Below are 115,032 nucleotides of genomic sequence, written 5' to 3' on the forward strand. Positions count from 1 at the left end.
CCGGGTGTAACCCGCCCGCTTGACGCCAGCCAGTGCGAAGCCGAAAAACAGCGAGAACACCACGATCTGCAGGATCTCGTTGTTCGCCATGGCTTCGGCGATGCTGCGGGGAAACACGTGGCCGATGAACGCCTTGAGACTGAAATCCCCGGTGTTGACCGGCACCGCAGCGGTCGCATGCTGCGCAACGTCCAGGTTCAGCCCGGCGCCCGGTTGAAACAGATTCACCAGGCCCATCCCGATCAGCAGCGAAACGATCGATGCCGTCACGAACCAGGCCATCGCCCGGGCTCCGATGCGTCCGACGGAACGGGAGTTGCCCATGCTGGCGATACCGCCGACCAGGGTCGCGAACACCAGAGGTGCAATGATCATCTTGATCATGCGCAGGAAAATGTCGGTGACCATCGAAAAGTAGCCGGCGATCTCCTTGGCGCTTTGCTCGCTCCCTGCGAAATGGTGACACGCCCAACCCACCAGCACGCCCAGGGCAATGCCCATTGCTATTCGACGTGGGAGCTTATTCTTCTTCACGGTGTTGTCCTCAAGTAGTTCTTGGAGTTTTTTTACTTGGCAAGGTCGATTCTAAGGAGCGGCTCGGACGAGATGATGAGTAATCCAGCTACCTTCATGCGCTTTCGGAATAGTTATGCGAAGGACGCGCTGGGCCGGCTGATTGCGACGTAAACTGGCGCATCTTTAACGGGAGATCGGACATGCAACTCAAATGGCTGGATGACCTGCTGGCGATCGCCGAATGGAAGAACTTCTCCCGCGCCGCCGAAGTCCGTTGCGTGACCCAGTCGGCCTTGTCACGCCGGATCCGCTCACTCGAGGAGTGGGTGGGGGTCAAGCTGGTGGACCGCGGCACCTACCCCGTCCAACTGACGGCGGCGGGCGTCACCTTTTGCGAGGAAAGCCGGGACACACTGGCCGGCCTGCTGCGGTTGCGTTCGACGCTGCGCGACGTGGAGCGGATGCCGGGTCGCTCCATCCAGATCACCGCGGCCCATAGCCTCTCGATGACCTTCCTGCCGAAATGGCTCTCCCAGTTCCAGCAGCACAACGAACAGTTCAACGCCCGGGTCGTCGCCGCCAACATCCATGACGCCGTCATCGCCCTCGAAGAAGGCAATTGCGATTTGATGATGGTCTATCACCATCCGCTCGCCCCCATCCTGCTGGACGCCGAACGCTTCGGCAGCCTGGCCCTCGGCCACGACGCGTTCATCCCCTTGTGCGCTCCCAATGCCAAAGGCGAACCGCTGTTCCGCCTGCCCGGCCGCGCCGGCAAACCGGTGCCCCACCTGGCCTACACTGCCACCACCTTCCTCGGCCGCGTCGCCGACATCGTCATCAAGAACGGCCCCGCGCCGACGGCACTGGAGCGTTGCTACGAGGCCGACATGGCGATGCTGCTGATGCGCATGGCGGTAGAAGGCTATGGCGTGGCCTGGTTGCCGCAGAGCGCGGTGGCCGATGAATTGGAGCGAGGGTTGTTGGTCAGGGCTGGGGGCGACGAATGGAGCACGCAGCTGGAGATTCGCTCGTACTGTGCGATTGCCAATCGGAACCCGACGATGCGCAAGTTGTGGAAGACGTTGGAGGGGGCTTCGTTGGGCTGATCAGGCCGGTTGGCTTTCCAGGGACAAAAAAGGAGCGCCTTTCGGCTGATGTCAGTCCGTTAAGTATCAGCGACGAGAATCCTCTGGAAGCCGAGCTTGCTCGCGATGGGGGCATGTCAGTCGACAACGGCTTTGACTGATTCACCGCTATCGCGAACAAGCTTGGCTCCCACAGGTTGTCACTTGACTTACCCACTGCATCACCCGGCAGGCGCCCAAAATGCCCTCCAGACCTCATGACCGAAGGACAGAGCGTTCCCTTACTGAGCGTTCTGGAAGCGTGCCGGCTTGCGGAACAGGCGGAAGTCGTCGAATTTCTGGCCGTAGACGAAAGGCAAGTACGCATCCCGATCAGGCAGGACGTCCAGGCGCGGCACAGTCCAGGTCGACTCGCCCTCGGTGTACCAGGCGGTACCGACCGAGACGATTGGAATAGTGTCGAGCGGATCCCACGCCGTACCCTTGAGCTTGAGCGTACCCTTGCCTGCTCGCTTCACCCGGAGATGTTCCTGATTCTTCATGCAATTCAGGATCGGGTCATGCTGCAGCCCATAGCCTGAAGAGTGCGGCACCGCCTTGATTTCGAAGTCATAACTTTCGCTGCTCGAAGGACCCAGGTCCTCTCCGAACTCGGCTTCGATCTCGATCAAGCGTGTACCGTTGCGCTCACAGAAGCCGTATCCTTGAGGCCCATCCCGATAGACTTGGGCGATGCCGGTCTTCTTGGCTTCACCCCACATCTCGCGTCCGATCGTCACGGGCATGTCCCCGCTGACAATCAATACCAGCATGGTGGTGCCTTCGAGCTCCTGGTAGCGGCAATTGAGCGCGATGATGCCGCAATCGAACTCGCCGCACAGTTCGCTCTGCCAACGCGAGACACTGGCGATGGCAGTGGGTGTCGCCGGCAGATCAAAACACGGTGGCAGCACGGTACGCAGGAACTCAAAGGTGGTTTCGAATTCAATCGAAATCCCTTCGATCGTGCAGCGACCCTGGGCGAGAATTCTCTGGATTTCCTGAAGCTCTTCTTTCGTTTTCACAAAGCTCATGGCGGTCGTTCCCATAATTGTTTTTGGTTGAAGGCCCTGGTGAATCAGCGCTTCAGAAGTTTCATCACCGCATCGGCGACACCCAGCGAAGACGCCGGGTTCTGACCGGTCACCAGTGACCCGGACACCACCACATGGCTCTCCCAATCGCCGGCCTTTGAATACACCGCCCCGAGCGCTCTCATGTCGGCTTCAACCAGATAGGGCACGGCTTTGTCCAAACCGACGGCGGCTTCTTCGCTATCACTGAATGCCGTGACCTGGAGCCCCTCGACCAAGGGGCGTCCATCGCTTTTGCGCGCATCCAGCAGGGCGCAGCCGGCATGGCAGATGGTCGCGACAGGCTTGTCCGAGCCGCTGAACGATTCGATCAGCGCCACAGACGCAGGGTTGTCGCGCAGGTCCCACAACGGACCGTGCCCACCGGGATAAACCAATGCACTGACGTCCCCTGCGTTGACCGCGGACAGTCTGACGGTGGAATTCATACGCTCTGCCAGGACCGCATCCGAGGCATAGCGCTGATACAGCGCACTGTCCTTCAATGCCTCCACCGAAGCCGGGTCCACCGGGACCCTGCCGCCTTTCGGGGAAGCCAGGCGCACCGCCAGGCCGGCGTCGATAAAACAGTAATAAGGCGCCAGAAACTCTTCGAGCCATAGGCCGGTCTTGCGTCCGGTATCACCGAATGCATCGTGGGAAGTCAGTACAAATAAAACGCTCATCGCAGGCCCTCCAGAATCAGCAAAACGGTAAATGTCAGGCAGCGGTCTGCTGGTCCCACAAGTCCTGGGCGGTGGACCAGGTCTGGTTGATCTCTTGTCCATCCGGGGTTTGCCAAGTGATCGGGCCGACCATCTGCAGAATGAACGTGGTGTCGGCGAGCATTTTGGTTTCCTCATGCTCGGCGCCGGTCGCTTCGTAGAGGAAGCCATGCTTGACGCACAGCGCGCCGCCATTTTCCGGGCCGCCGCGCAACTCGAGGATGCCTTCGAACACGTAGCCTTCGGCGGGGCCGTGGTGAATGTGCGGCATCAGGATCGAGCCATTGGGGCAGAAAAACATCACGGTCCAGATGCCGAATTCCGGCGACACATGCAGCAATTTCCACTTCACCCCACCGGTATGGAATTGCTCGGGAAAGTCCTGCCATTCGACTTGATCGACTTGCACGTAAGCGTCTTGGGGTTTCTGGATCGTATTCATTTCAGGCCTCGCGGTTTCCGGTTTCGATGGCCTCAAGCTACCCTCGGGATTTCCTCGTACCTATCCAGAATTGGCAATCGTGCCAGCCCTTGCTCCCTTGCCGAAATTGGCTATTGACCCAGACGTTATGCCCTTAGCTTTTGCCTCGTAGACCACCCAGCGGGCAAGTCTCGTCATCTATGAGGAATTTGAAAATGGCTAAAACAATAACGGTAATCGGCACCGGCATGATGGGCTCGGGCCTGGCCAGCACACTGCTGGCGGCCGGTCGCAACGTCACGGTATGGGACGGTCGCCCTGAAGCCACGCGCCATCTGGTCGCCAAGGGCGCGACGCTGGCCCCCTCCTTCGTCGACGCTGTGCATGCCAGCGAGCTGACCATCATGATCATCAGCAGTGCGGCCGGCGGTGCAGCGCTCATCGAGCGCAACATTGCCGACCTCGATCTGAATGGCCGCTTCATCGCCAACCTCAGCACGGCAATGCCCGAAGACGGCGAGCGCTATCGCGCCATCGTTGAAAGCCACGGCGGCACCTTCATCAACGCGGCGATTTCGTCGTACCCGGATCTGATTGGTGGCCCCTATACGGCCATTCAATACGCTTGCGCGCCGGCCGTGTGGGAAGCAATCGCGGACACCGTAAAACCCATGGCCCCCCAGGGCACGATCTATACCGGTGAAAACCTGAGCGTGCCGCCCATCGTCGATGCGGCGATGACAGGCAGTTTCTACGCCGTCGGTCTGGCCGGGTTTCTCGAAGCGGCGGCCTATGCCAAGACGCAAGGTGTGAGTGCCGGACAGTTGTCGGAGTTTGCCGACAAGATGCTGGACCTGCTGCGTTACAAAGTGCAGAAAAGCATCAAGGAAATTGAAGCGAATGAGTTCGGCACCATCCAGGCGACGGTCAACGTGTATCTGGATGCCGTCATCCAATGGCGGGACGCGCTGAAGGCGAGCGGCCTGCGGGCCAGCCATATTTCGGCATTGGCCGATGACCTGACCATTGCCCGGGACGCCGGCCATGGTGAACTGGGATTCAATGCCCAATATCTGGTTGCCAAGGTCAATAAATAATCGCTTAGAGATCTTTGGCGAAAAAGCTTTTCCCCAGGGCTGCCCAGCAGCCCTTTTCCCAGCACCGCGTCACTCAGTGTGGATGCCGGTGCGCGCCCAGACGCCCCACAGTCTGCGAAGGCAGCTCGCCAAAAAACTCCTGGTAATACTTCGAAAATCTCCCGAGATGACTGAAACCCGCATCGAGCGCCGCGCCCTGGATGGTGTCCGAAGGCGACTGCACGAGCAGCTTGCGGGCCGTGTTCAATCGCACCGACCTGATGTAATTCAGCGGCGTCATGCCCAGGACGTCCTCAAAGCTGTACTGAAGGGTCCTACGGCTGATCCGCAGGTGATTGCACAGATCCAGCACGCCGATGTTTTCATCCTGCAGATGCCGGGCAAAGAACTCGCAGCTCTTCTCAACGATATAGGTGCGCGTAGACGGTGGAACCACGAAGCGGGAAGAACCGGTATCGAAGTCCAGGATCTCCTGCACGCAGGCGAATACGTTGGCCAGGCTCGAACGATCGGTAGCGTCCGCGCAGCCTGATTGCACGTGGCTCAGATGCAACTTCAGGTTCGTTTCGAAATCGATCTGCGTTTCGGAGGACGGTTGGATAAACCGTTCGAAGGGTTTCGCGTCGATGTTCAAGTGACCGTCGGTCCTGAACTGCTCCAGGAAGTCCGATTTTTTTACTGTCAGCATCAGGGCCTCGATAGGCGCCCTCGACACCGAGTGAAACGACCGGCCGGAAGAAATGTGGAAGGTATTGGCGTTCACGTATCGGCCATTGAGCAATACGTCTGCGCTGGATCGCACGTTAACGATGACGATTGAATCGAGCGGCACATGGCAGATCTGCTCGATGTAAGGGCTCTCCATCGTCTCGCGGGTGACCTGCACTTTTCCCGCAATTGAATGGCTGGCGATCGCCCCGTGAAAACGGGCCCTTTTCTCCAATTGGTGGTAGCGGTTGTCATCCCACTCTTCCAGGCCGCCGGCATGTTCGAACGCATCATGGGATTCCAGGAAACGGAACTGGGTGTCGGGTTGACGGGTTGGCATGGGCATGACACGGGACTCGCAGATACAAGGTCGACGTTCATCTCTTAGCAATCTTCATACCGCGAAGGACCGACAAGAGCCTTCGAGGCATCGGGGCGGATTCTGGATGGCCGCTCAAGCGTCTATACCAAGCCCTGGCCCATGACCACGAGTCCCCCTTTTCAGGAGAAACCCATCGTTGTTCGAGCAGCCGCATCATCACCAGAACAAAAAATTGGTCACATGACCCAATTTGATGCGTTTTTACTCAACAGCCGACATCCATTTCGAGAAGAAACGACACACTCATGGGCAAACCCGCTTTACGCCTGGCGTTGTTATTCATCGCCGTCATCGATTGCCAAAAATGGATACGGGGCAACAGGGGCTGGGCGTAGGCTGGAATCCAGGGCGCTGCCGGACACGTTTCGGCGGCGCCCGGAAACATTGATTACCGCTGCCATAATAATTTTCCAGAACAGCCAAAGCGGACGGCATCGCAAGAACTCGTCCAGAGAGCAACGACATGAGCAAAGCTGACGTTGAACACAGCACAGGAATGATGAGTACAAGCGCGAGCTTGAACAGGGACCTGTTGAAACAACTGGAGGCCCTGAACCAGGCCGAACACACCTCCTCCGAATGCTGGAGCAGTGGTGCATCGCTGGTTCGAGAGGCGTCTCTGTGGATCCTCTTCGGGGCTGCCCTGTGGGTCGGTACCTTGCTGGCTGTAGGAGCAAACGCATGACCAGTTCAAACAGTGTCGAACAAGAAGCCCTGGCGGGCCGCTTGCCCGTTCTGGCCGGCAATCGGGTCTACAAGACCTACGGTTCTTTCCTTTGGACATGCTGCGCATTCAGTGCGGCGACCTGGGCCTTCCTGATCGGCAGCTACCTGCCGTTCGTAGGGGATTGGCGGCTGGGGGTAATGGGCTACACCATCGGCTTGATCATCGGCATGGCGTTGGTGTCGCTGGCCTCCGGCGTCCCGAGTTTCAAATATGGCACCGACCCCATCGACACCGCCAAACCTTCATTCGGCTACCGTGGCATCGTCATTCCGCTGTTCGGGCTGCTGGCCACGTTGATCGGTTGGTCCTACGTGGTGGAAGCGCTCACTGCCAGGGGTGCCGCGAACGTAGCGGCCACTATCACAGGCAGTCAGGTGACGGGGGATTCCCATGAGCATCTGGTGATTGGTGTCGCACTGGCAGCGCTGCTCCTGGTCTGGATCATCGCGAGCAAGGGGCCGAAGCTGTTCGAACGCCTCAACGGTTTCATCGGGCCTTTACACATGCTGATCACCTTGGTGATGTTCGGCATTCTCGTGCATAAATTCGGTCTGGAAAACCTCTGGCACAACCAGTTGCCAGCCGACCAGATGCTTTCCCACGACCCTGTCCAGGGCCTGGCGCTGGCCGTCGAGTTTGGTGTGTCCAACGCCATGACCTGGTGGCCGGTCATGGGCGGCCTTACCCGTCTGGTCAAACATAAGAATCATGTCATGGGGCCGTCCATTATCGGCGTGGGCATTCTTGGCGCCGCCGTTGTTTCCACCGTTGCGGCCCTTGCAGCCATCAGTGCCGGCACCTACGACCCGACGATCTGGATGATCGCCGTGGGCGGATCGATATTCGGCTCCATCGTCATGACCATCGTGCTGACAGCCAATATCGCCACCATGGTCGTGATGATCTATCTGGCAGGGGTCTCGATCCAGCAAGTGAAGTTTTTCGCGCGCTTGAAGTGGGAGTTGCTTCTCGCCCTGTTACTGTTGCCGGGCCTGTACTTCGCGTTCGAAACCGAATGGTTGTTATCCAACGTGATGAGCTGGCTGTCCTATAACGGCGTGATGTTCGTGGGCATCTCGGGCATTACCCTGGTGGACTACTTCGTATTGAGACGTGAACAACTCGATGCACCCAGCCTGTTTGCCACTCATAACAGTCATTACGCCTACTGGGGCGGGATCAACTGGGCAGCCGTCGTTATCAGCATCGTTGCAGTGGCGGGATACCTCGCGTTGTACAACCCGGTAACGGTGGCGATGAGTGAATCGTTCCGATATTTCGGCGCCTCCATACCGGTGATTGCCATTTCCGGACTGGCCTACTACCTGGCGGCCCGTATGATCCTGGCTCCCCTGGGCAAAGGTCATTACGCCCGCGCAGTGGTCTTGAGCCAACCCACGCTGGATCCCCAACCCAAACCTGGGACCTTGAGAGTCAGCCTTTGATGTCACCGGGGGTGCGCCTCAGGCACCCCCGCTTTGGCCGGCAGGCGCAGGCAGCAAAGTCATTGACCAGAACGCGATGGCGGTTTCAATCAATTGCTCGCGCATGCCAGTCGTGGCGCTCACCTGGTCCTGATAGAAAAAGTTGCCATCGATCTGGGTGGCGATCAACGCGGCGTAGACGGCGACCTGAGCAGTGGGCAACCCAGGATTGACCTCGCTGATGAGCTGGCGGAAGCCTTCGAGAAACCTGTCGTACTGGCTGGCCATTAGCGCCTTGATGGCCGGATCGTGACTGGCCAGCGCCCCCATCTGAAAGAAGAACCTGGCCGTTTCAGCGTCGAATGTCGCGGCCGAATTTTCACGTATCGCCACGGCCAGGCGCTCCATCGGCGTCTCTGCAGATGAACGCGCTACCAAAAGGTCGACCCGGTGAACGAAGAACTCGAGCTTTGCCTTGATCATTTCAAAGCAGAGCTTTTCGGTACTGCCACAGTAATGCTGGAGGTTGTTCAGGCTGATGCCCAGTTCCTTGGCCACTTTCCTGGCTGAAAACTGCGCATAGCCATCCCTGACAAAGATCATTGCAGCGACTTCGTTGATCTCTTCGATTCGCTTGAGTCGTTTCCCTACCCGACTGTAAGGGCTGGTCGTTCCCATGTCCTCGAATTCCAGGTTTCGTTCACGCTCCATTACGGATTCCTTTGCTGATTACAACCTTTAACAATTTTTTCCCGGTAGAAACCTAAACACATTCAAGAACAAGCCGATAGGTTTCGAATACCCCATCCTCCAAGGATTGAACATGATTAACCTCGATGCCCAGCGCTCCAGTGCTCTCCCTCTCTCCACGATCAGCGTAGAACCCAAAAAGTCCACGGATGAAGTGGCACAGGCGCCTGCGAACAAATCGTCTGCCGGTACGCAGGTCGAGGGAGTGAAAGTATCGCTGTCCGGGGTCGGACTTCAAAAATCGGCGAATGACCGCGCCGCCAATGCCAACAAAGACATTGAAGAAAGCGGGTTGCCCGATCAGGTGCAGAAGATCCTGAAAATGATTCGGGAGCTGAAGCAGAAAATCGCAGAAAAGCAGTCAGAAATGCAGGCGCTCATGGCCGATCAAAGTATGTCCCCGGAAACCAAGCAGGTAAAAGCCGGCGCGTTGCAAGCTACGCTCTCGACACTCACCGCCAGCCTGATGACAGCGAGCGCCTCCCTGGACAAACTGAGCAAGAATGGGAAGCTGTCGGCTGCCCAGGCCCAACAGGTCGTCAAGCTGGCTATGAAAAGCTGAACCCGCTTCCCCGCGCGCGCCTCGACACCTGCCATTGCCGATATTGGCTAGGTCGCAAAACCTCGGGCAAGTAGGGTTGCCTCAGTTCATTCATACGGGCTGAGGATATGAAAAATGAAAAGACTTGAAGGAAAAGTGGCGCTGATTTCCGGCGCCGCGTCAGGCATTGGCGCGGCCAGTGCCATTCGATTTGCAGAAGAAGGCGCCGGAATCGTCATTTGCGACGTCGACGAAACAAAGGCCGGAGCAGTGCTGGAAACGATTCGGGCCTTAGGAGGCAAAGTACTGTTCTGTCGTCTGGACGTTCGGGATGAAAATCAGTGGGCCGCTGCTTTCATGGCGGCACTGGCGCAGTTCGGGAGCGTCGATATCGTCATGAACAGCGCTGGCATAGCCGTAGCTGGCGATGTAGAGACCATGAGTTTCGATGATTGGAACAAGGAGCTTTCAGTCAACCTTCACGGGACCTTCCTTGGTATGAAACAGGCATTCGAGCACTTACGGGAAAAAGGCGGATCGATCATCAACCTGTCTTCCATCGAAGGTATCGTGGGTCATCCTGGATACGTGGCCTACTGTGCCGGAAAAGGGGCCATTCGCAACCTCACCAAATCGGCGGCACTGCATGCCGGACGCAAGGGTTACCGAATCCGAGTCAACAGCATTCATCCTGGATACATCACCACGCCTATGGTAGGCAACGACCCCGTCGAACTGGAACGATTGCGCAGGCTGCACCCCATCGGCTTTCTGGGAGAAGCAATCGACATCGCAAACATGGCCCTTTTCCTGGCATCAGACGAGTCGCGCTTTGCGACTGGCGCAGAATTTGTGATCGATGGCGGATTTCTCGCTCAATGAGCAGACAGCATTCTCAGAGCTTTCCTTCGTAGTACTGGGCCATGTGATCAACAAATACGCGGACTTTAAGCGGTAGATTCCGGGCATGGGGGTACAACGCATAGTAGTGCCTCATCCCCAGGGTGTATTCCGGCAGAATCCGCACCAACCTTCCCTTCAGCAGATCATCTCGTACCGTCGCCAGGGTAAACGCCGCGATGCCCCCGCCCGACAACGCGCACGCGTGCAAGGCGGTGATGGTGTCCGTATGAAAGGCACTGTCGCAATCCAATGTCATTGACTGCCCTCCTTCGCTTGCCAACGACCACCGGGTAGCCGCCCCATACGTCAGTAGCCGGTGTTCATTGAGCTCAACGACGCTGCGCGCAAGACCGTACTTGGATACATAGCCCGGCGCCGCCACCAACACCTGCGGTGACACGTTGAGCAAGCGGGCGACAAGGCTGCTGTCGGCCAGCGGCCCGCAGATCCGCAACGCCACGTCGAAGCCATCGGCCACCAGGTCGACAAGGGGATCGGAGCAGGACAAGTCGACCTGGACGTCCGGATAGCGTTGCTGGAAGGTCGGCAACCAATGAGCCAACTCCAACGTACCGGTTACCAGCGGCACGCTGATTCGCAGCAGGCCGGAGGGACGCTCCTGTTCCAGGGTGACGGCGCGGGAAGCTGCTTCGACGCGGTCCAGGATATCTACGCAAGCCGCGTAGTACCTTTCGCCGGCCGCGGTCAGGCTCATGCGCCGGGTATTGCGATTGAGCAGACGCACACCCAACGCGCTTTCCAATTGCTGCAAGTGTCGCGATACCGAGGAATGAGTGGTGTCCAGCCGCTCCGCTGCGGCTGAAAACCCCTGGGACTCCACAATGCAACGGAAAACGCCCATGGCGAGCATCTGATTCATATCGACTCAGCGTACCGGCAACTTGATGATCTGCTCGGTGGTCATGACATCACCGAAGGTATCCTCGACTTCAGCCAACGCGGCCTTGTGCAAGGCGTCCTTGTCGATCGCCTCACCATTGACCCGGGTAATCGCGCGAGTCGCCGATGCATCGGAGGCGACCAGTACGTTGTAGCCCAGGGGCGCCGCATCCCGGGCGGCACCCGCCACGCACGCATGGGTCATGAGGCCGGAAATGATCAGGGTCTCGATACCGGCGCGCTTCAGACGCTTGTCCAGGTCGGTACTGCCAAAGACGCTGACGGTGGTTTTCTGCAGCACCACATCCTGGGCCCTGGGCTGCATGTCCGGGTGGAACTTCACGGTTTCGCCGTCCTTCGCGAACACTGCAGAACCCGCGGGGGCAACGTGCTGGACATGGAAAACCGGCATCTTGTGATCATCGGCAAAGGCAATCAGCCTACGGGTATTGGCCAGCGCAACAGCGCCATCAGGGATCGGCATCTTACCGGTGAAGTATTCGTTCTGAAAATCGATCACCAGTAACGCGGTTTTACCAACAGGCAATTGGCTGGCCGGCGTTGCGCCGGACATGGCCCGGATGGTTGGATTGTTTTCCGCGAGTGCACCGCTGCTGGCGACAATGCCGGAAAATGCACAGGCGGCGAGGAAACGGCGGGTGAATCGTTGCATGGGAACTTCCTTCCTGGTTGTTGAGGGAAGGAATGCTAGAAAGAGGTCCGGTGCTTGAACACAGTGGGGACGACACAGGACCTGTTCGGGATTTGCACAAACACAGCACTATGGGCTGCGACGGAGGGAAATCAGGATGAGGGAAATTGAGTTGGCAGAGGAACGAAGTCACCTACAACGATCCGCTTCCCGACCTTCTCCCCCACCTCCAACGCCTGCCCATCCCGTTGCTTACCCTGTCTCGCCAGCCCCACCAGCCGGGGAATCAACTCCCCCTCCGGCAAGTGTTGCCAGAATCGCCCTGGCATGTGCTGCCTCAGTGCCTGCGGATTGACCCGCGCCGGGTTGAAGGTGTGCCGGTAGTAAGTGCGCCATAACTCTGCGTCCGGGTCTTCAGCATGACGCGCCCATTGCCGCCACTGCTCAGGACAATGGCGCTGATAATCCAGGACCTGACCATCGAAGCGGATGCCATCGCGAGGCGTCGCTATCAGCCAGCGTTGTCGGCCCAGCCGCTCGGCAAAATGGCCGCTCGCGCTTTCGAGGATGTCATGGGCCGGCTCGTGAAAGGCCACGAGGTCCAGTTGCAACTGCTCGGCGAGCGCTTGCGGCAAGGGTATGAAGCGTACAAACGCATGGAGGTGATGGGCCTCGCGGCTGACTTGTTTGATCCGTCGCTGAAATTCGCTGCCCAGGCGATCACCGGCGAGCATCGCCGTGCGGTCGCCATGGGCGACACGCCAGAGCACTTCGTACAACAGGCTCCAGCGTTGTTCGCCCTGGTAACGGCCGGCCTGCTCAAGCTGGGTCAACAAAGCCGCCGGCACACGGGTGGAGAACGGACCCGGACCTGGCGGCAACGGCGTCGGCATGGCCAGCAGGTCGGCCATGGGGCCTTGGCTCCAAGTCACGTCAGCGGGGTCGATGCCGTGGCCGAGCAGCTTGCGGGCCTGGTCGCGCCATATCAGGAAATCGTCCTGGCAATCCAGCGCAATCATCCCCACAACCCCATTTGCATGGGCCCTTGGGGCTCACGCAAGCGCACCCGCAGCAGGCCGCTGCGCATCTGCGCCTCGGCTGGCCGATAGTCGCTGGTGACGATGAACGGTCGCGCCTTTTCCAGCACGCAACGCAACTGCACCAGATCGTCGTAGCGGACCCGCCGTTCCCGGCGCAGCGCCACCAGGCGTTGCACACTGCGCAGGCCAATCCCTGGAATACGCGCCAACAGCGCGGGTTCGGCACGGTTGACGTCAAGGGGAAACACTTCACGGTTCGCCAGCGCCCAGGCCAGCTTGGGGTCGATGTCCAGGTCCAGGTTGCCGGCGCCACCCAGGATTTCGCCCGCCTTGTAGCCGTAGCCGCGCATGAGGAAATCAGCCTGGTACAACCGGTGTTCGCGCAATAATGGCGGCGCCGCCAACGGCACGCTGGCGGGGCTGTCGGGAATGGGGCTGAAAGCTGAATAATAGACCCGCCGCAGGCCGTACCCCTGGTAGAGCGACTCGGCGTTCTGCAGGATCGCATGATCGTCCGTGGCATCGGCCCCGACGATCACCTGGGTGCTCTGCCCGGCCGGGGCGAAGCGAGGTGCGCGCACTTCTCCAGCCACCGCTTGCTGGCCCTGGTGGATGGTGCCCATGGCCTGGCGGATCGTGACCAGTTGCTTCTCCGGTGCCAGGCGCTTGAGACTGGCCTCGCTGGGTAACTCGATGTTCACGCTGAGGCGATCGGCCAGCCGTCCGGCTTCTTCGATCAGCAGCGGATCGGCATCGGGAATGGTCTTGAGGTGGATATAGCCCCGGAACTGATGCACCTCCCGCAACAGACGCGCCACGCGCACCAGTTGCTCCATGGTGTAGTCGGCCGAGCGAATGATGCCGGAACTCAGGAACAGCCCGCTGATGCAGTTGCGACGATAGAAATCCAAAGTCAGGCGCACCACTTCCTCTGGCGTGAAGCGCGCCCTCGGCACGTTGCTGGAGCGGCGGTTGACGCAGTACTGGCAGTCGTAGAGGCAGAAATTGGTCAGCAGCACCTTGAGCAGCGAGACGCAGCGCCCATCCGGTGTGTAGCTATGACAGATGCCCATGCCGTCCGTGGCCCCCAACCCATCACGACCGCGAGAGCTGCGCTTGGGTGCACCACTGCTGGCGCAGGAGGCGTCATACTTGGCAGCGTCGGCGAGAATGCCGAGCTTGGCGATCAGTTGCATGGGAAGGCTCTCTTTACTGGTTATGCGTACAGTATTTGGAGATACAGGGCGATGCAAGCGCCATTGGTCATCGATGGGTTATAATCCGTTCATCCACACGATTTGAGGTTCAGCCCCATGGGCACTATCAGCCTTGAAACCAAGAAGGCCTACGCGGCCAGGACGCGTCGGTCCAACTATGCGGCCAGCCTGCGCCTGGAAGGCTTCAAAGTGACCTTTCCCGATGGCGAATGCAAAATGCCGACCCGTGAAGAAGTCCTGAAGACCTTCACCAAGACCAGAACCTGATGCCCGACAAATATGGAGTCGGTGAAGACGCCTATTGCTACCCGGGCTCTACCGTCCTTCGCAACAAACTCGATATCCGCGACGAACCCACCCTGAGCGAAGCCGAACAACAACTCACGGCCATCGCGGCGGACAACGTCGAATTCAACCCTCCCCCTTACGACCTGGCCTACCTCCAGAACATCCACCGACGACTTTTCTCGGATTTGTACGAGTGGGCCGGAGAACTGCGCACCGTCGGGATGGCCAAGCAAGACACACGCTTCTGCCAGCCGCAGTTCATGGAAAAAGAAGCCAGGAAAATCTTCAGCAACATGGCCGCCGCCCATTGGTTCGAAGGGCTGTCACGGGCGGACCTGATCGTTGCCGTAGCCGATGTCTATTCAGATATCAACGTTGTCCACCCCTTTCGCGAAGGCAATGGACGCGCCCAGCGCATCCTCTTCGAGCATCTCATCATGAATGCCGGGTTTGAAATCAGTTGGTGGGGCATCGAGAAGGACGAGTGGATCTTTGCAAACATTGCAGCTTACAACTGCACCCCCGGCCCCATGGAACAGGTGTTCGAGAAGTGCATTGGCCAAGCGATCCAAGCCAACGCAGGTGATACCGCGCCATGAATGGATCGCACGGACCCCATTCAAAACCGCATCGATGGATTTATTTCATCTTGAGCGTTGGTCAGCGATAAACTCGGCAACCATTGCATGCCTCGACGCTGCAGATCATCCTCAAGGACTCCAGTATGACTCTCTCGCCGTCACGCTCCCTCGTCTTCGTTTCCACTCTACTGGCCAGCACCCTATGCTTCGCCGAAGCCGAACCGGCTGACGGCAGCCTGATCAAGGACTCGACCAAAGCCGCCGTCTCATCGTTCATCACGGCGGGCAAGAACCTGTTGGGCGGTGTGAGTGAAGGTGTACTCGATGGCCGCGAATCAGCCCAGGGCACCGATGGCGCAGCGATCATTTCCTCCGGCGAACAAATGAAAGACCGGATCGGGGTCGAGGTGCTGAAACTGGAGCCCAGCGATGACAATCTCACTGTTACCCTCGGCTTCAAGAACAGCACCGACACGCAACTGCGCCTGATTAACCTCAGGCAGACGGGCGTCCTGCTGGCCATTGACCAGGCGGGTTATGCCAACAGCCTCAAAGCGATGGAAAACCCCGATGAAGTTACCGTTCCACCCAAGGCCGCCGTGCGGCAGAAGTTCATTTTCGATGGACAGAACGAACCTATCAGTTCCGTACGGGTGTGGGGCCAGGACTATCAATTGAAAAAATGATGTTATCGGACTAGAAGAGGGAGCAAGCTACTTCCTCTTCTCCCCTCTCCACATGAAACACCGACGATGAACACGATAAGAACGTTCTCCCCCAACGGAAAAGGCCGGGACTTTGTCGTAGGTGATGTCCATGGACACTTCAAACTTCTGAAGTCGCTTTTGCTTCATGCCAACTTCAATCCTGAACGGGATCGCGTTTTCTCGGTTGGCGACTTGATTGATCGCGGCCCGGACTCCCTGGACGTGATGAACTGGCTCGCAGAACCCTGGTTTCATGCGGTCCGGGGTAATCATGAACAGATGCTCATCGACTGTGTGTCCGGACGGGGAGACATTGCCAGGCATACCCGTAACGGCGGGGCCTGGCTCTATGAACTGGCAACGACAACCCAGCATGAATTGTCCAACGCCCTCCAGAAACTTCCGCTGATCATTGAAGTTGATCTGATGGGTGGAAGAAGAATCGGCATCGTGCATGCCGAAGCGCCGCTCCTACAGGACGATGACGACTGGCAGACCGCCAAAGGCGCCTTGTCCGGACATTTTGGCGAAGACAGCCGCCACCGCGCTCTGCAAACAGCCTTGTATGCCCGGGGGAAAATCGAACAACAGAATAATGACCCCATCAGGGGAATAAGTCGGCTTTATGTGGGGCACTCAACGGTATCTAGCATCACCCGCCTGGGTAATGTCGTCTACATCGACACCGGCTGTTCCTTTCACGATGGTGCGTTGAGTCTTGTAGAACTCAATGCGGACATCACAACCTGCGTGACAATGCGCCCATAGTCGCCTGCGCATGGTAGTTCTTCTCAGCAAGTTGCTTTGCGCGTTTTTTCAAGAAATAGGACTTGGTTGCTGCTTGCACGGGAAACCCTGATCAAAGATTGAGTCGGGTGCGATACTCAGCCATCAGCTTCTTATACTCAGCTATGGGTTCCTGCAGAATTTGTTCTGCTTCGATATCGGTAAGCCCCAATTCACTTACCAATACGAACTTTCGGTACCCTTTTCCGTCGGGGGCTCCTGTGTTGCTCACCGCGATCTCGGGAGCGATGCCCGCAGCGAGCATTCTAAGGATCTTCTTGCGTTGGCTGAATTTGCCAAGCACCTGTTCGCCGATTCCTTGAACGGCGAACTGTTCTTTCCAATGTTGCCCTCGTGTGAGCAACTGCTTAATGGTTTCCGTTGCTGTACGCGAGACTTGGTCAATAAAGCTCGACCTTCGCCCCCTGGCTATATCGATGTTGCTTTGCTCTTCTGGATGATCTGAGAGCGCCGACGCCATGAATTTGTCGAACAAAGCGCCGGCTTCCATTTCCGCGAATTTTTTGTGTGCAGATGCCAGGCTCATGACTTGAAAGCCGGCAAGTGCGACGTACTGCCCCCACGGAGCTAACTGGCCAAAGACGTGAGGACTGAATCCGTTGTCAATTGCAACGGGTTTCTTCTGTGCGACGAGCGTGTTTTGTTCGTGATACCACCCAACCACGCCGTCGCCCTTTCTGATCGCATACATGCGATCGAAGTTGCCTGCGAACGCATCGGCAGCAATAATTTTTCCTAGCTCGCCCTGAAATTCACCGTCGCAGATGACGGCGAGGAATTCGATCAACGCGCCCTTGCGGAGATCTTTCAGGGTGGACGCGCCCTCGACATAGTCCATCACCAGCGCGTGTGAAAACTTCCGTTGCGCTCCCATGTATGCATCGACGACAGGTCCGAATCTGTCTCGCAGCGTTTCGACCGCAGCGCTAAGGATAGGCAACTCGTTGGGTTTGAGCAGGCGTATCTTTGGTGTCCGGACTTTAGCTTTTGCCAGAATGTGCGATCCGGCCAGTGCATCTGCCGGGTTCTCCTCTTGGAACTTTACGACTACCTGTTCGCCGGCCGTGTTTCCTAGAATGAATGGCTCGCCTTTCTGGCCACCGGTCAATTTAACGATGGATTTCATGATACCGGGTGCGATTACGTCTTCTTGGAGATTCATAACTGGGTTCCTTCCAGCGGGCGCAAATTCTCGTTGTATTCTGTCGATTACACTGCCTACCCTCGCACGTACATCATAGTCAGCCCCCAAAGTTTGGGTCTTGGGCTGACCCACAGCGGAACAGGGGATAGATTTATCAACCTCGCCTCCGACCCGCGCGGCTCGCCAACAAGCGAAACACGCGGCTCAGCCTTCATCCAGAACCTCGCATACCTCATTCCTGTTAAACTGCGATACTCCGCCTCTCCATCCAGATCCCCGATGCCTCTATACCCAGCTCCCCCGCAGCCCTTGTCCCGCCGCTTCAGTGTTGCACCCATGATGGATTGGACGGATGCCCACTGCCGCTACTTCCTGCGCATCCTCTCCAAAAACGCCCTCCTCTACACCGAAATGGTCACCACCGGCGCCCTGCTCAATGGCGACCATGAACGCTTCCTGCGTCACCACGAAACCGAACACCCCCTGGCGCTCCAGTTGGGCGGCAGTGTCCCGGCGGATCTGGCCGCCTGCGCGAAGATGGCCCAGGAGCATGGCTACGACGAGGTCAACCTCAATGTCGGCTGCCCCAGCGACCGAGTGCAGAACAACATGATCGGTGCATGCCTGATGGGGCATCCGGGGTTGGTGGCCGATTGTGTGAAGGCGATGCGTGATGCGGTGTCGATCCCAGTGACGGTCAAGCATCGGATCGGGATCAACGGGCGGGACAGCTATGAGCAGTTGTGCGAGTTCGTTGGCACGGTGCGCGAGGCCGGTTGCACGAGTTTTACCGTGCATGCGCGGATCGCGATCCTGGAGGGGCTGTCACCGAAGGAGAACCGCGACATCCCACCCTTGCGGTATGACGTGGTGGCGCGGTTGAAGGCAGATTTCCCGGAGCTGGAAATCGTGCTCAACGGCGGGATCAAGACGCTCGAGGCGTGTCATGAGCATCTGCAGACCTTCGACGGTGTGATGCTGGGGCGCGAGGCGTACCATAACCCCTACCTGTTGGCCGAGGTGGATCAGCAGCTGTTCGGCAGCACCGCGCCGGTCATCAGCCGGGCCGAGGCGCTGGCGCAGTTGCGGCCCTATATCGCTCATCACCTGGCCGCTGGCGGGGCGATGCATCACATTACCCGCCACGTGCTGGGCCTGGGCAGCGGCTTTCCCGGAGCGCGGCGGTTTCGGCAACTGTTGTCGGTGGATATCCACAAGAGCAAGGATCCATTGGCGCTGCTAGATCAGGCGGCGGGGTTGCTGGAAGGGCGCTGACGGTCATTTCCGTTGAACCTGCGCGCGGTTTTGGCATCGTATCTACCGGTACCTGCCCCGCCCTTTCAAACAGCCGTTTTCAGGTTGTTGCCACCGGGGCCCATCGATCCCCGCACACGCCCTTGAGTGGCCGCCGGCCCTCGGGTAATGTCAACAGACCCATAGGACAGAGCACGCTCATGACTTCCAAGCTGGAACAACTCAAGCAATTCACTACCGTCGTGGCCGACACCGGCGACTTCGAAGCCATTGCCCGGGTCAAACCGGTAGATGCCACCACCAACCCGTCCCTGCTGCTGAAGGCCTCGGCAATACACGGCTACGCCGAGCTGTTGAACGCCTGCGTGGCGGACTGCAAGGGTGATGTGGGCCTGGCCAGCGACCGCTTCGGTGTGGCGGTCGGAGGAGAAATCCTGAAGGTGATTCCAGGACGCATTTCCACCGAAGTGGATGCGCGCCTGTCGTTCGACACCGATGCCATGCTGAAGCGTGCCCATCGCCTGGTCGAACTGTACGACAAGGCCGGCATCGGCCGTGATCGTGTGCTGATCAAGATCGCTTCCACCTGGGAAGGCATTCGCGCCGCGGAGCAGCTGGAGCGTGAAGGCATCCAATGCAACCTGACCCTGCTGTTCTCCTTCGCCCAGGCTGCGGCCTGTGCCGACGCCGGAGTGTTCCTGATTTCGCCATTCGTGGGTCGTATCTACGATTGGTACAAGAAGGCCAACGGCAACGACTACACCGGTGCCGATGATCCAGGCGTCCAGTCGGTGACACGCATCTACAACTACTACAAGGCCAATGACTACAAGACCGTGGTCATGGGCGCCAGCTTCCGTAACCTCAACCAGATCGAGCAACTGGCCGGTTGCGACCGCTTGACGGTCAGTCCGGAACTGCTGGAAAAACTCGCCGCCGACGAAGGCAAGCTGGAGCGCAAGCTGGCACCGGGGCAAACCGGTGAAGCGCGTTTGAGCCTCAATGAAGCACAGTTCCGCTGGTTGTCCAACGAGGACGCCATGGCAACCGAGAAGCTGGCGGAAGGTATCCGTCAGTTTGCCCGGGACCAGGAGAAGCTCGAGGCGTTGCTGCAAGCCAAGCTCTGAGTTGATTCAACGGTATGCAAAAGGGGGGCGAACCTTGTTGGGTTCGCCCCCCTTTTTTATGTACTGGGGAATGACTTGGCTTTGCCAAGAGATCAGTGACTGAGTAGACGCCATCGCGAGCAGGCTCGCTCCCACAAGTTTCGCGTAGTCCTCATCAACTGAGTACAGCCCAATCCCTGTGGGAGCGAGCCTGCTCGCCATGGGGCCCGCCAGGTCACCCTCGGATCAAGGCCGCTCCAGCGCGTTCACCAGATCATGGAACGCTTCACGATTGGATTCGTTCAGCCCCATGAGGATCTTGTGGGCTTCGAGCACCTTGATCCGCACTTCTTCCTCGGACTGATCCTGGTCAGGCAGGTCGTCCAGGCATTCAGGGCACGGCACCGGGTCGCCCACGATGTTGAACACCTGGTCGAACCCCATCGATTGCAGCAGACGGGTAATGTCGTTATGGGTGGTGACGACGGTGGGCAGCAGGCCGACCTTCTGCCGCGACAGGATCGACAGCTTGGCCAGCAGGCCAAGGGTGGTGCTGTCGATGCTGCGGGTTTCGGTCAGGTCGATCACGATGGCGCTGAAATTCAGCGCAGTGAAGATCCGCTCAATAGTCGCATCCAGCGCCGAACACAGCGTCAGGCGCACTTCACCGACAAACTTCAGGACAAAGGTGCCGTCCTGCTCGGCGAACTGGATTCTACCAGTACTCATCAAAGGTTCCTGCTCAACACTAACAGGGCGATATCATCCGGCATCTCCCCTAGCGTGGCTAATCCAAACACTTGGCGCAAGCCTTCCAGGCTGCCGCCCGCTGCACTTACCCGCTCAGGCAAGGCCGCTTCTTTCTCTTTGAGTGTAGGCTCTGTCAAAAGATCCAGAATGCCATCAGACATCAGCGTCAAGCTGAATACCGGCGGCAACTCCAGCACGTGGTCTTCGTAGGTCGCTTCGTTGAACAGGCCCACCGGCAAACCACGCCCTTCCAGATACCGAACACTGTCTGGCGTATACAACACAGGCAACGGCAGGTGACCGCCGATGCTATAGGTCAACAAGCCCGTCTCTTCGTCGATGACTCCACCGACCATGGTGACGTGTTTACCCAGCTTACAACTGATCAGGCCGCGGTTGATATGCCCCAGGACCTCGGAAGGCTTGAACTCCGGCAGCGTGCCGTTGCGCTTGGACTCGAACAGCAGCCGCGTGGTCATGAACTTCAGCAGCACCGTGACGAAAGCCGACGAGGCGCCATGGCCGGAGACATCCGCCAGGTAGAACGCCACGCGTCGCTCGTCGACCCGGAAATAGTCGACGAAATCCCCCGACAGGTACAACGACGGGATGATCTGGTGGGCAAAACGGAAATCGTCGACGGCCCAGGGGCTGACGGGCAGCATGTTCATCTGCACCTGACGCCCGGCGTTCTGGTCTTCCTGCAACAGGTTGAGGCTGGCTTCCAGCTCGCGGTTGGCGGTTTCCAGCTTTTCCCGATAGCGCTGGTTCTCCACTAACAGTCGCGAACGGTCCAGGGCTCGGCGCACCGAGTGCTCGAGCACCGCCAGGTCTTCGAGGGGCTTGATCAGGTAATCCGCCGCGCCCAGGCGCAATGCCTCGACCGCATCATTCATCACGCCCGCACCCGACACCACGATGACCGGGGTCTGCGAGGAGATCTCAGTGACCTGGCGAATGAGTTCCAGCCCGCCCATCTGCGGCATGCGCAGGTCGCAGATAACCAGGTCGGGCTTGTCTTGCTCGAATACCTGAAGACCCTGTTGGCCGTTGCTGGCCTGCAGGACGCTGAAACCACTGTCTTCCAAGTAGGCTGCGAGACTGGCTCGCACCACTTCGTCATCATCGATTATCAGCAGCGTGGCACTGGTTTTTGGCATGTGGGCAAACGGCGCCAGAATTAGGTTGGCGTAGTCGGCTGGGCCATTCTGGCCTCGCACGCACTACTGGATTCGCTTTCTAGCCTCTCTGTCGTACCGGCTTCAGACCTTTGCCCTACACACGATTACATCAGAGGTGCCCTTCTAAGGCGCAGACGGTACTCCCATCCGCGGGGCGTTTCAAGCTCATGCGGATAGCCGCTTGCCGTCTTTATTTGTCAAAGTACAGAGAGTTATAAGAACCGAGCGAAGCGTAACTCAATGGAAGGATAAACCGGCTGGACAACGCGTAAAAACGCGGAAGGCGGCCTCCAGGGCCGCCTTCCGTTCGTCTCTGGGTCGAATCAGAAATCGTCTTCGACCTGGCCATCCTTGACTTTGAACTCGCGGTTCTGCAGGTAGGCATTGCGGATGAACACGTACTTGTCGCCGCTCACCAGTTTCTCGGCCGACAACAGGCTGGCGCGGGTATCGACGACGTTCAGGCCGAAAATCGAGTTACGCACCGACACATCGTCGATGTAGGGATAAGGCGTGGTGTAGTTGTCGACGAACTTGGCCGGCGCATCCCGCAGCGTGCTTGGCCCCAGCAACGGCAGCATCACGTAAGGGCCGCTGCCCACGCCCCAATAGCCGAGGGTTTGGCCGAAATCTTCATCGCTACGCTGCAGGCCCATCTTGGTGCCGACGTCGAAGAAGCCCAGCAAGCCGAACGTGGTGTTGAAGATCAACCGGGCCGTGTCGACCCCGGCAGCGGCCGGCTTGGCCTGCAACAGGTCGTTGGCCAGGTTGCCCACGTCGCCGATGTTGCGGAACATGTTGTGGATGCCGTCTTCAAGGAACTGCGGCGTCACGTATTGATAACCCTGGGCCAGCGGCTTGAGCGCGTAGGTATCAACGGTATCGTTGAAGGTGAAGATCGGACGGTTGATGCTTTCCCATGGATCTTCTTCCGTCGCGGCCTGAGTGGCGAACGGCACCAGCAGCACACTGGCGGAAAGAAACAGCTGAGCTAGGCGATGGCTCCAGCGCATAAGGGAAAACTCCTTGGTTTATTCGGGCAAGGGCGCCGAGCCCAGGCGGTAGATGGCGGGTAGTATAAGGTGGAAAACGTCGCGAGGCAGCATGGAAAAGAAGCTGCTCGTAGGACATTTCCACAAGCTACCCCTTTCATTTCCCTGTCACCGGCCTGTCATTGAAACACGTTAGGCTCGGCTTATTTCAAGGACGATTCCAATGCCCCGCGCCGAAGCCCTGCCCCTTCCCGCTCCCAGCCTCACCGCCGTACTGTTTGGCCTTAGCGGATGCCTGGTGGATTTCGGAGCGCGGGTTCGCCACCCGGGAACAACACCCGCCGATCACGCACAGCCGACACCTGGCGCCCTCGAAAGCCTGCGGCACCTGCAACTTCAGGAAGTCCCCTGCGCCTGGCTCGATGAACTGCCGCCTGCCGTCAGTCATGGCCTGGCCGCGTCGTTGCCGGCATGGATCAAATCTCCGCAACTTCCTGCAACAAATAATCCATGGCCAGCCCCTCATGCCTGCTGGCAGGCACTGATGGCGCTGAACGTCCAGCAATTGGACGGATGCGTGCTGGTCAGCGGTGAACCCCGTCTGCTGCAGTCAGGGCTCAACGCCGGCCTGTGGACTATCGGACTGGCCTCCTGCGGCTCGCTGTGTGGCCTGACACCCAGCGAATGGCAAGCCCTGAGCCAACAGCAGCGGGAAATGAGGCGCGCCAAGGCCACGGTGCAGCTGTTCAGCCTGGGGGTGCATTCGGTCATCGATCATCTTGGCGAACTGGATACCTGCCTGGCGGATATCAGCCTGCGTCGGCTCAAGGGCGAGAAGCCCTGACCGGGATCATGCAGGGAACGCGGGGGTGGATTACTCTTAGGGCAAGCCATGGACTTTTGACGCACTGTCGCGGTCCATGGCTGTGCCTATCAATGAAGGGAGTACGCCAATGCCTGCCCGCCGCGAACTGCAAGCACAACTCGATACCCTGCGCGAGCAATTGGACCAGAACCCGCCGCTGTCCGAGTCAGAGCGCGAGAATCTGCATCAGCTGATGGCTCAGATCGAGGCTGAGATCCAACTGGAAAATCAGCTTCAGGACAGCAACCTGGTCGACGGCGTGAACCTTGCCGTGGAACGCTTCGAACTGGAACATCCAGCCATTGCCGGGGCATTGCGCAATATTGTCCAGACGCTGGGCAATATCGGGATCTGAAACACTCGGACAAAAAAGCCCCGTTCCATCAATGGCGGGGCTTTCTTATAGCTGCGGCCTGAAATGCCACCGTTGTGGGAGCGAGCCTGCTCGCGAAGACGGCGGCAGATCCAACCTCAATGTTGCCTGATCCGTCGCTATCGCGAGCAGGCTCGCTCCCACAGGGACTGCCGTTCTGTCGGAGCGCTATTTACTGACGAACCAGGCGATGGTTCGGCAGTTGCACGCTTTCAGTGCTGCGGTAGGGGTTGATGTCCAGCCCGCCACGCCGGACATACCGCGCGTACACCGTCAACTTCTCCGGCTTGAGCAAGCGCTTCAGGTCGAGAAAGATCCGCTCAACGCATTGCTCATGGAAATCCGAATGCTGGCGGAAGCTGACGATGTACGCCAGCAGGCTGGCCGGGTCCAGCGCCGCGCCGCGGTACTCCACGACAACGCTGCCCCAATCCGGCTGGCTGGTCACCGGGCAGTTCGATTTGAGCAAGTGGCTGTGCAGGCTTTCTTCGACGATGCGCGACTCATCGCATTGCAGCAGTTCCGGACGGGGATGCGCATAGGAGTCGACGCTGATATCCAGGTCGTCGATGCAGACGCCGGGCAGCGCCACGACGCCCTCTTGTTCCACGTCCTTGAGGCTGCGAACCCGCACCTGCACTGGTTTTCCCGCCGCCGCCGAGAGATCCTGGCGCAGCGTCGCTTCCAGGCTCGCGGTATCGGCGAACGGGGTCTGGTTCAGGGAGTTGAGGTACAGCTTGAACGACTTGGACTCGATGATGTTCGGTGAGTCCGCCGGGATGGCGAATTCGCCGATCGCCACCACCGGCTTGCCGGACGGCAACAGCCACGACAGTTCGAAACAGTTCCAGAAGTCCACGCCCTTGTACGGCAGGGTGTCGGCCGTCAGGCCCAGCTCAGCCCATTTTGCGGTGCGCGGGATCGGGAACAGCAGTGACGGCGTGTACGTGGCGATGTATTCGCTGGATTTGCCCAGCGGCGAATGTTCGGCTGCGGGATGCATGACGGAAACCTGACTGAAGAATCAGCGGATTCTATCAGCCTTTGCCCAAGCCTTTGAGTGCTTACTGTCTGACGGTCAGGTCACCCTTCATCCCCGCCTGGTAATGACCGGGGATATTGCAGGCGAACTCCAGGCGCGTGGCCTTGCTGAACGTCCAGGTCAGCTCGGCGGTCTTGCCCGGCTCCACCAACACGCTGTTGGGATCATCATGGCTCATACCGGCCATGTCATGGTCCATCGAACCATGGTCCATCCCAGTCGGCATCAACTGTCCGCTCTGCTGCATCTTGAGCATTTCCTGTTGGTGCTCGGCGTGCATCGCTGCATCGCCGAGATTGAATTCGTGCAGCAACCGGCCCTTGTTGATCAACACGAACCGCACGGTTTCGCCGGCCTTGATGTCGAGCGTACGTTGATCGAAGGTCATGTCTCCCATCACCACATCAATGCTGCGACTGGCCTTGACCGCCGGTGCAGGCTGGCCGAAATCGAAATGCTGGCCCGGCGACGCCCACGACGACGTACTGAAGGCCAGCGCACAAGCAGCCAGGATCAAATGTTTTCCCATCAACATGTCCATACTCCAACCGGATAATATTCGACCTGCGCAAACTCTATCCCGGTGCGGCTGCCAGTCGACTGACAGCCTGATTACAACTTTGTCAGCTTGCGCCACAGCGGTGCCTGCCGCGGTATAACCCCGTGCCGAAACCTGTCCTGAGCCGCCTATGAAACTGTTGATCGTCGAAGACCAAACGAAAACCGGCCAATACCTGCGCCAGGGTCTGGGCGAAGCCGGGTTCAATGCCGACCTGGTGACCGATGGCATCAGCGGCCAGCAACTGGCCCTGAGCGGTGATTACGCCTTGCTGATCCTCGACGTGATGCTGCCCGGCCGCGACGGCTGGCAGATTCTGCAAGCGGTTCGCGCAGCGGGACTGGATACCCCCGTGCTGTTCCTGACGGCGCGGGACGCGGTGCAGGATCGGGTACACGGCCTGGAACTGGGTGCCGACGATTATCTGGTCAAGCCCTTCGCTTTTTCCGAGTTGCTGGCACGGGTCCGCAGCCTGTTGCGCCGGGGCGGGTCGACACCCCAGGAGACCAGCCTGCAACTGGCGGACCTGCGCCTGGACCTGATCCGTCGCCGCGTCGAACGCAGCGGCCGGCGCATCGACCTCACCGCCAAGGAGTTCGCCTTGCTGGAAATGCTCCTGCGCCGCCAGGGCGAGGTACTGCCCAAGTCCTTGATCGCCTCCCAGGTCTGGGACATGAATTTCGACAGCGACACCAACGTCATCGAAGTCGCGATCCGGCGGCTGCGGCTCAAGATCGACGATGAATTTCCCAGCAAGCTCATCCACACCGTGCGGGGCATGGGATACGTGCTCGAAGAGCGCAGCCTGTGAAGGGCCGGTGGTCGTTGAGCAGCCGGCTGGCGCTGCTGTTCGCCGCCTGCACCGCCGTGGTGTCCTTGTTTGCCGGGATATTGTTCAGCCGCGCCAGCGAGGCGCACTTCATCGAGTTGGACCAGCAGTTGCTGGAGGGCAAGCTGATCGGCCTGCGCCGCACCCTTCAGGATCTCGATGCCGAGCAAACCCAGCGCCGCCTGGAAGATGAACTGAGCCGACAGGCCGACCTGGCCCTGCGCATCAAAGGCAGCGACGGCGTGCGCTGGTACGACAGCTCCATCCAGATTCCGGCCCAACTGCCCGAGACCCCTGGCCTATTCACCCTCAGCGATACCGACACCGATTACCGAATCCTGAACGCAACGCTGTACCCCGACCGCCCGGACTCCCCGCAACTGACGCTGCTGCTGGACATCACCCATCATCAGCATTTCCTGCAACGCATGCAGCGCCTGATCTGGCTGACCGTCGGCCTGTCGGCCCTGGCAACCGCCCTTCTCGGCGCCTGGGTTGCCCGACGCGGTTTGCAGCCGCTCCGCCGCATGGGCGCCATCGCAGGCGGGGTTTCGGCGCGCTCACTCAACGCCCGGCTGCCCGAAGACCACATGCCGGCGGAGCTGGCGGAATTGGCCCACAGCATCAACGCCATGCTCGGACGCCTCGATGACGCTTTTCAACGACTTTCGGCGTTCTCCGCCGACATTGCCCATGAACTGCGCACGCCGCTGTCGAACCTGCTGACCCACACCCAGGTCACCCTCACCCGCGAGCGTACGCTTGAGGAGTATCGCGAGACATTGCACAGCAATCTCGAAGAGCTGCAGTGGATGGCCCAACTGGTCAACGACATGCTCTACCTGGCCAAGGCCGACCATGGCCTGCTGGCGCCCCACCGCGAACCGCTGGAGCTGGCGCAGGAAGTGGATGTGCTGCTGGAGTTTTTCGCACCGCTGGCCGAAGACGCCCAGGTCCGCTTGAACCGCGAGGGCAGCGGTCGTCTGGAGGGGGATCGCGGCATGTTGCGCCGGGCCCTGTCTAATCTGCTGGACAATGCCCTGCGCTTTACTCCCCGGGGCGGTGAAGTGCGGGTGCAAATTGTCGAGACGACCCAGGCCTTGAGCGTAAGCGTGGCGAACAGCGGCGGCGACATCCCGGCAGACTTGCTGCCGCGCCTGTTCGACCGCTTCTACCGCGCCGACCCGGCCCGCCGGGAAGGCAGCAGCGAACATGCGGGCCTGGGCCTGGCGATCACCCGCTCGATCATCCGCGCCCATGGCGGAGAGATCCGATGTGAATCAGCCGAGGGCTGGACGCGGTTCGTGATTGAGTTGCCGAAAGAAGGTTGAGCCGAACGCCAACCCTGTGGCGAGGGAGCTTGTTCCCGCTCGAGTGCGTAGCGCTCGCCGTTTTTTTGGAAGGGGCCGCTACGCAGCCGTCGCCCTCGTTCGAGGGAGCGGACAGCAAGCTCCCTCGCCACAGGGGGCCGCGCTGACCTTACGAATACCGCAACGCCTGCGCCGGCTCGATCTTCGCCGCGCGCCACGCCGGGTAGACGGTGGCCAGGAAGCTCAGGATGAAGCCAGCGGCGCAGATCAGCACCACGTCGCCGCGCTGAAGCTCCGACGGCAGGTTGCTGACGAAGTACACGTCGGAACTGAAGATGTGCTGGCCGGTGACCCGCTCCAGCCACCCCACCAGCTCACTGACGTTCAGTGCCGCAATCACCCCCAGCACCCCGCCGATCACCGTGCCGACGATACCGATCACCGTGCCCTGGACCATGAAGATCGCCATGATCTGCCGCGGCGTGGCGCCGATGGTGCGCAGGATCGCAATGTCCGCACCCTTGTCGTTCACCACCATGATCAGCGTGGCGATGATGTTGAACGCCGCCACTGCGACGATCATCAGCAACAGCAGGCCGATCATGGTCTTTTCCATTTTCATGGCACTGAACAGACTGCCCTGGGTGTGGGTCCAGTCGTCGGCCTTGTAGTCCGCGCCCAGACCGGTGGCGATATCACCGGACACCTTCGGTGCCGCGTACAGGTCCTTCACCGCCAGGCGCACGCTCTGCACCTGGTTAGGCTGCCAGTGCTGCATCTGCGCGGCGTCGGCCAGATGGATCAGGGCCATGGAGCCATCCAGCTCGGCGCCGACCTTGAACACACCGACCACATTCAGCCGCTGCATCCGCGGCGTGATACCGCCCGGCGCGGAGCTGACTTCCGGCACGATCAGGGTCAGCTTGTCGCCGACGTTCAGGCGGAAGCGCCGGGCGGTGATTTCACCGATCACCACGCCAAACTCACCCGGCTTCAAGGCATCGAGACGGCCCTGGACGATATGCTGGGCGACGATGGACACCTTGCCTTCCTGGGCCGGATCGACACCGCTGATCTGGATCGGCTGCATCGAGCCTTTATAGCTCAGCATGCCTTCCATCTCGGTGAACGGCACGGCGGCGGTCACTTCGGGATTTTTCAGCGCGGCGGCGGCCACTGGCTGCCAATCGTCGATCGGATTGACCCCGACGATGGTGGCATGGGGCACCATGCCGAGGATGCGCGAGCTCATTTCGCGCTGGAAGCCGTTCATCACCGACAGCACCACGATCATCGCCAGCACACCCAGGGCGAGGCCGATCATCGAGGTCATGGAGATGAACGAAACAAAGCGATTGCGGCGCTTTGCGCGGGTATAGCGCGTGCCGATGAAGATCGATAACGGTCTGAACATTCGCGGAGCACCGTAGAAAAATTAAAGACCCGGCGCGTATCAAAAGCGCCGGGTTGCGGGCGGTCAGATGGGCGTCAGGCAACCTTCCTGCAAATGCAGGACGCGGTCCATCTGCCGGGCCAGGTTCATGTCGTGGGTCACCACCAGGAACGCGGTGCGCATCGAGGTGCTGAGCTCGAGCATCAGGTCCTGGATGCCCTGGGCGGTGTGGGAGTCGAGGTTGCCGGTCGGCTCGTCGAGCATCACCAGGCCAGGCTTGTTGACCAGGGCCCGGGCGATCGCCACCCGCTGGCGCTCGCCACCGGACAATTCCGCCGGCTTGTGCTCCAGGCGATGACCCAGCCCTACCCGCTCCAGCAACGCGGTAGCGCGCTGGCGGGCCTCTGGAATCGCGGTGCGGCCGATCAACAGCGGCATGCAGACGTTTTCCAGGGCGGTGAACTCGGGCAGCAAATGGTGGAACTGGTAGACGAAGCCCAGGGAGCGGTTGCGCAACAGGCCACGGCCCTTCTCGTTCAGCGCCGAGAGTTCTTCCCCCGCCAGCCAGACACTGCCGGCGGTCGGCGTATCGAGGCCGCCCAGCAGGTTGAGCAAGGTACTTTTGCCAGAACCGGAGGTACCGACAATCGCCACCCGCTCACCCGGATGCAGCTCCAGTTGCAGGCCCGACAACACCACCACCGACTCCGGGCCTTCCTCGTAGGATTTGCCCAGGTTGCGGCAGCTCAAGATCGCTTTTTCACTCATGCCCGACTCACTCATAACGTAACGCCTCCGCAGGCTGGGTGCGCGCGGCACGCCAGGCTGGATACAGGGTGGCGAGGAAACTCAGGATCAACGCGGCGCCGCAGACCATCAACACATCGTCGGCCTGCAGTTGCGATGGCAGGTAGTCGATGAAATACACGTCGGCGTTGAGAAACTTGTGCCCGATCAGGCCTTCCAGGGCGGCAATCGCGGCGCTGACGTTCAGCGCGGCGAACATCCCGACCAGGGCGCCGACCAGCGTACCGATCACGCCGATAACGGTACCCTGGACCATGAAGATGCGCATGATCTGTCCCGGCGTGGCGCCCAGGGTTCGCAGGATGGCGATATCACCCTTCTTGTCATTCACCACCATCACCAGCGTGGAAATGATGTTGAACGCGGCGACGGCGACGATCAGCAGCAACAGCAGGCCGATCATGGCTTTTTCCATGCGGATCGCCTGGTACAGGTTGCCGTGGGTGCGGGTCCAGTCCCGGGCGTAGTAACGGTCTTCACCGAGCTGCTGGGCGATGGCCCACGCCGCACGCGGCGCCTGGAACAGGTCGTCGAACTTCAGCCGCAACCCCTGGACCTGATCCGGCTTCCAGCGATGCAGGCGCGCCAGGTCCTGGAGGTTGGTAACGCCCAGGTAGCCGTCCAGCTCCCCGGCGCCGACATGGAAGATACCGACCACGGTGAAGCGCTTCATGCGCGGGAACACGCCGCCCGGGGTCACGGTGACTTCCGGCGCGACGAAGGTCAGCTTGTCGCCAATGGCCACGCCCAGCTTGGTCGCGGCCTTGTCGCCGATCACGATGCCGAAACTGCCCGGCGCCAGGTCGTCGAGCCGGCCCTGCTGCATGAAGTTGTCGATGATCGACACCTGCCGCTCGAGCCCGGGGTCGATGCCGTTGAGCAGGACCTTGGACACCTTGCCGTCGTTGGTCAGCAATCCCTGCATCTGGGTGAACGGCGCGACGGCCAGCACCTGCGGGTTCTGCTTGACCTTGGCGGCCAGGCTCGGCCAGTCGCTGATGGCTTCGCCGGATTCGACGGTGGCGTGGGGCACCATGCCCAGCACGCGGGTGCGCATTTCATGGTCGAAGCCGTTCATCACCGACAACACGACGATCATCACGACCACGCCAAGGGCCAGCCCGATGATGGATGTCAGGGAAATGAACGATACGAAATGATTGCGACGTTTTGCACGGGTATAACGCGTGCCGATGAATACGAAGAGAGGTCTGAACATGTCGGGGCTTGTTCGGAGGGAAAAGGAACGTCCTTGTGGCGGGGGTCTCAAACCAGCTTTACACTCAGACCACCGCCGCTACCATGGGTTCGCCATGTCGACATTAGATGAAGAAGATCGCCGCGAATACTACCGTATCGAGGACACGATCGCACTGGAAATTCGGCCCCTCTCCATTCCTGAAGCTGCTGACCAGGAAGTGTTGCAGGATCCTTCTCCATTGTTCAATCTGCTCAGCGAGCTGCACCTGAGCGAGTTCGAGTCACAGCACCTGCTGCGCCAGATCAGCGAGCGCGAACGCAGCATCGCGGCCTATCTCAAGGTGATGAACAAACGTATCGACCTGCTCAGCCAGGTCATTGCCCTGACCGTGCTCGGCGAAATCGGCGAGCCGCAACCGGTGATCATTTCCGAAGGCGGCATCGACTTCCAGTACCCCACCCTCATTGCCATCGGCGCGCACCTGTCGATCAAGCTGGTGCTCATGCCCCAGGCTCTGGGGCTGTTGCTGCGGGCACGGGTCACCCATTGCGACCGCAAGGGCGACGGCTACGACGTGGGCACCGAGTTCGAACGCCCGACCGACGCCCAGCGCCAGTTGCTGGCCCGCTACATCCTGCAGAAACAGGCGCAAGAACGTCGCCTGGCGCGGGAACAGAACGAATCAGGTATCAATAAGGAAGAACCGTGACCCTCATTTATGGCCACCGCGGCGCCAAGGGCGAAGCACCGGAAAACACCCTGACCGGTTTTCAGGAATGTCTCAAGCACGGTGTGCGCCGTTGCGAACTGGACCTGCACCTGTCCATGGACGGCGAGTTGATGGTGATCCACGACCCGACCCTCAAGCGCACGACCGACCGCCGGGGCAAGGTGGTGGAGCACTCCGCCGCCGAACTGGTGACCTACGATGCGCGCAAGGGGGGCCCGGGCTGGATCACGCCATGCCCGATCCCACGCCTGGAAGAGCTGTTCGAAAAGTGTGATTTCGAGCATTGGCAACTGGAGGTCAAGAGCGCTTCACGCACCCGGGCGGCAGCCACGGTGCTGGGGATCCGCGAGATGGCCCAGCGCTTCGGCCTGCTGGACAAAGTCACCATCACCTCCAGTTCCCGGGAAGTCCTCAAGGCCGCGCTGGAATTGACTCCGGACATCTCCCGCGGACTGGTAGCCGAGTACGCCTGGCTCGACCCGCTGAAGGTCGCCCAGAGTTACGGTTGTGAGATTCTGGCGTTGAACTGGACCTTGTGCACGCCCGAGCGCCTGATCAAGGCGCAGCGCCAGGGGCTGCATGTGTCGGTGTGGACAGTCAACGAGCCCGCGCTGATGCGCAGGCTCGCCGACTTTGGCGCTGACAGCCTGATTACAGACTTTCCCGGTTTGGCCACCGCCACCCTCGAGAGTTGCTGAAATCGGTCTCCCCGGCCGGCTCAGGCCACCGGCCGGAGCCGCTCAAAAAAGCCGGTTGAGCCCGTCATAGGCCGCTACCCGATAGGCTTCGGCCATGGTCGGGTAGTTGAACGTGGTGTTGACGAAGTACTTCAGCGTGTTCAGCTCGCCAGGCTGGTTCATGATCGCCTGGCCGATGTGGACGATCTCCGAAGCCTGGTAGCCGAAGCAGTGCACGCCGAGCACTTCCAGCGTCTCGCGGTGGAACAGGATCTTCAACATGCCTTGCGGCTCGCCGGCGATCTGCGCCCGCGCCATGCTCTTGAAGAAGGCTTTGCCCACTTCATAAGGCACCTTGGCCTGGGTCAGTTCCTGCTCGTTCTTGCCGATCGAGCTGATTTCCGGAATGGTGTAGATACCGGTTGGCACGTCGTTGACGAAGCGCCAGCTGCCGTTGTCGACGATGCTGCCGGCGGCCGAACGACCCTGGTCGTGGGCGGCACTGGCCAGGCTCGGCCAGCCGATCACGTCACCGGCGCCGTAGATGTTCGGCACGCAGGTGCGGTAGTTCTCGTCGACCTCGATCTGGCCGCGGCTGTTGACCTTCACACCGATATTTTCCAGGCCCAGGGCATCGGTATTGCCGGTGCGACCGTTGCACCAGAGCAGGGCGTCGGCCTTGATCTTCTTGCCGGACTTGAGGTGCAGGATCACGCCGTTATCCACGCCTTCGACGCGGTCGTAATCCTCGTTGTGGCGCACGGTGATGTTGTTGTTGCTGAAGTGATAGCTCAGGGCCTGGGAGATTTCCGAGTCCAGGAAGCTCAGCAACTGGCCACGGTTGTCCACCAGTTCCACCAGCACACCCAGGCCGCTGAAGATCGAGGCGTATTCGCAACCGATCACCCCGGCGCCGTAGACGATGAGCTTGCGTGGGGTGTGTCCCAGGCTGAGGATGGTGTCGCTATCGTAGATACGCGCGTGGTTGAAATCGATGTCGGCGGGACGATAAGGGCGCGAACCGGTGGCGATGATGATGTGCTTGGCCACCAGCTTCTCGACCACGCCATTGCCACAGACCACTTCGACGGTTTGCTCGTCGGCAAAGCTGCCGGTGCCGAAGAATACGTCGACACGGTTGCGCGCGTAGTAGCCGGTGCGCGAGGCCACCTGCTTGGAGATCACCTTCTCGGCGCTCTTGAGCACGTCGGGGAAGGAAAACCAGCGCGGCTCGCCGATGGCCCGGAACATCGGGTTGGTGTTGAACTGCATGATCTGCCGGACCGAGTGACGCAAGGCCTTGGACGGGATGGTACCCAAGTGGGTGCAGTTGCCGCCGACCTGGCGACGACTGTCGACCATCGCCACCTTGCGTCCTGCCTTGGCGGCGTTCATTGCCGCGCCTTCTCCCGCCGGGCCGGAACCCAGTACCACCACGTCGTAGTTGTAGACAGCCATGCGTACTCCTCAGAACAGGCCGTGGCACCCGATACGGCACCGACGGCTAAATCACGCCGATTGCGGCATGAAGGAACAATTTTGGGCCGGTTCAGGCACCCGACCGTCGTCTATAGATACGTCAAGCCGCGCACATTACCCCTTGGTCGCCTCAGAGGCTAGGGGGCGTTCTCAATTAGTTTCCCCACCGCGTTGTGCCTTAAAGCGGGCCAGGCAAGGCGCAGGCCGCCGGGAATGGTATTCCCTTTCCAAGGCCTGCAACGCAGTCTGGCCCGCTTTAAGGCGCAACCCGGAGGGCCGGGTCTGCTGTTGTGCAGGACTGCGTTGCTCGAAGCTTATTTGGAACGACCAAACCGCGCTTCTCGCGCCTTGCCCTGCACAACAGCAGACCCGGCGCGGTGGGGAAACTAATTGAGAACGCCCCCTTTGCCTGCGCTATTTCGCCACACCTACCCTTTCACCAAGCTGTCATCCTCGCAGTTCATCAAGGCTTGCGTGGATCAATGTGGCGAGGGAGCTTGCTCCCGCTTGAGCGCGAAGCGCTCACAAAAGGGGGCTGCTGCGCAGCCCAGCGGGAGCAAGCTCCCTCGCCACAGGACATCTACACTCAGCATCTGCTGTGATCATTGGTTTTTCCCACTGCTGATCCGTTCAAACGTATCGTTGGTACGGCTGACAAAACGATCTTTGTCCCGCAGCACGAAAAATACCCCAATGTCATGTTTCTGGGCATAGTCCCAGCCCCGTTCGGGCCCAAGAATCAGCAACAGCGTCGACAGTCCATCGGCCATCAACGCTGAAGGATGAATGACTGTGACGGACGCCAGCTTGTGTCGGATCGGTGCACCGGTGCTTGCGTCAAGAGTGTGGGAGTAACGCGTGCCATCCTGCTCGAAATATCGGCGGTAGTCGCCGGAAGTTGAAACGCCGTAGCCATTGACCTCGATGACCCGCTCGGCCATCTGCTGGTCATCCCGGGGCGCCTCCAGGGCGACGCGCCACGCCGAACCGTCAGGTTTGCGCCCGAGCGCCTTGAGTTCACCGGTGGCTTCGGCCAGGTAACTGTCGATGCCCAGGGCCTGGAGCCTCGCGGCGATCCGGTCGACGGCATAACCGGCGGCAATGCTGTTGAAATCGACTTCCACCGGGGCATCCTTGCACAGCCGGTCGCCCTCGATACGCAAGTGAGCATGGCCGACGCGCTGGCGCACCTGGGCCAGGGCCTCGGCACTCGGCACCTTCTCTTCCCGGGACTGGGGACCGAAGCCCCACAGGTTCAACAGCGGTTCCACCGTCAGATCAAAAGCGCCATCGCTTTGCGAGGACAACTGCTCGCCCACGCCAATCAACTCCAGCACCGGGGCTGGCATGACCTGGCAGCTGTTGGCCGGCAGCGCATTGAAACGCTCGATGTCCGAGTCGCTGCGGTAGGTGGAAAACTGCCGATCCACATCGGCAAGGATCTGCTCCACCTCGGCCTGCACCGCTTTCGGGCCAGGCATGAGGGAATGCCTGACGTACTGGATGGAATAGTGACTGCCCATGGTCGGGCCGTCGAAACGCTCCAGGGTGTCGCCATTGCCACAGCCGGCCAGAATGCTCGCAAGGACCACAAGGGCCCCCCACCGTCCAGTTAACAAATCTTCATCTCCCCTCAAAACCGCGACGGCCATTATGGACACAGCCCACCCCCTGTCCCTCGCTCGGACGAGCGCTACCGCCACATAGAGCCAGCATCAATGTATCCGACACACCCCCATCGCGAGCAGGCTCGCTCCCACAGGTACTGCGTTTCCAACAAGATTTACCAAAGTGAGTACCTAAAAATGTCTTCCAACACGAGCAACGGCAAGGCGATCTTTCGCGTTGTCAGCGGCAACTTCCTGGAGATGTTCGACTTCATGGTCTATGGCTTCTACGCCACGGCCATCGCCAAGACGTTCTTCCCCACCGACAGTGCTTTCGCCTCGCTGATGCTGTCCCTGGCCACCTTCGGCGCCGGGTTCCTGATGCGCCCGCTGGGGGCGATCTTTCTCGGTGCCTACATCGACCGCCATGGTCGCCGCAAAGGCCTGATCATCACCCTGGCGATGATGGCCGCCGGCACCCTGCTGATCGCCTGTGTACCGGGCTACGCCACCCTGGGCGTGGTGGCGCCATTGCTGGTGCTGCTGGGCCGGTTGCTGCAAGGCTTCTCCGCAGGGGTCGAGCTCGGTGGCGTGTCGGTGTACCTGGCGGAAATCTCCACACCCGGGCGCAAGGGCTTCTTTGTCAGTTGGCAATCCGCCAGCCAACAGGCTGCCGTGGTGTTCGCCGGTCTGCTGGGGGTCGGCCTCAATCATTGGCTGAGCCCGCAGGAAATGGGCGAATGGGGCTGGCGCGTACCCTTCCTGATAGGTTGCATGATCGTCCCGGCGATTTTCGTGATTCGCCGCTCCTTGGAGGAAACGCCTGAATTCCAGGCGAGAAAGCACCGCCCCACCCTGTCGGAAATCATCCGCTCCATCGGTCAGAACTTTGGAATCGTCTTGGCGGGCATGGCGCTGGTGGTAATGACCACGGTGTCCTTCTACCTGATCACCGCCTATACACCGACCTTCGGCAAATCCGAGTTGAACCTGTCGGACCTGGACGCGTTGCTGGTCACCGTGTGCATCGGCCTGTCGAACTTCTTCTGGTTGCCGGTGATGGGGGCATTTTCCGACAAGGTCGGGCGCAAACCCCTGCTGCTCGCCGCGACCATCCTGGCCATCCTGACGGCCTATCCGGCGCTGTCCTGGCTGGTGGCGAGCCCCAGCTTCAGCCATCTGCTGATCGTCGAGCTGTGGCTGTCGTTCCTGTATGGATCCTACAACGGCGCGATGGTGGTGGCCTTGACGGAAATCATGCCGATTGAAGTCCGCACCACCGGGTTCTCCCTGGCCTACAGCCTGGCGACCGCAACCTTCGGCGGGTTCACACCGGCGGCCTGTACTTATCTGATCCATGTACTGGATAACAAGGCGGCGCCGGGGATATGGCTCAGTGGTGCGGCGGTGCTGGGGCTGATTGCTACCGTGGTGCTGTTCAAGGGCAATCGTCATCAATTGCGGACCGCGCAGGCTTCGGTAGTGGGTGGTGCCTGACAGACCGCTATCGCGAGCAGGCTCGCTCCCACATTTTGACCGCGTACGCTCTGTGGGAGCGAGCTTGCTCCGGGCGGCGATCCGACGATGAGGCCCATGAGGCCAAACCTCCAGACAAAAAAACGCCCCGACAAGTCGGGGCGTTTTTTTTACTAGCGGCTAGCGCTTAGCGTGGGAACGCTGGCGGGTTCACACCGGCCATGTCTTCCATCACGCGGACCACCTGGCAGCTGTAACCGAATTCGTTGTCGTACCAGACGTACAGAACAACGCGGTTGTCTTGGCTGATGGTCGCTTCAGCATCCACGACACCGGCGTGGCGCGAGCCCACGAAGTCGGTGGACACCACTTCCTGGGAATTGACGAAGTCGATCTGCTTATGCAGATCGGAGTGCAGCGCCATGTAGCGCAGGTACTCGTTCATCTCTTCACGGGTGGCGGCTTTCTCAAGGTTCAGGTTGAGAATGGCCATCGACACGTTAGGCGTCGGCACACGAATCGCATTGCCGGTCAGCTTGCCGGCCAGTTCAGGCAGGGCCTTGGCGGCGGCGGTGGCGGCACCGGTCTCGGTGATGACCATGTTCAGCGCGGCGCTGCGGCCACGACGATCGCCTTTGTGGAAGTTGTCGATCAGGTTCTGGTCGTTGGTGTACGAGTGAACTGTTTCGACGTGACCGTTGACGATACCGAACTTGTCGTTCACTGCCTTGAGCACCGGCACGATGGCGTTGGTGGTGCAAGAGGCGGCGGAGACAATCTTGTCGTCCGCGGTGATGTCGCCGTGGTTGATGCCGTGAACGATGTTCTTCAGCTTGCCCTTGCCAGGCGCGGTCAGGACAACGCGGTCGACACCCGGGCAGGCCAGGTGCTGGCCCAGGCCGTCGGCGTCACGCCATACACCGGTGTTGTCCACCAGCAGCGCGTCCTTGATCCCGTACTGGGTGTAGTCCACCTCGGTCGGGTTCTTCGCGTAGATCACCTGGATCAGGTTGCCGTTGGCGGTGATGGTGTTGTTTTCTTCGTCGATGGTAATGGTGCCGTTGAACGAACCATGGACCGAGTCACGGCGCAGCAGGCTGGCACGCTTGGTCAGGTCGTTCTCGGCGCCCTTGCGCACCACGATGGCCCGCAGGCGCAGGCCGTCGCCACCACCGGTTTTCTCGATCAGGATGCGCGCCAGCAGACGGCCGATACGACCGAAGCCGTACAGGACCACGTCAGTGCCTTTGCGAGCCGAAACGTTCTGCTGGCCAACCACATCAGCCATCTCTTCACGCACGAACTGCTCGGCGCTACGGCCGTTGCCTTCGTTGCGGAATTTGAACGCCAACTTGCCCAGGTCCACCGAAGCCGCGCCGAGCTTGAGCTCGCTCATGGCTTTGAGCAGAGGGAATGTTTCGTGGACGGAGAGTTCGCTGTCGTCGGAAGAACGGTGGCGAGCAAAGCGGTGAGCCTTGAGAATCGCGATGACAGACTGGTTGATCAGGCTGCGGCCATAGATCGAGCTCACCACGTTGTTATTGCGGTAGAGCTGACCGATGAGAGGGATCATCGCTTCGGCGAGTGCTTCACGATCAATCCATTCACCAAGACACTGGTCGGGCTTCTGAGTCACGGGAACCTTCCACATGTAGGGGCTGAAAAAAGGGGCTACATTATGCCGCCGAGTCCACGCCGGAGCAATGTGCGCCTGTCGCGCCGTGGTTTTCCCTCCTGTCCGGGTAGTCTGCGACTGACAGCCGCCCCTTTACCCCGCTACAATTGTCGACTTTGTCGCAACGCTTGGAGCTCAACCTTCCGTGCCCGTTCTGCGTCTTCCGCTTCTCCCTGCCACGGCAGGTAAACAGCACTGGGGCAACCTGCCCGGTGCCGCCCTGAGCCTGGCCATTGCCGAGGCCGCCAGCGCTGCCAAGCGCTTTACCCTGCTGCTGACCGCCGACAGCCAGAGCGCCGAGCGGCTGGAGCAGGAGCTGGGTTTCTTCGCCCCGGATCTGCCGGTCCTGCATTTTCCGGACTGGGAAACCCTGCCCTACGATCTGTTCTCGCCACACCAGGACATCATTTCCCAGCGAATCGCCAGCCTCTATCGGTTGCCGGAGCTCAGTCATGGCGTTTTGGTAGTGCCCATCACCACGGCCCTACATCGCCTGGCCCCGACCCGGTTCCTGCTCGGCAGCAGCCTGGTGCTGGATATCGGCCAGAAGCTGGATGTGGAGCAGATGCGCACCCGACTGGAGGCCAGCGGCTACCGTTGCGTCGACACCGTGTACGAACACGGCGAGTTCGCGGTACGTGGCGCCTTGATCGACCTGTTCCCGATGGGCAGCAAGCTGCCTTATCGCATCGACCTGTTCGATGACGAAATCGAGACCCTGCGCACTTTCGATCCGGAAAACCAGCGTTCCATCGACAAGGTCCAGTCGGTGCGCCTGCTGCCCGCCAAGGAATTCCCGCTGCAGAAAGACGCCGTGACCCGTTTCAAGGCACGGTTTCGCGAACGCTTCGACGTGGATTTCCGTCGCTGCCCGATCTTCCAGGACCTGAGCAGCGGGATCACCCCCGCCGGCATCGAGTATTACCTGCCGCTGTTCTTCGAAGAGACCTCCACCCTGTTCGATTACCTGCCCCAGGACACCCAGGTGTTCTCGTTGCCCGGCATCGAACAGGCCGCGGAAAACTTCTGGAACGACGTGCGCAATCGCTACGAAGAGCGTCGCGTCGACCCATCCCGTCCTTTATTGCCGCCCGCCGAGTTGTTCCTGCCGGTGGAAGACTGCTTTGCCCGTCTCAAGAACTGGCCACGCGTGGTGGCAAGCCAGCAGGACGTGGAGCCCGGCGCCGGCCGTGAACGCTTCCCCGCCAAGGCCCTGCCGGACCTGGCGATCGAAGCCAAGGCCACCCAGCCATTGGCGGCGCTGGCCGGTTTTCTCGATGAGTTTCCCGGTCGCGTGCTGTTTACCGCTGAATCCGCCGGGCGGCGCGAAGTACTGCTGGAATTGCTCGAGCGCCTGAAACTGCGGCCGAAAACGGTCGACAGCTGGCCGGATTTCGTCGCGAGCAAGGATCGCCTGGCAATCACCATCGCACCACTGGACGAAGGCCTGGTGCTCGACGATCCGGCGCTGGCGCTGGTGGCCGAAAGCCCGTTGTTCGGCCAGCGCGTCATGCAACGCCGGCGCCGCGAGAAACGCGCCGATGCCGCCAACGACGCCGTCATCAAGAACCTCACCGAACTGCGCGAAGGCGCGCCGGTGGTGCACATCGACCACGGCGTGGGCCGCTACCTGGGCCTGGCGACTTTGGAAATCGACAACCAGGCGGCCGAATTCCTCACCCTGGAATACGCCGAAGGCGCCAAGCTCTACGTGCCGGTGGCGAACCTGCACCTGATCGCACGCTACACCGGCAGTGACGACGCCCTGGCCCCGCTGCATCGCCTGGGCTCGGAAACCTGGCAAAAGGCCAAGCGCAAGGCCGCCGAGCAAGTGCGCGACGTGGCCGCCGAACTGCTGGACATCTACGCCCGCCGCGCCGCGCGCGAGGGTTATGCCTTCGCCGACCCTAAAGCCGACTACGAAACCTTCAGCGCCGGTTTCCCGTTCGAGGAAACCGTCGACCAGCAGACCACCATCGAAGCCGTGCGCGCCGACATGCTCGCGCCCAAGCCGATGGACCGGCTGGGGTGCGGCGGTGTCTGTGCGGCGATGTCGGCTTCGGCAAGACCGAGGTGGCGATGCGCGCCGCGTTCATTGCCGTACACAGCGGCAAGCAGGTCGCCATCCTGGTGCCGACCACCCTGCTCGCCCAACAGCACTACAACAGCTTCCGCGACCGCTTCGCCGATTGGCCGGTGACCGTGGAGGTGATGAGCCGCTTCAAATCCGCCAAAGACGTGAACGCCGCCGTGGCCGACCTGGCCGAGGGCAAGATCGACATCGTCATCGGCACGCACAAGCTGCTGCAGGACGATGTGAAGATCAAGAACCTCGGGCTGGTGATCATCGACGAAGAACACCGCTTCGGTGTGCGCCAGAAAGAACAGCTCAAGGCCCTGCGCAGCGAGGTCGACATCCTCACCCTGACCGCCACGCCGATTCCGCGCACGCTGAACATGGCGGTGTCGGGCATGCGCGACCTGTCGATCATCGCCACGCCGCCGGCCCGTCGCCTGTCGGTGCGCACCTTCGTCATGGAGCAGAACAAGAGCACGGTCAAGGAAGCCCTGCTGCGCGAGCTGCTGCGTGGCGGCCAGGTCTATTACCTGCACAACGACGTCAAGACCATCGAGAAGTGCGCCGCCGACCTGGCCGAGCTGGTGCCAGAAGCACGGATCGGCATCGGCCACGGGCAGATGCGCGAACGCGAACTCGAACAGGTGATGAGCGACTTCTACCACAAGCGCTTCAACGTGCTGATCGCCTCGACCATCATCGAGACCGGTATCGACGTGCCAAGCGCCAACACCATCATCATCGAGCGGGCCGACAAGTTCGGCCTGGCCCAGTTGCACCAACTGCGCGGCCGCGTCGGGCGTAGTCACCACCAGGCCTACGCCTACCTGTTGACCCCGCCACGCCAGCAGATCACGCCGGATGCGGAAAAGCGCCTGGAGGCCATCGCCAATACCCAGGATCTCGGCGCCGGCTTCGTGCTTGCCACCAACGACCTGGAAATCCGTGGCGCCGGCGAACTGCTGGGTGACGGCCAGAGCGGGCAGATCCAGGCCGTCGGCTTCACCCTGTACATGGAAATGCTGGAACGGGCGGTCAAGTCGATCCGCAAGGGCGAACAGCCGAACCTCGACCAACCCCTGGGCGGCGGGCCGGAAATCAACCTGCGGGTGCCGGCGCTGATCCCGGAGGATTACCTGCCGGATGTCCATGCACGACTGATCCTCTACAAGCGCATTGCCTCGGCCAGCAACGAGGAGGATCTCAAGGACCTGCAAGTGGAAATGATCGACCGCTTTGGCCTGTTGCCGGAACCGACCAAGAACCTGGTGCGAACGACGCTGCTCAAACTCCAGGCCGAACAACTGGGCATCAAGAAAGTCGACGGTGGCCCCAATGGCGGCCGGATCGAATTCGCAGCCCAGACCCCGGTCGATCCGTTGGTGCTGATCAAGCTGATCCAGGGCCAGCCCAAGCGCTACAAGTTCGAAGGCGCCACGATGTTCAAGTTCATGGTGCCCATGGAGCGCCCGGAAGAACGTTTCAATACCGTAGAAGCGCTGTTCGAGCGCCTCACCCAGACCACTGCTTGAAGGACGCCCCATGCGCCTGTTTCGTTCACTGACCTTGCTGCTGACCCTGGTCGCTCCCCTGGCGTCTGCCGACGACCTGTATCAGGTTGAAATGATTCTGCTGCGCCAGAACGCCGAACCGGTGATTATCAGCCGTGCCGCTCCGGAAGACTGGGACGCCGACGCGCAACGCCTGCCCGCCGACAGCCAGCGCACCCCGGCGCTGGGAAACATCGTGGAGAAACTCAACGCCAGCGGCCAATACACCGTATTGATGCACAAGGCCTGGCAGCAGAACCTCGGCGAACAAGGCAGCAAGATCGCCATCAGCGACGGCGCCGAACAGTTCGGCCAATTTCCCATCGAAGGCACCCTGGGGCTGAAATTGGGACGCTTCACCGACGTGGATGCCGATTTCTGGATCAACCGGATCGATGCCAATGGCCTGGTCACCGCGAGTGAACGCCTGAAGCAGAACAGCCACACCAAGAACGGCCAACTCAACTACCTCGACAACGGCCAGCTGGCCCTGCTGATCAAGATCACCTCGTTGACCGCGCCCGCTCCACGGCAGGCACCTGACGTCATTCCGGACTGATCGGCGCGCCTATGCCCTCGCCCCTGAGCAAACCGCTGGCACCTTCCTGGGTCAATCGATTCAAGGAACAGAGCCTGGAGCGCGGGCGCCGCTACGCACTGGAGAACCGCGTCAGGATCGTCGAGGCCGGAGAAAGCACCATCACCGCCAGTTGCGAAGGCTCTGGCGGCAGTGTTTATCGCCAGACCATTCGCCTTAAAGAGTCAGCCAAGGGCACGCTGATCCTGCTCGAAGCCGCGTGCTCCTGTCCGGTGCGTATCAACTGCAAGCACTGCGCGGCGGTGTTGCTGCAAGTCCAGGAAACCCTGGCTTATCCGGCCGCCGAAAAAGACGCCCAGTTGCTGGAGAAACTCCAGGCGGTGCTGGACAATCGCAGTCCCAAGGCCCCGCCCCAAGTGCTGGTGGACAATGTCCAACCGCTGCCGCGCCTGTGGCTGGCGAGCATCGAGTTCAGCGCCTTCGAGCCGCGTAACGGCAAGATGCAACGCTACATCCAGCACCGCGCCGCGCTGTCGTTCAGCTACCTGGACGAATACGTCAGCGGCCAACGCAACACTGATGTGCTGATTCGCCAGGAAACCCAAACGCTGCGGATAAAACGCCATACCGATGTGGAGCAGTCCTACCGCGAGCAGCTACGAATCCTCGGTTTCAAGATCGCGACCCGACAAAGCAAGGCCCTGCCGGAAAGTGCCGGCGAACTGTACGAGATGGTCAACGACAGCGCCTGGCTGACGTTCACCCTCAATGACCTGCCGAAACTCCGCAGCCAGGGCTGGGAGCTGCAGATCGACGAGGACTTCGGCTTCGACCTGACCGCCGTGGACGACTGGTACGCCACTGTCGAGGAAACGCCGGAGCGGGACTGGTTCGACCTGGAGCTGGGGATCATCGTCAACGGCGAGCGACTGAGCCTGTTGCCGATCCTGTTGAACCTGATGCGCTCGCACATCGAACTGTTCAACCCGGAGCGACTGGCCAGGCGCCGCGACGAAGAACTCATCCTGGTCAACTTGCCGAACCGTCCGAATTCGGAGTTCGGCCCGCAACAAGTGGCCCTGCCCTACGGCCGACTGAAACCGGTGCTGGCCACCCTGGGCGAGTTTTACCTGAACGAACCCGGCACCACCAAGCTGCGCCTGAACAGCGCGGACGCCTTGCGCCTCAATCCGCTGCAAGACATGCCCCTGCGCTGGGAAGGTGGCGAACACATTCGCGGCCTGGCCCAACGCCTGCGGGACATCAAGGACTACACCGCCACCGTGCCGGAGGGCCTGAACGCGACGCTGCGACCTTATCAACTCGAAGGCTTGAGCTGGATGCAGTCGCTGCGGCAACTGGAAGTCGGCGGCATCCTCGCGGACGACATGGGCCTGGGCAAGACCCTGCAGACCCTGGCGCACATTCTCAGCGAAAAAAACGCCGGCCGCCTCGACCGTCCTTGCATGGTGGTGATGCCCACCAGCTTGATTCCCAACTGGCTCGACGAGGCGGCTCACTTCACGCCGCAATTGAAGGTGCTGGCCCTGTACGGCGCCGGGCGCAAGAAGCACTTCGAACGGCTGGCCGACTACGACCTGGTGCTGACCACCTATGCACTGCTGCCCAAGGATGTCGAACGCCTGAAAGCGCAGCCACTGCATGTGCTGATCCTCGATGAAGCCCAATACATCAAGAACCCCACCAGCAAGGCCGCCCAGGCCGCCCGTGAACTCGATGCCCGGCAGCGGCTGTGCCTGTCCGGCACGCCCCTGGAAAATCACCTGGGCGAGCTGTGGTCCCTGTTTCACTTCCTGCTGCCCGGGTGGCTCGGGGACGTGAAGAGTTTCAATCGCGATTACCGCGTGCCCATCGAAAAGCGCGGCAGCGACGTCAGGCTGCAACACCTCAATGGCCGGGTAAAACCCTTCCTGTTGCGCAGGACCAAGGAACAGGTGGCGACGGAATTGCCACCCAAGACCGAGATCGTCCATTGGGTCGAACTCAGCGATGCCCAGCGGGATGTCTACGAAACCATGCGCCTGGCCATGGACAAGAAGGTGCGCGACGAAATCACCCGCAAGGGCGTCGCCCGCAGCCAGATCATCATTCTCGAAGCGCTGCTCAAGCTGCGCCAGGTGTGTTGCGACCTGCGGCTGATCAGCGATGCCCCGCCCGCTCGAGGCAGCACCTCGGGCAAGCTCGACAGCCTGATGGACATGTTGGAGGAGCTGTTCGAAGAAGGTCGGCGGGTGCTGCTGTTTTCCCAGTTCACGTCCATGTTGGCACTCATTGAAGATGAGCTGAAAAAACGCGGCGTGGACTACGCCATCCTGACCGGCCAGACCCGGGATCGACGGACGCCCGTCAAGGATTTCCAGAGCGGCAAGCGTCAGATCTTTCTGATCAGCTTGAAGGCCGGTGGTGTAGGCCTGAACCTGACCGAAGCCGACACGGTGATCCACTACGACCCGTGGTGGAACCCGGCAACGGAGAACCAGGCGACCGACCGGGCTTATCGCATCGGCCAGGAGAAGCCGGTGTTCGTCTACAAGCTGATCGCCCGGGGCACCGTGGAAGAAAAAATCCAGCTGCTGCAGAAGGAAAAATCCGACCTCGCCGCCGGCGTGCTCGACGGCCGCGTGGCCGGCGACTGGAAGCTGCAGAGCGACGACATCGAGGCGTTGTTCGCGCCGTTGCCGGATAAGCTGGAGAAGCGCTGAGACCCGTTGGTGGCGGCCCGATACCTGTGGGAGCCGCGCTTGCTCGCGATAGCGGTGTGCCAGGCAACTGCAATGTATGGTCTGGCGCCATCGCGAGCAGGCTCGCTCCCACAGGTTTCGCGTCATGCAGCCATAGCGAGTACATCGCAGTTTCAGTGTGGGAGCGAGCCTGCTCGCGATAGCGTTACATCAACACCCGCGCCAGGGTCGACTTCACCTTCCCCATTCCGTCATGCAGCGCCTGCTCGATCTCCGCCATGGTGATCACCGCCGTGGACTTGCCCGCCGCCGGGTTCACCACCAGGGCCAGGCAGGCATAGTCCAGCTCCAGTTCACGGGCCAGGGCCGCCTCCGGCATGCCGGTCATGCCGACGATGTCGCAACCGTCACGCTCCAGGCGGGCGATTTCGGCCACGGTTTCCAGGCGCGGTCCCTGGGTGCAGGCGTATACACCATGGCTGCTGTAGCTACAGCCTTCGGCGGCCAGGGCCGCGATCAGTTTCTGGCGCAGCGACTCGCTGTAGGGGTAGCTGAAATCGATGTGGGTGACCGCTTCCAGATCGTCGGCGAAATAAGTGTGCTGGCGACCGCTGGTGTAGTCGATCAACTGATGCGGCACGCAGAAATGCCCGGTGCCCATCGCCGCATGGATCCCACCCACGGCATTGACGGCCAGGATTGCGTCGGCACCGGCCTGCTTCAGCGCCCAGAGATTGGCGCGATAGTTCACCTGATGGGGCGGCAACCGATGGGGGTGGCCGTGGCGAGCCAGGAACAACACTTCGCGTCCTGCGTAGTCGCCGATCTGAATGTCGGCCGACGGTGCGCCGTAAGGCGTGTCTACCGCCAGGGACCGGCGGATGGTCAGGCCTTCGAGCTGGGTCAGGCCAGTGCCGCCGATAATTGCGTAAACGGTCATGACAAAAACGTCCTTAATCGATCAATTGGGCGGCTTTCAGCGCGCCGATTGCCGTCAGCCAGCGTGGATCCTGGCGGTATTCGGTGGTGGCGAAGGCCTGGCCGCGCATGCGTGCGATCCGCGCCGATGGCTTGACCTTCAGGCGCTGGGCGGCGCTCAAGGCCAGCTCCGCGGCAGCACGGTCGTTGCACACCAGGCCCATGTCGCAACCGGCCGACAACGCGGCTTCGATACGACTGGCGGCATCGCCGACCACGTGGGCGCCAGCCATCGACAGGTCATCGCTGAAAATCACGCCGTCGAATTGCAGCTCGCCGCGCAGGATGTCCTGCAGCCAGCGCCGGGAAAAACCTGCCGGGTTGGCATCGACCTGGGGATAGATCACATGGGCCGGCATCACCGCGGCCAGTTGTTTGCTCAATCGGGCAAAGGGCACCAGGTCATTGGCGCGGATCTGCTCGAGGCTGCGTTCATCGTTGGGAATCGCCACGTGGGAATCGGCTTCGGCCCAGCCATGACCAGGGAAATGCTTGCCCGTCGCAGCCATGCCGGCCGCTCGCATGCCGCGAATGAATGCACCGGCCAACAACGCGACGCGCTCCGGATCGCCTTCAAAGGCGCGACTGCCGACCACCGCGCTGCGCTGATAATCGAGGTCCAGCACCGGGGCAAAGCTCAGGTCGAGACCCACCGCCAGCACTTCGGCCGCCATGATCCAGCCGCACTGCTCGGCCAGGTATTCGGCATTCGGGTTATCGGCAATCGCCCGCATCGCCGGCAATCGCACAAACCCCTGGCGCAGACGCTGAACGCGACCGCCCTCCTGATCGACCGCCAGCAACAGGTCAGGACGAACGGCGCGGATCGATGCACACAATTCCCGCACCTGGCGTGGATGCTCGATATTGCGCGCGAAAACGATCAGCCCACCCACTTCCGGCTGACGCAACAGGTGGCGATCTTCGGCCGTCAGCCAGGTACCGGCGACGTCCACCATCAACGAGCCTTGCAGGCCAGCAGTCATAGCATTTCCTTAGTTACGATGAACCCGCATGGCAGTAAAGATACGACCGCGCCACCAGGCACCAGGCCCGGCAGGTCGCGGTCGTGCGATGCCATTTGAAACGGATTCGAAACGAGAGTCGGCATGGGCGGCTAGCTTAGCGGATGTGGGCAGCCGCGCCCACCCGTTCACGCCTTGGCGAGGGTTGGTGTGGATTTGTTGCGTGGGCGCAACTGGGCGGCCGCCATGGCGTCATCGGTGACGCCGCTTTCGGCGCGCATGCCGGCCGCCAGGAAGGGCACCATCAGGCGCATCACCTGCTCGATGGAAGTATTCACACCGAAGTCGGTTTCGGCGATTGCCCTCAGGGCCTTGATGCCGGACATGCTGAACGCCGCGGCACCCAGCATGAAGTGCACGCGCCAGAACAGCTCGATCGGCGGGATCCGGGGCGCAGCTTCGTTGACCAGGAGCATATAGCGGCGGAACACCTTGCCGTACATGTCTTCCAGGTAACGCCGCAGGTGCCCCTGGCTCTGGCTGAATGCCAGACCCAACAGGCGCATGAAAATGGACAGATCGTTACCGCTGCGCGGCTGCACGGCGAGCGCTTGCTCGACCAGCATTTCCAGCAGCTCTTCCAGCGAGGGCTTGACGTCGGGCTTGGCCTGGCGACGCTCCAGTTCGCGGTCGAGGCTGAGGCAGAAAGGCCCGAGGAACCGCGAGAACACCGCCTGGATCAGCGCCTTCTTCGAACCGAAGTGATAATTCACGGCCGCCAGGTTGACCCCGGCCTTGCTGGTGATCAGGCGCAACGAGGTTTCGGCGAAACCTTTTTCCGCGAACAGCTGTTCCGCAGCATCGAGAATGCGTTCAACGGTTTCCGACTGGGCCATGGTTACTCCGCCTGACAAACACTTGTTTGAAACATACGTTTCGACCTTGGGGTTGTCAAGCCTGGCGGGACGTTTTGCGAACGCCCGGTCAGCTATTTAACCACACCTTTACGGGCAGTTGCCCAAGTGGCGTGAACCGCCCGACCGACCGTCCAGCGGCCCGCGAAAAAAGGAGGATTGCCAAGCGGCGCTCACTGTATATAATCCCAGTCACTGTATAAAAAGACAGAGCGATCAATATGCTAAAGCTGACGCCACGCCAAGCAGAGATTCTGGCCTTCATCAAGCGCTGCCTCGAGGACAACGGCTATCCGCCGACCCGCGCGGAAATCGCTCAGGAACTGGGCTTCAAGTCGCCCAATGCGGCTGAAGAGCACCTCAAGGCACTGGCCCGCAAGGGCGCGATTGAAATGACCCCGGGTGCTTCCCGCGGCATTCGCATTCCCGGCTTCGAAGCCAAGGCCGACGAAACCACCCTGCCGATCATTGGCCGTGTGGCGGCGGGTGCTCCGATCCTCGCCCAGCAGCATGTCGAGGAGTCCTGCAACATCAACCCTGCCTTCTTCCATCCACGGGCCGACTACCTGCTTCGCGTACACGGCATGAGCATGAAGGACATCGGCATCTTCGACGGCGACCTGCTGGCGGTCCACACCACTCGCGAAGCCCGCAACGGCCAGATCGTGGTGGCGCGCATCGGCGATGAAGTCACCGTCAAGCGCTTCAAGCGCGATGGCAGCAAGGTCTGGCTGATTGCCGAGAACCCTGAATTCGCGCCCATCGAGGTGGACCTGCAAGAACAGGATCTCGTCATCGAAGGCTTGAGCGTCGGCGTCATCCGCCGCTAAAGGAGGCTTTATGCAGTTCCCTCACACACCACAGCACACGCAACTTCCGTTGTTCGAGGCTTTCATGGCCCAGCCGCTGGTTCCAGTCCTGAAAGATGTGATTGAAGCGCCTTGGGGCGTCGAACCCGAGGCCTTCAGTGAACTGTCACTGCGTGGTGCAGCCGGGAACTGCCTGAATCTGCTGGCACCGATCCTGCGGGAACTGAGCCAGGACCAGGAAGCCCGCTGGTTGACGCTGATCGCACCGCCAGCCAGTGTCACACAGGCCTGGTTGCGGGACGCGGGTCTTAATCGCGAGCGAATCCTGCTGCTGCAACCACGGGGCACCCAGAGCGCTCAACAGCTGACTTGCGAAGCCTTGCGCCTGGGTCGCAGCCATACGGTGGTCAGCTGGCTCAACCCGTTGAGCTCAACGGCACGACAACAGTTGATCAGCGCCGCTCGTACCGGGGACGCACAGAGCCTTAACATTCGGTTGGGTTAAGACAAACCCAGGGGCTTCTCCAGGACAGGGAAGCCAAGCAACAACACTACTTCAGGGAAACCGACAAACGGGATCAATGCAGAACCCGCGGTCCCTCTTCTTCCTTGTTGTTGAATTCGCCTTCAACCAGGCGCCCTGCCATCTGGACACCCACGCTCAGCATCGCCTTGGCGACTTCGACGTGTTGGCCTTGCAGGAATGCCTTGGCATCTTCGGAGAAACTCAGAGTCACCAGGGAACCCTCGTCCTCAGCCCTGCGCAGCTCGATACGGCCATCAGGAAGTTCGACAATTTCTAGAAAGGACGTTGGCATAAAAGTCTGTTCTCCACGAAAGGCGAGGATTATATAGTCATCGGCCAGGCTTCGCTCGGGATCTTGACCAAGCGTTATCAATGAGGGGCTTGGGCTGAAAGAAAACTCAGCACTCGTTCAACCCTTCACGGAAGCGCAAAGCCAGGCTCTTGAGGTTCTGACGCCAGCTTTCCAGCTCTTCCCGGCTGAGCTCTTGCTCGGGCTCTTCTTCATCCAGATTGACCGCTACGATCAACGGCTGGGTCACGTCCCCCTTGGGCTTGCGAGGGGCTCGTGGCGGCTGGAACAGCGCCGCATAGGCCGCCAGCAACTTGGCCAGCCAGGTTTCCGGGTTCTGAGCCAGCTCGATCATTTCAGCCAGCTCCGGGATCGCAATATCCTGAAGCACTTCCCGGGTCAGCAGCAGTTCGGCCCGTGGGGCGCTCGCCAGGGGCAGTCGATAGAAGCCGGCAATTTCATGGCACAAGCCCAGTAACGCACCGTACAGGTGAAACAGGGCCGACTCGCGTCCGGCCTGGAGCAGCGCCGGGGCGTTCATCGCACGCCCATCCTCGGTCCTGGCGAGCGCTTCGAGCGACAGGCCGGCGAAGTAGATTTTCTGGTTGGTGCGGGTATAGAGCTCGTGGGCCATGACGGCATTCTCCCAACGACATGAAAGCTTCACGCAAGGGCGACAGTGTCGTGGATCAACCAAGACCACTGCAAGCCAAATACAGTCTAAGGATCAAGCGATACCCTGTGGGAGCGAGCCTGCTCGCGATAGCGGCGCAACAATCAGCATCAATATTGCTGATTCACCGTTATCGCGAGCAGGCTCGCTCCCACAGTTGTTTGCTTGACTGATCGGCACAGGGGAAGCCCCCCTGCTCCATCAATCAGCGCTTGTCTTCCACCGTCCATTTACCGCCGTCGTAGTACGCCTTCCAGCCCGTAGGCTTGCCGTCGACTTCGGTCTGCACGTATTGCTCCTTGGTCTTGCGGCTGTAGCGAATCACCGCCGGGCGGCCGTCCGGATCCTTCTGCGGTGCTTCGCAGAGGAAATGGTACTTCGGATCGATCTCGTCCTTGTGCGGCAAGAGCTCCATCACCAAGGGTGCGCGGGTCTCGCGGTTTTTCGGGAACTGACTGGCCGCCAGGAACAGGCCGGACGCACCATCACGCAGGATGTAGGTGTCGTTGACCTTCTCGCACTTGAGCTCCGGCATTTTTACCGGGTCCATCTTCGGCGGCGCGGCGTCACCGCTCCTGAGCAGCTTGCGCGTGTTCTTGCAGGTCGGGTTGGTGCAGCCGAAGAACTTGCCGAAACGGCCGGTCTTGAGCTGCATCTCGCTGCCACACTTGTCGCATTCCAGGCTCGGCCCTTCGTAGCCTTTGATGCGATAGGTGCCCTCTTCGATCTCGTAGCCCGCGCAATCCGGGTTGTTACCGCAGATGTGCAGCTTGCGCTTTTCATCCAGCAGGTAGGCGTCCATCGCCGTGCTGCAGATCGGGCAGCGATGCTTGCCACGCAGCACCAGGGATTCGGACTCGCCCTCGTCGTCCGCGGCGATTTCATCGCCGGGCACCAGGTTGACCGTCGCCTTGCAGCGTTCCTTGGGCGGCAGGCTGTAGCCCGAGCACCCCAGGAAGACGCCAGTGGACGCGGTACGGATCTGCATCGGCCGACCGCAGGTCAGGCACGGAATGTCGGTCATCACCGGCTGGTTGGCCCGCATGCCACTGTCAGGGCTTTCGGCCACTTCGAGTTTTTTCTTGAAGTCGCCATAGAACTCGTCGAGGACGTTCTTCCAGTCCCGCTCACCCTGGGCCACATCGTCGAGATGCTCTTCCATGCCGGCGGTGAAGCCGTAGTCCATCAGGTTCGAGAAGCTTTCGGACAACCGCTCGGTCACGATGTCGCCCATCTTTTCCGAATAGAAGCGACGGTTGTGCAGCGCCACGTAGCCGCGATCCTGGATAGTCGAAATGATCGCCGCATAGGTCGAAGGACGACCGATGCCGCGTTTTTCCATTTCCTTGACCAGGCTGGCTTCCGAGTAACGAGCCGGCGGCTTGGTGAAATGCTGGGTCGGATCGAGCTTGATCAGCTTCATCACGTCGCCCTGGGCCATGTCCGGCAAGACGTCGTCGTCCCCAGGCTTGGTGATCTGCGGCATGACGCGGGTATAACCGTCGAATTTCAGGATACGGCCCTTGGCGCGCAGCTCGAAATCCCCGGCGCCGACACTGACGGTGGTGGACAGGTATTGCGCCGGCAGCATCTGGCAAGCCAGGAACTGGCGCCAGATCAGCTCGTAGAGACGCTCGGCATCGCGCTCCATGCCTGACAACTTGCTCGGCTCGGTGTTGGCATCGGAAGGACGAATCGCTTCGTGAGCCTCTTGTGCGCCTTCCTTGCTGCTGTAGACGTTCGGCGTGTCCGGCAGGTACTTCTTGCCGAACTCGCTTTCTATATAAGTGCGCGCCATCGACACAGCATCGGCCGAGAGGTTGGTCGAGTCGGTACGCATATAGGTGATGTAGCCGGCTTCGTACAGACGCTGGGCCATCATCATGGTTTTCTTCACACCGAAGCCCAGGCGGTTGCTTGCGGCCTGCTGCAGTGTGGACGTGATGAACGGCGCCGATGGCTTGCTGCTGGTGGGCTTGTCCTCACGCTTGACGATGCTGTACGTGGAGGCTTTGAGTTTCTCCAGGGCCGCCATGGCCTGGGCTTCGTTCAGTGGCTTGAAGGCTTCGCCTTTTTCCCGGGCCACTTCGAAGCGCACGCTGGCGCCCTTGGCGGTGCCCAGGTCCGCGTGGACTTCCCAGTACTCTTCAGGGATGAACGCGCGGATCTCCCGCTCGCGTTCCACCACCAGCTTCACCGCCACCGACTGCACCCGTCCGGCGGACAGGCCACGGGCGATCTTGGCCCACAACAACGGCGAAACCATGTAGCCCACCACGCGATCGAGGAAACGACGCGCCTGCTGGGCATTGACCCGGTCGATGTCCAGCTCACCCGGCTCGGAAAACGCTTCCTGGATGGCCTTCTTGGTGATTTCGTTGAACACCACGCGCTTGTAGCGGCTGTCATCGCCACCGATGGCTTCGCGCAGGTGCCAGGCAATGGCTTCCCCTTCGCGGTCCAAGTCCGTCGCGAGATAGATGGTGTCGGCATCTTTAGCGAGCCGACGCAGTTCTTCGATGACTTTTTCCTTGCCCGGGAGGATCTCGTACTTGGCTTTCCAGCCGTGTTCCGGATCGACCCCCATGCGTGAGACCAGTTGCTTGCGCGCCTTTTCCTTTGCCGACAGCGCCGGCGCTTCACCAGCAGCCGCCTTGCCGCGCTTGGCGGCTGGCTCCTTGCTGGCGCTAGCCGAACCGCTGGTGGGCAGGTCTCGGATATGGCCGATACTCGACTTCACCACGTATTGGTTGCCCAGATACTTGTTGATGGTCTTGGCCTTAGCCGGGGATTCCACAATGACCAGCGATTTGCCCATGGATCAGAAAATTCCTGAATTCTAAAAAGTGAAAGGCGGTTGGCGCCTGACGCGGCACCGCTATATATAGTGGCTGCAAGGTGAGGTCAAGCACAGGGTTGCCCGCAAGTTGGCCTCAAGGCTTGGCGAAAATGCTCTCTTCGGCCTGCACCAAAGCAAAGCGCGGCACTTGTTCGCCGTCAACCTCGACGGACTCCTGGAACATGCTCAAGGGACGCACCCAAAAGCCGTAATCGCCATACAGGGCTTGATAGAAGACCACTTCTTCCTCGGTTTCGGAATGCCGCGCAATGCTGAACACGCGGTACTGCGGACCTTTGTAATGCTGGTAGAGCCCAGGTTGTATCGGCATGCTTCGGCCCTCACTGAAATCTTTTCAAAATAAAAACAAAATTTTCTTTTAAACCCGGAAAAACAAAAACCGGGGCACTTGGCCCCGGCTTCCATCGACGCAACGCTTAGACGCGTTCGAAGACAGTGGCGATGCCCTGGCCGAGACCAATGCACATGGTGGACACGCCAAAAGTGCCGCCGTTCTGTTTCATGACGTTCAGCAACGTGCCGGAGATACGCGCACCGGAGCAACCGAACGGGTGACCCAGGGCGATCGCGCCGCCGTGCAGGTTAACCTTCTCGTTCATCTTGTCGAGCACTTTCAGATCTTTCAGCACAGGCAGGGCCTGCGCGGCGAACGCTTCGTTGAGCTCGAAGAAGTCGATATCGGCAATACTCAGGCCGGCACGCTTCAAGGCTTTCTGCGTAGCCGGTACAGGACCATAGCCCATGATCGCCGGGTCCACACCCGCCACGGCCATGGAACGGATCACCGCCATCGGCTGGATGCCCAGGTCCTGGGCACGCTGGGCCGACATCACGATCATGCACGAAGCGCCGTCGGTGATCTGCGACGAGGTACCGGCTGTCACAGTACCACCCTTGGGGTTGAAGGCAGGCTTGAGAGTCGCCAGGCTTTCCAGGGTGGTTTCCGGACGAATGGTTTCGTCGTAGTCGAACAGTTTCAGGAAACCGTTCTCGTCGTAACCCTGCATCGGGATGATCTCATCCTTGAACTTGCCTTCCACGGTCGCCTTGTGGGCGAGTTGGTGGGAGCGCACGCCGAAGGCATCCTGCTGTTCGCGGGTGATGCCGTGCATCTTGCCAAGCATTTCCGCGGTCAGGCCCATCATGCCCGAGGCTTTTGCCGCGTACAGCGACATGTGCGGGTTCGGATCGACGCCATGCATCATGCTCACGTGGCCCATGTGTTCGACACCGCCGACGACGAATACATCGCCGTTACCGGTCATGATCGCCTGGGCAGCGGTGTGCAGCGCGCTCATGGACGAACCGCACAGGCGGCTGACGGTCTGGCCGGCCGAGGTGTGAGGGATCTGGGTCATCAGCGAGGCCATGCGGGCGATGTTCCAGCCCTGCTCCAGGGTCTGGTTCACACAGCCCCAGATCACGTCCTCGACTTCGTTCGGGTCGACCTTGACGTTGCGTTCCAGCAGTTTGCTGATCAGGTGCGCCGACATGTCCTCGGCGCGGGTGTTGCGGTGCATGCCGCCCTTGGAGCGGCCCATCGGCGTACGACCGAAGTCGACAATCACGACGTCTCTAGGATTCAAGCTCATAAATGTTCTCTCGCTCTAGTCGTTGGGCGCTTAACCGAAGAAGCTCTGGCCATTTTTGGCCATCTCACGCAGCTTCGCGGTGGGGTGGTACAGCGCGCCCAGATCAGCGTACTGGTCAGCCAGGGCAACGAACTCGGCCACACCGATCGAATCGATGTAGCGCAGCGCACCGCCACGGAATGGAGGGAAACCGATACCGTAGACCAGGCCCATGTCGGCTTCGGCGGCGGTCTCGACAATACCATCTTCCAGGCAACGCACGGTTTCGAGGCACAGCGGGATCATCATCCAGTTGATGATGTCTTCGTCGGTGACTTCGCGTTGCTCGTAGACGATCGGCTTGAGCACTTCCAGCACCGACGGATCGGCCACTTTCTTCTGCTTGCCGCGCTTGTCGGTCTCGTAGGCGTAGAAGCCCTTGCCGTTCTTCTGGCCCAGGCGCTTGGCTTCGTAGAGCACGTCGACAGCCGAACGACGGTCGTCCTTCATGCGGTCCGGGAAGCCCTCAGCCATGACGTCGCGGCCGTGGTGGCCGGTGTCGATACCGACCACGTCCATCAGGTAGGCCGGGCCCATCGGCCAGCCGAATTTTTCCATGATCTTGTCGATGCGCACGAAGTCCACGCCGGCGCTGACCAGCTTGGCGAAACCGCCGAAGTACGGGAACAGCACGCGGTTGACCAGGAAGCCCGGGCAGTCGTTGACGACGATCGGGTTCTTGCCCATTTTCTTGGCGTAGGCAACGGTGGTGGCAATGGCCAGTTCGCTGGACTTCTCGCCACGGATCACTTCCACCAGCGGCATCATGTGCACCGGGTTGAAGAAGTGCATGCCGACGAAGTTTTCCGGACGCTTGAGGGCCTTGGCCAGCAGCGAGATGGAAATGGTCGAGGTGTTCGACGCGAGGATCGTGTCCTCCTTGACCTTGTCTTCGACTTCAGCCAATACCGCTTGCTTGACCTTCGGGTTCTCGACGACCGCTTCGACCACCAGGTCGACATGGCCGAAATCGCCATAGGACAGGGTCGGACGAATGCCGTTGAGCACTTCGGCCATCTTCGCCGCGGTCATGCGACCTTTGTCGACGCGACCCACCAGCAGCTTGGCAGCTTCGCCCAGCCCCTGTTCGATCCCGTGCTCATTGATGTCCTTCATCAGGATCGGCGTGCCTTTGGACGCCGACTGATAGGCGATACCGCCGCCCATGATGCCGGCGCCCAACACGGCGGCCTGCTTCACGTCACGGGCGATTTCGTCGTAGGCCTTGGCCTTTTTCTTCAGCTCCTGGTCATTGAGGAACAGACCGATCAGGCTTTGGGCCGCCGAGGTCTTGGCCAGCTTGACGAAACCGGCGGCTTCGACTTCCAGGGCCTTGTCGCGACCGAAGTTCGCGGCTTTCTGGATGGTCTTGATCGCTTCGACCGGCGCCGGGTAGTTCGGGCCCGCCTGACCGGCCACGAAACCCTTGGCGGTTTCGAAAGCCATCATCTGCTCGATGGCGTTGAGCTTGAGTTTTTCCAGCTTCGGCTGACGCTTGGCCTTGTAGTCGAACTCGCCGCTGATGGCGCGCTTGATCAATTCAACGGCCGCTTCCTGGAGCTTGGCAGGTTCGACCACGGCATCCACGGCGCCGACTTTCAGCGCGTCTTCGGCACGGTTTTCCTTGCCGGCGGCAATCCACTCGATGGCGTTGTCGGCACCGATCAGGCGCGGCAGGCGCACGGTACCGCCGAAGCCCGGGTAGATGCCCAGCTTGACTTCCGGCAGGCCGATCTTGGCGGCGGAAGACATGACGCGATAATCCGCTGCCAGGCACATTTCCAGGCCGCCACCCAGGGCGATGCCGTTGATGGCCGCGACGGTCGGTACGTTGAGATCTTCGAAGTCGCTGAAGATACGGTTGGCTTCGAGGTTGCCAGCGATCAGTTCGGCATCGGGCAGCTTGAAGTTGTCGACGAATTCGGTGATATCGGCACCGACGATGAAGACGTCCTTGCCGCTGCTGACGATCACACCCTTGATCGAAGCGTCTGCCTTGATAGTGTCCACGGCCTGACGCAATTCATTCAGGGTTAGACGGTTGAACTTGTTGACGGACTCACCCTTGAGATCGAACTTCAGTTCGACGATGCCACTTTCAAGAGCCTTAACCGTGATGGCTTTACCTTCGTAAATCATCAACTGATCTCCACGATATGGAAGCTGAACAGTACACGTTGAACGCTGACCACTGGTTCGGCATTGACGTTTACCGTCGATGCTACGCCAATCCGCCAGGCACACCCGTCAACGCGATAGTCGGGGTTCTATAGGAACGTTCGGAAAATACAAACGCTCAATTCATACGCCCGTTTGATTTGGGTACGTCACCTTCACGGAATTTCCGACAATTGTCAATCGCCCTAAACAAGGCCCTGGATGCGACTTGACGGTCATTTCCGTCACCCTGCAGATCCGCAACACAACGCTGCATGTGCAGACATTCATAAGATCAATAATTAGAAAAGTCGCCCTAATTCCGGGCGCGATGGTTACAACCGGCTATGCTGGCGGATACGTTACTGAAGCGCTTGGCGCGAGGGCGTTGCGAACGAACGCCCGAATTGAATTGGTTTACGGCCTGCCTGGCCAACCCGCCCGATGCGACTGTCGGGCTTTTTTATGGGTCAGGCCAGGGCCTTGAGCACCGCTGCAATATCCTGCAAAACAGCGGCTTCGCCCTTCTCGCCCCAGTACAGGGTGATCATCTGCCGGTCGGCTTCGATCTTGTAGACGTTGGCAGGCAGCTTCCGGAAATGCTCGAGCAACGACTCGTCCTGGCAAATTTCCCGCCACTGATTGACCCAGGCGCCCGGTGCGCTTTGCCAGTAACTCCAACAGACCGGCTGCTTGCCGCGCCGGGGCCGATGGTACTGCGCGCAGGGGTTTGGAGGCTGGGGATCGATCCAGTGCGGCCATTCCTGAGGCACCAATTGCATGGCCAGGCCGAGGCGACGGGCCTCCATGCGCAGGGCCATGCGACCGCTCTGTACACGGGACGGCCGCAACCATGCCAGAGGGCTTAATACCACCAGCAGGATTGACACCACTATCCAGACCGTCATATCTGTACTCCCGAATTCTGATGAGCCATTGACCCAGGTCGCCGTCAATGCGCTTGAAACCAGCCATACTTAACCGTATCGCCATTCTCTGGAGTGCTTTTCATGTACTACGAACACATCCTGGTCGCCGTCGACCTCACTGAAGAATGCGATCCCGTCATAAAACGCGCTCGCGCCCTGTGCGATGGCCGAGAGACCAAACTGTCACTTGTGCATATCGTCGAGCCGATGGCCATGGCCTTTGGCGGCGATGTCCCCATGGACCTTTCCCAACTGCAGCAACAGCAGTTCGATCAGGCCAAGGAACGCCTCGACCGCCTGATCGTGAAATACCCGGATTTAAAACGGGAGAACAGCCACCTGACCTACGGCCAGCCGCGCCAGGAGATCCATCACCTGGCCAAGGAACAGGGTTGCGACCTGATCGTCGTCGGCAGTCATGGACGCCATGGCCTGGCGCTGCTGCTGGGTTCCACCGCCAACGACGTGTTGCATGGCGCGCCTTGCGATGTGCTGGCGGTGCACCTGGTCAAGCGCGCATAACCCCTGTGGGAACTGTTCACTCGGGCATTCAATGAAACTTGTGGCGAGGGAGCTTGCTCCCGCTTGAGTGCAAAGCACTCACAAAAAAATGGGGCCGCTTCGCAGCCCAGCGGGAGCAAGCTCCCTCGCCACAATGATTCAGGCTATGAGGGATTACGCATCCAGCTCGGCCCAACGCTCCACCAGCGCATCCAACTCAGCCTGCAACTGCTCCAGGTGCGCAATCACCTTGGCGGTTTCCGCAGCCGGTCGCTGGTAGAAGCCGGCATCGGCCATCTCGGCCTGAACTGCGGCAATCTGCGCTTCCTTGGCATCGATATCACCCGGCAACGCTTCCAGCTCGCGCTGCAGCTTGTAGCTGAGCTTCTTCTTGGCCGGGGTCGGGGCTGCGGCAGCTACCGGAGCAGGCTCGGCCTTGACCACGGCCGAATTCAAGTCGGCCTTGCCGGACTTGCTCTCGGTCACGCCCAAGAGCCGTGGTGAGCCACCCTGGCGCAGCCAGTCCTGATACCCGCCGACGTATTCGCGAACCCGACCTTCGCCTTCGAATACCAGGGTGCTGGTCACCACGTTGTCGAGGAATGCCCGGTCGTGGCTGACCATCAGCACGGTACCGTTGAAGGTCAACAGCACTTCTTCCAGCAATTCGAGGGTTTCCACGTCCAGGTCGTTGGTCGGTTCGTCGAGCACCAGCAGGTTCGCCGGCTTGCTGAACAGTTTCGCCAGCAGCAGACGGGCGCGCTCGCCACCGGACAGCGCCTTGACCGGCGTACGGGCACGCTGGGGGCTGAACAGGAAATCACCCAGGTAGCTCAATACATGGCGGCTCTGGCCATCGATCTCGATGAAGTCGCGGCCTTCGGCCACGTTGTCGATCACGGTCTTTTCCAGGTCCAACTGGTGACGCAACTGGTCGAAGTAGGCGACATCGATCTTCGTCCCCTCTTCCACCTTGCCGCTGGACGGCACCAGGCCACCGAGCATCAGCTTGAGCAAGGTGGTCTTGCCGGTGCCATTGGCACCCAGCAGGCCAATGCGGTCGCCGCGCTGCAGGACCATGGAGAAGTCCTTGACCAGGAACGGCCCGTCGGGATGGGCGAAGCTGACGTTTTCCAGCACCATCACCTGCTTGCCAGATTTTTCAGCGGTTTCCAGCTGGATATTGGCCTTGCCGGTGCGCTCGCGACGCTCGCTGCGCTCGACGCGCAAAGCCTTGAGGGCGCGTACGCGACCTTCGTTACGGGTACGACGGGCCTTGATGCCCTGGCGGATCCAGACTTCTTCCTGGGCCAGGCGCTTGTCGAACAACGCGTTGGCGGTTTCTTCCGCCGCCAGGACCGCTTCCTTGTGCACCAGGAAACTGGCGTAGTCGCCGTTCCAGTCGATCAGGCCGCCACGATCCAGCTCAAGGATGCGGGTCGCCAGGTTCTGCAGGAAGGAACGGTCGTGGGTGATGAACAGCACCGCCCCCTGGAAATCCTTCAAGGCTTCTTCAAGCCAGGCGATGGCGCCGATGTCCAGGTGGTTGGTCGGTTCGTCGAGCAGCAGCAGGTCCGGTTCGGAAACCAGGGCCTGGGCCAGCAGCACGCGACGACGCCAGCCGCCGGATAACTCGGCCAGGGTCTTGTCGGCCGGCAGTTGCAGGCGGCTCAGGGTGCTGTCGACCAGTTGCTGCAGACGCCAGCCGTCGCGGGCTTCGAGGTCGTGCTGCACATGCATCAGTTTTTCCAGGTCGGCATCGGTGACGATGTTCTGGCTCAGGTGGTGATATTCGGCCAGCAGCGCGCCGACACCGTCCAGGCCTTCGGCAACCACATCGAACACCGTCCGCTCGTCGGCCAACGGCAGTTCCTGGGGCAACTCACCGATTTTCAGGCCGGGGGCACGCCAGACCGAGCCGTCGTCGGGCTTCTGGTCGCCCTTGACCAGCTTCATCATGCTGGACTTGCCGGTACCGTTACGGCCGATGATGCACACCCGCTCACCACGGGCGATCTGCCAGGACACCTTGTCCAACAACGGCATCGCGCCGAAAGCAAGGGACACATCGCTGAATTTGAGCAGGGTCATGAGCTTCTCCAAAAACCGGGCGCGCATTCTACCTGAGATGAGACTTCAGGGGTCCGCCATTTTCTTCGTTGAAGCACTCTGCATAACAAATGTTGCGAACTTGCGCCGACGACCCCGCAAAGCTTTCGCCGGTTGCTGGCAAAAGGCTAAGCTACAGACAGTTACCCTGGGTTACCCCTTGGGCTTTTCATGTTTTTTCTGCCCGGATGTCTCATGCGCAGTCGCCTTATTACTGTTCTGTCTTGTTTTTTTGTGTGTGCCACTGCCGTTCAAACCGCTCAAGCGGTGGATATATCTACCCAGCGCCAATATTACGATGAAGCCAAGCGAGCCTTGGCCAAGGGTGATTCCGGCCCCTATTTTCGCTATAGCCAGGCCCTGCGCGATTACCCGCTGGAACCCTACCTGGCCTATGACGAACTGACCGCTCGCCTCAAGAGCGCGAGCAACGCCGAAATCGAGAAGTTCCTCGCCGAACACGGCGACCTGCCCCAGGCCAACTGGATGAAGCTGCGCTGGTTGCGCTGGCTGGCCGAGCGCGGCGACTGGGCGACCTTCGTCAAATACTACGACCCCAAGCTCAACTTCACCGAGCTGGACTGCCTCAACGCCCAGTACCAGCTCAGCCATGGCCTCAAGGCCGAGGGCTACGCCAATACGGAAAAGCTCTGGCTCACCGGTAAATCCCAACCCCAGGCCTGCGACGCGCTGTTCGGCCTGTGGGCCTCCCAAGGCCAGTTGACCGAGCAGAAACGCTGGGAGCGCGCCAAACTGGCGGCCCAGGCCCGCAACTATCCACTGGCCAACAGCCTGGTCAGCGGCCTGGTCACCCTCGCCCCTCGCGGCAAATTGCTGGTGGACGTGGCGCAGAAACCCGAATTGCTCAACCAGCCCTCGCGTTTCGTCCCGGCCGATGAGCCGATGTCGGACATCGTCAGCCTCGGCCTGCGTCGCCTCGCCCGCCAGGATCCGGATAAAGCCATGGCATTGCTGGACGGCTACGCCAGCACCATGCATTTTTCCCGCGACGAAAAAGTCGCCATCGCCCGGGAGATCGGCCTGACCCTGGCCAAGCGCTTCGACAGTCGCGCCCTCGACGTGATGACCCAATATGACCCGGAACTGCGAGACGACACGGTTTCCGAATGGCGCCTGCGCCTGCTGCTGCGCCTGGGTCGCTGGGACGACGCCTATCAGTTGACCCGTCGCCTGCCCGAGTCACTGGCCACCACCAACCGCTGGCGTTACTGGCAGGCCCGCAGCCTGGAGCTGGCTCAACCGCAGAACCCCGAAGCCTTGACGCTCTACAAACACCTGGCCCGCGAGCGGGATTTCTATGGTTTCCTGGCCGCCGACCGCTCCCAATCGCCCTACTCGCTCGCCAACAAGCCCTTGGTGCTGAGCCAGGCGCTGATCAACAAAGTGCGCAACACGCCGGGTGTCCGCCGGGCCCTGGAATTCCATGCCCGCGGGCAGATCGTCGACGGGCGCCGCGAGTGGTATCACGTTAGCCGGCATTTCAGCCGCGACGAAATGGTCGCCCAGGCGAAGCTGGCCTACGACCTGAAATGGTATTTCCCGGCCATCCGCACCATCAGCCAGGCCAAGTACTGGGACGACCTGGACATCCGTTTCCCGATGGCGCACCGCGATACCCTGGTGCGCGAAGCCAAGGTCCGTGGTCTGCATTCGAGCTGGGTGTTCGCGATCACCCGCCAGGAAAGCGCCTTCATGGATGACGCGCGCTCCGGCGTGGGCGCCGCCGGCCTGATGCAATTGATGCCCGGTACCGCCAAGGAAACCGCGCGCAAATTCAGCATTCCCCTGGCTTCGCCCCAGCAGGTGCTGGATCCGGACAAGAACATCGAACTCGGCGCAGCGTACCTGAGCCAGGTCCACAGCCAGTTCAACGGCAACCGCGTCCTGGCTTCGGCCGCCTACAACGCCGGCCCCGGCCGCGTACGCCAATGGCTGCGCGGCGCCGATCACCTGAGCTTCGACGTCTGGGTCGAAAGCATCCCCTTCGACGAAACCCGCCAATACGTGCAGAACGTCTTGTCCTACTCGGTGATCTATGGCCAGAAACTCAACTCGCCGCAACCGCTGGTGGACTGGCATGAGCGGTATTTTGACGATCAGTGAGCGCAGTAGCGACGAGTATCAAGCTTCAAGCGGCAAGCTGTACCTGAGAAGCAAATAAACCTGTGGGAGCGAGCCTGCTCGCGATGGCGTCAGCACAATCACATCACCGCAAGCTGACATACCGTTATCGCGAGCAGGCTCGCTCCCACATTGGGGGGTATGTGCCAGCAAGTCTCAGCCAAGCTGTGCCAAGGCCTGCTTGCCTGGCAGAGTGAGGCGATACCGTTGCGTCGGACTGCTGGGCGACTCTGGATCGGTCATCTCGATCAAGCCCGCCGTCAATGCCGGCTTGAGGTAGTTACCCCGAAAGGTAGCCTTGTGTACCAATCCCAATTTCCCCATCAGCTCACTGATTTTCAGTGGAGGCCCGCTGCCCAGTGTTTGAAGCAGCTTGGCTACTGGGTCGGTTACTAGGTCGGTTACTAGGTCGGTGGTCGGCTCATTACGAATCGCCTCCCCAAGTGCGATGTTCAGCGACTGCAGCATGAACTCCACGAAAGGCGTTGCCTCGGCAAGCCGGTCGGCGGCCGATAATGCAGCGTAGTAAGCGTCCTGTTGGTCGCGAATGACTGCCTCAACCGGCAAATAAGCCAGAATCGGCCTCCACCGGCTGAGAATCAGGGTTTGCCAGAGACGCCCCATTCTCCCGTTCCCGTCAGCGAACGGGTGAATGAACTCGAATTCATAGTGAAAAACGCAGCTGATCACCAGCGGATGCCAATCGCATGACCCGACCCACGCCAGCAGATCGTCGATCAGATGCCCCACACGGCTGGGGGGCGGAGCCATATGCACCAATTGGTCGCCCCGATAGATACCTACTCCAGCACGGCGAAACTGCCCTGCATCGTCAATCAAGCCCTGCATCAGTAGCTCATGTGCTCGAAGCAGGTCGGTCCGACTGTCAGGCCCCCAATCAGGCATGGCCTCGTAAGCGGCAAAGGCATTGCGCACTTCCTGGATCTCACGGGGTAACCCCAACACCCGCTGTCCGGCCAGAACCGCAGTGACCTGCTCGACACTCAAGGTATTGTTTTCAATCGCCAACGAGGCGTGAATCGTGCGGATCCGGTTTCCACGGCGCAATTGCGGAGTCTGTTGGTGATCATTGACAGCCGAAAGCTGACCGATCTGCTCGCTGATGTCAGCAATCAACCCCAGCATCCGGGTCGTCAATGTCAACGGTGGCGCGTAACGACTCATACCCTTATCCAAGCCAGATAAACAGTACGACATGATGCCCCACATGGGCGCCAACAGCACTCATTGAGCCACCTCCCCTTGCTGGTTGAACTGCAACGCCGCCAACCGCGCATACAGCTCATTGCTGGCAACCAGTTCCTGATGCGTGCCCACCGCCACCACCCTGCCCTGATCCATCACCGCGATCCGGTCGGCGTTCTTCACCGTGGCCAGACGGTGGGCGATGACCAGGGTGGTGCGGTTTTTCATCAGGTTGGGCAAGGCTTGCTGGATCAGGTGTTCGCTTTGCGCGTCGAGGGCGCTGGTGGCTTCGTCCAGCAGCAGGATCGGCGCGTCCACCAACAATGCCCGGGCGATGGCCAGGCGTTGGCGTTGGCCGCCGGATAATCCGAGGCCACCGTCGCCCAGGTGGGTCTGGTAGCCCTCGGGCATCTTTTCGATGAAGTCGTGGGCATGGGCGATCCGGGCCGCTTCGCGCACTTGCTCGGCAGTGGCGTCGGGATTGCCGTAGCGGATGTTTTCTTCCACGGTGCCGAAAAACAGCGCCGGGTTCTGTGAAACCAGAGCGAAATGACGGCGCAGGTCCAGGGGGTCGAGTCGGGTCAACGGCACATCGTCGATGAGGATCCGGCCTTGGGCCGGGTCGTAGAAGCGCAATAGCAGGTCATACACCGTCGACTTACCCGCACCGGACGGTCCGACCAGGGCGAGGGTCTCGCCGGCATTGACCGTCAGGTCCAGGCCATCGAGCGCAAAGCTTTCCGGCCGGGACGGATAGGAGAACCGTACGCCTTCGAGACGCAGATCGCCCCGGACCCGCTCGGGCAACGTTATCAGGTCCGAGGTTGGAGGCTGGATGATGTTCTGCGAGCGCAACAATTCGGCGATACGTTCGGCCGCGCCGGCGGCCCGCTGCAGCTCGCCGATCACCTCGCTCAGCGTACCGAAGGCGCTGCCGACGATCAGGCTGTAGAACACGAACGCCGCCAGCTCACCGCCGGAAATCCGTCCGGCGATCACGTCCATACCGCCCACCCAGAGCATCACGCCCACCGCCCCCAGCACCAGTACGATCACCAGGGTGATCAGCCAGGCCCGCTGGGCGATGCGTTTGCGTGCGGTCTCGAACGCCTGCTCCACCGTGACGGCAAAGCGTCGCTCATCCTGGACCTGGTGATTGTAGGCCTGCACGGTCTTGATCTGGCCCAGGGTTTCGGAAACGTAGCTGCCGACATCGGCGATGCGGTCCTGGCTCTGGCGAGACAGGCTGCGTACCCGACGCCCGAACACCAGGATCGGCGCCAACACCAGTGGCAGGGCAATCACCACGATGCTGGTGAGCTTGGGGTTGGTGATGAACAACAGCACGATGCCGCCGATCACCATCAGGGCGTTGCGCAGAAACAATGACAAGGAGGAACCGATCACCGATTGCAGCAAGGTGGTGTCGGCGGTCAGGCGTGACTGGATCTCCGAGCTGCGGTTGTTTTCATAGAACCCCGGGTGCAGGTACACCAGATGGTTGAAAACCTGTCGCCGGATGTCGGCCACCACGCGCTCGCCAATCCACGACACCAGGTAGAACCGGGAGAAAGTCCCGATCGCCAGGCCTATCACCAGCACCATGAACAAGCCGATGGACTGGTTCAGCAACTGCGGAGAACGGGTCATGAAACCCTGGTCCACCAGCAGCCGGATACCCTGCCCCATGGACAGGGTGATGCCCGCCGTGACGATGAGCGCCAGCAATGCACCGGCGACCTGCTTGCGGTAAGGAGCGATAAAACCACTGGCCAGGCCAATGGCGCGGCGATGTCGGGACGAAAGCATCAGTAGCATCCGATAATGCAACAGGGAAAGAATGGGGCGACAGTACCGAAGCGCGGCGGAACCTCTTTGAATCAGAATGAGTCAGGTTAAATATGACCGCGACGACTACCGACTAGGCTCTGTACGAAAAGTCTTGAGACGAAGGTCAGGCAAGGCGAAAACAGCCGAGGAACGCCCGGGGTCGCGTCCGACTGTACTGGAGTACATGAGCATTCCGAGGCTGTTTTCAACGCAGCATGAACGAGTATCAAGGCTTTTCGTACAGAGCCTAGAGAGTATCGGTCTAAAGTCTGACTGGAAACGTACAAGTATTTCTGTTTGAGTAGAGCTGTCGCCATGACCGACAAGGAGTGTCATTTCTCAGTCACCTGACGACAATACAGTAGGCACACAACCTGATGAGGAGACAGGCCATGTCCTTGCAACACAGCAGCGACGACAAGATTCAAGTGATCCGCACGCAACCGGACCAGTCCCTGGGCTGCTCGTTCATCGACGCCCAAGGGCGCGAAGTACCGATCACCGAAGAGATGATCCAGAAAGCCTGCAGCGAACTGGAAGAACGACTGGTCAAGCCTGCCGAACAAAAGTGATACAGCCCGTCTTCGATTGAACCCGACCTAGATGTCGGGTTTTTTGTGCCCATGGACTCTACCACCCTGTAGCAAGCTCCCTCGCCACAACAGCAACCCCGTGGATCAAATGAGGGTGGCACCCAGCGCACTCACGATCTGCTGCAACGCCGCTGACTGCCCTTCAATGCGCACCTTCAAGCTGTCGATCTCCCGACGTGGCGGGTAATGTTTGCGCAGGGCATCGAAAGCGCTGCGTTGCTCGCTGACCGTTCCCACCAGGCTACGGCGGAAGTCCGCATCGTCACGACGCGGGTCGTATACGCCACGGCACAGCGCGGCCAGCGCCCAGGCGGGATCGGTGGCAGCGTCCAGAGTGATGCCGCCCAACCAGGGACGAGGCAGCAGATCGCCGAGGCTGACCGCAACCGGTACCTCCAGGAACGCGCACAAGGCTTCATAGATCTGCGCCGTGCCGCGCTGGCGACCATCGAGGCTGTAGCCGGCAATGTGCGGCGTGGCGATCACGCACAGGTCCGCCAGGTCCACGTCCACCGTCGGCTCCTGCTCCCAGACATCCAGCACCGCTTGCAGGTCTTCACGCTCCAGCAGCACATTGCGCAACGCGGTGTTATCGATCACTGGCCCGCGGGCCGCATTGATCAGCCAGGTACCGGGCTTGAGGCTGCTCAGGCGCGGCTCATCGAAGAGATGCAAGGTGGGATGCTCGCCGTCGCGCGTCAGGGGGGTGTGCAAGCTGATCACGTCGCACTGCTCGATGATCTGTTCCAGGCTCACATAATCACCACCCTCGATTGCCCGACGGGGTGGATCGCACACCTTCACGTCCCAACCCAGCCCCTTGAGCACTGCGATCAAACGCCCGCCCACCTGACCTGCGCCGACCACGCCGAAGGTGCGCTGCCGCAGGTCCGCGCCTTCGATTTCGGCCAGGGTCATCAGGCTGCCCAGCACGTAGTCCACCACACCACGGGCATTGCAGCCAGGCGCACTGGCCCAGCGGATGCCGGCCTCGGCGAAGTAGTCCAGGTCCAGGTGATCGGTGCCGATGGTGCAAGTGCCGACGAAACGCACATTGCTGCCTTCCAGCAAGGCACGATTGACCCGGCTGACGGAGCGCACCAGCAACACATCGGCCTGCGCGACCGTGTCCCGGTCGATGCCGCGCCCCGGCACCCGGCGGATCTCACCGAAGTCCTTGAAAAAGGCATCGAGCAGGGGAATGTTTTCGTCGGCGACGATCAGCATGGCAAAGCTCCTTTGGCGGGGTGGGCAGTGTAGGCGTTCCGGTGTGTCTGCGCATTAGTGGTTAAGAATGATGTTGTGGCGAGGGGATTTATCCCCGCTGGGGTGCGAAGCGCCCCTTAGATTTTGCGACTGCTGCGCAGTCGAGCGGGGATAAATCCCCTCGCCACAAGGGTATCCACAAACTTCTGCCATTGTTTACAAATCCCCAACACAGCTTTTTTCCTGACCACTGCGTCAACGCGTAGAATCCGCCGCCTTGCGCTAATTTTTCGGACGCTTCGCCTGTGAATCCCGTGATCGACAACCCCACCCTTCTCTCTCGCCCGGCCCGGGTTCGCCTGGAGGTCAGGACGCTGCTGGCCCTGGCGCTGCCGATCATGGTGGCGCAACTGGCGACCACCGCCATGGGCTTCGTCGATGCGGTGATGGCCGGTCGCGTCGGCCCACGGGACCTGGCGGCAGTAGCGTTGGGCAACTCGATCTGGGTGCCGGTGTTTCTGTTGATGACCGGCACACTGCTGGCGACTACGCCGAAAGTCGCCCAGCGCTTCGGCGCTGGAACCTTCGACGAGATCGGCCCATTGGTGCGCCAGGCCCTGTGGCTGGCGCTGGCGGTCGGATTGATGGCGACGCTGGCGCTGTTCAGCGCCGAGCCGATCCTGCACATCATGAAGGTGGACCCGGAGCTGATCGGTCCCTGCATGGAATACCTGCGAGGGATCGGCACCGGCCTGCCGGCCGTGGCGCTGTACCACGTACTGCGCTGCTTCAGCGACGGCCTGGGCCGCACGCGACCGGCCATGGTGCTGGGGTTGTGCGGGCTGGCGCTGAACATTCCGCTCAATTACATCTTCATCTACGGACACCTGGGCGTGCCGGCCATGGGCGGCGTCGGTTGCGGCTGGGCCACGGCTATCGTGATGTGGGTCATGGCCCTGGGCATGGCCGGCTGGACGCGCTGGGCGCCGGCCTATCGGTCGAGTCAATTGTTCAGCCGCTTCGATTGGCCGCAGTGGGCGGTCATCCAACGTCTGCTGGGCATTGGCCTGCCGATAGGCATCGCGGTGTTTACCGAGTCGAGCATTTTTGCGGTGATTGCACTGCTGATCGGCAGCCTCGGCGCCACGGTGGTGGCCGGGCATCAGATCGCGCTGAACTTCAGTTCCCTGGTGTTCATGATTCCCTACTCCCTGGCCATGGCCGTAACGGTGCGGGTCGGCCAGACACTGGGACGTGGCCAGCCTCGCGAGGCACGCTTCGCCGCTGGCGTGGGTATGGGCGCGGCCCTGGCGTATGCCTGCCTGTCGGCGAGCCTGATGCTGACGCTGCGCGGGCCCATCGCCGCGATCTACACCGCCGACCCGGTGGTGATCGACGTCGCCTCGATGCTGATCGTATATGCGGCGCTGTTCCAGTTTTCCGATGCGATCCAGGTCACCGCGGCGGGCGCGTTGCGCGGCTATCAGGACACCCGGGTGACGATGATCCTGACCCTGTTTGCCTATTGGGGCATCGGCTTGCCGGTGGGTTATGCCTTGGGCCTTACCGATTGGTTCGGCGCCGCCAACGGCCCGAGCGGGTTATGGCAAGGGCTGATCGTCGGGCTGAGCTGCGCGGCGCTGATGCTGTCGATCCGCCTGGCCCGCAGCGCGCGCAAGCCGATCCGCAGCAGCCGCTCGACGGGTTAAGCGAGCTTCTTGCGGATCCAGTAGCGGTACGTACCGTCCACCTCGTCCTGGGCCACCAGTTCGTGGTCGAGAAACACACAGAACTTGGGGATGTCGCGGCGGGTCGAGGGGTCGGTGGCGATCACTTTCAACAGCCCGCCCGGCACCAGGTCACGGATGTGCTGGTGCAGCATCATCACCGGCTCAGGGCAATTGAGGCCGGAGGCATCCAGCGTACCGTCGACCGGCGTATCGTTCATTTCACTCATGTTCTACTCCTGAAACTGGCGGGCATTGTCGCGCAATGTCGGCGAGTGGTCACCCTCGGCTTAACGCCACATGCCCTGTGGGAGCGAGCCTGCTCGCGAAGGCGCAAGATCCGTCAGCATTGATGTTAATGACACATCGCTATCGCGAGCAGGCTCGCTCCCACAGGAACACTCAGCGGGATCTGGGCTTCTTGCTGTCCAACCGCCGCAAATGGCAAGTCACTTCCTCGCGGTCGTGGTACAGCTGCTTGCAGCCAATCTCCACCTTGATCCCCCGGGCCTTGAAGCCATCGGCAATGCGTTCGAGCAGGCGCTTCACTTCGGCATAGCGCTGCTTCATCGGCAGCTTGAGGTTGACCACTGCCTCGCGACAATGGCCCTCGCCGATCCACTCTTCCAGCATCGCCGCATTGCGCGCCGGCTTCTCGACGATGTCGCAGACCATCCAGTCCACCGGCTGCTTGGGCTTGAAGGTAAAGCCATCCGCCATCAGGTGCTGCACCAGACCGGTGTCCATCAGGCTTTCGGCCATCGGACCGTTGTCGATGGCCGTCACCAGCATCCCGCGATTGACCAGTTGCCAGGTCCAACCACCCGGCGCGGCCCCCAGGTCGACGCCGGTCATGTCACTGTGCAGGCGCTCGTCCCACTCCTCCCGTGGAATGAAGTGGTGCCAGGCTTCTTCGAGCTTGAGGGTCGAGCGGCTCGGGGCCTCCCGAGGGAATTTCAGGCGGGGTATCCCCATTGGCCACATCGCCGAGTTGTCCGCTTCCGCCAGCCCCAGGAACACTTCACGGCCACTTTTGAACGTCAGCAGCAGGCGCGGCTTGTGCGGATCGTCCACCAGCTTGCCGGCGCCGGTCAGCGCCTTGCGCAGCGGGCCTTCGAACTTCTTGCAGAAGTTCGACAGTTCCTTGCCATCGTTAGTATCGACCACTTCCAGCCACAAGCTGCCGCAGACTGGAAACTGCGCCATCTGGGACAGGATGACGCTGATACGGTCGGTTTCCGGCAGATCAATGAACGTGCCACGGGCCCATTGGCGCGGGAAAATCAGCCCGGCAAAACGCTGGCCGCGCATCAGCCGCTCGGCGCCGTCCGCTTCGGTGCAGACGAATTCGGCGCAGGCGCTGGCCGGTTTGGCCTTGGCATAGCCGGCCACGTTGAGCCGGGCCGCGTGTTCGGCGATCTCGGAACAGACCTCGCCCTCGAAGCCGGGCCGGCAGTGCATGAAAAGCGTATTCATTGAAACTCCGTAGCAAAGCCTGTCACGAAAACCGGCGCATGATAACGGACTTCGGAACCCCGAACCTGCCCATAGAGTCCAGTGATTAGTCATCCGCTCAAAACAGGGCTAGGTTAAAGGCTCTGTCCGTCCCGTCAGTCCGTAGCCGTGCGGACTCAAAGGAGTGATTTCAATGCCGTCCCTCGATAGCCTGAAAACCCTTAAAACGCTGCAGGTCGACGCCAAGGCCTACCACTATTTCAGCCTGCCGGACGCCGCTCGCAGCCTCGGCGACCTGGACAAGCTGCCCATGTCGCTGAAAGTGCTGCTGGAAAACCTGCTGCGCTGGGAAGATGAAAAAACCGTCACCGGTGCCGATCTCAAAGCGCTGGCCGGGTGGTTGAAAGAACGTCGTTCCGACCGCGAGATTCAATACCGACCGGCACGGGTATTGATGCAGGACTTCACCGGTGTCCCGGCCGTGGTCGACCTGGCCGCCATGCGCGCCGCCGTGGAAAAGGCCGGCGGCGATCCCCAGCGGATCAACCCGCTGTCGCCAGTGGACCTGGTGATCGACCACTCGGTGATGGTGGACCGGTTCGCCAGTCGCCAGGCGTTCGAGCAGAACGTCGACATCGAGATGCAGCGCAACGGCGAACGCTACGCCTTCCTGCGCTGGGGCCAGAGCGCCTTCGCCAACTTCAGCGTGGTACCGCCGGGCACCGGGATCTGCCACCAGGTCAACCTCGAATACCTGGGCCGCACCGTCTGGACCAAGGAGGAAGACGGCCGCACCTATGCTTTCCCGGATACCCTGGTGGGCACCGACTCCCACACCACCATGATCAACGGCCTCGGTGTGCTGGGCTGGGGCGTCGGTGGGATCGAGGCCGAAGCCGCCATGCTCGGCCAGCCGGTGTCGATGCTGATTCCCGAGGTCATCGGTTTCAAACTCACCGGCAAGCTGCGCGAAGGCATCACCGCCACCGACCTGGTCCTTACCGTCACGCAGATGCTGCGCAAAAAAGGCGTGGTGGGTAAATTCGTCGAGTTCTATGGCGATGGCCTCGCCGACCTGCCCCTGGCCGACCGCGCCACCATCGCCAACATGGCCCCGGAGTACGGCGCCACGTGCGGTTTCTTCCCGGTGGACGACGTCACCCTGGATTACCTGCGCCTGTCCGGGCGCCCGGCGGAAACGGTGAAACTGGTAGAAGCCTATTGCAAGGCCCAGGGCCTGTGGCGCTTGCCTGGCAAGGAACCGGTGTTCACCGACACCCTGGAGCTGGACATGGGCAGCGTCGAAGCCAGCCTGGCCGGGCCGAAACGCCCCCAGGACCGGGTTTCGCTGCCCAACGTCGGCCAGGCATTCAGCGATTTCCTGGGGCTGCTGGTCAAACCCACCAGCAAGGAAGAAGGTCGCCTGGAAAGCGAAGGCGGCGGTGGTGTTGCGGTGGGCAATGCCGATCAGGTGGGTGAGGCCGAGTACGAGTTCGAAGGCCACACCTACCGCCTGAAAAACGGTGCGGTGGTAATCGCAGCCATTACTTCCTGCACCAACACCTCCAACCCCAGTGTGATGATGGCCGCCGGGCTGCTGGCGAAAAAAGCCGTGGAAAAAGGTTTGACCCGCAAGCCCTGGGTCAAGAGTTCCCTGGCACCGGGTTCCAAGGTGGTCACCGATTACTACCAGGCCGCCGGCCTGACCGAGTACCTGGATCAACTGGGCTTTGCCCTGGTGGGCTACGGCTGCACCACCTGCATCGGCAACTCCGGGCCCTTGCCGGACCCGATCGAAAAAGCCATCCAGAAAGCCGACCTGACCGTGGCCTCGGTATTGTCGGGCAACCGCAACTTCGAAGGCCGCGTGCATCCGCTGGTCAAGACCAACTGGCTGGCCTCGCCGCCCCTGGTGGTGGCCTACGCCCTGGCCGGCACGGTGCGTATCGATATCAGCAGCGAACCGTTAGGCAATGACCGCGACGGCAATCCGGTGTACCTGCGGGATATCTGGCCCAGCAGCAAGGAAGTCGCCGACGCCGTGGCCCAAGTGGACACCGGCATGTTCCACAAGGAGTACGCCGCCGTGTTTGCCGGCGACGAGCAATGGCAGGCCATCGAGGTGCCGCAAGCAGCGACTTACGTCTGGCAGCCGGACTCGACCTATATCCAGCACCCACCCTTCTTCGACAGCATCGACGGGCCACCACCGGCCATTCGTAACATCGAAGGCGCCCGGGTACTGGCCCTGCTTGGCGATTCGGTCACCACCGACCACATCTCCCCGGCCGGCAATATCAAGGCCGACAGCCCGGCGGGGCGGTACCTGCGCGAACAGGGCGTGGAACCGCGGGATTTCAATTCCTATGGCTCAAGGCGTGGCAATCACCAGGTGATGATGCGCGGCACGTTTGCCAATATCCGGATCCGCAACGAAATGCTCGGCGGCGAGGAAGGCGGCAACACCATCTACATTCCCAACGGCGAAAGAATGCCGATCTACGATGCCGCCATGTTGTATCAGGCCAAGGGCACGCCGCTGGTGGTGATCGCGGGGCAGGAATACGGCACCGGCTCCAGTCGGGACTGGGCGGCCAAGGGTACGAACCTGCTGGGGGTCAAGGCGGTGATCGCCGAAAGCTTCGAACGCATCCACCGTTCCAACCTGGTGGGCATGGGCGTACTGCCATTGCAGTTCAAACTCGATCAGAACCGCAAGAGCCTGAACCTGACCGGCAAGGAAACCCTGGACATCCTCGGCCTGGACGACGTCGAACTGACACCGCGGATGAACCTGCCACTGGTCATCACCCGCGAGGACGGCAGCCAGGAGCGGATCGAGGTGTTGTGTCGGATCGATACCTTGAATGAAGTGGAGTACTTCAAGGCAGGCGGGATCCTGCACTATGTCCTGCGGCAATTGATTTCAGGTTAAACGCAATTCCTGTGGGAGCGAGCCTGCTCGCGAAGGCGATCTGTCAGTCATTGAAGTACTGACTGGCCCAGCGCTTTCGCGAGCAAGCCCGCTCCCACAGTCCTGCCCTTGGCTGACGAGTATCAATCATCAGATCAATCGCCGTTTTTTGTATCGCTCCGCTTATACTCCCTCTCGCCGGCGCTCAAGGACCTGAGTCAACCGGCTGACTTTCCACGCCTACGCATGAATCTGCATGGATACAAAATTGTGCTCTTTGAGCGACTTGGCATCGTCGTAGACGCGGCGGCCACTTTCGCCCGAAGTTCCACAGCCTAAAAGGACGTTATATGCCTGCTTTACCCTGGCCGTACCTGGCCTTCCTGTCCGTCGGCTATTGCCTGGCCCTGGCCTACGGAAAACTGGCCTGGACCGCCGCCATCTCAATCGCACTGTTACTACTGGCCGGCTATGCAGTCCGCCAGCGGCAGATACCGGTCGGCCGCTTTCTCGGTCACGCCCTTTTCCTCATCCTGGCCCTGGCGCTGGCCCTGCACTGGATGCCGGGCTTCTTCAACGGGCGGGCAATCCCGGCTCATCGCTTGACCGATGATGCCGTCCCGTTTGCCATGTACCTCAATCAGGACAAGCCGCTGATCGGTTTCTGGTTGCTGTTGGCGTGTCCATGGATCGTCGGCCGGCGCACGCTTGGCCTGTCGTTCCTGGCCACGGCCCTGGGCCTGGTGCTGAGTGCGATATTGGCCCTGGGCGGAGCGATCGTGCTGGGCATGATTCACTGGGCACCGAAGTGGCCGGACCAGGCCTGGATATGGGTCGCCAACAATCTTCTACTGGTGACGGTGGTGGAGGAAGCGCTGTTTCGTGGCTACATTCAAGGCAGCTTGAGCCGGCGCTTCAGTCATCTGGCCCATGGCGACAACCTGGCGTTGCTCCTGGCCTCGCTGCTGTTCGGCCTGGTACACGCCGGCGCCGGTTGGCAATGGGTGCTGCTGTCGGGCCTGGCGGGGATCGGCTACGGGCTTGCCTATCGCTTTGGCGGCCTGGGCGCGGCGATTGCTACCCACTTCGGTCTCAATCTGCTTCATTTCGCCCTATTTACCTACCCGATGCTGGCGTGATACCGACGGGGAAAATAACTTCAATAAAAGCCTGACGTTGCCGACAACCTTTCAAAGCCTTGCGGATTATTCACACCATGCGTAACAACCAACCCATCACACAACGCGAAAGGACCTTCCCGGCCCAGCAACGATTGATCTCCACCACCAATGCCAAGGGCGTGATCACCTACTGCAACGATGCGTTCGTTGAAATCAGCGGGTTTTCCAAGGAAGAACTGATTGGTTCGCCCCACAATCTGGTGCGCCACCCCGACGTCCCGTCGGCCGTGTTCGCCCATATGTGGAACACCCTGAAACAAGGCTTGCCATGGATGGGCATCGTCAAGAATCGCTGCAAGAGCGGCGATCACTACTGGGTCAACGCCTACGTCACCCCCGTGTTCGAAGGTAACCAGGTGGTCGGCTACGAATCGGTACGGGTCAAGCCCAGCGCCGAACAGATCGCCCGGGCCGAAGCCCTCTACCAGCGCATCAACCAAGGCAAGTCGGCGGTCCCCCGCAGCGACAAGTGGGTGCCGATGCTCCAGGACTGGCTGCCGTTCATCCTGGTCAGCCAGTTGAGCTTCATCGTCGGCGCCTTCCTCAATTCTTCCTGGGGGTTTGCCCTGGCCGCCTTGCTGTCGGTGCCCCTCGGGCTGATGGGCCTGCAATGGCAGCAACGCGGGATCAAGCGCCTGCTGCGCCTGGCCGAGCAAACCACGTCCGACCCGCTGATCGCCCGGATGTACACCGACAGCCGTGGCGTCCAGGCGCGCCTGGAGATGTCGATCCTCAGCCAGGAGGCTCGCCTGAAAACCTGCCTGACCCGTCTGCAGGACACCGCCGAACACCTCAACGATCAGGCGCGGCAGTCCAACACCCTGGCCCACAACAGCTCCAGCGGCCTGGAACGCCAGCGAGTGGAAACCGAACAGGTGGCCACAGCGGTCAACCAGATGGCCGCCACCACCCAGGAAGTCGCCAGCCACGTGCAACGCACCGCCGACGCCACCCAGGAAGCCAACCGCCTGACCGGTCGCGGACGCGACATCGCCGGGGAAACCCGCGAGGCCATCGAACGCTTGTCCGTGGTGGTCGGCGAAACCGGCCAGACCGTGACCCAACTGGCCAAGGACAGCGACGAGATCGGCGGCGTGGTGGATGTGATCAAAGGCATCGCCGACCAGACCAACCTGCTGGCCCTCAACGCCGCCATCGAAGCGGCACGTGCCGGCGAGATGGGTCGCGGCTTTGCCGTGGTGGCCGATGAAGTCCGGCAACTGGCGCAACGCACCAGCGAATCCACCGGGCAGATCCATGCCCTGATCGCCAAACTCCAGCAAACCGCCACCAATGCCGTGCAGACCATGGATGCCGGTCATCGCCAGGCCGAAGAAGGCGTGGCGCGGGTGATGGAAGCGGACGAAGCGCTGGTGGGCATCAGTGAAGCGGTGGCCAATATCACCGACATGACCACCCAGATCGCCGCCGCAACAGAGGAACAAAGCTCGGTGGCCGAAGAGATCAGCCGTAACATCAGCAACATCTCGGAACTGGCCGACCAGACCTCGGGGCAGGCCCACAGCTCGGCGCTATTGAGCGAAGAACTGACCCGCACGGCCAATACCCAGTACTCGTTGGTGGAGCGGTTCAACCGCTGATCGAATGCCTGCTCGATAAAAAACCCGGACAGTGACAGCTTCCGGGTTTTTTATTGCTTGTCCTGGCCCCATCGCGAGCAGGCTCGCTCCCACATGTGGAACGCACTCCCCTGTGGGAGCGAGCCTGCTCGCGATGAGGCCCGCCCAATCACCTCACGTCCGAAGAAGAAACCCCGACACCCTCAGCGCCGCAGCTTCCAAATGCTGCTCATGACTGAACCCCGAAGCCTTCAACGGCTTCAGATCATGGTCCCCTGCCACCAACCACAGCAACTCAATGCTCGGTGACAAAGTGTAGCCCTGCACCGCCTCACGATTACCCAAGGCATCCCGCTCACCCTGGACGATCAATGCCGGGGTCTTCAACCCGGCCAAATGCTCGACCCGCGGCTTTTCCGGCTTGCCTGCCGCATAGAACGGATAACCCAGGCACACCAACCCTTCACACACCAGCTCGTCGGCCAACAGGCTCGCCATCCGCCCGCCCATGGACTTGCCACCGATGGCCAGCCGCCCAGCGACATAAGGCCGCACCAACGCATACACCTCTCGCCAGCATTCCAGCAGCTTGGGTGCCGGGTTGGGGGGACGTTTGCCCCCGTCCAGACGCCGTTGGGCCATGTAGGGAAACTCGAAGCGCAACACGTTGACCCCATGGGCAGCAAGGCGTGCGGCCATTTCGTTCATGAAGCCGCTGTCCATCGGCGCACCAGCGCCGTGGGCGAGGATCAGGCTGGGCGCCTCGCCACCGGTGCCCGATTGCGCGGCCGTCCACAGCCAGCCGTGTTGTGCCACGCACCGCGCCCATTGATCCCCGTCAATACTGGCCTTGTGCTGTTTGTCCATGCTTGCCTCGCTTTCAGTCTGCCTATAACTCCAGGCGAAGATGCCGCGCTGCCTTGCGCAGGCACGCTCTTCGGCTGAACCGTGGATGGGGAACCATGAACACTTCTATCAGTACCGCCTACAACTACAAGGTGGTCCGCCAATTCGCCATTATGACGGTGGTGTGGGGCATCGTCGGCATGGGGCTCGGGGTTTTTCTCGCGGCCCAATTGGTCTGGCCGCAGCTCAACTTCGATTTGCCCTGGACCAGCTTCGGTCGCCTGCGCCCGCTGCACACCAACGCGGTGATTTTCGCCTTCGGTGGCTGCGCCCTGTTCGCCAGCTCGTTCTACTCGGTACAGCGCACCTGCCAGACGCAGTTGTTTGCACCGAAAATCGCTGCGTTCTGCTTCTGGGGCTGGCAATTGGTGATCCTGCTGGCGGCCATCAGCCTGCCGCTGGGCTACACCAGCTCCAAGGAGTATGCCGAGCTGGAATGGCCGATCGATATTCTGATCACCATCGTCTGGGTCGCCTACGCCATCGTGTTCTTCGGCACCGTGGCCAAGCGCAACACCAAGCACATCTACGTGGGTAACTGGTTCTTCGGCGGGTTCATCCTGACCGTGGCGATCCTGCACATCGTCAACAACCTGGAACTGCCGGTGAGCTTCACCAAGTCCTACTCGGTGTACGCCGGGGCCACGGACGCGATGGTGCAATGGTGGTATGGGCACAACGCCGTGGGCTTTTTCCTCACCGCGGGCTTTTTGGGGATGATGTACTACTTCGTGCCGAAACAGGCCGAGCGTCCGGTGTACTCCTATCGCTTGTCCATCGTGCACTTCTGGGCGCTGATCACCCTGTACATCTGGGCCGGTCCGCACCACCTGCACTACACCGCGCTGCCGGACTGGGCGCAGTCCCTGGGCATGGTGATGTCGCTGATCCTGCTGGCACCCAGCTGGGGCGGCATGATCAATGGCATGATGACCCTCTCGGGCGCCTGGCATAAATTGCGCAGCGATCCGATCCTGCGGTTCCTGGTGGTGTCCCTGGCGTTCTACGGCATGTCGACCTTCGAAGGCCCGATGATGGCCATCAAGACTGTCAACGCCCTCTCCCACTACACCGACTGGACCATCGGCCACGTCCACGCCGGCGCGCTCGGCTGGGTGGCGATGATTTCCATCGGTGCGCTTTACCACATGATCCCGAAAGTCTTCGGCCGGCCACAGATGCACAGCATCGGCCTGATCAACGCGCATTTCTGGCTCGCGACCATCGGCACCGTGCTCTACATCGCCTCGATGTGGGTCAACGGCATCGCCCAGGGCCTGATGTGGCGGGCAGTGAACGAGGACGGCACGCTCACCTACTCCTTCGTCGAAACCCTGGTGGCCAGCCACCCCGGCTTCATCGTACGGCTGGTGGGCGGGGCAGTCTTCCTCAGCGGCATGTTGCTGATGGCCTACAACACCTGGCGCACCGTGCGGGCCTACCAGCCTGCCGAAGCCGCCGCTGCCGCGCAGATGGCTTGAGGAGTCCGCCATGAAACACGAAACAATCGAAAAAAACGTCGGCTTGCTGATGCTGCTGATGGTTCTCGCCGTGAGCATCGGCGGCCTGACCCAGATCGTGCCGTTGTTCTTCCAGGACGTGACCAACAAACCGGTGGACGGCATGAAGCCCTACACCGCCCTGCAGTTGGAAGGCCGTGACATCTACATCCGCGAAGGTTGCGTCGGCTGCCATTCGCAGATGATCCGCCCCTTCCGCGCCGAGACCGAGCGCTACGGCCATTACTCGGTGGCGGGCGAAAGCGTCTGGGACCACCCGTTCCTGTGGGGCTCCAAGCGCACCGGTCCGGACCTGGCCCGGGTCGGCGCACGCTACTCCGACGACTGGCACCGCGCGCACTTGTACAACCCGCGCAACGTCGTGCCCGAGTCGAAGATGCCGGCCTACCCGTGGCTGGTGACCCAGGCGGTGGACAGCAGCCACACCGAAACCAAGCTGCGCGCCATGCGCACCCTCGGCGTGCCTTACACCGATGACGACATCGCCGGCAGCGTGGCCTCGCTCAAGGGCAAGACCGAAATGGACGCACTGGTGGCCTACCTGCAAGTGCTCGGCACTGCCATCAAGAGCAAGAGGTGAGTCCCATGTTTCTTGAAATGAGCACTGGAATGATCCGCGGCCTGGGCACGGTCGTGGTGTTCGTGGCCTTCATCGGCCTGCTCCTGTGGGCGTTCAGCAGCAAGCGCGGTCCGGAATTCGCCCAGGCGCGCCTGCTGCCGTTCGCCGACGAGCCACCCGCCGACATCGCCCATCCCCAAGACCCTGCAACAAGGAGTACCCGGCCATGACCACCTTCTGGAGTACGTGGATCTGCGTACTGACCCTCGGCAGCCTGATCGGCCTGACCTGGCTGTTGATAGGTACCCGCAAGGGCGAGACCAAGGGCAGCGTCGACCAGACCATGGGCCACAGCTTCGACGGCATCGAGGAGTACGACAACCCGCTGCCGCAGTGGTGGTTCCTGTTGTTCGCCGGCACCCTGGTGTTTTCCGTCGGTTACCTGATCCTGTACCCGGGCCTGGGCAACTGGAAAGGCATCCTGCCTGGCTATGAAAACGGCTGGACCGGCGCCCATGAATGGGAAAAGGAGATGGCCAGGGCCGACGCCCGGTTCGGACCGATCTTCGCCAAATTCGCGGCGATGCCCGTGGAAGAAGTCGCCAAGGACCCACAAGCCCTGAAAATGGGCGGTCGCCTGTTCGCCTCCAACTGCTCGGTCTGCCACGGCTCGGATGCCAAGGGTGCCTTCGGCTTTCCGAACCTGACCGACGACAATTGGCGCTGGGGCGGCGCGGCCGACACCATCAAGACCACCATCATGGGCGGTCGCATGGCGGCGATGCCGGCCTGGGGTGAAATACTGGGGGATGCCGGGGTCAAGAACGTAGCCGCGTATGTACGTCATGACTTGGCCGGCCTGCCGCTGCCAGCCGATAGCGGTGCCGACCTGGAAGCCGGCAGACAGGCGTTCAGCACCACCTGCGTCGCTTGCCACGGCGCCAACGGCCAAGGCACCGAAGCCATGGGCGCGCCGAACCTGACGCAACCGGCAGGCTTCATCTACGGCACCAGCCTGGCCCAGCTGCAACAGACCATCCGCCACGGCCGCCACGGCCACATGCCGGCGCAGAACGAAATGCTCGGCAATGACAAGGTGCAACTGCTCGCGGCTTACGTCTACAGCCTGTCCCACCCTGCCGGTGTCGAGCGCCTGCAAGCCGATCGTAAAAGCGAATAAATCCTGACCACATGAACAGCCGCATCCATCGGATGCGGCAACCCCATGCCTGCGCGCGACCCATTGTCGCACCCTCCCAAGGTCTTCCTTTCGGTTCCCCGGAATCGGGTCTAAGCTTGCTTCTGCGTGTACTGGCGACTGCCGGTTTCAGGTCGACCCGACCCGATGTGTTCGACAATCGTTCGACAAAAACGCCGTAAAGACAGGCAGATACCGGCCGTAATGGCAATGGCCCGGTGTCATCCGAACGCCGAGTTTGAACACACCCCGTTACAACCGACCTGACCCCCTCGCCTCTTTCCTTCGGTGCGACACTTTGCCGAGGGCCCATTTTGTCCCTACGCGGCGCATGGAAAGGCCGCAGAATCAGCTTTTGGAAGCATTGACCCAGGTCATGGCGCGTTGCAATGACCCCCCGCTTTCTCCATACTTGCGGCCGATTTTTATCCTAATAAAACACCCAAACCGTGGAACCTTAGAATGAGCACAGCAATCAGTCCGACTGCTTATAACTATAAGGTAGTCCGCCAGTTCGCCATCATGACGGTGGTCTGGGGGATCCTTGGCATGGGGCTCGGTGTCTTCATCGCCTCGCAACTGGTCTGGCCGGAGTTGAACTTCGATCTGCCATGGACGACGTTTGGACGCCTGCGCCCGCTGCACACCAACCTGGTGATCTTCGCCTTCGGTGGTTGTGCATTGTTTGCCACTTCCTACTACGTCGTGCAGCGAACCTGCCAGACGCGACTGATCTCCGACAGCCTTGCGGCCTTCACCTTCTGGGGTTGGCAAGCGGTCATCGTCGGCGCGATCGTGACCTTGCCCATGGGTTTGACCACCACCAAGGAATATGCAGAGCTGGAATGGCCCCTGGCTATTCTGCTGGCCATCGTCTGGGTGACCTACGGCCTGGTGTTCTTCGGCACCATCGTCAAGCGCAAGACCAAGCACATCTACGTCGGTAACTGGTTCTACGGCGCCTTCATCGTCGTGACGGCCATGCTGCACATCGTCAACCACATGTCGCTGCCGGTCAGCCTGTTCAAGTCATACTCGGCCTATTCGGGCGCGACCGACGCGATGATCCAGTGGTGGTACGGCCACAACGCCGTGGGCTTCTTCCTGACCACCGGCTTCCTGGGCATGATGTACTACTTCGTGCCGAAACAGGCCGAGCGCCCGATCTACTCCTATCGCCTGTCCATCGTCCACTTCTGGGCGCTGATCACCCTGTACATCTGGGCCGGTCCGCACCACCTGCACTACACCGCGCTGCCGGACTGGGCGCAGTCCCTGGGCATGGCGATGTCGATCATCCTCCTGGCGCCAAGCTGGGGCGGCATGATCAACGGCATGATGACCCTGTCGGGCGCCTGGCATAAGCTGCGCACCGACCCGATCCTGCGGTTCCTGGTGGTGTCCCTGGCGTTCTACGGCATGTCGACCTTCGAAGGCCCGATGATGGCCATCAAGACCGTCAACTCCCTGAGCCACTACACCGACTGGACCATCGGCCACGTCCACGCCGGCGCGCTCGGCTGGGTGGCGATGATTTCCATCGGCGCCATCTACCACATGATCCCGAAACTGTTCGGTCGTGCGCAGATGCACAGCACCCCGCTGATCAACGCGCACTTCTGGCTCGCGACCATCGGTACCGTGCTCTACATCGCCTCGATGTGGGTCAACGGCATTACCCAGGGCCTGATGTGGCGCGCAATCAACGACGACGGCACCCTGACCTACTCGTTCGTTGAAGCGCTGCAAGCCAGCCACCCTGGCTACATCGTCCGTGCCCTGGGCGGCGCGTTCTTCGCCAGCGGCATGCTGTTCATGGCCTACAACGTGTACCGCACCGTTCGTGCTTCTGACCCGGCTGAAGCTGAAGCCGCCGCCAAGATCGCCGTAGTTGGAGCTCACTGATGAAGCACGAAGCAGTAGAGAAGAATATCGGCCTGCTGGCCTTCTTCATGGTCATCGCCGTGAGCATCGGCGGCCTGACCCAGATCGTTCCGCTGTTCTTCCAGGACGTGACCAACAAGCCGGTCGAAGGCATGAAGCCGCGTACCGCCCTTGAACTGGAAGGCCGCGACATCTACATCGCCAACGGCTGTGTCGGCTGCCACTCGCAGATGATCCGTCCGTTCCGCGCCGAGACCGAACGCTACGGCCACTACTCGGTCGCCGGCGAAAGCGTCTGGGACCACCCGTTCCTGTGGGGTTCCAAGCGTACCGGTCCGGACCTGGCCCGTGTTGGCGGCCGTTACTCCGATGACTGGCACCGTGCGCACTTGTACAACCCGCGCAACGTAGTGCCCGAGTCGAAAATGCCGGCCTACCCGTTCCTCGTGGAAAACAAGCTCGACGGCAAAGACACCGCGAAAAAAATGGAAGTCCTGCGCACCCTGGGCGTGCCTTACACCGACGAAGACATCGCCGGTGCCAAGGATGCCGTGAAGGGCAAGACCGAAATGGACGCGCTGGTGGCCTATCTGCAAGGCCTGGGCACCATCATCAAAAGCAAACGGTGATTCTTAATGGATATCGGGATGATTCGCGGCCTGGGCACCGTCGTCGTGATGGTGGCTTTTATCGGTCTGGCCCTGTGGGTGTTCAGCCCCAAGCGCAAGTCGGAGTTTGACGACGCGACCTTGCTGCCGTTCGCGGATGATCCCGAAGCCATCAAGCACGTCGAGCAAGCTTCTAGGAGTAACAAAGAATGACAACGTTCTGGAGTCTGTACGTCACAGTCCTCAGCCTGGGAACGATCTTCTCCCTGACCTGGCTGCTGCTGTCGACCCGCAAGGGCCAGCGCAGCGAGGCCACCGAAGAGACGGTTGGCCATTCCTTCGACGGGATCGAGGAATACGACAACCCGCTGCCGAAATGGTGGTTCATGCTGTTCGTGGGCACCATCGTGTTCGCCCTCGGCTACCTGGCGCTCTACCCTGGCCTGGGCAACTGGAAAGGCCTGCTGCCAGGCTATAACTACCTGGACACCGAAAAGCAGACCGCTTTCGCCAACGGCCAGACCGGCTGGACCGGCGTGCACGAGTGGGAAAAGGAAATGGCGCGCTCGGATGCCAAGTTCGGTCCGATCTTCGCCAAGTTCGCTTCCATGCCCATCGAAGAAGTTGCCAAGGATCCGCAAGCCCTGAAGATGGGCGGCCGCCTGTTCGCCTCCAACTGCTCGGTCTGCCACGGTTCCGACGCCAAGGGTGCCTACGGTTTCCCTAACCTGACCGACGCCGACTGGCGCTGGGGCGGCGAGCCGGAAACCATCAAGACCACCATCATGGGCGGTCGTCACGCGGTGATGCCGGGCTGGGCTGCCGTCGTCGGCGAGCAGGGTGTCGCCGACGTGGCGTCTTACCTGGTGACCAGCCTGCACGGTCGCAAACTGCCGGAAGGCGCCAAGGCCGATCCGGCCAATGGCCAGAAAATCTTCGCTGCCAACTGCGTGGCCTGCCACGGTCCGGCAGGCCAGGGTACTCCAGCCATGGGCGCACCTAACCTGACGCACCCGGCCGCGTTCATCTACGGTTCGAGCTTCGCTCAACTGCAGCAGACCATCCGCTACGGCCGCCAGGGCCAGATGCCTGCCCAGGCCGACCTGCAAGGCAACGACAAGGTCCACCTGCTGGCCGCCTATGTCTACAGCCTGTCCCACGGCGAAAAGGCTCCGGCCGCTGACGCCCAGTAAGGCTTACGCCTGATACACGGAAGGCCCCGTCAATGCACATTGACGGGGCCTTTTTCATGGCCGGTCCGATAGGACGCGCCGTTTCTCTTGCTGCCTACCAGCCAAAGTAGTAACGTGCCTACATCAGCGTTCAATGAGGGCACGCCATGTCCATCACCACCATGTCCAGCCGCGAATTCAACCACGACACAAGTGGTGCCAAAAAAGCCACCCGCGAAGGGCCCGTCATCATCACCGACCGTGGCAAGCCGGCCCATGTGCTGCTAAGCATTGAGGAGTATCAAAAACTGACCGGCATCGGCGCCAGCATTGTCGAGCTGCTGGTCATGCCCGATGCGCCGGATATCGATTTCGACACCGAGCGCGCCGTCATCACTCCTCGAGCGGTAGACCTGTCCTGATGTATCTACTCGACACCAATGTCATTTCGGAATTGCGCAAACCCCAGGCCGACAGCAACGTGCAGGCCTGGGCCCGCAGCGTGGCTGCGCCCAGTCTGTATGTCTCGGCGATTACCATCCTGGAACTGGAAACCGGTGTGCTGCGTTTCGAACGCAAGGACCCGAGCCAAGGCGGTCACCTGCGCGCCTGGCTGGACAACCACGTCTTGCCCGCCTTTGCCGGCAGGATCCTGGCGGTGGACCGCGCCGTGGCACTGCGCTGCGCCCGTCTGCACGTGCCCGACCGCAGCAATGAATGCGACGCGCTGATCGCTGCCACGGCGCTGATCCATGGCCTGACCGTGGTCACTCGCAACGTAGCGGACTTCGAAGCCAGCGGGGTTACGCTGCTCAATCCGTGGGTCGCCTGACCGACCGATTGCCTGATTCATCTTAAGCTGGTCCAATGCCCGCTCGCACGGATACGCAAGCCAGATTGCCAGGGAGACAAGGCGCAATGGAAGGCCTCACAGTCCTAGAACCAATAGCCGCCAGCGGTTGCCACTGTCAGGGTAACGCGCATGTCTGACGCGCTCTGGGCCGCTCGCCTGGGCGATGCGCTGGATCACACCTCGATGATGGCCGACATCCTCGGCGGTGTGCTGGAGGTGGCGGCTAACATCGCGATCACCGCCGTCGCCACCGCCGCCGTGGTGGCGGCCACCGGCATCACGGTCGCGACCGGTGGCCTCGGCTGCTTCCTGCTCGGCGCTGTAGTCGGTGCGGTCGTCGGTATCGCCATGAGCAAGACCGGCGCCGACAAGGGCCTGAGCAATATCTGCGAGGGCATCGGCAACGCCCTTTTTCCGCCCACGGTGCAGGCCAACATCCTCACCGGCTCCACCGACACCTTGACCAACAACATCCCCGCCGCCCGCGCCGCCGGGGCCATCGAGTCCCATGTCGCACCGGCCGGCACCGAGCTGGAAGCGCCCGAGCCCAGCTACCTGGACATGGCCGAGAGCTTCTTCTCGCAGATGTGGCGACCCACCGTCGCCACACCCGCCCCCGGCGCCGTGCCCAAGCCGTTGGATATGATCACCTGCCTGAAGCATCCGCCGATGCCGCCGCAGTTCCTGGCCGAAGGCTCGGACAAGGTCACCATCAACGGCCAGCCCGCCGTGCGCAGCGGCGACCGCAGTACCTGCGAAGCCAAGGTGGTGTCGTCCGGGTTGATTTCCCCCGACGTGACCATCGGCGGTGGCACCGTGGTGGTACGGGAGATCCGCAGCGGCAAGACGCCGGGGGTGGGGCTGGCGGTCACCGCGTTGCTGATGCTCAAGGGCGGCAAAGGCAAGTTCCTGAGCAACCTGCCATGCATGTTGATAGGCGGCGCAGCCTCGATGGCGGTCAGCAGTGCCATGGGCGCGGCGGCCAATGCGGCCATGGGCTCGTCGAACCCGGTGCATGCGGCGACTGGCGCGAAAGTGTTGGGGGATGTCGAGGAACTGGACTTCGTCTTGCCGGGTATCCTGCCCATCGACTGGCAGCGTTTCTACAACAGTCGCGACGAACGCCGTGACGGCCTGTTCGGCGCCGGCTGGAGCGTCGCCTACGAAATACGCGTAGAGATCCTGCCCCATCCCGAAGGCGGCGAAACCCTGGTCTATACCGACGAACAGGGCCGGCGCATCGACATGGGTTCGATTCCCTTGGGCGGCGCGGTGTTCAGCGCCGGCGAAGGCCTCAGCGTGCGGCGGCACGCCAACGGTGAACTGCTGATCGAAAGCGCGGACGGCTTGTACCGGTTGTTCAAGCCCACATCGGCGAATGCCACGCTGCTGCGCCTGGAACAGCTCGGTGATCGCAACGACAACCGCATCCACCTCGACTACGACGAAGCCGGGCAACTGGTACGGCTGCGTGACACGTTCGACCTGGTGCAGGTCGAACTGGCCTATGACGAGCGCTGGCCACGACGGGTCAGCCGGATCGAGCGCCTCTACCCCGACCAGCGCCGCGAAGTGCTGATGCACTACGGCTACGATGCCCAGGGAGACCTGGCGCAGGTGCGCCAGTCCAACAGCCAGGTCAAACGCCGTTATGCCTACGACCTCGGGCGGCGGATGGTGGAGCATCAGTTGCCCACGGGGCTGCGCTGCTTCTATGAATGGGCCTTGGTCGAAGGCCAGGAATGGCGCGTGGTCCGCCATTGGACCGACGCTGGCGATACCTACATATTCGACTATGACCTGGCCGGCGGCATCACCCGCATCACCGACGGCTTGAATCGCGTCAGCACCCGACGCTGGGATGCGCGCTACCAGATCACCGAAGCCACCGACGCACTGAATCGCACCTGGGCATTCCAGTGGAACGACGAAAGCCAGTTGCTGGGGGCAACCGACCCCAACGGTGGGCAACATCAGTTCAGCTATGACGAAGCGGGCAATCTCTGCCAGACCCTCGACCCGCTCGGGCGTAGCGAGTCGACGCTGTGGCTCGAACACTGGGCCCTGCCCCTGGCGGAAACCGATGCCGCAGGCAATACCTGGCAATACCGCTATGACGCGCGGGGCAATCGCACGGTTGAAACCGATCCCCTGGGCCACGTCACCCGCTATCGCCACGATGCCCATGGCCAGGTGGTGGAGATCATCGACGCCACCGGCAAAAGCAAGACGATGCGCTGGACGGCCCTCGGCCAACTCAGCGAACACACCGACTGCTCCGGCTACACCACCCGGTTGAGCTACGACGAGCGCGGTCTGCTGCTCAGCAGCAGCGATGCGCTGGGGGAACGCACCAGTTTCAGCTACGACGACCAGGGCAGGTTGCTGAGCAAGCAGTTGCCGGACGGGCGCATCGAACACTATCAACGCGATGCCAGCGGCCAGTTGATCGGCTACAGCGATCCCGCCGGCCACACCACATCGTTCCAGCACACGCCGAGCGGTCAACTGCGCCTGCGCACCGACGCCCACGGCCGGCGGGTGGAGTTGAGCTACGACAGTTATGGGCGGCTGCTGGCCCTGACCAACGAGAACGGCGAAAGCTATCGGTTTGCCTGGGATGCGGGTGATCGCTTGAGCGCCGAGCACAGCCTGGACGGCAGCCTCAAGCGCTATGCCTACGATGCGCTGGACAACGTCACTCGCGTGCAAGCCGTCGCCGTTCCCGGCAGCACTGACCTGGACCTCTCGCCGCAAGCCCCCATCATCCATGAGCTGGAACGCGATGCCATGGGTCGGCTGGTCGCCAAGGTCACCGCCGACGGGCGCACCGAATACCGCTATGACGCCCTCGATCAGGTCAAGGCCATCACCTTCACCGGCCTGGCCGGCGAACAGCAAAGCATCGGCTTCAGCTACGACGCGCTTGGGCAACTGATCGCCGAACAGGGCTGGGCCGGTCGCCTCGAGCATCGCTATGACGAACTGGGCAACCTCACCCAGACACAGCTCCCCGATGGCCGCTGGCTGAACCGCCTGCACTACGGCAGCGGCCATTTGCACCAGATCAACCTCGACGGCCAAGTCATCAGTGACTTCGAGCGCGACCGCCTGCACCGCGAGGTACTGCGCACCCAGGGCCGTCTCAGCACCCGCAGCGAATACGACCGCAGCGGCCGCCTGCGGGCCCGCCAGCGACGGCAACAGGAACAGTCGACCCTGCTGCCGCCAGCGGCGCAGTCGTTGTTTGCCTACGACGGCAGCGATCAACTGGTGGAGCGCTTCGACAATCAGCCCGACGCGCCCCATCGTCAACTGCTGCACTACGACGCCACCGGCCGCATCCTCGCCAGCCAGGACAACCTCAAGGGTCAGCGTGAAGGTTTCGCCTACGACCCGGCCGCCAACCTGCTCGACGGGCTGATGGGCACCGGGCACGTCACTCATAACCGCTTGCTGACCTATCAAGACAAGCGCTACCGCTACGACGGCTTCGGCCGCATGGTGGAAAAACGCAGCAGCCGACGCGGCGTCCAGCGCTTCAAGTACGACGCCGAACAGCGTTTGGTGGAGGTGCACAACGACAACGGCTCGGTCGTGAAGATGACCTACGACCCGCTGGGCCGACGCGTCGAAAAAACCGAGTACGACCGCCATGCTACCCCGCTGGGTCGTACCCGCTTTACCTGGGATGCGCTGCAACTGTTGCAGGAACATCGCGACAGCCAGACCAGCCTCTACATCTATGCCGACGACGGCCACGAGCCTTTGGCGCGGGTCGATGGCCTCGGTGAACAGCAGAAAGTCCGTTACTACCACAACGACTTCAACGGCCAGCCCGAACAACTGTCGGAAAGCGACGGCCATACGCTCTGGCGCGCCCATTACCAGGTGTGGGGCAGCACCGCCGAAGAGCTGCGCGAACCGTATTACATCGAAGAGCAGAACCTGCGGTTCCAGGGCCAGTACCTGGACCGGGAAACCGGGCTGCACTACAACACCCTGCGCTTCTACGACCCGGACATAGGCCGCTTCACCACGCCGGACCCCATCGGCCTTGCGGGCGGACTGAACCTCTACCAGTACGCACCGAACCCGGTGAGCTGGATCGACCCCCTGGGGCTGATGAAATGCACCACCCCGCCGAAGGGGCGCAAGGTCAATCGGACGGTCTATCGCTTCGAGGAACCCGGGCGGATCAGCACCACCTGGACCGCCCACAAGTGGAACGTTGCCGCCCGGCACCGTTATACCGCGCCGGGGCTTGGTGGCGTCTATGGCGCCAACTCGCGCAAGACCGCCATGGGTGAGGTCAATCACTGGGGTGTGGACCTGTCCACGCGGGTGCTGGTGAGCAAGAAGGTGCAGCTCAACAACGTCCTCGACCTGACCCGGGCCGATGTGCGCAAACAACTGGGCGTGTCCCTTAAAAGCATCACCGGCAACAAATACACCCAGACCCACCAGATTGGCGCCTGGGCCAAGGCCAACGGTTATGATGGGATCCTGGCGCCGTCGGCGCGAAACCCGACCGGCAGCAACTTGATCTCCTTTGCAGGTTTTTGACATGGGACTGGAAGACGAATACGTCGGCGACGCCGATTGGCGAACCTTCGTGCGCCTGTACGAAGAGGACTATCTCGACGATAACGCCCGCACGCTTGCCAAGGCCATGGATGACCAGCTCGACATGGCCGTGGTGCTCTATGGCAAACGCGGGCTCAAGGAGGGCCTCTGGTGGCTGGAGCAGGTCGTGCCGGCCCTGGGCAACAAACGTCCGGTCGACTGCCTCAAGAGTCCGAAACTGATCAAGCGCCTGAGAATGGCGCTGATGAGCATGCCGTAATCGACAAGGAGGATTTGGACGAAGCGTGAGTCCATCGCAGAACAAAATGCGGATTCAAGAACACAATCCTGTGGCGAGGGGATTCATCCCCGCTGGGCTGCGCAGCAGCCCCAACAACCCTGCACTGAGGTTCTTCTGGAAGACCGCATGAGCCTGATTACGGCTGCTGCGCAGCCGAGCGGGGATGAATCCCCTCGCCACAGAGTGCAGGCAACCTTCAGAACGCGCCTACACCCTGGCTACAGTGTTCGGCCGGCGAAGCCGTCCCGAGCAAAGTGACGGATCGTCTCACCGAAAAATCGCATCCGGCAGTGTGCGGCGGCTTCGCCGCCGAGCGGGAGCAAGCTCCCTCGCCACGGATAGGTGGAGGCAGGGCACATGGTGCGCGACCAACCTGTCGCCCTCATCAGTCGAAACTCAGCACCTCAGCGCCCTTGGCCTCGAGCATTTCGCCGAACACCGGCAACCTGGCAACGAAATCCGCTTCGAACGCCAGGTAGCGGTCCTGGGCCGGCAGGTAACGCACCTGCGGCTTGATACGCCGGATATCCTGGCTGGATAGTTTGAGTACCTGGTTGTCGAGCTGATTCCAGAACCAGGCCAGGGTGTGCGAGCTGAACGTGTTGGTGGCGTAATTCCAGACCCACCAGTCGCCGTGTCCTCGGCTGACATGAATACGCCCGTGGAACGTGCGCAACGTGATGAGGTTCTTTGGCTCTGTGACCAGCAGTCGGGTGTCCTGGCGCACCTCGCTGCCAAAGCCATCCAGCAGCGCTTTCGTTGCGGTGCCCGTGACCAGGTTGAAACGCCACGCCAGCAACACGGTCTCGTGGTAGCGCGGGTCTTCGAGGTTCTTGCGCTTGTCTTCGCTGAACAGCAGGATCTCATCGCCCCCCAGGTACGCGGTCGACGCCCTGAGGTGGTAGCCGTCCACCGTCGGCATCGGCTTGGCGGCGATGGCCTGGTGCGGTGGGTCCTGGTTCCAGATCCAGCACAACGGGCCGTTGTGTTGCATGAACAGCAGGCGACGGGGGCCGATGGGCAATATCGTCAGTTCATCCGGGTGTTCGAAAATGACTTCGCTGGCCTGCGCCGTGATCCGCCAGATACGTGTCATCGGCACCGGCTCGTAGAGGCGCTGGCGCTCGAAGACCTCGGCATCCACCACAACGCTGGGTTGTTCGAACCCTGGCCACTCCACCTCGGCAGGGCCGAAAGCCTGGATGTCGTCGCCTTGGCGAACTTCGTACTTATAGCGGTCGTCCGAACTGTAGTCGCCGCTCCTGACCCGACGCCGCCACAGGCTGCGCCGGGCATTGGCGTCGATGAGTTGCAGATCGGCGCCGTCGAGGCCATCGGTGCGGTGTTCGAGCATGTCCTGCTCGACAGGCGGCCACTGGTTGTAGTCAATCAGGAAGCACAGCCACTGCTCATCGTCCTGCTCGGTAATGCCGGCCCAGCCGTTGTGGTAGTTGTCGTCATGGACATAGGTGGGGCCGGGATAGTCGTGCACGTCCTGCAGCCAGTTCAGCTTGCTGCGCTTGGACTTGGCCGGCTTGCGTGCGGCTTTTCCCTCAGCGGCGACAGGTTTCTCGGGCTCGATCAGGCTCGGCGTGAAGTCCTCCTGGTCTTGCCAGTGACTGGCAAATGCCTCGCGCTGCTCGGTCCGGACCACGACCGGCCGATAATCATCGCCGCCAGCGTCCAGGTTCCACAGGTCGTAGCCGCGTTCGGCCAGGACGTTCGCCAGCGCCTGGAAGCAGATCTCGGGCATTTCGTTGGAGAGCTCGTCCAGCAACGCCTCGAAAGGCTGGCCGATAAACAGGTCGATATCGCGGTAGTAATGCTGGAGCAACCCAAGGAGTTCGCCGCCGGGTGTTTTCCAGTCGATATGCACCAGCGGATCAAAATGAGATTGCATCACGCCTGCCTTCCTTGAAGTGCCAGTCAGTTAGTCCCGTGGGAGCAAAGCTTGCTCGCGATAGCGGTAAGTCCGTCACCCATAATGTTGACCGGCCTGCCGCTATCGCGAGCAAGCTTTGCTCCCACAGGTTTCTGCACCGCCCTCTCAGATGTTGGCCGGTACGAAATCCGGGCCGCCCAGTTTGTCGCGCACCGTCACCGCCGAGCGCATCAACGGCGTCCACATGCCGTCCGGGCTGTTCCACGCCGCGCCCGCCCAGCGGGTATCGGCCACCAGCTCGGCCTTGTGCCGTTCCAGCAGGCGCTTGAGGGCAACGGCGACGCTGCCCATGTCCACGTCAAACAGATCGCCATAGGGGCCTTGCGGCTGCTTGCGCTGTTTGTCCTGGCAGAAACGGTAGTACCAGACCCAGTCATGAGCGATGTAGATCGCCCGCGTGCGGTCCGGGTACGTCGCCAGCATCGTCAGCAGTGCCGAGACGAAGCGCATGGGGAAGCCGGCATCGTGGGTCTGGCGCCAGTACGGCATGATCAGTTGGTCGAACGCGGCCACCACGTTCTGCGGCTCGTCGTTATCGCTCTTGGCTTCGAGAAAGTAGAACGGCTCGCCCACCAGGAACTTGTCCAGATCGTTATTGGCCAACGCCAGCAACAGCACGTTGTCGTGTGGATTACTCATTGGATTCTCACTACGTCTCGGGTGGTCATCAACGTGTTGATGTCGTTGCCGTGGGCGATGGGCACGTTGTCCAGCACCGCTTCGCGCATGCCGCCCGGATGGGTCAGGCCGCCCGGCCGCCACAGCGAGTTCACCCCGCCTTCGTTACCGGTGGGCATCAGTACCTTGGGGTTGTCCAGGTTCATCATGTAGATGTCCTTGCCGACCAGCGATCCCGGATCGTAACCCAAGGCCGACTCCAGCACCGACACGTCGCCGGTTTTCTTGTACTCGGCGACCACGGCATTCAGGTCGGATTTTGCCATGACGAACTTGTTCGGGTTGAACGAACCGTATTTGGGGTTGGCGATATCGTCCGAGGTGAACAGGAAACTCCCGCCCTCCTCCTCGAAGGTCTTGAGGTGCTTGTCGACATACGGGCCTTCCAGATAATCCCGCGGCGGCGGTCGGCTGCCCTTGGGAATCGCCATGATATCGGCTTCGGTCACGCCCGCCTTGTAAGCCGCTGCGCGCGGTGTCGGGGCCGCGCCGAGGCGGGCCATTTTCGGCCCCAGGCCCAGCAGCGCCATGCCGGCGATGCCCTGTAGCAGATCGCGATAACCGGGGCCGAGGCGGTCGCCCAACTGACCCAACAGCGCCATGCCGCCCATCATCGCGCCACCGATCACCACGAACCCGGCGAAGGCCGCCGCACCGGCCATCGCCGCCAGTACCGCAGCGGCGCCCATGGCGACCATGCCCAGGGCTTCCAGCCCGGTGTGCAGCCAGCCTTCGATATCGAGGACAAAGGCGACCGCAACCGTCGGCCCACCGATAAACGTATTGGGGCTGCCGCTCTTGATGTGCGCACCGCAGACCATCTTGCTCTGCAACCGCGCCGCCGGCCGGCCGTTGATGAAAACCGTTGCGCTGCCTTCGGCGATCAGCACCGGGAATGGCCAGATCGGGTGATTCATCGGCAGACCCGAACACGAGGACGACACGTCCGCACCGGCACGCATCGCGTTGCGGTTGTTGATCTGGACGTTGAGGCTGCCCATGATCAACACCCCCGTGGTCGGCTCGGGCAGGTTGAAGATAGTGTTCAGGCCCTTGAGGATCTGGAACATCGACAGGCCGCCCGCCGCAATCGAACCGGCCATGATCGCCAGCGCCACGCCGCCGGTCGCCACGGTGGCCGCCACCACTGCCGCACCGATCAGCGCACCGGCAACGGCCCCCGCCACCATCGCGGCGACACCAAAACCGTGGGCAATTTCATCGCCAAGGCGCGCAGCGGCCAGCATATCCATTGGAGTTATCGTCTTCGCGCAGGGTAATCAGGCAGTCTGTGGACGCAGCTTGAGCGAGTGCATGGCCATCTTCCACGCCGGCTCGTGGTGCACGAGATCGTTCGGGGTGGTGGTCAGGGTCGTGATCAACCCCACGGGCTGGCGGTCGATGAACACCTGGCGCAGCATCAGCTCCCGCCCTTCGCGTTGCCAGCTGTAATCGAGCAACACCGCTGCATGGCCGTGGAGGGCGAAATCCCAGCGTTTGATCAGGTTGAATCCGGGTAGCTGCTGCTCGGCGCTTGCCAATTGCGCGGCCACGTAGTCGTTGAACGGCGTATCGCCCCGGCCCGGGTCGCGACTGATGACGAAACTGGCTTCCCTGGCCGTTCCGACGGCGGGCAACTTGAAGATGTTGATGCTCTGGTCCTGCCAACGGTCGGGAATGTCGAGGTCGGCTTCTTGGAGGCGATAGAGCGGCATGATTCGGGTTGTATCCAGGCAAGGGAGTGGCGAAGTCAGCGGCAGATCTTCAAGCAATAGATTGTAACAATCAAGGCATCGGGAGGAGCTGTTTACGGGGTCATGACACCCGTCTCATTTCTCCCTCCCGCAGCCTCCCTGGTCACCTGTCTACCTGGCTCTTCAAGCCGTCTTGCACGTCAACCAGGCGCTCCAGAAAAGACTGCTGAAGAAGCGGGTGGCGTCGCCGAATCCAGACTCTTGCAACAACGTCATGACGGCTGCCTCGGAATGTGGAGGGTCGGCACCTTCAAGGATCTTGCCGAGCTTGATCTTTACTTCATCCGGACTTGCGCCGTGCTGCCGCCAGCGTTGTCCCCAGGCCGCCAGCAGCAACGGTTGGCTGGCATAAGCGTATTGGTTGCCCGCGACGATCAGCGGCGCCCCCGGCTTCAAATGGGCCCGAATGGAACGAAAGATCTGCCGCTTGGCTTCATCGCCATCGAGGTGATGGAACACGCCGATCAGGGTGGCGGCATCGTAGGACTCGTTCGCTGCCAAGTCCTCGACCTGACCAAGATGCAGGCATGTTCTTTCGAGCAAGCCGTTCGCCTCCAGCTGTTGCCTGGCGGCCTCCAGCATCGGCGCGGAGGGGTCGACGGCAGTGAAGCGCCAACCTGGCTCCAACGCGGCCATTGCAATGATCTCCTGAGCCGTGCCGCCAGCGCCCACGACCAGGATGTTCGCCGAGCCTGTCGGATCGAGGCTTGCCGCCAGCATGCAGGCGGCCAGGTCCTGGCAGGCGTCATACCCGGCCAGCGCGATACGGCTTTGTCGGCCGTATTCATTGGCTCGGGTGGCATCGAATTTTGCAGCTGAGGGGTGTGAGGATGATTTCAAGGCGGCTCTCCTGTGTCCTTGAATCAAGCTACGTCACCGGTTGAGATAATAAAAATTCATTAATTTCATGCGCTGCATTCCCATCGGGAATGGTCAACTCAATTCGAATTGAGTTCGGCGTCAGGGTAAGCTTCCCTCCAGCCTCCCAGTCCGAGCCGCACAACCATGAACAACCAGGCAACGTGCCGTGTGTTATTGGCTTTGATTTTCCCGATGATGTGCGCGCCCGTGCATGCCGCAACGTGGCAGATCTGCCGTATGGAGCTGCGCATCGTCGAGGTAGTGAAACAACCGTATCCGCAGCTACAGGCCCAGGTCCTGAAAGTAAGCCGCAAATCGCCTGCGATCGAATGTCCGGAGGAAGGCACGAGCCTCACATTCACGCCGGAAACCCCCGACTACCAAGCCACGCTGCCCCGCAAGCAATGGCCCAGGAAGGGGCAGTCGGTGCGTGTCGACTACCGGTACCTGGATGGCATCTGCAAGGGTGATGGCAATAACTATGCGTGCCGCATCAGGCATTACCCGGTGGTAGGTCAGTAGACCGCTATCGCGAACAGGCTCTGCACCACCGAAAAAAACCATAAAAAAAGGGCACCCGACTCCCTCGTCATGCCCTTTTTTCGTTGCCGCTTCATCCCCTCTGCCCGAGGGGCCCACAGCGGTTATGGGTTAACGCTGTCCTTCAACATCTTGCCCGGCTTGAAAGCGACCGTGTTGCTGGCCTTGATTTTCACCGGCTCACCGGTTTGTGGGTTCTTGCCGGTGCGGGCGCCGCGGTGGCGTTGCAGGAAAGTGCCGAAGCCAACCAGGGTGACGCTGTCCTTGCGGTGCAAAGCGCCGGTGATTTCTTCCAGGACGGCGTTGAGGACGCGGTTGGCTTGTTCTTTGGTGAGGTCCGCTTTTTCCGCGATGGCGGCAGCGAGTTCTGGTTTACGCATGAATGAAGCCCCTTTGACGGTTTTTTTGTTGTTATGTCTGGACTGTTCTCTTGGGAAACAGCCTCTAAGGCACCGCAGGCTCTACACTGCGGCAGACGGGAGTGAGGATGGCACGGGCCCGGACACGACGCCAGTGTCCGCGCGACCTTTGTGGCATCAAAAGCATGGCTTTTGCGACAGAACCCCCAGTATTTACGCCAGCAAGGGCGGAAGTTCCTTGTTCAGGGCCAGTTTCTCCGTCACCGCTGTGCCTGTCAGGGCGTAGCCCAGGAGGTTGCCTTCGGCGTCACGGCACAACGCCTTGATGTCGGAGCCCTGCCCTTCGACGCTCCAGGCACCTTCACGGCCCCGTGGTGGCGGCGATACGACCAACGGGCATACCGGTGTCTTCACGGTAATCGGCATCGGACCGTAGCCGACAGCGGTCGGATTGCCCGCCAGGGTCTGGGCCAGGGCGCGGGCGCAGCTCATCAGCGGCATCACGTACAGCAGGTTCAAGCCATCGACCTCGGCGCAGTCGCCCAGGGCATAGATGTTGGCGTGGGATGTTTTCAGGTGGCGGTCGACCACCACGCCCCGATTGACCACCAGGCCGGCGGCGGCCGCCAGGTCGATACGCGGGCGCAGGCCGATGGCCGACACCACCAGGTCGCAGGCAATCACCTGGCCGTCGGACAGGTGCGCTTCCAATCCGTCGGCGACCCGTTGCAGGCGGTTGAGTACCGGCCCCAGGTGGAAGCGTGCCCCCAGGCTTTCCAGTCCAGCCTGCACCGCGACGGCGGCGGCCGGGTGCAGCAGCGTCGGCATGACCTGCTCGCAAGGCGCCACCAGTTGCACCTCGTAGCCGCCGAGGATCAGGTCGTTGGCGAATTCACAACCGATCAGCCCGGCACCCAGCAACAGCACCCGGCGCTTGCCGGCGGCCGCGGCGCGAAAGCGTGCGTAGTCTTCCAGGTCATTGATGGGGAAGATCAGATCCGCTGCATCGCCTTGCACCGGCACGCGCACGGTTTCGGCGCCCCAGGCCAGGACCAGGTCGCGGTAATTCAGCGCTTCTTCGCCGATCCACAAGCGCTTGTGCCCCGGATCGATGCCGCTGATGCGGGTATGGGTGCGCACTTCGGCCTTCAGTTGCTCGGCCATGGCCCCCGGCTCGGCCATGCTCAGGCCATCGGCGTCCTTGTTCTTGCCAAAACCGGTGGACAGCATCGGCTTTGAGTAGGAGCGGCCGTCGTCCGCGGTAATCAGCAGCAGCGGGGTTTCGCTATCGAGCTTGCGAAACTCCCGGGCCAGGTTGTAGCCGGCCAGGCCGGTACCGACGATGACGACAGGTGCGCTCATGTTGCTCTCCATGTAAAAGACAGTGGGAAACGATCAGCTGATATCGACCATTTCGAAATCCATTTTGCCGACACCGCAATCCGGGCAAAGCCAATCGTCTGGGACGTCCTCCCAGCGGGTACCAGGCGCGATGCCATCGTCAGGCCAGCCGTCAGCTTCGTTATAGATCAGGCCACAGACGATACATTGCCACTTCTTCATTCCCATACTTCCTCAAGATGTCAGGCCTTGGCCGGGATTTTCCGGCTCAGGGCCGTTTTGTACTGATCGCTTGCGACAGATGCAAGCACGATCGGCCGGCAGCAGCCCGGGCCGGTCAAAACCAGCGTCCGACATGGTAAGCTCGCGGCCTCATTTGCTGCCATTCAAGACCTCTGTGCCGCATACAAATTCGATATTTCCTACACTTCAATGGTTGCCCCAGCACCTGCTGTCGCCCCGTCCCGATGCCGGTGTACTCGACTGGCTGTTCGACGAAGGCTCCCTGACCCGGCGCCTCACACACCTGTCGGACGGACATTTCAGCGTGGCACCGTTGTTCGAGGGCTGGCAGCCATTGCGTGACGACGAGTGTGCCGCGCTGGACCTGCCCTCAGGCAGCGAGGGCTGGGTGCGCGAGGTGTATCTGCACGGCCATGGCGAGCCCTGGGTATTCGCCCGTAGCGTGGCGGCCCGCAGTGCATTGCAGGGCGATGGGTTGCAGATGGATGGGCTGGGCAGCCGTTCCCTGGGGGAGCTGCTGTTCTGCGACCAGGCCTTCCAGCGCGGTCCCATCGAGGTGTGCCATTACCCCGAGCAGTGGTTGCCGCGCGAGGCGCGCGCCGCTGAGCTGTGGGGCCGGCGCTCGCGTTTCGATCGCGGGGCGTTGAGTGTGCTGGTCGCGGAAATCTTCCTGCCGCGCCTGTGGAGCGTCGCCCGTGCCTATTCGGAGATTTGCTGATGTACTTGCAACTGCTCAAGTCCTTGAACCGCCTCAACCCACGAGCCTGGGACTTCGTGCAACTGACCCGCATGGACAAGCCCATCGGCATTTATCTGCTGCTGTGGCCGACCCTGTGGGCACTATGGATCGCCGGTAACGGCTCGCCGTCGCTGGCCAACATCGTGATTTTCGTCCTCGGCGTGACGCTGACCCGCGCCGGTGGCTGCGTGATCAACGATTGGGCTGACCGTAAGGTGGACGGCCACGTCAAGCGCACCGCACAGCGCCCGCTGGCCAGCGGCAAGATCAGTTCGAAGGAAGCCCTGGTGTTCTTCGCCGTGCTGATGGCCGTGAGTTTCCTGCTGGTGCTGTGCACCAACACGCCGACGATCCTGCTGTCCTTCGGCGGGCTGGCGCTGGCCCTCACCTACCCGTTCATGAAGCGCTACACCTATTACCCGCAAGTGGTGCTGGGCGCGGCGTTCTCCTGGGGCATGCCGATGGCGTTCACCGCCGAAACCGGCCATTTGCCGGCTGCTGCGTGGCTGTTGTACATCGCCAACCTGCTGTGGACGGTGGCCTACGACACCTACTACGCCATGACCGACCGGGACGATGACTTGCGGATCGGCGTGAAGTCCACGGCGATCCTGTTTGGCGATGCCGACCGGGTGATCAATCTGACGCTGCAGGGCCTGGCCCTGGGCTGCCTGCTGCTGGCCGGTTCGCAGTTCAAGCTGGGCGGCTGGTTCCACCTGGGGCTGGTGGTCGCCGCCGGATGTTTTGCCTGGGAGTTCTGGTACACCCGTGGCCGCGACCGGATGCGCTGCTTCCAGGCGTTCCTGCACAACCACTGGGCCGGGATGGCGATTTTCGTGGGGATCGTGCTGGATTATGGGTTGCGCTGAGGTGCGCAGATTCGGCGCACATTGAACCTTGTGGCGAGGGAGCTTGCTCCCGCTCGGCTGCGTAGCAGTCGTCGCTTTTGGGGCCGCTTCGCGCCCCAGCGGGAGCAAGCTCCCTCGCCACAAAAGCATTGTCAGTCAGCCTTCGCAGCCTTCCAGGCGCCGTCCATCAGGCCATCACCGGTCTTGTCCCCGGGCGCTTTGTCCTTGATGAAGGTATACAAAGGCTTGCCATCGTAAGCCCACTGCATCGAGCCGTCGTCTCGCTTGATCACGGTCCATTCGCCCATGGATTTTGCATCGCTATCAGCCTTCAGCGGCGGCCAGTTGGTCGCGCATTTGTCATTGCACATCGACTTGCCGGCCGCGTCCTTGGCAAACGTGTACAGCGTCATGCCTTTGTGATCCGTCAGCATGCCGTCCTTTTCCATCGCCGGCTCAGCCGCGAAGGCCAGCGCCGGCAGCGCCAGGGCAGCCGTTACCGCCAACGCCTTGAGGGATTGCGTGAAATAAGTCATGGAAACCTTCTTTGGTGGTTGTCAGGATTCGGACTGAAAAGCGTAGTCCAGAATCCTTTTCACCGTCGGGCGCCGAAATAACTGTCACACGACTGCAATAATTCCGTTATCTAATGCGGCGCAAGACAGTTAAATGACAAGAGGATTACCCTATGGTTGGCAGGAGCATTCTGATCGTCGACGACGAGGCGCCCATCCGCGAGATGATTGCCGTTGCGTTGGAGATGGCCGGCTATGACTGCATGGAAGCAGAGAACTCCCAACAGGCCCACGCCATCATCGTCGACCGCAAGCCCGACCTGATCCTGCTGGACTGGATGCTGCCCGGCACGTCCGGCATCGAGCTGGCGCGCCGCCTCAAGCGCGATGAGCTGACCGGCGACATTCCGATCATCATGCTCACCGCCAAGGGCGAGGAAGACAACAAGATCCAGGGCCTGGAAGTGGGCGCGGATGACTACATCACCAAGCCGTTTTCCCCACGGGAGTTGGTGGCGCGCCTGAAAGCCGTGTTGCGTCGCGCCGGGCCGACCGATGGCGAAGCGCCGATTGAAGTCGGCGGCCTGCTGCTGGACCCCATCAGCCACCGCGTGACCATCGACGGCAAGCCCGCCGAGATGGGCCCGACCGAATACCGCCTGCTGCAATTCTTCATGACCCACCAGGAGCGCGCCTACACCCGCGGGCAACTGCTGGATCAGGTCTGGGGTGGCAACGTCTATGTCGAGGAACGCACCGTGGATGTGCACATCCGCCGCCTGCGCAAAGCCCTCGGTGACGCCTACGAGAATCTGGTACAAACCGTACGCGGCACCGGTTATCGTTTTTCTACCAAGGCATGAGAAAAGCAGCTTCGAGTTTCAAGCTACAAGCTGCAAGCAAAAGCCACTATCGACCCGCTTCAAACTTGCAGCTTGAAGCTTGCAGCTTTCAGCTGCTTCCAAAGGAAGCCTCGTGAATCAAAACTGGCATGGCACCCTGATTCGCCACATGTTGTTGCTGGTGACCGGCTGTTTGCTGATCGGCCTGATCAGCGGCTATTACGGCTGGAGCCTGGCCGCGGGGCTGGGGCTTTACCTGGCCTGGACCCTCAAGCAATTGCTGCGCCTGCATGAATGGCTACGCCTGCACAAACCCGACGAAGCACCACCCGACGGCTATGGCCTGTGGGGCGAGGTGTTCGACAGCATCTATCACCTGCAACGGCGCGACCAGCGCGTGCGCGGCCGCCTGCAGGCGGTGATCGACCGGGTCCAGGAGTCCACCGCCGCGCTGAAAGACGCGGTGATCATGCTCGACAGCGACGGCAACCTGGAGTGGTGGAACCGCGCCGCCGAGACCCTGCTGGGCCTCAAGACGCCCCAGGACAGCGGACAACCGGTGACCAACCTGGTGCGTCATCCGCGCTTCAAGGAATATTTCGAGCAGGACAACTACGCCGAGCCGCTGGAGATTCCCTCGCCCACCAACGACCGGCTGCGCATCCAGTTGTACATCACCCGCTATGGCAACAACGAGCACTTGATGCTGGTGCGCGACGTCACCCGCATCCATCGGCTGGAACAGATGCGCAAGGACTTCATCGCCAACGTGTCTCATGAACTGCGCACACCGCTGACGGTGATCTGCGGTTACCTGGAGACCCTGCTCGACAACGTCGAAGAGGTGAACCCACGCTGGAGGCGCGCCTTGCAGCAGATGCAGCAGCAGGGCGGGCGCATGCAGACCCTGCTCAACGATCTGCTGTTGCTGGCCAAGCTGGAGGCCACCGATTACCCGTCGGACAACCAGCCCGTGCCCGTCGACGACCTGCTGCAGATCATCAGCGAGGACGCCCAGGAGCTGTCCGGTCCCAAGCAGCAGACCATCACCCTGGAGGTCGATCCCGCCGTGCAGCTCAAGGGCAGCGAGGCGGAACTGCGCAGCGCGTTTTCCAACCTGGTGTTCAACGCGGTCAAGTACACGCCGGAACAAGGCCGGATCCACATCCGTTGGTGGGGCGATGTGCAAGGTGCGCATCTGAGCGTGCAGGATTCGGGCATCGGCATCGACAGCAAGCACCTGCCACGCCTGACCGAGCGCTTCTACCGCGTCGACTCCAGTCGCAACTCCAACACGGGAGGCACCGGGTTGGGTCTGGCGATCGTCAAGCACGTGCTGCTGCGTCATCGCGGGCGCATGGAAATCAGTAGCGTACCCGGCCACGGCAGCACGTTTACCTGCCACTTCGCCCCGGCCCAAGTGGTCCGCGCACGCCTCGCCAGCCGTGCCGATTGACACCGATCGGTACTCCCCCCTAGGCAATTGTCGAGTCAGCCGCTACATTGGCTGACTTGTGCCTGCCTTTTCAGGCCTTCATTTTTAACCTCTACAGCTATTACGGAACCTGCAAAACTCCATCATGGACCCTTCCCCTGGCTTGTCCCTCGTTACACTCTTCGCCGAATTCGGCATGATTCTTTTTGCTCTGATCCTGGTTCTGCTCAACGGTTTTTTCGTTGCGGCCGAATTCGCCATGGTCAAGCTGCGCTCGACCCGGGTCGAAGCCATTGCCGACCAGAACGGCTGGCGCGGGCATATCCTGCGCACCGTCCACAGTCAGCTCGACGCCTATCTGTCCGCCTGTCAGCTGGGTATCACCCTCGCCTCCCTGGGCCTGGGCTGGGTGGGCGAGCCGGCGTTCGCCCACATCCTCGAACCGTTGCTGGACCTGGTAGGCGTGCAGTCGCCGGAGTTGATCAAGGGTATTTCGTTCTTCACCGCGTTTTTCATCATTTCGTACCTGCACATCGTGGTCGGTGAGCTGGCGCCCAAATCCTGGGCGATCCGCAAGCCCGAGCTGTTGTCGCTGTGGACCGCCGTGCCGCTGTACCTGTTCTACTGGCTCATGTACCCGGCGATCTACCTGCTCAACGCCAGCGCCAACGCCATCCTGCGCATCGCCGGCCAAGGCGAGCCCGGGCCCCATCACGAGCACCATTACAGCCGTGAGGAACTGAAGCTGATCCTGCACTCCAGCCGCGGCCAGGACCCGAGCGACCAGGGCATGCGCGTGCTGGCGTCGGCCGTGGAGATGGGCGAGCTGGAAGTGGTGGACTGGGCCAACTCCCGGGAAGACCTGGTGACGCTGGAATTCAATGCGCCGCTCAAGGAGATCCTGGCGCTGTTCCGTCGCCACAAGTTCAGCCGCTACCCGGTGTACGACAGCGAGCGCCAGGAGTTCGTCGGCCTGCTGCATATCAAGGACCTGCTGCTGGAACTGGCGGCCCTGGACCACATCCCCGAGTCGTTCAACCTGGCCGAACTGACCCGCCCCCTGGAGCGCGTGTCCCGGCACATGCCGTTGTCGCAATTGCTGGAGCAGTTCCGCAAGGGCGGCTCGCACTTCGCCGTGGTCGAGGAAGCCGACGGTAACATCATCGGCTACCTGACCATGGAAGACGTGCTGGAAGTGCTGGTGGGCGATATCCAGGACGAACACCGCAAGGCCGAGCGCGGCATCCTGGCCTACCAGCCGGGCAAGCTGCTGGTACGCGGCGACACGCCTTTGTTCAAGGTCGAGCGCCTGCTGGGGATCGACCTGGACCATATCGAAGCCGAGACCCTGGCCGGGCTGGTCTACGAAACCCTCAAGCGGGTGCCGGAAGAGGAAGAAGTGCTGGAAGTCGAAGGCCTGCGGATCATCATCAAGAAGATGAAAGGGCCGAAGATCATCCTGGCGAAGGTGTTGATGCTCGATTGAGCATCGCCCTGTGGCGAGGGGATTTATCGGGGATTTATCCCCAATCCCCTCGCCACAAAAGCACCTTCACCTCTGCGCTATTGCTTGCCCACCGCAAAGTTGGGCAACTCCCCCACCGGTTGATCGAACTGGTAGGGAATCGACACCAGCCCCAACCCGGTATTGCGTTGCACCACGAAGTGCAGGTGCGGCCCGGAGCTGTTGCCGGTGTTGCCCGATAACGCCAATGGCGTGCCCACCGCCACCCGCTGCCCTTCCCGGACGCTCACCGAACCTTTCTGCAGGTGCAGGTAGACGCCCATGGTGCCGTCATCGTGCAGCACCCGCACAAAGTTGCCCGAAGGGTCATCGCCACGACCCGTCTGTGCATTCTCGGTCTTGATCACCACGCCGCCCCGCGCCGCAATGATCGGGGTGCCTACGGGCATGGCGATGTCCATGGCGTAGCGGTTCTTCGGACCGTAGTGGCTGTACTGGCCGTTAGCGCCCTGGCTCAGCCGGAACGGCCCACCGCGCCATGGCAACGGATAGCGATAGGCCTGTGCCGCGTCTGCCGGGTCGCCCAGGGAATATTCGAACCTGGGGGTGTACATCAACGGTTTTCCGGGCTGGATGGCCATGAGCAGCGCCAGGCGCAGGTTGCTGCGCGCCGGCAGGACCCGCCGAATCGGCCGGCTCGGTGCCCCGCTCACATTGTCCAGGCCGGCGAAACTCAACTCGATCTCCACCGGTGCGTACAGGTCATTGCGCACGAACACCGCGTCCGCGCCCTTCTGCTTCTTGATATCGAGAAACACCTGGCGCTCCAGGTGTTCGACCATGCGGTCGCGAAACACGAACACCTGGGCCCCTCGGCTGGGGCGGTCGCTATAGGACACCACGCCGTTGGCATCGGTGGATTTGTAGATGGTCATGGCCATGGCCGGAGCGACGGCCATCCACAGGGCGCAAGAACACAGCAGGCGCAAGAACATAAACGGGTCGCTTAATCAGACATAGCGACCAGACTAGCAGGCGGCTGAGGTGTTTGTGTGAATCACCGCCGTCCAGGCGTTGTTCCTGATCGATCCGGGATAATCACCGTGAGAAGAAGATCCGGAGAACCAACGGCGCCGTCCGCCACACGGTCAACCATGGCCCAGGTCGCAGCGCCCCCTCTCAGGGATGAAAACACAACCGGTACCCCATACAGGATTTGTCCCTCGGCGATGTCCGACGCCCGTACGGTATGGCGTAATACAAACTCGGTGCCAAGACGGTCGCCAACAAAGATCAGTATCGCCACATCACCCGCCACCATCCCCTGTGTCTTGAGCTGTATCGGAATACTGCCGCCCTCATCAATGGGCAGCAGGTAGATCGGGTGACGTCCGCCATTCCCATCCGCATAACGTGGCTCGGGCGTGGATAAGTCACCGGCAACCCTAAGCTCAAGCAGTGGGGATGTCAGTGTGCCGCTCGTGGATTGCACCGTATAGATAACCCGGACGCTTGCGTACTTGATCGGCGTCAGGAACGCAGGCCCGACCGGCAGGACCACATCCTCCAACGGGCCCGAGCCGACAGTCAGGTGCTTGATGAAACAGGTATCGGCGTTGGAGCCCCACCAATAGACAGAAATCAGGGCACCCGGCGTCATCGATGCCGAGGCCCTGATTCGCAGCTGGACCCCTTGCGAAAGCACAGTCAGCGGAATCTCTCCTCCGACAGCCTCGTCCACCACCGGTTTGTAGATCGGTCCTTCGACCGAGAACAGCTCGGTTGGAGATTTCGACTCTTCGTATTCCAGGTAAAAATAGTAAAGAGCCACCTGCTGCCCTCGAAACGCCAGTGCCCGAGCAGCCGGTACTTCCACGACGGTGTCCTGGTTCTCTTCCTGAACCGTTCCTCCTTCGCCAAATGTCTCCGGACTCTCCATGGAAGAGAGAATTACTTGATATCGGCCACCCACTCGCATTCCGTCGATAAAGGGAAAGCGAATCGTCAACCCGTTCTCCAAACTGGCGTATGAGATTTTCCCGTCTACAGCTTCATCAATCGAAGCGGGAAGTAGCGGACTTTGGCCCTGGCTGAATGCTTCGGCGATCCGGTTTCTTTCTTCCAGGTTGATGAACTTGGTCATCGTCGGCTCCTGTCCTGTCGGGTACGCACGAAAAGTGCGTTGTTCACGACAACTTAGGAGGCAAGGCCCAATAAATAACCTGTAGGAAATGACAGTCCAGACAAGCGGTGTCATGCCGCCGATTAGCTGTTTAGGCTCCGGGCCCCATTGCGAGCAGGCTCGCTCCCACAGGGGATCTCCGCTATAGCGAGATCGGTGTGGGAGCGAGCCTGCTCGCGATGGCGGACCAATAAGCGCCGCTGGATCAGGCGCCCGGTACGAAGTGCTTCTGCGCCGTGCCGCGGGCGATCAGGCGGGAGATGTAGTCGAGCTTCTGCGGGTCTTTGTCGACGAAGCGGAAGGTCAATTGCAGCCACTCGCTGTCCGGCGTCTGTTCGTGGGCGACGATGGCGTGCAGGTAGCCGTTCAGACGCGCGGTTTCGGCGTTATCGCCCTGCTCCATGTCCAGTACCGAGCTCTCGAGCACTTGCGGCAGGGTATCGGAGCGCTTGACCAGCAGCAGCGCTTCCTTGAGGCTCAAGGCCTTGATCACGCATTGCTGGGTGCCGCTGGACAGGCGCAACTGGCCCTGACCGCGGTTGGCGCCGGCAGCAGCGGACGCGACAGGGGCCTTGACCGGCGGGCTGTTGAGCAGGCCACGGGCCGGCGCAGCGGCAGCGGCTGGGGCGGCAGCGGCTGGCCTGGCGGGGGGTGGGGGCGGGTGGGGCCGGGGCAGCAGCCGCGGCGACCGGAGCCGCCTTTCCGCCCGTCAGGGCACTGAGGGAATCATTGCCGAACGCCGAGTTCATCTTGGTCGGCGCGCTGTTCATCAGGGTGTCGAGCTTGCCGACCTTGTGCAGGGCCTGCTTGACCTTGGTCAGCAACTGTTCGTTGGTGAAGGGCTTGCTGACATAGCCGGAAACGCCGGCCTGGATCGCCTGGACCACATTTTCCTTGTCACCACGGCTGGTGACCATGACGAACGGCATGCCCTTGAGGTTGTCCTGCTGGCGGCACCAGGTCAACAACTCCAGACCGGACATTTCCGGCATTTCCCAGTCGCACAGCACCAGGTCGAACGCCTCGCGGGCCAGCAGGGCCTGGGCTTTTCTGCCGTTCACTGCATCTTCGATACGGATGCCCGGGAAGTAATTGCGCAGGCACTTCTTCACCAGGTCACGAATGAACGACGCATCGTCCACGACCAACACACTGACCTTACTCATCCAGATACACCTCTAAAAAATCCCGGCAAGCATACCGCTTTTACTGATGGCACATCGCCAAAAACCGTCAGTCACGCCGGGACTTTTCGTTCACGGGGTGCTGCTGTCGATAAAAAAAATGGCAAAAAAAAGCCCGACCAGAAGGCCGGGCGCTTTTCTTGGCAATCCTACTTATCGTCAGGTTCACCCGGAACATTAGGGGTTTCGGACGGGCTGCCTTCAACTTCTTCCTTCATGCGCTTGAGCCCCATGTGCCGTACGTCGGTACCGCGCACCAGGTAGATCACAAGTTCGGAGATGTTGCGCGCATGATCGCCGATACGCTCCAGGGAACGCAGCACCCAGATGATGCTCAGCACCCGGGAGATCGAACGCGGGTCTTCCATCATGTAGGTCGCCAGCTCACGCAGGGCGGTCTTGTATTCGCGGTCGATGATCTTGTCGTACTGGGCCACCGACAACGCCAGGTCGGCGTCGAAGCGGGCGAAGGCGTCCAGGGCATCGCGAACCATGTTGCGGACCTGGTCGCCGATATGACGAACTTCGACATAGCCCCGTGGCGCCTCGCCTTCTTCGCACAACTGGATGGCGCGGCGGGCAATCTTGGTGGCTTCGTCGCCGATCCGCTCAAGATCGATCACCGATTTGGAAATGCTGATGATCAACCGCAGGTCGGAAGCGGCCGGCTGGCGGCGAGCCAGGATGCGCAGGCACTCTTCGTCGATGTTGCGTTCCATCTGGTTGATCTGGTCGTCGATCTCGCGCACCTGCTGGGCCAGGCCGGAGTCGGCCTCGATCAGCGCGGTCACCGCGTCATTGACCTGCTTTTCCACCAGGCCGCCCATGGCCAGCAGGTGGCTGCGCACCTCCTCCAGCTCGGCGTTGAACTGGGCGGAAATGTGGTGAGTAAGGCCTTCCTTCGAAATCATGGGTTTGCTCCGCAAAAGCTGTGAGCTGCAAGCTTCAAGCTGCAAGCTGATTTGTGTCGTTACGCTGAACTGCTCTTACTTGCCGCTTGAAGCTTGCGGCTCGCAGCTGCCACTAGCCATAGCGGCCGGTAATGTAGTCTTCGGTCTGCTTCTTGGCCGGATTGGTAAACAAGGTGTCGGTATCGCCGAATTCCACCAGTTTGCCCATGTACATGAAGGCCGTGTAGTCGGAAACCCGCGCCGCCTGCTGCATGTTGTGGGTCACGATGACGATGGTGAACTTGGACTTGAGCTCGTAGATCAGCTCTTCGACCTTCAATGTCGAGATCGGGTCCAGGGCCGAGCAGGGTTCGTCGAGCAGCAGCACTTCCGGCTCCACGGCGATGGTGCGGGCAATCACCAGGCGTTGCTGCTGACCACCGGACAGGCCCAGGGCCGAATCATGCAAACGGTCCTTGACCTCGTCCCACAGTGCCGCGCCCTTGAGGGCCCATTCCACGGCTTCGTCGAGAATGCGCTTCTTGTTGATGCCCTGGATGCGCAGGCCGTAGACCACGTTTTCGTAGATGGTTTTCGGGAACGGGTTGGGTTTCTGGAACACCATGCCCACGCGACGGCGCAACTCGGCAACGTCTTCGCCCTTGCGGTAGATGTTGTTGCCGTAGAGGTTGATTTCACCTTCGACGCGGCAACCGTCCACCAGATCGTTCATGCGGTTGAAGGTGCGCAGCAAGGTCGACTTGCCGCAGCCCGACGGACCGATGAACGCGGTCACGCGTTGTTTCGGGATATTCAGGCTGACGTCGTACAGTGCTTGCTTCTGGCCATAGAACAGGCTCAGGCCAGGCACTTCGATGGCGACGGTTTCCTCGGCCAGGTTCAGGCTCTGCTTGTTGCGGCCCAGGGCCGACATGTTGATGCCGTGTGTATGTGCTTCGTGTTGCATGGGCTCACTCCGTTCGTAGCTGCAAGCTTTGAGCTGCAAGCTGCAAGTTTGGGCAAAAGCGGCTTCTAGCTTGCCGCTTGTAGCTATTGGCTGTTAGCTATCCAACGCCTTGTACTTCTCGCGCAGGTGGTTACGGATCCACACGGCCGACAGGTTCAACGTGGCGATCACTATCACCAGCAGCAGCGCCGTGGCATAGACCAAGGGTCGCGCCGCTTCGACGTTCGGGCTCTGGAAGCCCACGTCATAGATGTGGAAGCCCAGGTGCATGATCTTCTGGTCCAGGTGCACGTAGGGGTAGTTGCCATCCAGGGGCAGCGACGGCGCCAGTTTCACCACACCCACCAACATCAGCGGCGCCACTTCACCGGCGGCGCGGGCCACCGCGAGGATCATGCCGGTCATCATCGCCGGGCTCGCCATGGGCAGGACGATTTTCCACAGGGTCTCAGCCTTGGTGGCGCCAAGGGCCAGGGAGCCTTCACGCACGGTACGCGGGATTCGCGCCAGGCCTTCTTCGGTCGCCACGATCACCACCGGCACCGCCAGCAATGCCAGGGTCAACGACGCCCAGAGCAGGCCCGGCGTACCGAAGGTCGGTGCGGGCAGCGCTTCAGGGAAGAACAGCCGATCCAGCGAGCCGCCCAGCACGTAGACGAAGAAGCCCAGGCCGAACACGCCGTAGACAATCGCCGGGACACCCGCCAGATTGTTGACCGCGATTCGGATGACCCGGGTCAAGGTGTTCTGCTTGGCGTATTCACGCAGGTAAACCGCCGCCAGCACGCCGAACGGCGTCACGATCATCGCCATGATCAGGGTCATCATCACCGTGCCGAAAATCGCCGGGAAGATCCCGCCTTCGGTGTTGGCTTCACGGGGGTCGTCGCTGAGGAACTCCCAGACCTTGCTGAAGTAGAAACCGAGCTTGGTGAAGGTGCCCATGGCGTTCGGCTGGTAAGCGTGCACCACTTTGCCGATGCCGATCTCCACTTCCTTGCCGTTGGCATCGCGGGCAGTCAGGCTGTCGCGGTTGAACTGCGTGTGAAGGTCGGCCAGGCGCGCTTCGATTTCCTTGTAGCGCGCATCGAGCTCGGCACGTTCACTGGCCATATCGGCCTGAGCCGCGGCGTCGAGCTTGCCCTCCAGCTCCAGCTTGCGACCGTGCAAGCGGATACGCTCCAGGCCGGCGTTGATGGCGCCGATGTCGGATTTTTCCAGGGTCTTGAGCTCGGCGGCGAGCTGGTTGACCCGCGCAATGCGCGCCTGCAACTGCGGCCAGGCGGCCTCGCCCTCGGCGACGACCTTGCCTTCTTCCTTGACGTTGACTAGGTAGCCGTAGAAATTGCCCCACTCACGGCGCTCGATGGCCATCAGTTCCGGCGGCGTGGTCTGGTCGCTCAGCCAGTCGCCGACGATCCAGGTGAAGTCGGTGCCGTTCAGGTCCCGGTTGCCGACCTTGATCAGCTCGCGGGTCATGAACTCGGGGCCTTCGTCCGGCACCGGCAGGCCGGCGCTCTTCAGGCGCTCACGAGGCACTTCTTCCTTCTGCACCACTTCGCCGACCACCAGGTGCGCGGGCATGCCCGGCACGTTGTAGTTGGCGTGGATCAGGTCCGCCGGCCAGAAATGACCCAGGCCGCGCACGGCGATCACCGCCAGCAGGCCAATGGTCATGATGACCGCGATGGACACCGCGCCGCCGCTGATCCAGACGCCGGGGGCGCCGCTCTTGAACCATCCTTTCAGGGAGTTCTGTTTCACAGACTTCTACCTTTCTTAAAGCGACGAATATTTCTTGCGCAGACGCTGACGGATCAGCTCGGCGAGGGTGTTCATGACGAACGTGAACAACAGCAACACCAGCGCCGACAGGAACAGCACACGGTAGTGGCTGCCGCCGACCTCCGATTCGGGCATTTCCACCGCCACGTTGGCCGCCAGGGTCCGCAGGCCTTCGAACAGGTTCATTTCCATGACCGGCGTGTTGCCGGTGGCCATCAAGACGATCATGGTTTCGCCCACCGCACGGCCCATGCCGATCATCAGCGCCGAAAAGATGCCCGGGCTGGCGGTGAGGATCACCACGCGGGTCATGGTCTGCCAAGGCGTGGCACCCAGGGCCAGGGAGCCCAGGGTCAGGCCGCGCGGCACACTGAACACGGCGTCTTCGGCGATGGAGTAGATGTTCGGGATCACCGCGAAGCCCATCGCCAGACCCACCACCAGGGCGTTGCGCTGGTCGTAGGTGATGCCCAGGTCATGGGAGATCCACATGCGCATGTCGCCGCCGAAGAACCAGGCTTCCATGTACGGGCTCATGTACAGCGAGAGCCAGCCCACGAACAGGATCACCGGGATCAGCAACGCACTTTCCCAACCGTCCGGTACCCTCAGGCGAACGGACTCCGGCAGGCGGCTGAAGACGAAACCGGCCACCAGGATGCCAATCGGCAACAGCATCAGCAGGCTGAAGATGCCCGGCAGGTGCCCTTCGACGTAAGGTGCCAGGAACAGGCCGGCGAAGAAGCCGAGGATCACCGTCGGCATGGCTTCCATCAATTCGATCACCGGCTTGACCTTGCGGCGCATGCCGGGGGCCATGAAGTAGGCGGTGTAGATGGCGGCGGCCACCGCCAGCGGTGCAGCCAGCAACATGGCATAGAACGCGGCTTTCAGCGTACCGAAGGTCAGCGGCGACAGGCTCAGCTTGGGTTCGAAGTCGGTGTTGGCGGCGGTCGATTGCCAGACGTATTTAGGCTCGTCGTAGTTCTCGTACCAGACCTTGCCCCACAATGCGCTCCAGGAGACTTCCGGGTGCGGGTTATCCAGCAACAGCGGTTTCAGCTTGCCGCCCTGCTCCACGATCAGCCGGTTGGCCCGGGGCGACATGCCGAACACGCCCTGCCCATCGACCACTTGATCCACCAGCAATGTGCGGTGGGCGGTGCTATGGAACACCCCCAGCTTGCCGGCGGCGTCGAGGGCGACGAAGCCTTTGCGACGCTCTTCGGCGGTGATCTCGACAATGGGCGCGGTGCCCATCTGGAAGGTGCGGATCTCTTTCAGGCGTTGCTCGCCGTCAGGGTCCCGGGCCATGAACCACTGGGACAGACCGCCCTTGGAGTCGCCGACGATCAGCGAAATCCCGCCCACCAGTTGGGTCGCAGTGGTCACCTGGGCGTCGGCGTTTTCCAGCAATTTGTAACGGCCATTGAGGCTCTTGTCCCGCAGGCTGAACACGTCGGCCTGGGCTCGACCATTGACCACATACAGCCACTGCTGGCGCGGGTCGACGAAGATGTTCTTCACCGGCTCGGTCATCTGCGGCAGGTCGATGCGCGTCTGCTCGCTGGTGACTTCACCGGTCATCATGTTCTCTTCGCTGGTGATCGACAGCACGTGCAACTGGGCACCGCTGGAACCGGCGATCAGCAGGGTCGAATCGGTGGCGTTGAGGCTGACATGCTCCAGCGCCGCGCCCTGCTCGTTCAAGACGATAGGCGTTTCGCCGTAAGGGTATTCGACGGCCGGCGAGATGGTCTTCTTGCCGTCCGGGTAGCTGACCTTATACGTATGACGGAACACCAGGGCCTGGCCATTGGACAGACCGATGGCCACCAACGGGCTGCCAGGCTGGTCTTCGCCAATGGACGTCACGCTGGCGCCGGCGGGTACCGGCAGGTCGACACGACGCAGCTCGGCACCGCTGTCGATGTCGTAGAACAACGCCTGGCCCTTGTCGGAAACCCGCATGGCGACCTGGTTCTGTTCTTCGATGGCGATCATCAGCGGCTTGCCGGCGTCCTGCATCCAGGCCGGCGTGATCGAGTCCTTGGCGGTCAGGTCCGCGCCCTGGAACAGGGGCAACACTACATAGGCCAGGAAAAAGAAAATCAGGGTGATGGCCGCCAGGACGGCAAGTCCGCCGACCAGGACGTACCAGCGGGTCAGGCGGTCCTTGAGCGCACGGATACGGCGCTTGCGTTGCAACTCAGGCGTATTGAAATCAATGCGCTTGGGAGGGGAAGTCGTAGTCATTGTGGAATTGGCCAGATCATTCATGCGCACACCCTAGCGATCCTGTATGACAGAAAGATGACAATGCAGTGACGCAACAAATCCGCCGCCCGTGGAAACTGGCAGCGGAGAGGAAATTAGTGTCTATGGGGGCGGGTCAGCTCGCGAAAGCGGTGTATCAGCTTGCATCCCTGGAGGATGTGCCACCGTCTTCGCGAGCAGGCTCGCTCCCACAGGAGCCCGGGCTCAGGTGTTACTGCTTGGCGACGTTGCCGCCTTCCGACAGACCCAGGTCAGCCAGTGCCTTGGCGGCTACTTTGGCTGGCAGTGGGATGTAGCCATCCTTGACCACGACTTCCTGGCCTTGCTTGGACAGGACCAGCTTCACGAACTCGGCTTCCAGCGGGGCCAAAGGCTTGTTCGGAGCCTTGTTGACGTACACGTAGAGGAAACGCGACAGCGGGTACTTGCCGTTCAGTGCGTTTTCTTCGGTGTCTTCGATGAACTCGCTGCTGCCTTTCTTGGCAAGGGCCACGGTTTTCACGCTGGCGGTCTTGTAGCCGATGCCCGAGTAACCCACGCCGTTCAGCGAGGAGCTGATCGACTGAACGACCGAAGCCGAGCCAGGTTGTTCGTTGACGTTTGGCTTGTAGTCGCCTTTGCACAGGGCTTCTTCCTTGAAGTAGCCATAGGTGCCGGATACCGAGTTGCGACCGAACAATTGAACCGGCTTGTTGGCCAGGTCGCCGGTCACACCCAGGTCGCCCCAGGTCTTGACGTCAGCCTTGGCGCCGCACAGGCGGGTGGACGAGAAGATCGCATCGACCTGTTCCATGGTCAGGTGCTGGATCGGGTTGTCCTTGTGCACGAATACAGCCAGGGCGTCCACGGCAACCGGGATAGCAGTTGGCTTGTAGCCGTACTTCTGCTCGAAGGCCTGCAGTTCGTTGTCCTTCATCTTGCGGCTCATCGGGCCCAGGTTGGAGGTGCCTTCGGTGAGTGCGGGCGGCGCGGTGGAGGAACCGGCGGCCTGGATCTGGATGTTTACGTTCGGGTATTCCTTCTTGTAGTTCTCGGCCCACAAGGTCATCAGGTTTGCCAGGGTATCGGAGCCGACGCTGGACAGGTTGCCCGACACACCAGTGGTCTTGGTGTAACTCGGGATCGCAGGGTCAACAGCAGCAACCGCGTTGGCAGTCGCAACGCCAGCAGCGACAAAAGTCATTGCCGCCATCAAACGCTTCAGTTTCATGCCTTACTCCTAGCAGATAGGGTGTGTTAAGTCGGCCAAGTATCGGTAAGCCGTGTGAACACTCTATGGCTGAAATATGACAATTGGATGAAAGGCCAGCATTGAGTTTTACAGGATGATTCGCAGAGTCCCCCTATCGCGAGCAGGCTCGCTCCCACAGGGAATGCATTCCAAATGTGGGAGCGAGCCTGCTCGCGATGAAGCCAGTAAAGTCGATGAAAAACGGAAGGCTAGCGCCCTTTCTTCCACAGATAACCACCCACCACCATCCCGACCCCACACAACACCGCCACATAATAAGCCGGCCCCATCGGGCTTTCCTTGAGCAGC

103 protein-coding genes and 2 pseudogenes (2 of these 105 only partly in view) are annotated in these 115,032 nt (G+C 61.2%); 48 read left to right on the plus strand and 57 right to left on the minus strand.

Translation table 11 applies throughout. The features are described 5' to 3' along the window. A protein-coding gene (locus tag N005_RS25860) for a dicarboxylate/amino acid:cation symporter (RefSeq protein ID WP_047703779.1) crosses the window boundary here: on the minus strand, positions 1-534 show its 5' portion. The gene continues 759 nt to the left of window position 1, outside the view; the window shows 534 of its 1,293 coding nt (coding positions 1-534); it begins with the start codon at positions 532-534; the stop codon falls past the left edge of the window. Between the two features lie 182 nt (positions 535-716). Between N005_RS25860 and N005_RS25865 the strand changes: the two genes are divergently transcribed. Continuing rightward, a complete protein-coding gene (locus N005_RS25865; protein WP_047703780.1) occupies positions 717-1,625 on the plus strand; it encodes a LysR substrate-binding domain-containing protein in 909 nt (302 codons plus the stop codon). Positions 1,626-1,885: 260 nt separating this feature from the next. Here N005_RS25865 and N005_RS25870 read toward each other — a convergent pair whose 3' ends face one another. From N005_RS25870 to N005_RS25880, 3 genes are read right to left on the minus strand one after another with little or no spacing between them, the layout of a single operon-like run. Then, positions 1,886-2,677: an acetoacetate decarboxylase family protein gene (locus tag N005_RS25870; RefSeq protein WP_047703781.1), complete on the minus strand. Its 792-nt coding sequence runs from the start codon at positions 2,675-2,677 to the stop codon at positions 1,886-1,888. Between the two features lie 44 nt (positions 2,678-2,721). Continuing rightward, positions 2,722-3,402, minus strand: coding sequence for a type 1 glutamine amidotransferase domain-containing protein (locus tag N005_RS25875; protein ID WP_047703782.1), 681 nt, complete (start codon positions 3,400-3,402; stop codon positions 2,722-2,724). A 34-nt stretch (positions 3,403-3,436) separates the two neighbouring features. Further along, positions 3,437-3,883, minus strand: a complete 447-nt coding sequence (locus tag N005_RS25880; protein WP_047703783.1) for a cupin domain-containing protein — start codon at positions 3,881-3,883, stop codon at positions 3,437-3,439. A 194-nt stretch (positions 3,884-4,077) separates the two neighbouring features. On the opposite strand from N005_RS25880, the gene N005_RS25885 reads away from it, so the two are divergent. Next, positions 4,078-4,959, plus strand: coding sequence for an NAD(P)-binding domain-containing protein (locus N005_RS25885; protein WP_162843612.1), 882 nt, complete (start codon positions 4,078-4,080; stop codon positions 4,957-4,959). Between the two features lie 73 nt (positions 4,960-5,032). Here the strand turns inward: N005_RS25885 and N005_RS27875 are convergent, their stop codons facing one another. Next, positions 5,033-6,013 (minus strand): helix-turn-helix domain-containing protein, encoded by a 981-nt coding sequence (locus N005_RS27875; protein ID WP_052126476.1) that lies wholly within the window; start codon positions 6,011-6,013, stop codon positions 5,033-5,035. A gap of 717 nt (positions 6,014-6,730) precedes the next feature. On the opposite strand from N005_RS27875, the gene N005_RS25900 reads away from it, so the two are divergent. Then, the gene (locus N005_RS25900) at positions 6,731-8,221 is read left to right on the plus strand and encodes a cytosine permease (protein WP_230164983.1); all 1,491 of its coding nucleotides are present in this window, start codon (positions 6,731-6,733) and stop codon (positions 8,219-8,221) included. Positions 8,222-8,239: 18 nt separating this feature from the next. Here the strand turns inward: N005_RS25900 and N005_RS25905 are convergent, their stop codons facing one another. Next, on the minus strand, positions 8,240-8,911 hold the full coding sequence (locus tag N005_RS25905; protein WP_047703786.1) for a TetR/AcrR family transcriptional regulator: 672 nt from the start codon (positions 8,909-8,911) through the stop codon (positions 8,240-8,242). 112 nt (positions 8,912-9,023) lie between these two features. Here N005_RS25905 and N005_RS25910 point away from each other — a divergent pair, with 112 nt between their 5' ends. Together N005_RS25910 and N005_RS25915 are read left to right on the plus strand one after the other, a co-directional pair. Then, complete coding sequence (locus tag N005_RS25910) at positions 9,024-9,512, plus strand: hypothetical protein (protein WP_230164985.1); 489 nt, start codon at positions 9,024-9,026, stop codon at positions 9,510-9,512. 114 nt (positions 9,513-9,626) lie between these two features. Then, a complete protein-coding gene (locus N005_RS25915; protein ID WP_047703787.1) occupies positions 9,627-10,373 on the plus strand; it encodes an SDR family oxidoreductase in 747 nt (248 codons plus the stop codon). 13 nt (positions 10,374-10,386) lie between these two features. On the opposite strand, the gene N005_RS25920 is transcribed toward N005_RS25915, so the two are convergent. The 4 genes from N005_RS25920 to N005_RS25935 all read right to left on the minus strand — a co-directional run bounded on the left by N005_RS25920 (position 10,387) and on the right by N005_RS25935 (position 14,182). Next, a complete protein-coding gene (locus N005_RS25920; RefSeq protein ID WP_047703788.1) occupies positions 10,387-11,274 on the minus strand; it encodes a LysR family transcriptional regulator in 888 nt (295 codons plus the stop codon). 6 nt (positions 11,275-11,280) lie between these two features. Continuing rightward, positions 11,281-11,967, minus strand: a complete 687-nt coding sequence (locus N005_RS25925) for a cysteine hydrolase family protein (protein ID WP_047703789.1) — start codon at positions 11,965-11,967, stop codon at positions 11,281-11,283. Positions 11,968-12,098: 131 nt separating this feature from the next. After that, entirely contained in the window at positions 12,099-12,965 is an 867-nt protein-coding gene (locus N005_RS25930; protein ID WP_052126477.1) for a TIGR03915 family putative DNA repair protein, read from the minus strand. After that, a complete protein-coding gene (locus tag N005_RS25935; RefSeq protein ID WP_047703790.1) occupies positions 12,962-14,182 on the minus strand; it encodes a putative DNA modification/repair radical SAM protein in 1,221 nt (406 codons plus the stop codon). Before N005_RS25935 ends, N005_RS25930 begins: the two co-directional genes overlap by 4 nt. 117 nt (positions 14,183-14,299) lie before the next feature. Between N005_RS25935 and N005_RS29265 the strand changes: the two genes are divergently transcribed. The 4 genes from N005_RS29265 (at position 14,300) to N005_RS25950 (ending at position 16,547) form a co-directional block, all read left to right on the plus strand. Beyond that, positions 14,300-14,470 carry a YhfG family protein gene (locus N005_RS29265; RefSeq protein WP_144402727.1) on the plus strand — a complete coding sequence of 57 codons (171 nt, stop codon included), beginning with the start codon at positions 14,300-14,302 and terminating at the stop codon, positions 14,468-14,470. Next, positions 14,470-15,090 carry a putative adenosine monophosphate-protein transferase Fic gene (locus N005_RS25940; RefSeq protein ID WP_047703791.1) on the plus strand — a complete coding sequence of 207 codons (621 nt, stop codon included), beginning with the start codon at positions 14,470-14,472 and terminating at the stop codon, positions 15,088-15,090. Before N005_RS29265 ends, N005_RS25940 begins: the two co-directional genes overlap by 1 nt. A 125-nt stretch (positions 15,091-15,215) precedes the next feature. Next, positions 15,216-15,758: a hypothetical protein gene (locus N005_RS25945; RefSeq protein ID WP_047704172.1), complete on the plus strand. Its 543-nt coding sequence runs from the start codon at positions 15,216-15,218 to the stop codon at positions 15,756-15,758. A gap of 66 nt (positions 15,759-15,824) precedes the next feature. After that, a complete protein-coding gene (locus N005_RS25950; RefSeq protein WP_047703792.1) occupies positions 15,825-16,547 on the plus strand; it encodes a metallophosphoesterase in 723 nt (240 codons plus the stop codon). A 91-nt stretch (positions 16,548-16,638) separates the two neighbouring features. On the opposite strand, the gene N005_RS25955 is transcribed toward N005_RS25950, so the two are convergent. After that, positions 16,639-17,748, minus strand: coding sequence for a protein kinase family protein (locus N005_RS25955; RefSeq protein ID WP_047703793.1), 1,110 nt, complete (start codon positions 17,746-17,748; stop codon positions 16,639-16,641). 261 nt (positions 17,749-18,009) lie between these two features. Between N005_RS25955 and dusA the strand changes: the two genes are divergently transcribed. Continuing rightward, positions 18,010-19,005, plus strand: a complete 996-nt coding sequence (dusA, locus tag N005_RS25965) for a tRNA dihydrouridine(20/20a) synthase DusA (protein WP_081993359.1) — start codon at positions 18,010-18,012, stop codon at positions 19,003-19,005. Between the two features lie 179 nt (positions 19,006-19,184). Beyond that, positions 19,185-20,111, plus strand: a complete 927-nt coding sequence (gene tal, locus N005_RS25970; RefSeq protein WP_047703796.1) for a transaldolase — start codon at positions 19,185-19,187, stop codon at positions 20,109-20,111. A 225-nt stretch (positions 20,112-20,336) separates the two neighbouring features. Here tal and rssC read toward each other — a convergent pair whose 3' ends face one another. From rssC to N005_RS25990, 3 genes are all read right to left on the minus strand, one after another. Further along, a complete protein-coding gene (rssC, locus tag N005_RS25980; protein ID WP_041021915.1) occupies positions 20,337-20,819 on the minus strand; it encodes an anti-sigma factor antagonist RssC in 483 nt (160 codons plus the stop codon). Then, positions 20,819-22,000: a two-component system response regulator RssB gene (gene rssB, locus N005_RS25985; RefSeq protein ID WP_041021914.1), complete on the minus strand. Its 1,182-nt coding sequence runs from the start codon at positions 21,998-22,000 to the stop codon at positions 20,819-20,821. Before rssB ends, rssC begins: the two co-directional genes overlap by 1 nt. A 344-nt stretch (positions 22,001-22,344) precedes the next feature. Continuing rightward, on the minus strand, positions 22,345-23,034 hold the full coding sequence (locus tag N005_RS25990; protein WP_047703798.1) for an MlaA family lipoprotein: 690 nt from the start codon (positions 23,032-23,034) through the stop codon (positions 22,345-22,347). A 202-nt stretch (positions 23,035-23,236) separates the two neighbouring features. Here N005_RS25990 and pcrP point away from each other — a divergent pair, with 202 nt between their 5' ends. Both pcrP and N005_RS26000 read left to right on the plus strand, forming a co-directional pair. Continuing rightward, entirely contained in the window at positions 23,237-23,857 is a 621-nt protein-coding gene (pcrP, locus tag N005_RS25995; protein ID WP_047703799.1) for an HAD superfamily inactivated hydrolase PcrP, read from the plus strand. A gap of 109 nt (positions 23,858-23,966) precedes the next feature. Further along, positions 23,967-24,233: a DUF4404 family protein gene (locus N005_RS26000; RefSeq protein ID WP_047703800.1), complete on the plus strand. Its 267-nt coding sequence runs from the start codon at positions 23,967-23,969 to the stop codon at positions 24,231-24,233. A 190-nt stretch (positions 24,234-24,423) separates the two neighbouring features. Here the strand turns inward: N005_RS26000 and queF are convergent, their stop codons facing one another. Together queF and copI are read right to left on the minus strand one after the other, a co-directional pair. Next, positions 24,424-25,254, minus strand: coding sequence for an NADPH-dependent 7-cyano-7-deazaguanine reductase QueF (queF, locus tag N005_RS26005; protein ID WP_047703801.1), 831 nt, complete (start codon positions 25,252-25,254; stop codon positions 24,424-24,426). Between the two features lie 61 nt (positions 25,255-25,315). Then, positions 25,316-25,828 (minus strand): copper-resistant cuproprotein CopI, encoded by a 513-nt coding sequence (gene copI / locus N005_RS26010; RefSeq protein ID WP_047703802.1) that lies wholly within the window; start codon positions 25,826-25,828, stop codon positions 25,316-25,318. Between the two features lie 154 nt (positions 25,829-25,982). On the opposite strand from copI, the gene N005_RS26015 reads away from it, so the two are divergent. Both N005_RS26015 and N005_RS26020 read left to right on the plus strand, forming a co-directional pair. Then, positions 25,983-26,663 carry a heavy metal response regulator transcription factor gene (locus N005_RS26015; RefSeq protein WP_047703803.1) on the plus strand — a complete coding sequence of 227 codons (681 nt, stop codon included), beginning with the start codon at positions 25,983-25,985 and terminating at the stop codon, positions 26,661-26,663. Further along, the gene (locus tag N005_RS26020) at positions 26,660-28,012 is read left to right on the plus strand and encodes a heavy metal sensor histidine kinase (RefSeq protein WP_047703804.1); all 1,353 of its coding nucleotides are present in this window, start codon (positions 26,660-26,662) and stop codon (positions 28,010-28,012) included. Before N005_RS26015 ends, N005_RS26020 begins: the two co-directional genes overlap by 4 nt. A gap of 148 nt (positions 28,013-28,160) precedes the next feature. Here the strand turns inward: N005_RS26020 and N005_RS26025 are convergent, their stop codons facing one another. From N005_RS26025 to N005_RS26035, 3 genes are all read right to left on the minus strand, one after another. After that, positions 28,161-29,405, minus strand: a complete 1,245-nt coding sequence (locus N005_RS26025) for a lipoprotein-releasing ABC transporter permease subunit (protein WP_047703805.1) — start codon at positions 29,403-29,405, stop codon at positions 28,161-28,163. 63 nt (positions 29,406-29,468) lie between these two features. Next, positions 29,469-30,152, minus strand: coding sequence for a lipoprotein-releasing ABC transporter ATP-binding protein LolD (lolD, locus tag N005_RS26030; protein ID WP_162843613.1), 684 nt, complete (start codon positions 30,150-30,152; stop codon positions 29,469-29,471). Between the two features lie 7 nt (positions 30,153-30,159). Then, entirely contained in the window at positions 30,160-31,410 is a 1,251-nt protein-coding gene (locus N005_RS26035; protein WP_047703807.1) for a lipoprotein-releasing ABC transporter permease subunit, read from the minus strand. Between the two features lie 94 nt (positions 31,411-31,504). Here N005_RS26035 and N005_RS26040 point away from each other — a divergent pair, with 94 nt between their 5' ends. Beyond that, positions 31,505-32,101 (plus strand): PilZ domain-containing protein, encoded by a 597-nt coding sequence (locus N005_RS26040; RefSeq protein WP_047703808.1) that lies wholly within the window; start codon positions 31,505-31,507, stop codon positions 32,099-32,101. Next, a complete protein-coding gene (locus tag N005_RS26045) occupies positions 32,098-32,820 on the plus strand; it encodes a glycerophosphodiester phosphodiesterase (protein WP_041020653.1) in 723 nt (240 codons plus the stop codon). Before N005_RS26040 ends, N005_RS26045 begins: the two co-directional genes overlap by 4 nt. Before the next feature lie 42 nt (positions 32,821-32,862). On the opposite strand, the gene sthA is transcribed toward N005_RS26045, so the two are convergent. Beyond that, positions 32,863-34,257, minus strand: coding sequence for a Si-specific NAD(P)(+) transhydrogenase (gene sthA / locus N005_RS26050; protein WP_041020652.1), 1,395 nt, complete (start codon positions 34,255-34,257; stop codon positions 32,863-32,865). 623 nt (positions 34,258-34,880) lie between these two features. Beyond that, the gene (locus N005_RS26055; protein ID WP_047703809.1) at positions 34,881-35,870 is read right to left on the minus strand and encodes an FAD:protein FMN transferase; all 990 of its coding nucleotides are present in this window, start codon (positions 35,868-35,870) and stop codon (positions 34,881-34,883) included. A 213-nt stretch (positions 35,871-36,083) separates the two neighbouring features. Between N005_RS26055 and tcuC the strand changes: the two genes are divergently transcribed. Further along, positions 36,084-37,382: an MFS transporter gene (tcuC, locus tag N005_RS26060; RefSeq protein WP_047703810.1), complete on the plus strand. Its 1,299-nt coding sequence runs from the start codon at positions 36,084-36,086 to the stop codon at positions 37,380-37,382. Positions 37,383-37,548: 166 nt separating this feature from the next. Here tcuC and N005_RS26065 read toward each other — a convergent pair whose 3' ends face one another. Next, complete coding sequence (locus N005_RS26065; protein WP_041020650.1) at positions 37,549-39,012, minus strand: glyceraldehyde-3-phosphate dehydrogenase; 1,464 nt, start codon at positions 39,010-39,012, stop codon at positions 37,549-37,551. A 169-nt stretch (positions 39,013-39,181) separates the two neighbouring features. Here N005_RS26065 and mfd point away from each other — a divergent pair. From mfd to N005_RS26080, 3 genes and pseudogenes are all read left to right on the plus strand, one after another. Then, a pseudogene (gene mfd, locus N005_RS26070) lies at positions 39,182-42,645 on the plus strand (transcription-repair coupling factor). A gap of 10 nt (positions 42,646-42,655) precedes the next feature. Continuing rightward, positions 42,656-43,222, plus strand: coding sequence for a CsiV family protein (locus N005_RS26075; RefSeq protein ID WP_047703811.1), 567 nt, complete (start codon positions 42,656-42,658; stop codon positions 43,220-43,222). An 11-nt stretch (positions 43,223-43,233) separates the two neighbouring features. Further along, complete coding sequence (locus tag N005_RS26080) at positions 43,234-45,924, plus strand: DEAD/DEAH box helicase (protein WP_047703812.1); 2,691 nt, start codon at positions 43,234-43,236, stop codon at positions 45,922-45,924. A 184-nt stretch (positions 45,925-46,108) separates the two neighbouring features. Here the strand turns inward: N005_RS26080 and N005_RS26085 are convergent, their stop codons facing one another. From N005_RS26085 to N005_RS26095, 3 genes are all read right to left on the minus strand, one after another. Next, positions 46,109-46,843 carry an S-methyl-5'-thioinosine phosphorylase gene (locus tag N005_RS26085; protein WP_047703813.1) on the minus strand — a complete coding sequence of 245 codons (735 nt, stop codon included), beginning with the start codon at positions 46,841-46,843 and terminating at the stop codon, positions 46,109-46,111. Between the two features lie 13 nt (positions 46,844-46,856). Further along, positions 46,857-47,855 carry a beta-N-acetylhexosaminidase gene (gene nagZ / locus N005_RS26090; protein ID WP_193754044.1) on the minus strand — a complete coding sequence of 333 codons (999 nt, stop codon included), beginning with the start codon at positions 47,853-47,855 and terminating at the stop codon, positions 46,857-46,859. A 179-nt stretch (positions 47,856-48,034) separates the two neighbouring features. Then, positions 48,035-48,742: a TetR/AcrR family transcriptional regulator gene (locus N005_RS26095; protein ID WP_047703815.1), complete on the minus strand. Its 708-nt coding sequence runs from the start codon at positions 48,740-48,742 to the stop codon at positions 48,035-48,037. A gap of 239 nt (positions 48,743-48,981) precedes the next feature. Between N005_RS26095 and lexA the strand changes: the two genes are divergently transcribed. Beyond that, entirely contained in the window at positions 48,982-49,590 is a 609-nt protein-coding gene (gene lexA / locus N005_RS26100) for a transcriptional repressor LexA (protein WP_024777918.1), read from the plus strand. Between the two features lie 10 nt (positions 49,591-49,600). Next, positions 49,601-50,074, plus strand: a complete 474-nt coding sequence (gene sulA, locus N005_RS26105; RefSeq protein ID WP_047703816.1) for an SOS-induced cell division inhibitor SulA — start codon at positions 49,601-49,603, stop codon at positions 50,072-50,074. Positions 50,075-50,147: 73 nt separating this feature from the next. On the opposite strand, the gene N005_RS26110 is transcribed toward sulA, so the two are convergent. From N005_RS26110 to N005_RS26140, 7 genes are all read right to left on the minus strand, one after another. Continuing rightward, complete coding sequence (locus N005_RS26110; RefSeq protein WP_024777916.1) at positions 50,148-50,387, minus strand: hypothetical protein; 240 nt, start codon at positions 50,385-50,387, stop codon at positions 50,148-50,150. A 106-nt stretch (positions 50,388-50,493) separates the two neighbouring features. Continuing rightward, positions 50,494-51,018 carry a DUF6586 family protein gene (locus tag N005_RS26115; protein WP_047703817.1) on the minus strand — a complete coding sequence of 175 codons (525 nt, stop codon included), beginning with the start codon at positions 51,016-51,018 and terminating at the stop codon, positions 50,494-50,496. 244 nt (positions 51,019-51,262) lie between these two features. Next, positions 51,263-53,875 (minus strand): type I DNA topoisomerase, encoded by a 2,613-nt coding sequence (topA, locus tag N005_RS26120; RefSeq protein WP_047703818.1) that lies wholly within the window; start codon positions 53,873-53,875, stop codon positions 51,263-51,265. Positions 53,876-53,990: 115 nt separating this feature from the next. Further along, positions 53,991-54,227 (minus strand): DUF1653 domain-containing protein, encoded by a 237-nt coding sequence (locus N005_RS26125; RefSeq protein WP_047703819.1) that lies wholly within the window; start codon positions 54,225-54,227, stop codon positions 53,991-53,993. 106 nt (positions 54,228-54,333) lie between these two features. Then, positions 54,334-55,509: an acetyl-CoA C-acyltransferase FadA gene (gene fadA, locus N005_RS26130; protein ID WP_047703820.1), complete on the minus strand. Its 1,176-nt coding sequence runs from the start codon at positions 55,507-55,509 to the stop codon at positions 54,334-54,336. 30 nt (positions 55,510-55,539) lie between these two features. Further along, entirely contained in the window at positions 55,540-57,687 is a 2,148-nt protein-coding gene (gene fadB, locus N005_RS26135) for a fatty acid oxidation complex subunit alpha FadB (RefSeq protein WP_047703821.1), read from the minus strand. Positions 57,688-58,175: 488 nt separating this feature from the next. Then, complete coding sequence (locus tag N005_RS26140; protein WP_047703822.1) at positions 58,176-58,613, minus strand: hypothetical protein; 438 nt, start codon at positions 58,611-58,613, stop codon at positions 58,176-58,178. 102 nt (positions 58,614-58,715) lie between these two features. Here N005_RS26140 and N005_RS26145 point away from each other — a divergent pair, with 102 nt between their 5' ends. After that, complete coding sequence (locus tag N005_RS26145) at positions 58,716-59,156, plus strand: universal stress protein (RefSeq protein ID WP_024777909.1); 441 nt, start codon at positions 58,716-58,718, stop codon at positions 59,154-59,156. Positions 59,157-59,309: 153 nt separating this feature from the next. Here N005_RS26145 and N005_RS26150 read toward each other — a convergent pair whose 3' ends face one another. After that, positions 59,310-61,226, minus strand: a complete 1,917-nt coding sequence (locus N005_RS26150; protein WP_047703823.1) for an ATP-binding cassette domain-containing protein — start codon at positions 61,224-61,226, stop codon at positions 59,310-59,312. A gap of 213 nt (positions 61,227-61,439) precedes the next feature. Here N005_RS26150 and N005_RS26155 point away from each other — a divergent pair, with 213 nt between their 5' ends. Beyond that, positions 61,440-63,368: a transglycosylase SLT domain-containing protein gene (locus N005_RS26155; protein WP_047703824.1), complete on the plus strand. Its 1,929-nt coding sequence runs from the start codon at positions 61,440-61,442 to the stop codon at positions 63,366-63,368. A gap of 174 nt (positions 63,369-63,542) precedes the next feature. Here N005_RS26155 and N005_RS26160 read toward each other — a convergent pair whose 3' ends face one another. Both N005_RS26160 and N005_RS26165 read right to left on the minus strand, forming a co-directional pair. Next, positions 63,543-64,571 (minus strand): Fic family protein, encoded by a 1,029-nt coding sequence (locus N005_RS26160; RefSeq protein WP_047704173.1) that lies wholly within the window; start codon positions 64,569-64,571, stop codon positions 63,543-63,545. 60 nt (positions 64,572-64,631) lie between these two features. Next, the gene (locus tag N005_RS26165; RefSeq protein WP_162843614.1) at positions 64,632-66,410 is read right to left on the minus strand and encodes an ABC transporter transmembrane domain-containing protein; all 1,779 of its coding nucleotides are present in this window, start codon (positions 66,408-66,410) and stop codon (positions 64,632-64,634) included. Positions 66,411-66,814: 404 nt separating this feature from the next. On the opposite strand from N005_RS26165, the gene N005_RS26170 reads away from it, so the two are divergent. Continuing rightward, positions 66,815-66,994, plus strand: a complete 180-nt coding sequence (locus N005_RS26170) for a PA1571 family protein (protein WP_047703826.1) — start codon at positions 66,815-66,817, stop codon at positions 66,992-66,994. A 105-nt stretch (positions 66,995-67,099) separates the two neighbouring features. Here N005_RS26170 and pdxB read toward each other — a convergent pair whose 3' ends face one another. Further along, positions 67,100-68,242 (minus strand): 4-phosphoerythronate dehydrogenase PdxB, encoded by a 1,143-nt coding sequence (gene pdxB / locus N005_RS26175; protein ID WP_047703827.1) that lies wholly within the window; start codon positions 68,240-68,242, stop codon positions 67,100-67,102. Between the two features lie 284 nt (positions 68,243-68,526). On the opposite strand from pdxB, the gene N005_RS26180 reads away from it, so the two are divergent. Beyond that, positions 68,527-69,930: an MATE family efflux transporter gene (locus N005_RS26180; protein WP_047703828.1), complete on the plus strand. Its 1,404-nt coding sequence runs from the start codon at positions 68,527-68,529 to the stop codon at positions 69,928-69,930. Here the strand turns inward: N005_RS26180 and tusA are convergent. After that, on the minus strand, positions 69,927-70,178 hold the full coding sequence (gene tusA / locus N005_RS26185; RefSeq protein WP_047703829.1) for a sulfurtransferase TusA: 252 nt from the start codon (positions 70,176-70,178) through the stop codon (positions 69,927-69,929). The genes N005_RS26180 and tusA overlap by 4 nt on opposite strands. Positions 70,179-70,350: 172 nt before the next feature. Further along, positions 70,351-71,424: a 23S rRNA (cytidine(2498)-2'-O)-methyltransferase RlmM gene (gene rlmM, locus N005_RS26190; protein ID WP_047703830.1), complete on the minus strand. Its 1,074-nt coding sequence runs from the start codon at positions 71,422-71,424 to the stop codon at positions 70,351-70,353. Between the two features lie 172 nt (positions 71,425-71,596). On the opposite strand from rlmM, the gene acnA reads away from it, so the two are divergent. The 3 genes from acnA to N005_RS26205 all read left to right on the plus strand — a co-directional run bounded on the left by acnA (position 71,597) and on the right by N005_RS26205 (position 77,099). Continuing rightward, positions 71,597-74,338, plus strand: a complete 2,742-nt coding sequence (acnA, locus tag N005_RS26195) for an aconitate hydratase AcnA (RefSeq protein WP_047703831.1) — start codon at positions 71,597-71,599, stop codon at positions 74,336-74,338. 329 nt (positions 74,339-74,667) lie between these two features. Continuing rightward, positions 74,668-75,456, plus strand: coding sequence for a CPBP family intramembrane glutamic endopeptidase (locus N005_RS26200; protein WP_047703832.1), 789 nt, complete (start codon positions 74,668-74,670; stop codon positions 75,454-75,456). A gap of 77 nt (positions 75,457-75,533) precedes the next feature. Further along, the gene (locus N005_RS26205) at positions 75,534-77,099 is read left to right on the plus strand and encodes a methyl-accepting chemotaxis protein (protein WP_047703833.1); all 1,566 of its coding nucleotides are present in this window, start codon (positions 75,534-75,536) and stop codon (positions 77,097-77,099) included. A 153-nt stretch (positions 77,100-77,252) separates the two neighbouring features. Here the strand turns inward: N005_RS26205 and N005_RS26210 are convergent, their stop codons facing one another. Next, entirely contained in the window at positions 77,253-77,945 is a 693-nt protein-coding gene (locus N005_RS26210; protein ID WP_047703834.1) for an alpha/beta family hydrolase, read from the minus strand. A gap of 95 nt (positions 77,946-78,040) precedes the next feature. Between N005_RS26210 and ccoN (N005_RS26215) the strand changes: the two genes are divergently transcribed. The 12 genes from ccoN (N005_RS26215) to N005_RS26270 all read left to right on the plus strand — a co-directional run bounded on the left by ccoN (N005_RS26215) (position 78,041) and on the right by N005_RS26270 (position 90,624). Further along, positions 78,041-79,465 carry a cytochrome-c oxidase, cbb3-type subunit I gene (ccoN, locus tag N005_RS26215; RefSeq protein ID WP_047703835.1) on the plus strand — a complete coding sequence of 475 codons (1,425 nt, stop codon included), beginning with the start codon at positions 78,041-78,043 and terminating at the stop codon, positions 79,463-79,465. Between the two features lie 10 nt (positions 79,466-79,475). Next, on the plus strand, positions 79,476-80,084 hold the full coding sequence (gene ccoO, locus N005_RS26220; protein ID WP_024777895.1) for a cytochrome-c oxidase, cbb3-type subunit II: 609 nt from the start codon (positions 79,476-79,478) through the stop codon (positions 80,082-80,084). Between the two features lie 5 nt (positions 80,085-80,089). Beyond that, entirely contained in the window at positions 80,090-80,293 is a 204-nt protein-coding gene (locus N005_RS26225; RefSeq protein ID WP_047703836.1) for a cbb3-type cytochrome oxidase subunit 3, read from the plus strand. Further along, the gene (ccoP, locus tag N005_RS26230) at positions 80,290-81,243 is read left to right on the plus strand and encodes a cytochrome-c oxidase, cbb3-type subunit III (protein ID WP_047703837.1); all 954 of its coding nucleotides are present in this window, start codon (positions 80,290-80,292) and stop codon (positions 81,241-81,243) included. The genes N005_RS26225 and ccoP (N005_RS26230) overlap by 4 nt, the downstream gene beginning before the upstream one ends. 480 nt (positions 81,244-81,723) lie before the next feature. Continuing rightward, a complete protein-coding gene (ccoN, locus tag N005_RS26235; protein WP_047703838.1) occupies positions 81,724-83,166 on the plus strand; it encodes a cytochrome-c oxidase, cbb3-type subunit I in 1,443 nt (480 codons plus the stop codon). Continuing rightward, complete coding sequence (ccoO, locus tag N005_RS26240) at positions 83,166-83,774, plus strand: cytochrome-c oxidase, cbb3-type subunit II (protein ID WP_003199605.1); 609 nt, start codon at positions 83,166-83,168, stop codon at positions 83,772-83,774. Before ccoN (N005_RS26235) ends, ccoO (N005_RS26240) begins: the two co-directional genes overlap by 1 nt. A gap of 6 nt (positions 83,775-83,780) precedes the next feature. Continuing rightward, positions 83,781-83,966 carry a CcoQ/FixQ family Cbb3-type cytochrome c oxidase assembly chaperone gene (locus N005_RS26245; protein WP_003183474.1) on the plus strand — a complete coding sequence of 62 codons (186 nt, stop codon included), beginning with the start codon at positions 83,781-83,783 and terminating at the stop codon, positions 83,964-83,966. Continuing rightward, entirely contained in the window at positions 83,963-84,946 is a 984-nt protein-coding gene (gene ccoP, locus N005_RS26250) for a cytochrome-c oxidase, cbb3-type subunit III (protein WP_041021799.1), read from the plus strand. Before N005_RS26245 ends, ccoP (N005_RS26250) begins: the two co-directional genes overlap by 4 nt. Positions 84,947-85,092: 146 nt before the next feature. After that, positions 85,093-85,347: a type II toxin-antitoxin system Phd/YefM family antitoxin gene (locus N005_RS26255; protein ID WP_024777889.1), complete on the plus strand. Its 255-nt coding sequence runs from the start codon at positions 85,093-85,095 to the stop codon at positions 85,345-85,347. After that, on the plus strand, positions 85,347-85,757 hold the full coding sequence (locus N005_RS26260; RefSeq protein WP_047703839.1) for a type II toxin-antitoxin system VapC family toxin: 411 nt from the start codon (positions 85,347-85,349) through the stop codon (positions 85,755-85,757). Before N005_RS26255 ends, N005_RS26260 begins: the two co-directional genes overlap by 1 nt. 150 nt (positions 85,758-85,907) lie before the next feature. Further along, positions 85,908-90,344, plus strand: coding sequence for an RHS repeat-associated core domain-containing protein (locus N005_RS26265; protein WP_047703840.1), 4,437 nt, complete (start codon positions 85,908-85,910; stop codon positions 90,342-90,344). Between the two features lies 1 nt (position 90,345). Beyond that, the gene (locus N005_RS26270; RefSeq protein ID WP_047703841.1) at positions 90,346-90,624 is read left to right on the plus strand and encodes a hypothetical protein; all 279 of its coding nucleotides are present in this window, start codon (positions 90,346-90,348) and stop codon (positions 90,622-90,624) included. A 406-nt stretch (positions 90,625-91,030) separates the two neighbouring features. On the opposite strand, the gene N005_RS26275 is transcribed toward N005_RS26270, so the two are convergent. From N005_RS26275 to N005_RS26295, 5 genes are all read right to left on the minus strand, one after another. Further along, positions 91,031-92,545 (minus strand): DUF6630 family protein, encoded by a 1,515-nt coding sequence (locus N005_RS26275; protein ID WP_047703842.1) that lies wholly within the window; start codon positions 92,543-92,545, stop codon positions 91,031-91,033. Between the two features lie 147 nt (positions 92,546-92,692). Further along, positions 92,693-93,226, minus strand: a complete 534-nt coding sequence (locus tag N005_RS26280; protein WP_047703843.1) for a hypothetical protein — start codon at positions 93,224-93,226, stop codon at positions 92,693-92,695. Beyond that, positions 93,223-94,518: a PAAR domain-containing protein gene (locus N005_RS26285; RefSeq protein WP_047703844.1), complete on the minus strand. Its 1,296-nt coding sequence runs from the start codon at positions 94,516-94,518 to the stop codon at positions 93,223-93,225. Before N005_RS26285 ends, N005_RS26280 begins: the two co-directional genes overlap by 4 nt. A 27-nt stretch (positions 94,519-94,545) precedes the next feature. Continuing rightward, complete coding sequence (locus tag N005_RS26290) at positions 94,546-94,980, minus strand: DcrB-related protein (protein WP_047703845.1); 435 nt, start codon at positions 94,978-94,980, stop codon at positions 94,546-94,548. A 162-nt stretch (positions 94,981-95,142) separates the two neighbouring features. Then, positions 95,143-95,859, minus strand: coding sequence for a class I SAM-dependent methyltransferase (locus tag N005_RS26295; RefSeq protein ID WP_047703846.1), 717 nt, complete (start codon positions 95,857-95,859; stop codon positions 95,143-95,145). Between the two features lie 165 nt (positions 95,860-96,024). Between N005_RS26295 and N005_RS26300 the strand changes: the two genes are divergently transcribed. Further along, positions 96,025-96,402, plus strand: coding sequence for a hypothetical protein (locus tag N005_RS26300; RefSeq protein ID WP_047703847.1), 378 nt, complete (start codon positions 96,025-96,027; stop codon positions 96,400-96,402). A 122-nt stretch (positions 96,403-96,524) separates the two neighbouring features. Here N005_RS26300 and N005_RS26305 read toward each other — a convergent pair whose 3' ends face one another. From N005_RS26305 to N005_RS26315, 3 genes are all read right to left on the minus strand, one after another. Next, entirely contained in the window at positions 96,525-96,800 is a 276-nt protein-coding gene (locus N005_RS26305; protein ID WP_024777879.1) for an HU family DNA-binding protein, read from the minus strand. Between the two features lie 192 nt (positions 96,801-96,992). Then, positions 96,993-98,141 carry an NAD(P)/FAD-dependent oxidoreductase gene (locus N005_RS26310; RefSeq protein ID WP_047703848.1) on the minus strand — a complete coding sequence of 383 codons (1,149 nt, stop codon included), beginning with the start codon at positions 98,139-98,141 and terminating at the stop codon, positions 96,993-96,995. Positions 98,142-98,174: 33 nt separating this feature from the next. After that, a complete protein-coding gene (locus N005_RS26315) occupies positions 98,175-98,342 on the minus strand; it encodes a rubredoxin (RefSeq protein ID WP_047703849.1) in 168 nt (55 codons plus the stop codon). Between the two features lie 175 nt (positions 98,343-98,517). Between N005_RS26315 and N005_RS26320 the strand changes: the two genes are divergently transcribed. Beyond that, positions 98,518-99,081 carry a chorismate--pyruvate lyase family protein gene (locus N005_RS26320; RefSeq protein ID WP_047704174.1) on the plus strand — a complete coding sequence of 188 codons (564 nt, stop codon included), beginning with the start codon at positions 98,518-98,520 and terminating at the stop codon, positions 99,079-99,081. Further along, positions 99,081-99,971 (plus strand): 4-hydroxybenzoate octaprenyltransferase, encoded by an 891-nt coding sequence (ubiA, locus tag N005_RS26325; RefSeq protein ID WP_047703850.1) that lies wholly within the window; start codon positions 99,081-99,083, stop codon positions 99,969-99,971. The genes N005_RS26320 and ubiA overlap by 1 nt, the downstream gene beginning before the upstream one ends. Before the next feature lie 131 nt (positions 99,972-100,102). Here ubiA and N005_RS26330 read toward each other — a convergent pair whose 3' ends face one another. After that, positions 100,103-100,486 (minus strand): COG4315 family predicted lipoprotein, encoded by a 384-nt coding sequence (locus N005_RS26330; RefSeq protein WP_047703851.1) that lies wholly within the window; start codon positions 100,484-100,486, stop codon positions 100,103-100,105. A gap of 152 nt (positions 100,487-100,638) precedes the next feature. Here N005_RS26330 and phoB point away from each other — a divergent pair, with 152 nt between their 5' ends. The 3 genes from phoB (at position 100,639) to N005_RS26345 (ending at position 104,228) form a co-directional block, all read left to right on the plus strand. Further along, a complete protein-coding gene (gene phoB, locus N005_RS26335; RefSeq protein ID WP_003177195.1) occupies positions 100,639-101,328 on the plus strand; it encodes a phosphate regulon transcriptional regulator PhoB in 690 nt (229 codons plus the stop codon). 112 nt (positions 101,329-101,440) lie between these two features. Further along, positions 101,441-102,763: a phosphate regulon sensor histidine kinase PhoR gene (gene phoR / locus N005_RS26340; protein WP_047703852.1), complete on the plus strand. Its 1,323-nt coding sequence runs from the start codon at positions 101,441-101,443 to the stop codon at positions 102,761-102,763. A gap of 124 nt (positions 102,764-102,887) precedes the next feature. Next, the gene (locus N005_RS26345; protein ID WP_047703853.1) at positions 102,888-104,228 is read left to right on the plus strand and encodes a hemolysin family protein; all 1,341 of its coding nucleotides are present in this window, start codon (positions 102,888-102,890) and stop codon (positions 104,226-104,228) included. Positions 104,229-104,305: 77 nt separating this feature from the next. Here N005_RS26345 and N005_RS26350 read toward each other — a convergent pair whose 3' ends face one another. From N005_RS26350 to N005_RS26390, 9 genes and pseudogenes are all read right to left on the minus strand, one after another. After that, positions 104,306-105,202, minus strand: a complete 897-nt coding sequence (locus N005_RS26350; protein WP_047703854.1) for a peptidoglycan DD-metalloendopeptidase family protein — start codon at positions 105,200-105,202, stop codon at positions 104,306-104,308. 62 nt (positions 105,203-105,264) lie between these two features. Further along, positions 105,265-106,350, minus strand: a complete 1,086-nt coding sequence (locus tag N005_RS26355; protein ID WP_052126478.1) for a hypothetical protein — start codon at positions 106,348-106,350, stop codon at positions 105,265-105,267. A 244-nt stretch (positions 106,351-106,594) separates the two neighbouring features. Then, positions 106,595-107,555, minus strand: a pseudogene (locus tag N005_RS26360) (response regulator). A gap of 167 nt (positions 107,556-107,722) precedes the next feature. Then, a complete protein-coding gene (gene phoU / locus N005_RS26365) occupies positions 107,723-108,484 on the minus strand; it encodes a phosphate signaling complex protein PhoU (protein WP_047703855.1) in 762 nt (253 codons plus the stop codon). A 112-nt stretch (positions 108,485-108,596) separates the two neighbouring features. After that, positions 108,597-109,430: a phosphate ABC transporter ATP-binding protein PstB gene (gene pstB / locus N005_RS26370; protein ID WP_047703856.1), complete on the minus strand. Its 834-nt coding sequence runs from the start codon at positions 109,428-109,430 to the stop codon at positions 108,597-108,599. A 93-nt stretch (positions 109,431-109,523) separates the two neighbouring features. Further along, positions 109,524-111,194 (minus strand): phosphate ABC transporter permease PstA, encoded by a 1,671-nt coding sequence (gene pstA / locus N005_RS26375; RefSeq protein WP_047703857.1) that lies wholly within the window; start codon positions 111,192-111,194, stop codon positions 109,524-109,526. 15 nt (positions 111,195-111,209) lie between these two features. Then, a complete protein-coding gene (locus N005_RS26380) occupies positions 111,210-113,243 on the minus strand; it encodes an ABC transporter permease subunit (RefSeq protein WP_193753950.1) in 2,034 nt (677 codons plus the stop codon). 460 nt (positions 113,244-113,703) lie between these two features. After that, the gene (locus N005_RS26385; protein ID WP_047703859.1) at positions 113,704-114,702 is read right to left on the minus strand and encodes a phosphate ABC transporter substrate-binding protein PstS; all 999 of its coding nucleotides are present in this window, start codon (positions 114,700-114,702) and stop codon (positions 113,704-113,706) included. 230 nt (positions 114,703-114,932) lie between these two features. After that, positions 114,933-115,032, minus strand: partial view of an MFS transporter gene (locus tag N005_RS26390; RefSeq protein ID WP_047703860.1) — the end only. Its footprint extends 1,199 nt past the window's final position; 100 of the gene's 1,299 nt are visible here — the last part of the coding sequence; the start codon falls outside the window, past its right edge — the gene reads right to left on this strand; its stop codon occupies positions 114,933-114,935.

This window comes from Pseudomonas mediterranea CFBP 5447 (assembly GCF_000774145.1).
GTDB classification, from domain to species: Bacteria; Pseudomonadota; Gammaproteobacteria; order Pseudomonadales; family Pseudomonadaceae; genus Aquipseudomonas; species Aquipseudomonas mediterranea.

Excerpts from the sequence above, each read along its gene's own strand:
- N005_RS25865 (WP_047703780.1), top strand. The coding sequence starts at position 717 with ATGCAACTCAAATGGCTGGATGACCTGCTGGCGATCGCCGAATGGAAG.
- N005_RS25870 (WP_047703781.1), bottom strand. The coding sequence starts at position 2,677 with ATGAGCTTTGTGAAAACGAAAGAAGAGCTTCAGGAAATCCAGAGAATT.
- N005_RS25875 (WP_047703782.1), bottom strand. The coding sequence starts at position 3,402 with ATGAGCGTTTTATTTGTACTGACTTCCCACGATGCATTCGGTGATACC.
- N005_RS25880 (WP_047703783.1), bottom strand. The coding sequence starts at position 3,883 with ATGAATACGATCCAGAAACCCCAAGACGCTTACGTGCAAGTCGATCAA.
- N005_RS25885 (WP_162843612.1), top strand. The coding sequence starts at position 4,078 with ATGGCTAAAACAATAACGGTAATCGGCACCGGCATGATGGGCTCGGGC.
- N005_RS27875 (WP_052126476.1), bottom strand. The coding sequence starts at position 6,013 with ATGCCCATGCCAACCCGTCAACCCGACACCCAGTTCCGTTTCCTGGAA.
- N005_RS25900 (WP_230164983.1), top strand. The coding sequence starts at position 6,731 with ATGACCAGTTCAAACAGTGTCGAACAAGAAGCCCTGGCGGGCCGCTTG.
- N005_RS25905 (WP_047703786.1), bottom strand. The coding sequence starts at position 8,911 with ATGGAGCGTGAACGAAACCTGGAATTCGAGGACATGGGAACGACCAGC.
- N005_RS25910 (WP_230164985.1), top strand. The coding sequence starts at position 9,024 with ATGATTAACCTCGATGCCCAGCGCTCCAGTGCTCTCCCTCTCTCCACG.
- N005_RS25915 (WP_047703787.1), top strand. The coding sequence starts at position 9,627 with ATGAAAAGACTTGAAGGAAAAGTGGCGCTGATTTCCGGCGCCGCGTCA.
- N005_RS25920 (WP_047703788.1), bottom strand. The coding sequence starts at position 11,274 with ATGAATCAGATGCTCGCCATGGGCGTTTTCCGTTGCATTGTGGAGTCC.
- N005_RS25925 (WP_047703789.1), bottom strand. The coding sequence starts at position 11,967 with ATGCAACGATTCACCCGCCGTTTCCTCGCCGCCTGTGCATTTTCCGGC.
- N005_RS25930 (WP_052126477.1), bottom strand. The coding sequence starts at position 12,965 with ATGATTGCGCTGGATTGCCAGGACGATTTCCTGATATGGCGCGACCAG.
- N005_RS25935 (WP_047703790.1), bottom strand. The coding sequence starts at position 14,182 with ATGCAACTGATCGCCAAGCTCGGCATTCTCGCCGACGCTGCCAAGTAT.
- N005_RS29265 (WP_144402727.1), top strand. The coding sequence starts at position 14,300 with ATGGGCACTATCAGCCTTGAAACCAAGAAGGCCTACGCGGCCAGGACG.
- N005_RS25940 (WP_047703791.1), top strand. The coding sequence starts at position 14,470 with ATGCCCGACAAATATGGAGTCGGTGAAGACGCCTATTGCTACCCGGGC.
- N005_RS25945 (WP_047704172.1), top strand. The coding sequence starts at position 15,216 with ATGACTCTCTCGCCGTCACGCTCCCTCGTCTTCGTTTCCACTCTACTG.
- N005_RS25950 (WP_047703792.1), top strand. The coding sequence starts at position 15,825 with ATGAACACGATAAGAACGTTCTCCCCCAACGGAAAAGGCCGGGACTTT.
- N005_RS25955 (WP_047703793.1), bottom strand. The coding sequence starts at position 17,748 with ATGAATCTCCAAGAAGACGTAATCGCACCCGGTATCATGAAATCCATC.
- dusA (WP_081993359.1), top strand. The coding sequence starts at position 18,010 with ATGCCTCTATACCCAGCTCCCCCGCAGCCCTTGTCCCGCCGCTTCAGT.
- tal (WP_047703796.1), top strand. The coding sequence starts at position 19,185 with ATGACTTCCAAGCTGGAACAACTCAAGCAATTCACTACCGTCGTGGCC.
- rssC (WP_041021915.1), bottom strand. The coding sequence starts at position 20,819 with ATGAGTACTGGTAGAATCCAGTTCGCCGAGCAGGACGGCACCTTTGTC.
- rssB (WP_041021914.1), bottom strand. The coding sequence starts at position 22,000 with ATGCCAAAAACCAGTGCCACGCTGCTGATAATCGATGATGACGAAGTG.
- N005_RS25990 (WP_047703798.1), bottom strand. The coding sequence starts at position 23,034 with ATGCGCTGGAGCCATCGCCTAGCTCAGCTGTTTCTTTCCGCCAGTGTG.
- pcrP (WP_047703799.1), top strand. The coding sequence starts at position 23,237 with ATGCCCCGCGCCGAAGCCCTGCCCCTTCCCGCTCCCAGCCTCACCGCC.
- N005_RS26000 (WP_047703800.1), top strand. The coding sequence starts at position 23,967 with ATGCCTGCCCGCCGCGAACTGCAAGCACAACTCGATACCCTGCGCGAG.
- queF (WP_047703801.1), bottom strand. The coding sequence starts at position 25,254 with ATGCATCCCGCAGCCGAACATTCGCCGCTGGGCAAATCCAGCGAATAC.
- copI (WP_047703802.1), bottom strand. The coding sequence starts at position 25,828 with ATGTTGATGGGAAAACATTTGATCCTGGCTGCTTGTGCGCTGGCCTTC.
- N005_RS26015 (WP_047703803.1), top strand. The coding sequence starts at position 25,983 with ATGAAACTGTTGATCGTCGAAGACCAAACGAAAACCGGCCAATACCTG.
- N005_RS26025 (WP_047703805.1), bottom strand. The coding sequence starts at position 29,405 with ATGTTCAGACCGTTATCGATCTTCATCGGCACGCGCTATACCCGCGCA.
- lolD (WP_162843613.1), bottom strand. The coding sequence starts at position 30,152 with ATGAGTGAAAAAGCGATCTTGAGCTGCCGCAACCTGGGCAAATCCTAC.
- N005_RS26035 (WP_047703807.1), bottom strand. The coding sequence starts at position 31,410 with ATGTTCAGACCTCTCTTCGTATTCATCGGCACGCGTTATACCCGTGCA.
- N005_RS26040 (WP_047703808.1), top strand. The coding sequence starts at position 31,505 with ATGTCGACATTAGATGAAGAAGATCGCCGCGAATACTACCGTATCGAG.
- sthA (WP_041020652.1), bottom strand. The coding sequence starts at position 34,257 with ATGGCTGTCTACAACTACGACGTGGTGGTACTGGGTTCCGGCCCGGCG.
- tcuC (WP_047703810.1), top strand. The coding sequence starts at position 36,084 with ATGTCTTCCAACACGAGCAACGGCAAGGCGATCTTTCGCGTTGTCAGC.
- N005_RS26065 (WP_041020650.1), bottom strand. The coding sequence starts at position 39,012 with ATGTGGAAGGTTCCCGTGACTCAGAAGCCCGACCAGTGTCTTGGTGAA.
- N005_RS26075 (WP_047703811.1), top strand. The coding sequence starts at position 42,656 with ATGCGCCTGTTTCGTTCACTGACCTTGCTGCTGACCCTGGTCGCTCCC.
- N005_RS26080 (WP_047703812.1), top strand. The coding sequence starts at position 43,234 with ATGCCCTCGCCCCTGAGCAAACCGCTGGCACCTTCCTGGGTCAATCGA.
- N005_RS26085 (WP_047703813.1), bottom strand. The coding sequence starts at position 46,843 with ATGACCGTTTACGCAATTATCGGCGGCACTGGCCTGACCCAGCTCGAA.
- N005_RS26095 (WP_047703815.1), bottom strand. The coding sequence starts at position 48,742 with ATGGCCCAGTCGGAAACCGTTGAACGCATTCTCGATGCTGCGGAACAG.
- lexA (WP_024777918.1), top strand. The coding sequence starts at position 48,982 with ATGCTAAAGCTGACGCCACGCCAAGCAGAGATTCTGGCCTTCATCAAG.
- sulA (WP_047703816.1), top strand. The coding sequence starts at position 49,601 with ATGCAGTTCCCTCACACACCACAGCACACGCAACTTCCGTTGTTCGAG.
- N005_RS26110 (WP_024777916.1), bottom strand. The coding sequence starts at position 50,387 with ATGCCAACGTCCTTTCTAGAAATTGTCGAACTTCCTGATGGCCGTATC.
- N005_RS26115 (WP_047703817.1), bottom strand. The coding sequence starts at position 51,018 with ATGGCCCACGAGCTCTATACCCGCACCAACCAGAAAATCTACTTCGCC.
- topA (WP_047703818.1), bottom strand. The coding sequence starts at position 53,875 with ATGGGCAAATCGCTGGTCATTGTGGAATCCCCGGCTAAGGCCAAGACC.
- N005_RS26125 (WP_047703819.1), bottom strand. The coding sequence starts at position 54,227 with ATGCCGATACAACCTGGGCTCTACCAGCATTACAAAGGTCCGCAGTAC.
- fadA (WP_047703820.1), bottom strand. The coding sequence starts at position 55,509 with ATGAGCTTGAATCCTAGAGACGTCGTGATTGTCGACTTCGGTCGTACG.
- fadB (WP_047703821.1), bottom strand. The coding sequence starts at position 57,687 with ATGATTTACGAAGGTAAAGCCATCACGGTTAAGGCTCTTGAAAGTGGC.
- N005_RS26140 (WP_047703822.1), bottom strand. The coding sequence starts at position 58,613 with ATGACGGTCTGGATAGTGGTGTCAATCCTGCTGGTGGTATTAAGCCCT.
- N005_RS26145 (WP_024777909.1), top strand. The coding sequence starts at position 58,716 with ATGTACTACGAACACATCCTGGTCGCCGTCGACCTCACTGAAGAATGC.
- N005_RS26150 (WP_047703823.1), bottom strand. The coding sequence starts at position 61,226 with ATGACCCTGCTCAAATTCAGCGATGTGTCCCTTGCTTTCGGCGCGATG.
- N005_RS26155 (WP_047703824.1), top strand. The coding sequence starts at position 61,440 with ATGCGCAGTCGCCTTATTACTGTTCTGTCTTGTTTTTTTGTGTGTGCC.
- N005_RS26160 (WP_047704173.1), bottom strand. The coding sequence starts at position 64,571 with ATGAGTCGTTACGCGCCACCGTTGACATTGACGACCCGGATGCTGGGG.
- N005_RS26165 (WP_162843614.1), bottom strand. The coding sequence starts at position 66,410 with ATGCTACTGATGCTTTCGTCCCGACATCGCCGCGCCATTGGCCTGGCC.
- N005_RS26170 (WP_047703826.1), top strand. The coding sequence starts at position 66,815 with ATGTCCTTGCAACACAGCAGCGACGACAAGATTCAAGTGATCCGCACG.
- pdxB (WP_047703827.1), bottom strand. The coding sequence starts at position 68,242 with ATGCTGATCGTCGCCGACGAAAACATTCCCCTGCTCGATGCCTTTTTC.
- tusA (WP_047703829.1), bottom strand. The coding sequence starts at position 70,178 with ATGAGTGAAATGAACGATACGCCGGTCGACGGTACGCTGGATGCCTCC.
- rlmM (WP_047703830.1), bottom strand. The coding sequence starts at position 71,424 with ATGAATACGCTTTTCATGCACTGCCGGCCCGGCTTCGAGGGCGAGGTC.
- acnA (WP_047703831.1), top strand. The coding sequence starts at position 71,597 with ATGCCGTCCCTCGATAGCCTGAAAACCCTTAAAACGCTGCAGGTCGAC.
- N005_RS26200 (WP_047703832.1), top strand. The coding sequence starts at position 74,668 with ATGCCTGCTTTACCCTGGCCGTACCTGGCCTTCCTGTCCGTCGGCTAT.
- N005_RS26205 (WP_047703833.1), top strand. The coding sequence starts at position 75,534 with ATGCGTAACAACCAACCCATCACACAACGCGAAAGGACCTTCCCGGCC.
- N005_RS26210 (WP_047703834.1), bottom strand. The coding sequence starts at position 77,945 with ATGGACAAACAGCACAAGGCCAGTATTGACGGGGATCAATGGGCGCGG.
- ccoN (WP_047703835.1), top strand. The coding sequence starts at position 78,041 with ATGAACACTTCTATCAGTACCGCCTACAACTACAAGGTGGTCCGCCAA.
- ccoO (WP_024777895.1), top strand. The coding sequence starts at position 79,476 with ATGAAACACGAAACAATCGAAAAAAACGTCGGCTTGCTGATGCTGCTG.
- N005_RS26225 (WP_047703836.1), top strand. The coding sequence starts at position 80,090 with ATGTTTCTTGAAATGAGCACTGGAATGATCCGCGGCCTGGGCACGGTC.
- ccoP (WP_047703837.1), top strand. The coding sequence starts at position 80,290 with ATGACCACCTTCTGGAGTACGTGGATCTGCGTACTGACCCTCGGCAGC.
- ccoN (WP_047703838.1), top strand. The coding sequence starts at position 81,724 with ATGAGCACAGCAATCAGTCCGACTGCTTATAACTATAAGGTAGTCCGC.
- ccoO (WP_003199605.1), top strand. The coding sequence starts at position 83,166 with ATGAAGCACGAAGCAGTAGAGAAGAATATCGGCCTGCTGGCCTTCTTC.
- N005_RS26245 (WP_003183474.1), top strand. The coding sequence starts at position 83,781 with ATGGATATCGGGATGATTCGCGGCCTGGGCACCGTCGTCGTGATGGTG.
- ccoP (WP_041021799.1), top strand. The coding sequence starts at position 83,963 with ATGACAACGTTCTGGAGTCTGTACGTCACAGTCCTCAGCCTGGGAACG.
- N005_RS26255 (WP_024777889.1), top strand. The coding sequence starts at position 85,093 with ATGTCCATCACCACCATGTCCAGCCGCGAATTCAACCACGACACAAGT.
- N005_RS26260 (WP_047703839.1), top strand. The coding sequence starts at position 85,347 with ATGTATCTACTCGACACCAATGTCATTTCGGAATTGCGCAAACCCCAG.
- N005_RS26265 (WP_047703840.1), top strand. The coding sequence starts at position 85,908 with ATGTCTGACGCGCTCTGGGCCGCTCGCCTGGGCGATGCGCTGGATCAC.
- N005_RS26270 (WP_047703841.1), top strand. The coding sequence starts at position 90,346 with ATGGGACTGGAAGACGAATACGTCGGCGACGCCGATTGGCGAACCTTC.
- N005_RS26275 (WP_047703842.1), bottom strand. The coding sequence starts at position 92,545 with ATGCAATCTCATTTTGATCCGCTGGTGCATATCGACTGGAAAACACCC.
- N005_RS26280 (WP_047703843.1), bottom strand. The coding sequence starts at position 93,226 with ATGAGTAATCCACACGACAACGTGCTGTTGCTGGCGTTGGCCAATAAC.
- N005_RS26285 (WP_047703844.1), bottom strand. The coding sequence starts at position 94,518 with ATGGATATGCTGGCCGCTGCGCGCCTTGGCGATGAAATTGCCCACGGT.
- N005_RS26290 (WP_047703845.1), bottom strand. The coding sequence starts at position 94,980 with ATGCCGCTCTATCGCCTCCAAGAAGCCGACCTCGACATTCCCGACCGT.
- N005_RS26300 (WP_047703847.1), top strand. The coding sequence starts at position 96,025 with ATGAACAACCAGGCAACGTGCCGTGTGTTATTGGCTTTGATTTTCCCG.
- N005_RS26305 (WP_024777879.1), bottom strand. The coding sequence starts at position 96,800 with ATGCGTAAACCAGAACTCGCTGCCGCCATCGCGGAAAAAGCGGACCTC.
- N005_RS26310 (WP_047703848.1), bottom strand. The coding sequence starts at position 98,141 with ATGAGCGCACCTGTCGTCATCGTCGGTACCGGCCTGGCCGGCTACAAC.
- N005_RS26315 (WP_047703849.1), bottom strand. The coding sequence starts at position 98,342 with ATGAAGAAGTGGCAATGTATCGTCTGTGGCCTGATCTATAACGAAGCT.
- ubiA (WP_047703850.1), top strand. The coding sequence starts at position 99,081 with ATGTACTTGCAACTGCTCAAGTCCTTGAACCGCCTCAACCCACGAGCC.
- N005_RS26330 (WP_047703851.1), bottom strand. The coding sequence starts at position 100,486 with ATGACTTATTTCACGCAATCCCTCAAGGCGTTGGCGGTAACGGCTGCC.
- phoB (WP_003177195.1), top strand. The coding sequence starts at position 100,639 with ATGGTTGGCAGGAGCATTCTGATCGTCGACGACGAGGCGCCCATCCGC.
- N005_RS26345 (WP_047703853.1), top strand. The coding sequence starts at position 102,888 with ATGGACCCTTCCCCTGGCTTGTCCCTCGTTACACTCTTCGCCGAATTC.
- N005_RS26350 (WP_047703854.1), bottom strand. The coding sequence starts at position 105,202 with ATGTTCTTGCGCCTGCTGTGTTCTTGCGCCCTGTGGATGGCCGTCGCT.
- N005_RS26355 (WP_052126478.1), bottom strand. The coding sequence starts at position 106,350 with ATGACCAAGTTCATCAACCTGGAAGAAAGAAACCGGATCGCCGAAGCA.
- phoU (WP_047703855.1), bottom strand. The coding sequence starts at position 108,484 with ATGATTTCGAAGGAAGGCCTTACTCACCACATTTCCGCCCAGTTCAAC.
- pstB (WP_047703856.1), bottom strand. The coding sequence starts at position 109,430 with ATGCAACACGAAGCACATACACACGGCATCAACATGTCGGCCCTGGGC.
- N005_RS26380 (WP_193753950.1), bottom strand. The coding sequence starts at position 113,243 with ATGCAGGACGCCGGCAAGCCGCTGATGATCGCCATCGAAGAACAGAAC.
- N005_RS26385 (WP_047703859.1), bottom strand. The coding sequence starts at position 114,702 with ATGAAACTGAAGCGTTTGATGGCGGCAATGACTTTTGTCGCTGCTGGC.